The sequence below is a fragment of the Polynucleobacter sp. 86C-FISCH genome, from assembly GCF_018882415.1.
GTDB lineage: Bacteria > Pseudomonadota > Gammaproteobacteria > Burkholderiales > Burkholderiaceae > Polynucleobacter.
Genome location: NZ_JACVOL010000001.1, coordinates 1,138,651 through 1,252,202, shown reverse-complemented (window position 1 = coordinate 1,252,202; position 113,552 = coordinate 1,138,651). Strand labels below are relative to the sequence as shown.

At 44.1% G+C, this 113,552-nt stretch carries 125 protein-coding genes and 1 pseudogene (2 of these 126 only partly in view); 37 read left to right on the top strand and 89 right to left on the bottom strand.

All coding sequences use genetic code 11. The features are described 5' to 3' along the window. The 37 genes from ICN10_RS06315 to ICN10_RS06135 form a co-directional block, all read right to left on the bottom strand. Window positions 1-702: the 5' portion of a glycosyltransferase gene (locus tag ICN10_RS06315; protein ID WP_216213844.1), read on the bottom strand. It extends 198 nt beyond the left edge of the window; only the first 702 of its 900 coding nucleotides appear in the window; its start codon is at window positions 700-702; the stop codon falls past the left edge of the window. A gap of 37 nt (window positions 703-739) precedes the next feature. Continuing rightward, complete coding sequence (locus tag ICN10_RS06310; protein WP_216213842.1) at window positions 740-1,294, bottom strand: SIS domain-containing protein; 555 nt, start codon at window positions 1,292-1,294, stop codon at window positions 740-742. 35 nt (window positions 1,295-1,329) lie between these two features. Then, a complete protein-coding gene (locus ICN10_RS06305; protein WP_216213840.1) occupies window positions 1,330-2,286 on the bottom strand; it encodes a GHMP kinase in 957 nt (318 codons plus the stop codon). A 23-nt stretch (window positions 2,287-2,309) separates the two neighbouring features. Then, window positions 2,310-4,229, bottom strand: coding sequence for an HAD-IIIA family hydrolase (locus tag ICN10_RS06300; RefSeq protein ID WP_216213838.1), 1,920 nt, complete (start codon window positions 4,227-4,229; stop codon window positions 2,310-2,312). Next, window positions 4,226-5,191, bottom strand: coding sequence for an NAD-dependent epimerase/dehydratase family protein (locus ICN10_RS06295; RefSeq protein ID WP_216213836.1), 966 nt, complete (start codon window positions 5,189-5,191; stop codon window positions 4,226-4,228). The genes ICN10_RS06300 and ICN10_RS06295 overlap by 4 nt, the downstream gene beginning before the upstream one ends. Before the next feature lie 145 nt (window positions 5,192-5,336). After that, a complete protein-coding gene (locus ICN10_RS06290) occupies window positions 5,337-6,056 on the bottom strand; it encodes a class I SAM-dependent methyltransferase (RefSeq protein ID WP_216213834.1) in 720 nt (239 codons plus the stop codon). An 85-nt stretch (window positions 6,057-6,141) separates the two neighbouring features. Next, window positions 6,142-7,038 carry an alpha-1,2-fucosyltransferase gene (locus ICN10_RS06285; RefSeq protein WP_216213833.1) on the bottom strand — a complete coding sequence of 299 codons (897 nt, stop codon included), beginning with the start codon at window positions 7,036-7,038 and terminating at the stop codon, window positions 6,142-6,144. A gap of 24 nt (window positions 7,039-7,062) precedes the next feature. Next, on the bottom strand, window positions 7,063-8,349 hold the full coding sequence (locus ICN10_RS06280) for a hypothetical protein (protein ID WP_216213831.1): 1,287 nt from the start codon (window positions 8,347-8,349) through the stop codon (window positions 7,063-7,065). Continuing rightward, window positions 8,339-9,232: a hypothetical protein gene (locus tag ICN10_RS06275; protein WP_216213829.1), complete on the bottom strand. Its 894-nt coding sequence runs from the start codon at window positions 9,230-9,232 to the stop codon at window positions 8,339-8,341. Before ICN10_RS06275 ends, ICN10_RS06280 begins: the two co-directional genes overlap by 11 nt. Window positions 9,233-9,235: 3 nt before the next feature. Next, window positions 9,236-10,060: a DUF6492 family protein gene (locus ICN10_RS06270; protein ID WP_216213827.1), complete on the bottom strand. Its 825-nt coding sequence runs from the start codon at window positions 10,058-10,060 to the stop codon at window positions 9,236-9,238. A gap of 169 nt (window positions 10,061-10,229) precedes the next feature. After that, complete coding sequence (locus tag ICN10_RS06265) at window positions 10,230-10,550, bottom strand: hypothetical protein (RefSeq protein WP_216213825.1); 321 nt, start codon at window positions 10,548-10,550, stop codon at window positions 10,230-10,232. Continuing rightward, window positions 10,550-11,287 (bottom strand): glycosyltransferase family 2 protein, encoded by a 738-nt coding sequence (locus ICN10_RS06260; protein ID WP_216213823.1) that lies wholly within the window; start codon window positions 11,285-11,287, stop codon window positions 10,550-10,552. Before ICN10_RS06260 ends, ICN10_RS06265 begins: the two co-directional genes overlap by 1 nt. Next, on the bottom strand, window positions 11,284-11,916 hold the full coding sequence (locus ICN10_RS06255) for an HAD family phosphatase (RefSeq protein WP_216213821.1): 633 nt from the start codon (window positions 11,914-11,916) through the stop codon (window positions 11,284-11,286). Before ICN10_RS06255 ends, ICN10_RS06260 begins: the two co-directional genes overlap by 4 nt. After that, complete coding sequence (locus tag ICN10_RS06250; protein ID WP_255536823.1) at window positions 11,909-12,508, bottom strand: hypothetical protein; 600 nt, start codon at window positions 12,506-12,508, stop codon at window positions 11,909-11,911. Before ICN10_RS06250 ends, ICN10_RS06255 begins: the two co-directional genes overlap by 8 nt. Before the next feature lie 20 nt (window positions 12,509-12,528). Beyond that, a complete protein-coding gene (locus ICN10_RS06245; protein ID WP_216213818.1) occupies window positions 12,529-13,287 on the bottom strand; it encodes a glycosyltransferase family 2 protein in 759 nt (252 codons plus the stop codon). Between the two features lie 104 nt (window positions 13,288-13,391). Continuing rightward, the gene (locus ICN10_RS06240; protein WP_216213816.1) at window positions 13,392-14,267 is read right to left on the bottom strand and encodes a Wzz/FepE/Etk N-terminal domain-containing protein; all 876 of its coding nucleotides are present in this window, start codon (window positions 14,265-14,267) and stop codon (window positions 13,392-13,394) included. A gap of 89 nt (window positions 14,268-14,356) precedes the next feature. Next, a complete protein-coding gene (locus tag ICN10_RS06235) occupies window positions 14,357-15,334 on the bottom strand; it encodes a GDP-L-fucose synthase (protein WP_216213814.1) in 978 nt (325 codons plus the stop codon). A gap of 42 nt (window positions 15,335-15,376) precedes the next feature. Further along, the gene (gmd, locus tag ICN10_RS06230; RefSeq protein WP_216213812.1) at window positions 15,377-16,507 is read right to left on the bottom strand and encodes a GDP-mannose 4,6-dehydratase; all 1,131 of its coding nucleotides are present in this window, start codon (window positions 16,505-16,507) and stop codon (window positions 15,377-15,379) included. Between the two features lie 67 nt (window positions 16,508-16,574). Then, complete coding sequence (locus tag ICN10_RS06225) at window positions 16,575-18,062, bottom strand: mannose-1-phosphate guanylyltransferase/mannose-6-phosphate isomerase (protein ID WP_216213810.1); 1,488 nt, start codon at window positions 18,060-18,062, stop codon at window positions 16,575-16,577. Beyond that, on the bottom strand, window positions 18,059-19,990 hold the full coding sequence (locus tag ICN10_RS06220; protein ID WP_216213808.1) for a nucleoside-diphosphate sugar epimerase/dehydratase: 1,932 nt from the start codon (window positions 19,988-19,990) through the stop codon (window positions 18,059-18,061). The genes ICN10_RS06225 and ICN10_RS06220 overlap by 4 nt, the downstream gene beginning before the upstream one ends. A gap of 16 nt (window positions 19,991-20,006) precedes the next feature. After that, a complete protein-coding gene (locus ICN10_RS06215) occupies window positions 20,007-20,567 on the bottom strand; it encodes a sugar transferase (protein ID WP_216213806.1) in 561 nt (186 codons plus the stop codon). Then, window positions 20,564-21,520 (bottom strand): SDR family oxidoreductase, encoded by a 957-nt coding sequence (locus ICN10_RS06210; RefSeq protein WP_216213802.1) that lies wholly within the window; start codon window positions 21,518-21,520, stop codon window positions 20,564-20,566. The genes ICN10_RS06215 and ICN10_RS06210 overlap by 4 nt, the downstream gene beginning before the upstream one ends. Next, a complete protein-coding gene (locus ICN10_RS06205; RefSeq protein ID WP_216213800.1) occupies window positions 21,513-22,466 on the bottom strand; it encodes a glycosyltransferase in 954 nt (317 codons plus the stop codon). The genes ICN10_RS06210 and ICN10_RS06205 overlap by 8 nt, the downstream gene beginning before the upstream one ends. A gap of 6 nt (window positions 22,467-22,472) precedes the next feature. Next, entirely contained in the window at window positions 22,473-23,480 is a 1,008-nt protein-coding gene (locus ICN10_RS06200; RefSeq protein ID WP_216213798.1) for an EpsG family protein, read from the bottom strand. A 42-nt stretch (window positions 23,481-23,522) separates the two neighbouring features. After that, on the bottom strand, window positions 23,523-24,233 hold the full coding sequence (locus ICN10_RS06195; RefSeq protein ID WP_216213796.1) for a hypothetical protein: 711 nt from the start codon (window positions 24,231-24,233) through the stop codon (window positions 23,523-23,525). Then, complete coding sequence (locus ICN10_RS10175) at window positions 24,226-24,864, bottom strand: DapH/DapD/GlmU-related protein (RefSeq protein ID WP_304609566.1); 639 nt, start codon at window positions 24,862-24,864, stop codon at window positions 24,226-24,228. The genes ICN10_RS06195 and ICN10_RS10175 overlap by 8 nt, the downstream gene beginning before the upstream one ends. A 368-nt stretch (window positions 24,865-25,232) precedes the next feature. Beyond that, window positions 25,233-25,640: an HPP family protein gene (locus ICN10_RS06185; protein ID WP_255536822.1), complete on the bottom strand. Its 408-nt coding sequence runs from the start codon at window positions 25,638-25,640 to the stop codon at window positions 25,233-25,235. A 473-nt stretch (window positions 25,641-26,113) separates the two neighbouring features. Then, a complete protein-coding gene (locus tag ICN10_RS06180) occupies window positions 26,114-26,422 on the bottom strand; it encodes a high-potential iron-sulfur protein (protein ID WP_216213792.1) in 309 nt (102 codons plus the stop codon). A gap of 257 nt (window positions 26,423-26,679) precedes the next feature. After that, window positions 26,680-27,432 (bottom strand): outer membrane protein, encoded by a 753-nt coding sequence (locus ICN10_RS06175; RefSeq protein WP_216213790.1) that lies wholly within the window; start codon window positions 27,430-27,432, stop codon window positions 26,680-26,682. A 405-nt stretch (window positions 27,433-27,837) separates the two neighbouring features. After that, entirely contained in the window at window positions 27,838-28,653 is an 816-nt protein-coding gene (locus ICN10_RS06170) for a hypothetical protein (RefSeq protein ID WP_216213788.1), read from the bottom strand. 127 nt (window positions 28,654-28,780) lie between these two features. Beyond that, entirely contained in the window at window positions 28,781-29,575 is a 795-nt protein-coding gene (folE, locus tag ICN10_RS06165) for a GTP cyclohydrolase I (RefSeq protein ID WP_216213786.1), read from the bottom strand. Between the two features lie 39 nt (window positions 29,576-29,614). Then, complete coding sequence (locus tag ICN10_RS06160; protein ID WP_216213783.1) at window positions 29,615-29,986, bottom strand: MAPEG family protein; 372 nt, start codon at window positions 29,984-29,986, stop codon at window positions 29,615-29,617. Between the two features lie 67 nt (window positions 29,987-30,053). Next, window positions 30,054-30,680, bottom strand: coding sequence for a glycerol-3-phosphate 1-O-acyltransferase PlsY (gene plsY, locus ICN10_RS06155; protein ID WP_216213780.1), 627 nt, complete (start codon window positions 30,678-30,680; stop codon window positions 30,054-30,056). Between the two features lie 40 nt (window positions 30,681-30,720). Beyond that, window positions 30,721-31,644 (bottom strand): site-specific tyrosine recombinase XerD, encoded by a 924-nt coding sequence (gene xerD / locus ICN10_RS06150; protein ID WP_216213777.1) that lies wholly within the window; start codon window positions 31,642-31,644, stop codon window positions 30,721-30,723. Window positions 31,645-31,675: 31 nt separating this feature from the next. Beyond that, window positions 31,676-31,948, bottom strand: a complete 273-nt coding sequence (locus ICN10_RS06145; protein ID WP_216213774.1) for a BrnA antitoxin family protein — start codon at window positions 31,946-31,948, stop codon at window positions 31,676-31,678. Next, on the bottom strand, window positions 31,935-32,234 hold the full coding sequence (locus tag ICN10_RS06140; protein ID WP_216213771.1) for a BrnT family toxin: 300 nt from the start codon (window positions 32,232-32,234) through the stop codon (window positions 31,935-31,937). Before ICN10_RS06140 ends, ICN10_RS06145 begins: the two co-directional genes overlap by 14 nt. A gap of 67 nt (window positions 32,235-32,301) precedes the next feature. Next, a complete protein-coding gene (locus ICN10_RS06135) occupies window positions 32,302-32,787 on the bottom strand; it encodes a YajQ family cyclic di-GMP-binding protein (protein ID WP_216213767.1) in 486 nt (161 codons plus the stop codon). A 135-nt stretch (window positions 32,788-32,922) separates the two neighbouring features. Between ICN10_RS06135 and murB the strand changes: the two genes are divergently transcribed. Beyond that, entirely contained in the window at window positions 32,923-33,960 is a 1,038-nt protein-coding gene (gene murB / locus ICN10_RS06130; RefSeq protein WP_216213764.1) for a UDP-N-acetylmuramate dehydrogenase, read from the top strand. A gap of 44 nt (window positions 33,961-34,004) precedes the next feature. On the opposite strand, the gene ICN10_RS06125 is transcribed toward murB, so the two are convergent. Together ICN10_RS06125 and xseA are read right to left on the bottom strand one after the other, a co-directional pair. Next, window positions 34,005-36,023 (bottom strand): hypothetical protein, encoded by a 2,019-nt coding sequence (locus ICN10_RS06125; protein ID WP_216213761.1) that lies wholly within the window; start codon window positions 36,021-36,023, stop codon window positions 34,005-34,007. A 1-nt stretch (window position 36,024) separates the two neighbouring features. Continuing rightward, complete coding sequence (gene xseA, locus ICN10_RS06120; protein ID WP_216213759.1) at window positions 36,025-37,245, bottom strand: exodeoxyribonuclease VII large subunit; 1,221 nt, start codon at window positions 37,243-37,245, stop codon at window positions 36,025-36,027. A 313-nt stretch (window positions 37,246-37,558) separates the two neighbouring features. Between xseA and ICN10_RS06115 the strand changes: the two genes are divergently transcribed. The 6 genes from ICN10_RS06115 (at window position 37,559) to adk (ending at window position 41,590) form a co-directional block, all read left to right on the top strand. After that, window positions 37,559-38,203, top strand: a complete 645-nt coding sequence (locus ICN10_RS06115; RefSeq protein WP_216213756.1) for a MotA/TolQ/ExbB proton channel family protein — start codon at window positions 37,559-37,561, stop codon at window positions 38,201-38,203. Between the two features lie 9 nt (window positions 38,204-38,212). After that, a complete protein-coding gene (locus tag ICN10_RS06110) occupies window positions 38,213-38,677 on the top strand; it encodes a biopolymer transporter ExbD (protein ID WP_216213751.1) in 465 nt (154 codons plus the stop codon). A 26-nt stretch (window positions 38,678-38,703) separates the two neighbouring features. Then, on the top strand, window positions 38,704-39,795 hold the full coding sequence (gene lpxK, locus ICN10_RS06105) for a tetraacyldisaccharide 4'-kinase (protein ID WP_216213748.1): 1,092 nt from the start codon (window positions 38,704-38,706) through the stop codon (window positions 39,793-39,795). A 61-nt stretch (window positions 39,796-39,856) separates the two neighbouring features. Continuing rightward, window positions 39,857-40,036, top strand: coding sequence for a Trm112 family protein (locus tag ICN10_RS06100; protein WP_216213745.1), 180 nt, complete (start codon window positions 39,857-39,859; stop codon window positions 40,034-40,036). A gap of 20 nt (window positions 40,037-40,056) precedes the next feature. After that, window positions 40,057-40,815 carry a 3-deoxy-manno-octulosonate cytidylyltransferase gene (kdsB, locus tag ICN10_RS06095; RefSeq protein WP_216213740.1) on the top strand — a complete coding sequence of 253 codons (759 nt, stop codon included), beginning with the start codon at window positions 40,057-40,059 and terminating at the stop codon, window positions 40,813-40,815. A 109-nt stretch (window positions 40,816-40,924) separates the two neighbouring features. Next, window positions 40,925-41,590, top strand: coding sequence for an adenylate kinase (gene adk / locus ICN10_RS06090; RefSeq protein WP_216213737.1), 666 nt, complete (start codon window positions 40,925-40,927; stop codon window positions 41,588-41,590). A gap of 71 nt (window positions 41,591-41,661) precedes the next feature. On the opposite strand, the gene ICN10_RS06085 is transcribed toward adk, so the two are convergent. The 3 genes from ICN10_RS06085 to glyA are packed head-to-tail and all read right to left on the bottom strand — an operon-like array spanning window position 41,662 to window position 43,539. Then, complete coding sequence (locus tag ICN10_RS06085; RefSeq protein ID WP_216213736.1) at window positions 41,662-41,817, bottom strand: DNA-binding protein; 156 nt, start codon at window positions 41,815-41,817, stop codon at window positions 41,662-41,664. 14 nt (window positions 41,818-41,831) lie between these two features. Continuing rightward, window positions 41,832-42,278 carry a transcriptional regulator NrdR gene (nrdR, locus tag ICN10_RS06080; protein WP_068320514.1) on the bottom strand — a complete coding sequence of 149 codons (447 nt, stop codon included), beginning with the start codon at window positions 42,276-42,278 and terminating at the stop codon, window positions 41,832-41,834. Window positions 42,279-42,294: 16 nt separating this feature from the next. Next, entirely contained in the window at window positions 42,295-43,539 is a 1,245-nt protein-coding gene (glyA, locus tag ICN10_RS06075; protein ID WP_216213733.1) for a serine hydroxymethyltransferase, read from the bottom strand. Window positions 43,540-43,615: 76 nt separating this feature from the next. On the opposite strand from glyA, the gene tolQ reads away from it, so the two are divergent. The 7 genes from tolQ (at window position 43,616) to queC (ending at window position 49,008) form a co-directional block, all read left to right on the top strand. After that, complete coding sequence (gene tolQ, locus ICN10_RS06070) at window positions 43,616-44,272, top strand: protein TolQ (RefSeq protein ID WP_216213729.1); 657 nt, start codon at window positions 43,616-43,618, stop codon at window positions 44,270-44,272. A 36-nt stretch (window positions 44,273-44,308) separates the two neighbouring features. Then, the gene (gene tolR / locus ICN10_RS06065; RefSeq protein ID WP_216213726.1) at window positions 44,309-44,728 is read left to right on the top strand and encodes a protein TolR; all 420 of its coding nucleotides are present in this window, start codon (window positions 44,309-44,311) and stop codon (window positions 44,726-44,728) included. 26 nt (window positions 44,729-44,754) lie between these two features. Continuing rightward, complete coding sequence (tolA, locus tag ICN10_RS06060) at window positions 44,755-45,567, top strand: cell envelope integrity protein TolA (protein WP_216213722.1); 813 nt, start codon at window positions 44,755-44,757, stop codon at window positions 45,565-45,567. Window positions 45,568-45,570: 3 nt separating this feature from the next. Continuing rightward, entirely contained in the window at window positions 45,571-46,881 is a 1,311-nt protein-coding gene (gene tolB, locus ICN10_RS06055; RefSeq protein WP_216213719.1) for a Tol-Pal system beta propeller repeat protein TolB, read from the top strand. 125 nt (window positions 46,882-47,006) lie between these two features. Continuing rightward, window positions 47,007-47,507 (top strand): peptidoglycan-associated lipoprotein Pal, encoded by a 501-nt coding sequence (gene pal / locus ICN10_RS06050; RefSeq protein WP_216213717.1) that lies wholly within the window; start codon window positions 47,007-47,009, stop codon window positions 47,505-47,507. Next, window positions 47,507-48,238: a tol-pal system protein YbgF gene (gene ybgF, locus ICN10_RS06045; protein WP_216213713.1), complete on the top strand. Its 732-nt coding sequence runs from the start codon at window positions 47,507-47,509 to the stop codon at window positions 48,236-48,238. Before pal ends, ybgF begins: the two co-directional genes overlap by 1 nt. 20 nt (window positions 48,239-48,258) lie before the next feature. Further along, a complete protein-coding gene (gene queC, locus ICN10_RS06040; RefSeq protein ID WP_216213710.1) occupies window positions 48,259-49,008 on the top strand; it encodes a 7-cyano-7-deazaguanine synthase QueC in 750 nt (249 codons plus the stop codon). Here the strand turns inward: queC and ICN10_RS06035 are convergent. Further along, complete coding sequence (locus ICN10_RS06035; protein ID WP_216213708.1) at window positions 49,005-49,388, bottom strand: type II toxin-antitoxin system HigA family antitoxin; 384 nt, start codon at window positions 49,386-49,388, stop codon at window positions 49,005-49,007. The genes queC and ICN10_RS06035 overlap by 4 nt on opposite strands. Continuing rightward, window positions 49,385-49,693, bottom strand: a complete 309-nt coding sequence (locus ICN10_RS06030; protein WP_216213706.1) for a type II toxin-antitoxin system HigB family toxin — start codon at window positions 49,691-49,693, stop codon at window positions 49,385-49,387. Before ICN10_RS06030 ends, ICN10_RS06035 begins: the two co-directional genes overlap by 4 nt. Window positions 49,694-49,827: 134 nt before the next feature. Here ICN10_RS06030 and ICN10_RS06025 point away from each other — a divergent pair, with 134 nt between their 5' ends. Continuing rightward, window positions 49,828-50,031, top strand: a complete 204-nt coding sequence (locus tag ICN10_RS06025; protein ID WP_216213703.1) for a type II toxin-antitoxin system Phd/YefM family antitoxin — start codon at window positions 49,828-49,830, stop codon at window positions 50,029-50,031. On the opposite strand, the gene ICN10_RS06020 is transcribed toward ICN10_RS06025, so the two are convergent. The 6 genes from ICN10_RS06020 to ICN10_RS05995 all read right to left on the bottom strand — a co-directional run bounded on the left by ICN10_RS06020 (window position 50,028) and on the right by ICN10_RS05995 (window position 53,561). Then, entirely contained in the window at window positions 50,028-50,639 is a 612-nt protein-coding gene (locus ICN10_RS06020; protein ID WP_216213700.1) for a riboflavin synthase, read from the bottom strand. The two genes, ICN10_RS06025 and ICN10_RS06020, sit on opposite strands and share 4 nt — an antisense overlap. A gap of 9 nt (window positions 50,640-50,648) precedes the next feature. Further along, window positions 50,649-51,764: a bifunctional diaminohydroxyphosphoribosylaminopyrimidine deaminase/5-amino-6-(5-phosphoribosylamino)uracil reductase RibD gene (gene ribD, locus ICN10_RS06015; protein ID WP_216213697.1), complete on the bottom strand. Its 1,116-nt coding sequence runs from the start codon at window positions 51,762-51,764 to the stop codon at window positions 50,649-50,651. A 17-nt stretch (window positions 51,765-51,781) separates the two neighbouring features. Next, on the bottom strand, window positions 51,782-52,339 hold the full coding sequence (locus ICN10_RS06010; protein WP_255536821.1) for a Tfp pilus assembly protein FimT/FimU: 558 nt from the start codon (window positions 52,337-52,339) through the stop codon (window positions 51,782-51,784). Continuing rightward, window positions 52,332-52,562 carry a hypothetical protein gene (locus ICN10_RS06005; protein ID WP_255536820.1) on the bottom strand — a complete coding sequence of 77 codons (231 nt, stop codon included), beginning with the start codon at window positions 52,560-52,562 and terminating at the stop codon, window positions 52,332-52,334. Before ICN10_RS06005 ends, ICN10_RS06010 begins: the two co-directional genes overlap by 8 nt. A 95-nt stretch (window positions 52,563-52,657) precedes the next feature. Next, window positions 52,658-53,308 (bottom strand): hypothetical protein, encoded by a 651-nt coding sequence (locus tag ICN10_RS06000; RefSeq protein ID WP_216213691.1) that lies wholly within the window; start codon window positions 53,306-53,308, stop codon window positions 52,658-52,660. Continuing rightward, window positions 53,232-53,561: a hypothetical protein gene (locus ICN10_RS05995; RefSeq protein WP_216213689.1), complete on the bottom strand. Its 330-nt coding sequence runs from the start codon at window positions 53,559-53,561 to the stop codon at window positions 53,232-53,234. The genes ICN10_RS06000 and ICN10_RS05995 overlap by 77 nt, the downstream gene beginning before the upstream one ends. A gap of 122 nt (window positions 53,562-53,683) precedes the next feature. Between ICN10_RS05995 and ribBA the strand changes: the two genes are divergently transcribed. From ribBA to ICN10_RS05975, 4 genes are all read left to right on the top strand, one after another. Further along, entirely contained in the window at window positions 53,684-54,820 is a 1,137-nt protein-coding gene (gene ribBA, locus ICN10_RS05990) for a bifunctional 3,4-dihydroxy-2-butanone-4-phosphate synthase/GTP cyclohydrolase II (protein ID WP_216213686.1), read from the top strand. Between the two features lie 7 nt (window positions 54,821-54,827). Continuing rightward, window positions 54,828-55,340, top strand: coding sequence for a 6,7-dimethyl-8-ribityllumazine synthase (gene ribH, locus ICN10_RS05985; protein ID WP_216213683.1), 513 nt, complete (start codon window positions 54,828-54,830; stop codon window positions 55,338-55,340). Window positions 55,341-55,343: 3 nt separating this feature from the next. Next, a complete protein-coding gene (gene nusB, locus ICN10_RS05980) occupies window positions 55,344-55,853 on the top strand; it encodes a transcription antitermination factor NusB (RefSeq protein ID WP_216213681.1) in 510 nt (169 codons plus the stop codon). 109 nt (window positions 55,854-55,962) lie between these two features. Beyond that, window positions 55,963-57,435 (top strand): NAD-dependent succinate-semialdehyde dehydrogenase, encoded by a 1,473-nt coding sequence (locus tag ICN10_RS05975; protein ID WP_216213679.1) that lies wholly within the window; start codon window positions 55,963-55,965, stop codon window positions 57,433-57,435. A 40-nt stretch (window positions 57,436-57,475) separates the two neighbouring features. On the opposite strand, the gene trmB is transcribed toward ICN10_RS05975, so the two are convergent. From trmB to ICN10_RS05960, 3 genes are read right to left on the bottom strand one after another with little or no spacing between them, the layout of a single operon-like run. Then, window positions 57,476-58,255, bottom strand: coding sequence for a tRNA (guanosine(46)-N7)-methyltransferase TrmB (gene trmB, locus ICN10_RS05970; protein WP_216213678.1), 780 nt, complete (start codon window positions 58,253-58,255; stop codon window positions 57,476-57,478). Continuing rightward, window positions 58,252-58,716: a DUF2721 domain-containing protein gene (locus tag ICN10_RS05965; protein ID WP_216213675.1), complete on the bottom strand. Its 465-nt coding sequence runs from the start codon at window positions 58,714-58,716 to the stop codon at window positions 58,252-58,254. Before ICN10_RS05965 ends, trmB begins: the two co-directional genes overlap by 4 nt. Window positions 58,717-58,737: 21 nt before the next feature. Then, the gene (locus ICN10_RS05960) at window positions 58,738-59,583 is read right to left on the bottom strand and encodes an undecaprenyl-diphosphate phosphatase (protein WP_216213673.1); all 846 of its coding nucleotides are present in this window, start codon (window positions 59,581-59,583) and stop codon (window positions 58,738-58,740) included. 120 nt (window positions 59,584-59,703) lie between these two features. Here ICN10_RS05960 and ICN10_RS05955 point away from each other — a divergent pair, with 120 nt between their 5' ends. Then, a complete protein-coding gene (locus ICN10_RS05955) occupies window positions 59,704-61,329 on the top strand; it encodes a TolC family protein (RefSeq protein ID WP_216213670.1) in 1,626 nt (541 codons plus the stop codon). 12 nt (window positions 61,330-61,341) lie between these two features. On the opposite strand, the gene waaC is transcribed toward ICN10_RS05955, so the two are convergent. From waaC to ICN10_RS05920, 7 genes are read right to left on the bottom strand one after another with little or no spacing between them, the layout of a single operon-like run. Beyond that, complete coding sequence (gene waaC / locus ICN10_RS05950) at window positions 61,342-62,394, bottom strand: lipopolysaccharide heptosyltransferase I (protein ID WP_216213666.1); 1,053 nt, start codon at window positions 62,392-62,394, stop codon at window positions 61,342-61,344. A gap of 38 nt (window positions 62,395-62,432) precedes the next feature. Beyond that, window positions 62,433-62,993 (bottom strand): dTDP-4-dehydrorhamnose 3,5-epimerase, encoded by a 561-nt coding sequence (gene rfbC, locus ICN10_RS05945; RefSeq protein WP_216213663.1) that lies wholly within the window; start codon window positions 62,991-62,993, stop codon window positions 62,433-62,435. A gap of 2 nt (window positions 62,994-62,995) precedes the next feature. Then, complete coding sequence (gene rfbA, locus ICN10_RS05940; RefSeq protein WP_216213660.1) at window positions 62,996-63,925, bottom strand: glucose-1-phosphate thymidylyltransferase RfbA; 930 nt, start codon at window positions 63,923-63,925, stop codon at window positions 62,996-62,998. A 43-nt stretch (window positions 63,926-63,968) separates the two neighbouring features. Then, the gene (gene rfbD / locus ICN10_RS05935) at window positions 63,969-64,955 is read right to left on the bottom strand and encodes a dTDP-4-dehydrorhamnose reductase (RefSeq protein ID WP_216213657.1); all 987 of its coding nucleotides are present in this window, start codon (window positions 64,953-64,955) and stop codon (window positions 63,969-63,971) included. A gap of 18 nt (window positions 64,956-64,973) precedes the next feature. Further along, window positions 64,974-66,032 (bottom strand): dTDP-glucose 4,6-dehydratase, encoded by a 1,059-nt coding sequence (gene rfbB, locus ICN10_RS05930; RefSeq protein ID WP_216213654.1) that lies wholly within the window; start codon window positions 66,030-66,032, stop codon window positions 64,974-64,976. A 22-nt stretch (window positions 66,033-66,054) separates the two neighbouring features. Beyond that, complete coding sequence (locus ICN10_RS05925) at window positions 66,055-67,422, bottom strand: O-antigen ligase family protein (protein WP_216213651.1); 1,368 nt, start codon at window positions 67,420-67,422, stop codon at window positions 66,055-66,057. Between the two features lie 4 nt (window positions 67,423-67,426). Beyond that, complete coding sequence (locus tag ICN10_RS05920; protein WP_216213649.1) at window positions 67,427-68,194, bottom strand: glycosyltransferase family 2 protein; 768 nt, start codon at window positions 68,192-68,194, stop codon at window positions 67,427-67,429. 22 nt (window positions 68,195-68,216) lie between these two features. Here ICN10_RS05920 and ICN10_RS05915 point away from each other — a divergent pair, with 22 nt between their 5' ends. Further along, complete coding sequence (locus tag ICN10_RS05915) at window positions 68,217-69,161, top strand: glycosyltransferase family 10 domain-containing protein (protein ID WP_216213646.1); 945 nt, start codon at window positions 68,217-68,219, stop codon at window positions 69,159-69,161. Window positions 69,162-69,164: 3 nt separating this feature from the next. Further along, entirely contained in the window at window positions 69,165-70,223 is a 1,059-nt protein-coding gene (locus tag ICN10_RS05910; RefSeq protein ID WP_216213643.1) for a hypothetical protein, read from the top strand. A 16-nt stretch (window positions 70,224-70,239) separates the two neighbouring features. On the opposite strand, the gene ICN10_RS05905 is transcribed toward ICN10_RS05910, so the two are convergent. The 8 genes from ICN10_RS05905 to ICN10_RS05870 all read right to left on the bottom strand — a co-directional run bounded on the left by ICN10_RS05905 (window position 70,240) and on the right by ICN10_RS05870 (window position 76,600). Then, window positions 70,240-70,959, bottom strand: coding sequence for a glycosyltransferase family 25 protein (locus ICN10_RS05905; protein ID WP_216213640.1), 720 nt, complete (start codon window positions 70,957-70,959; stop codon window positions 70,240-70,242). Then, complete coding sequence (locus ICN10_RS05900; protein WP_216213638.1) at window positions 70,959-71,858, bottom strand: DUF6492 family protein; 900 nt, start codon at window positions 71,856-71,858, stop codon at window positions 70,959-70,961. Before ICN10_RS05900 ends, ICN10_RS05905 begins: the two co-directional genes overlap by 1 nt. Beyond that, window positions 71,855-73,207, bottom strand: coding sequence for a glycosyltransferase (locus tag ICN10_RS05895; protein ID WP_216213636.1), 1,353 nt, complete (start codon window positions 73,205-73,207; stop codon window positions 71,855-71,857). The genes ICN10_RS05900 and ICN10_RS05895 overlap by 4 nt, the downstream gene beginning before the upstream one ends. An 18-nt stretch (window positions 73,208-73,225) precedes the next feature. Continuing rightward, the gene (locus ICN10_RS05890) at window positions 73,226-74,194 is read right to left on the bottom strand and encodes an aspartate carbamoyltransferase catalytic subunit (RefSeq protein ID WP_216213633.1); all 969 of its coding nucleotides are present in this window, start codon (window positions 74,192-74,194) and stop codon (window positions 73,226-73,228) included. Beyond that, window positions 74,191-74,694: a bifunctional pyr operon transcriptional regulator/uracil phosphoribosyltransferase PyrR gene (pyrR, locus tag ICN10_RS05885; protein WP_216213628.1), complete on the bottom strand. Its 504-nt coding sequence runs from the start codon at window positions 74,692-74,694 to the stop codon at window positions 74,191-74,193. Before pyrR ends, ICN10_RS05890 begins: the two co-directional genes overlap by 4 nt. A 32-nt stretch (window positions 74,695-74,726) precedes the next feature. Continuing rightward, window positions 74,727-75,140, bottom strand: a complete 414-nt coding sequence (gene ruvX, locus ICN10_RS05880) for a Holliday junction resolvase RuvX (protein WP_216213625.1) — start codon at window positions 75,138-75,140, stop codon at window positions 74,727-74,729. Next, window positions 75,133-75,717: a YqgE/AlgH family protein gene (locus ICN10_RS05875; RefSeq protein ID WP_216215213.1), complete on the bottom strand. Its 585-nt coding sequence runs from the start codon at window positions 75,715-75,717 to the stop codon at window positions 75,133-75,135. The genes ruvX and ICN10_RS05875 overlap by 8 nt, the downstream gene beginning before the upstream one ends. Before the next feature lie 82 nt (window positions 75,718-75,799). Then, complete coding sequence (locus tag ICN10_RS05870) at window positions 75,800-76,600, bottom strand: YdcF family protein (protein ID WP_216213621.1); 801 nt, start codon at window positions 76,598-76,600, stop codon at window positions 75,800-75,802. A 61-nt stretch (window positions 76,601-76,661) separates the two neighbouring features. On the opposite strand from ICN10_RS05870, the gene ICN10_RS05865 reads away from it, so the two are divergent. Continuing rightward, the gene (locus tag ICN10_RS05865) at window positions 76,662-78,134 is read left to right on the top strand and encodes a deoxyribodipyrimidine photo-lyase (protein WP_216213619.1); all 1,473 of its coding nucleotides are present in this window, start codon (window positions 76,662-76,664) and stop codon (window positions 78,132-78,134) included. Between the two features lie 39 nt (window positions 78,135-78,173). After that, window positions 78,174-79,013, top strand: a complete 840-nt coding sequence (locus ICN10_RS05860) for a symmetrical bis(5'-nucleosyl)-tetraphosphatase (protein WP_216213615.1) — start codon at window positions 78,174-78,176, stop codon at window positions 79,011-79,013. A gap of 27 nt (window positions 79,014-79,040) precedes the next feature. Here the strand turns inward: ICN10_RS05860 and hemL are convergent, their stop codons facing one another. From hemL to ICN10_RS05810, 10 genes are all read right to left on the bottom strand, one after another. Then, window positions 79,041-80,342 (bottom strand): glutamate-1-semialdehyde 2,1-aminomutase, encoded by a 1,302-nt coding sequence (gene hemL, locus ICN10_RS05855; protein WP_216213612.1) that lies wholly within the window; start codon window positions 80,340-80,342, stop codon window positions 79,041-79,043. A 12-nt stretch (window positions 80,343-80,354) separates the two neighbouring features. Further along, window positions 80,355-80,525: a rubredoxin gene (locus ICN10_RS05850; RefSeq protein ID WP_071464595.1), complete on the bottom strand. Its 171-nt coding sequence runs from the start codon at window positions 80,523-80,525 to the stop codon at window positions 80,355-80,357. A 77-nt stretch (window positions 80,526-80,602) separates the two neighbouring features. Further along, window positions 80,603-82,045: a class I SAM-dependent RNA methyltransferase gene (locus ICN10_RS05845; RefSeq protein ID WP_216213610.1), complete on the bottom strand. Its 1,443-nt coding sequence runs from the start codon at window positions 82,043-82,045 to the stop codon at window positions 80,603-80,605. 59 nt (window positions 82,046-82,104) lie between these two features. Then, on the bottom strand, window positions 82,105-82,530 hold the full coding sequence (locus ICN10_RS05840; protein ID WP_216213608.1) for a CopD family protein: 426 nt from the start codon (window positions 82,528-82,530) through the stop codon (window positions 82,105-82,107). 27 nt (window positions 82,531-82,557) lie between these two features. Further along, window positions 82,558-83,835 carry a glutamate-5-semialdehyde dehydrogenase gene (locus ICN10_RS05835; RefSeq protein ID WP_216213606.1) on the bottom strand — a complete coding sequence of 426 codons (1,278 nt, stop codon included), beginning with the start codon at window positions 83,833-83,835 and terminating at the stop codon, window positions 82,558-82,560. 57 nt (window positions 83,836-83,892) lie between these two features. Then, complete coding sequence (holA, locus tag ICN10_RS05830) at window positions 83,893-84,954, bottom strand: DNA polymerase III subunit delta (RefSeq protein ID WP_216213604.1); 1,062 nt, start codon at window positions 84,952-84,954, stop codon at window positions 83,893-83,895. A gap of 16 nt (window positions 84,955-84,970) precedes the next feature. Continuing rightward, entirely contained in the window at window positions 84,971-85,498 is a 528-nt protein-coding gene (gene lptE / locus ICN10_RS05825; RefSeq protein ID WP_216213602.1) for an LPS assembly lipoprotein LptE, read from the bottom strand. A 15-nt stretch (window positions 85,499-85,513) separates the two neighbouring features. Further along, complete coding sequence (gene leuS / locus ICN10_RS05820) at window positions 85,514-88,186, bottom strand: leucine--tRNA ligase (RefSeq protein ID WP_216213601.1); 2,673 nt, start codon at window positions 88,184-88,186, stop codon at window positions 85,514-85,516. 46 nt (window positions 88,187-88,232) lie between these two features. Then, complete coding sequence (gene dapB / locus ICN10_RS05815; RefSeq protein WP_216215210.1) at window positions 88,233-89,033, bottom strand: 4-hydroxy-tetrahydrodipicolinate reductase; 801 nt, start codon at window positions 89,031-89,033, stop codon at window positions 88,233-88,235. A gap of 72 nt (window positions 89,034-89,105) precedes the next feature. Further along, complete coding sequence (locus ICN10_RS05810) at window positions 89,106-89,792, bottom strand: outer membrane protein assembly factor BamE (RefSeq protein ID WP_216213599.1); 687 nt, start codon at window positions 89,790-89,792, stop codon at window positions 89,106-89,108. A gap of 91 nt (window positions 89,793-89,883) precedes the next feature. Between ICN10_RS05810 and fur the strand changes: the two genes are divergently transcribed. Further along, window positions 89,884-90,327 (top strand): ferric iron uptake transcriptional regulator, encoded by a 444-nt coding sequence (gene fur, locus ICN10_RS05805; RefSeq protein ID WP_167345985.1) that lies wholly within the window; start codon window positions 89,884-89,886, stop codon window positions 90,325-90,327. A gap of 121 nt (window positions 90,328-90,448) precedes the next feature. Here the strand turns inward: fur and gap are convergent, their stop codons facing one another. After that, a complete protein-coding gene (gap, locus tag ICN10_RS05800; protein WP_068320409.1) occupies window positions 90,449-91,477 on the bottom strand; it encodes a type I glyceraldehyde-3-phosphate dehydrogenase in 1,029 nt (342 codons plus the stop codon). Between the two features lie 41 nt (window positions 91,478-91,518). After that, window positions 91,519-93,510: a transketolase gene (gene tkt, locus ICN10_RS05795; protein ID WP_216213595.1), complete on the bottom strand. Its 1,992-nt coding sequence runs from the start codon at window positions 93,508-93,510 to the stop codon at window positions 91,519-91,521. A 44-nt stretch (window positions 93,511-93,554) separates the two neighbouring features. On the opposite strand from tkt, the gene ICN10_RS05790 reads away from it, so the two are divergent. Then, complete coding sequence (locus ICN10_RS05790) at window positions 93,555-94,316, top strand: 16S rRNA (uracil(1498)-N(3))-methyltransferase (protein WP_216213592.1); 762 nt, start codon at window positions 93,555-93,557, stop codon at window positions 94,314-94,316. A gap of 33 nt (window positions 94,317-94,349) precedes the next feature. Here the strand turns inward: ICN10_RS05790 and ICN10_RS05785 are convergent, their stop codons facing one another. Together ICN10_RS05785 and ICN10_RS05780 are read right to left on the bottom strand one after the other, a co-directional pair. Continuing rightward, entirely contained in the window at window positions 94,350-94,970 is a 621-nt protein-coding gene (locus tag ICN10_RS05785; RefSeq protein WP_216213589.1) for a barstar family protein, read from the bottom strand. Window positions 94,971-95,097: 127 nt separating this feature from the next. Further along, window positions 95,098-97,419: an NADP-dependent malic enzyme gene (locus tag ICN10_RS05780; RefSeq protein WP_216213586.1), complete on the bottom strand. Its 2,322-nt coding sequence runs from the start codon at window positions 97,417-97,419 to the stop codon at window positions 95,098-95,100. Between the two features lie 106 nt (window positions 97,420-97,525). On the opposite strand from ICN10_RS05780, the gene thiL reads away from it, so the two are divergent. The 3 genes from thiL to ICN10_RS05765 are packed head-to-tail and all read left to right on the top strand — an operon-like array spanning window position 97,526 to window position 99,597. Further along, window positions 97,526-98,551, top strand: a complete 1,026-nt coding sequence (gene thiL / locus ICN10_RS05775) for a thiamine-phosphate kinase (protein ID WP_216213584.1) — start codon at window positions 97,526-97,528, stop codon at window positions 98,549-98,551. Beyond that, window positions 98,548-99,108, top strand: a complete 561-nt coding sequence (locus ICN10_RS05770) for a phosphatidylglycerophosphatase A (RefSeq protein ID WP_216213581.1) — start codon at window positions 98,548-98,550, stop codon at window positions 99,106-99,108. The genes thiL and ICN10_RS05770 overlap by 4 nt, the downstream gene beginning before the upstream one ends. 9 nt (window positions 99,109-99,117) lie before the next feature. Continuing rightward, window positions 99,118-99,597: a CinA family protein gene (locus ICN10_RS05765; protein ID WP_216213578.1), complete on the top strand. Its 480-nt coding sequence runs from the start codon at window positions 99,118-99,120 to the stop codon at window positions 99,595-99,597. 20 nt (window positions 99,598-99,617) lie between these two features. On the opposite strand, the gene corA is transcribed toward ICN10_RS05765, so the two are convergent. Next, on the bottom strand, window positions 99,618-100,583 hold the full coding sequence (gene corA, locus ICN10_RS05760; protein WP_216213576.1) for a magnesium/cobalt transporter CorA: 966 nt from the start codon (window positions 100,581-100,583) through the stop codon (window positions 99,618-99,620). 73 nt (window positions 100,584-100,656) lie between these two features. On the opposite strand from corA, the gene pyrF reads away from it, so the two are divergent. Further along, window positions 100,657-101,502 (top strand): orotidine-5'-phosphate decarboxylase, encoded by an 846-nt coding sequence (gene pyrF / locus ICN10_RS05755; RefSeq protein ID WP_216213573.1) that lies wholly within the window; start codon window positions 100,657-100,659, stop codon window positions 101,500-101,502. A gap of 21 nt (window positions 101,503-101,523) precedes the next feature. On the opposite strand, the gene mtgA is transcribed toward pyrF, so the two are convergent. The 6 genes from mtgA to mpl are packed head-to-tail and all read right to left on the bottom strand — an operon-like array spanning window position 101,524 to window position 108,307. After that, window positions 101,524-102,267: a monofunctional biosynthetic peptidoglycan transglycosylase gene (gene mtgA, locus ICN10_RS05750; RefSeq protein WP_216213570.1), complete on the bottom strand. Its 744-nt coding sequence runs from the start codon at window positions 102,265-102,267 to the stop codon at window positions 101,524-101,526. A 9-nt stretch (window positions 102,268-102,276) separates the two neighbouring features. Further along, the gene (gene aroE, locus ICN10_RS05745) at window positions 102,277-103,182 is read right to left on the bottom strand and encodes a shikimate dehydrogenase (protein WP_216213566.1); all 906 of its coding nucleotides are present in this window, start codon (window positions 103,180-103,182) and stop codon (window positions 102,277-102,279) included. A 44-nt stretch (window positions 103,183-103,226) separates the two neighbouring features. After that, window positions 103,227-104,114, bottom strand: a complete 888-nt coding sequence (locus ICN10_RS05740) for an energy transducer TonB (protein ID WP_216213564.1) — start codon at window positions 104,112-104,114, stop codon at window positions 103,227-103,229. Beyond that, entirely contained in the window at window positions 104,098-106,149 is a 2,052-nt protein-coding gene (locus tag ICN10_RS05735; protein ID WP_216213561.1) for a ribonuclease catalytic domain-containing protein, read from the bottom strand. Before ICN10_RS05735 ends, ICN10_RS05740 begins: the two co-directional genes overlap by 17 nt. A 2-nt stretch (window positions 106,150-106,151) precedes the next feature. After that, window positions 106,152-106,886 carry a 3-oxoacyl-ACP reductase FabG gene (gene fabG, locus ICN10_RS05730; protein ID WP_216213558.1) on the bottom strand — a complete coding sequence of 245 codons (735 nt, stop codon included), beginning with the start codon at window positions 106,884-106,886 and terminating at the stop codon, window positions 106,152-106,154. Window positions 106,887-106,906: 20 nt separating this feature from the next. Then, window positions 106,907-108,307, bottom strand: a complete 1,401-nt coding sequence (gene mpl, locus ICN10_RS05725; protein ID WP_216213556.1) for a UDP-N-acetylmuramate:L-alanyl-gamma-D-glutamyl-meso-diaminopimelate ligase — start codon at window positions 108,305-108,307, stop codon at window positions 106,907-106,909. Window positions 108,308-108,333: 26 nt separating this feature from the next. Between mpl and ICN10_RS05720 the strand changes: the two genes are divergently transcribed. The 7 genes and pseudogenes from ICN10_RS05720 to ICN10_RS05695 all read left to right on the top strand — a co-directional run. Next, window positions 108,334-108,861 carry a TlpA disulfide reductase family protein gene (locus ICN10_RS05720; RefSeq protein WP_216213553.1) on the top strand — a complete coding sequence of 176 codons (528 nt, stop codon included), beginning with the start codon at window positions 108,334-108,336 and terminating at the stop codon, window positions 108,859-108,861. A gap of 250 nt (window positions 108,862-109,111) precedes the next feature. Further along, on the top strand, window positions 109,112-109,561 hold the full coding sequence (gene aroQ, locus ICN10_RS05715) for a type II 3-dehydroquinate dehydratase (protein WP_216213548.1): 450 nt from the start codon (window positions 109,112-109,114) through the stop codon (window positions 109,559-109,561). A gap of 36 nt (window positions 109,562-109,597) precedes the next feature. Next, window positions 109,598-110,062 carry an acetyl-CoA carboxylase biotin carboxyl carrier protein gene (gene accB / locus ICN10_RS05710; RefSeq protein ID WP_216213543.1) on the top strand — a complete coding sequence of 155 codons (465 nt, stop codon included), beginning with the start codon at window positions 109,598-109,600 and terminating at the stop codon, window positions 110,060-110,062. Between the two features lie 52 nt (window positions 110,063-110,114). Then, entirely contained in the window at window positions 110,115-111,479 is a 1,365-nt protein-coding gene (accC, locus tag ICN10_RS05705; RefSeq protein ID WP_216213539.1) for an acetyl-CoA carboxylase biotin carboxylase subunit, read from the top strand. A 16-nt stretch (window positions 111,480-111,495) separates the two neighbouring features. Beyond that, window positions 111,496-112,416 (top strand): annotated as a pseudogene (gene prmA / locus ICN10_RS10145) (50S ribosomal protein L11 methyltransferase); the annotation flags it as partial. Then, entirely contained in the window at window positions 112,405-113,025 is a 621-nt protein-coding gene (locus ICN10_RS10140; RefSeq protein ID WP_255536876.1) for a DUF3426 domain-containing protein, read from the top strand. The pseudogene prmA and the gene ICN10_RS10140, both read left to right, overlap by 12 nt. A gap of 54 nt (window positions 113,026-113,079) precedes the next feature. Beyond that, window positions 113,080-113,552, top strand: the 5' end (the start) of a protein-coding gene (locus tag ICN10_RS05695; protein ID WP_216213533.1) for a carbohydrate kinase family protein. The gene runs 487 nt beyond the window's last position; the window shows 473 of its 960 coding nt (coding positions 1-473); its start codon is at window positions 113,080-113,082; the stop codon falls past the right edge of the window.

Sequence of the window (113,552 nt, the reverse complement as noted above, 5' to 3'; positions counted from 1 at the left end):
AGTTAAAAAATATTCTTCTCGTATTTTTAAAGTATCTCTTTTATTACTACTTTTTACCCTTTGCGATAGCGAGTCATCACTCCACCGATAAGCCAATAGCCACTCATCTACATTTCCAAAACGCGCACCCCGATTCATCATTTGAACCCACAACTGGTAATCCTCTGCTACTAGATTTTTACCAAGTCCATATCCTAGCTTTTCTTTTTTAAGATAGCTGGACCTAATCATTACTGATGAATGCGCAAATGGAACAGTTGAAGCCAATGTAAGTCTTATTTCATAATCCCCCACTGGAACAACTCTTGCCGAAATATACTTACTTTCATTATTAATAATGAAATAATGCCCACCGACAATATCATAGTCATTATTCTCGAGGAGGTTATATTGAAGTTGGAATCTATCTTTTAGACTAATATCATCCACATCCATTCTTGCAATGTATTGACCAGAAGATACGCTAAGTCCCAAATTAAGTGCATCTATAAGCCCAGCATCGTGGCCTAAAATTATCCTAAATCTAGGATCTTTTTTAGTAAATTTAGCTAGTAGCGTAGTGGTAGCTTCATCAGGAGAATCGCAGATACAAAGGCATTCATAATTCTCAAAAGTCTGAGTTGCAATACTTTTTAAAGCCTCATCTAATTGAATTAAATTGGGCTTGTAAATAGGTAAAACAACCGAAATCACCGGCCCCATATTATTTCCTTAAGGAAAGTTGCCTGAGACCAATTATCTATCCACATAAAGTTTGCATGACAATATGGCCAAAGATGGCATGCACATCTTCTACCAATTGCATATCGTCAACATTAACCCACACCTTCTGTTGAGCTATGGTTTTTAAGCGTCCACCAGAAAACCCACATAACCCCAAGGTCTTAGCACCATTTTCATTGGCATAATTTACCGCACGTATAACATTCTCAGAATTACCGCTTCCTGATATTGCAATCACCAGATCCCCAGGGGTCAATATATTTTTTAACTGCTCTAGAAATACATCCTCAAAAGAAATATCATTTCCATATGACATTATTAAGCCAATATTATCTACAAGACTACGTCCTTTAAAAGAAACGCCAGTACTCATATATATGCTTTTGTTCCAATCATTTATAAAATGCAGGGCCGTAAGAGAACTTCCCCCATTACCCAAGGTTATGATCTGCCTTCCATTTCTCCATGCTTCTTCTATGAGCTTTAAAGCAGCATCTAAGTCTTCAAAGTTGAGCTCACCTAAAATTTTTGTTAATTTGCCAACATACCTTGCGCTATTGTTCGAAATCATGTTTTTCCCTGCACGTTAAATTTAAGATTTTATATTCAATCTTCGTAGAATAAAATTCGACTTCCCAGTCGCTCAAACTGAATGGGTGTATACCTCAACATATGAAGCTTGGATTTAATATGCTCATGCAACTCGAGAGGGGCCGATAACATTAGAAATCCGCCGGCACCAGCACCAAGTATGCGCCCTCCCCTTGCTCCCGCTTTTCTAGCTATCTGATACCATTCATCAATTTCAGCATTACTAATTTCATCTGAGATGCTTTTTTTTAATAACCACCCCTCGTGGAGCACTTCACCAAAAACGTCGGGGTTATTATTTTGAACTTCCTTCGCAAGTGTTCGAGCAAGTGATACCATTTTGTGCATGACATCTTGCTTGTCTTTGCTGGAGGATATAATTTCTGACTGCGCTAAAAGTAGGTTGGATGCGCTTCTTGTTATCCCGGTATAAAAAACCAATATGCTGGACTCCAAAGTTTGGATGGTCTTTTTATCGCAAATAATTGGGTTCACCACTACAGAGTTATCTGGGTTAAATTCAATTAAGTTAAACCCTCCATATGCTGCTGCATATTGATCCTGCTTTCCAATAGGTGCACCGCATTTTTCAATTTCAATATAACAAGAATCCTGAGCCAACTTATCGCAGGAGATATGTTTACTCTTAAACGCATTTAATGCATTCAGCAGCCCAACAGTAAATGTGCTTGAAGAGCCCAGGCCCGTTCCCTTTGATGGGATATCTGCAATTGTTGTTATTTCAATACCGCCCTTGATGTCGAGGTGCTTCAGAGCTTCCTTAACAATATGATGCTCAATATCATCGACATTTGATACCTCTTCATTTATTGAGTATCCCACCCTAATTCCATTATCAAATTTTTGGTTGACATTAACATAGACATACTTATTTATGGCCGTGCTAATGACGGCACCTCCAAAATTATGAAAGTAGGAAGCTATATCGCTGCCACCACCAGCAAAACTCATTCGCAATGGGGTTCTACTTATTATCAATTTATATTCCCCAATGTATTGATATGAATCACATTCGTAGCATTTTTTGATGTCATTCTAATAATGGGCGCCTCATCAACTTCTCTAAGCAGATAAAGAGCCTCTGCTTCGTTATTATCCAACCCCCGCAAGCGATACTCATTTATTACCCGATCCCTGCGCTCAACCTCATCAATTTCGAGAAAGAATCCATGGGTGCGACGCAGAGAAATATCGCTCACGAAATTTAAGGCAATGGTGCCTTCAATTATCACTACATCCGATGGATCAATAACCATCGAATTTGAATTTTGAATCCTCTTGCGCGTTAGTTTTTGATAAGAAGAGAGTGTGACTTCAGCACGCTTATTTTGACCCGATAACTCATTGATGAATAATTTTAATTCTTCTAATTCATATCTTCCAAGTACACCTAGCTCTCGCTCTTCGTGATTACGCAACCATCGGTCTACAGAAATTACCACAGCATTTATTCCATTGGACCAGAGATAGTCTTTTAAGGTGCTCGAGAAATTAGTCTTTCCGGATCGCGATAAACCTCCAATAAATACAAAATCGCCAGACTTTATTTCGGATCCGAATTTTGTGCATATATCTAAATAGTAAGGATGGATCTTTAAAATGAGATCCGCTGCCGCAGATAAATCTGGCACCGTATAACTGGGAATTGCCATGTATCGTTCATCCAAACCAGCATAACCAGTCTCCACCAACACAGAACGTAATCCACAATTATTCGCCAACAAAATATCACCCGTGGTATCGCCTACAAGCCATGATTTTTTTATATCTATATTTAAATCAATTACCGCCTGATCTACCATACCCCGCCCTGGCTTTCTGCAAACGCATTTAATTTTTAATTCCTTAACTTCTCCTTCAAAACCACATTCGGGATGATGAGGGCAATAATAAATGCGATCTAGAAAAGCACCTTCTTTTCCAAGCAAGGTCTCCATTTTATTATGGATGACCTTTAGCTCATCATAGCTACAATCACCACGAGCCAATACGGGCTGATTTGTAATAACTACCGCTCTATAGTCAGCGTTATTAAGGGCATTTATTGCCTGACCTACACCAGGCAATAACTCAAATTGCTCACTAGTTGACAGATGATTAACTTCTCGATTTATTGTTCCGTCTCTATCCAAAAAGACTGCGGCCTGACCTTCATCTAATCGTGCTCGCTTTACACGCCCACTGAGAAAATCTTGGCAAACCTTATCCAGCCTTTTAGGAGTTCCGGCATCTTTAATATATTCGAAACTGTTATACCCTAAAAAAGTATGCCCATTATCAAGCATATAAGGGAAAAAATCCCTGCCAAAATCTGCTTTTATCACAGAGCTTGAAAAGCTACTGAGCGCTTCGCGTCTTAAATAATAAAGGGCGGCGTTTACTAAATTTTGATAATAAACACTTTGATCATGAGGATAGGGGTGGAAATCTGTAATGAATCCATTACCATCTATTTCAACCAAATCCGAGTCATGCGGATGATCATTGGGATGCAAAAATAATGTGCCTGAAGTATGGTTGTTCGCCCTATGAAAATTTCCAAAGCGCGTCAGATCAACATCAAGCATAGTATCACCATACATTACGAGAAAATCATCCTCTAGCAAATTCTGTATTGCTAGAACAGCTCCCGCAGTCCCAAGCGGCTCTCCATCATTAACGCACTTAAGAGAAATCCCCCAATTATTTCGACTATTACAAAAATCTATAATGTCTTGAGCACGATGATTAACCAATATCAATATATCTGTAAAGTGGTGATGCAATAAAAGCTCAATCTGCCTCTCTAGCAGTGGCTTTCCACAAATATCAATCAAAGGTTTAGGCAAACCCCCAAGTCTCTCGCTCAGTCTAGTGCCTTTACCACCGGCTAAAATGATCGCTTGCTTCTTCAAAACCCTGTCTCTTGCTCATAAATTTCTTGCACGGCCCTCAAAATAGCCTGCTCTGAACTTAAAGTAGGGCTCCAGCCAAGATTTCTCAGTTTTTCAATTGAGTAATAAAATTTTGGCACATCTCCCACCCAGCCCTTATTGGTTTTACCGTAAACAATTAAAGCATTGGGCGCCACAACATCTCGTACTTTTTCTGCTATGAATCTAACAGTGACCCCATCATCGCCAGGCCCAATATTAAAGTAATTGCACTTTTTGCTAGAATTCTTGCGTATAAAAAACATTGCATCCACAAGCTCTTCCACATGGAGATAACTTTTTTGCTGGTTACCATCACCCAAAACTTCAAGCAACTTTTTGGATGAATTAAGTCTTCTAATAAAATCAAGAATTACCCCATGTGTTGCAGGTAACCCTATTACATTTGGAAAACGAAATATAAAAGCGCCATCTAAAAAACTTTCGACCGCGGCACTTATAATAGCTTCAGATGCTAACTTCATTGCACCATAATTTGAGATGGGAAACAGGGGCCCTGTTGTTTCATCTATATTTAGATCCCCTAGGTCGCCATAAACAGCAGAACTAGATGCAAAAGAAATGATTTTAATACCGAATCGCCTCATCAATTCGAGAGTATTAAAGGTAGTCATAAACGTATCGCAAAGGTCGATATTTGCATCAGTTATACCGGCGGGTATATCTGAGTTAGCGGCCATATGCCAAACTTCTTTTATTACCTCGTCAACATGCGACTGTTCAATAATTTCAGCATACGTATCTAAATCACATAGATTGGTAATATGAAATGAAAATAATGGATGACCAATTAATTCGGAGATATTTTTTTTATCCCCCCTGCATAAATTATCTAGACCGACGACTTTAATTCCATCCGCAATAAATTTCTTAGCCAGGTTTGAGCCAACAAAGCCAGCCACACCAGTTATTAAAACACTCATATTCTACGCAATAAAAAAAAATCAATAATTTTCATCTAAAGACTTCAATAAGTACTATAAATGTAAAATTGATAATGGTGAACAAAAAGTCGCAATGCAATCATGTTGTCAGAATTTTAGGCCTTAATGCTTGCTATAAAAAATATCACTTCTTAACCGCAACAACATGGTAACCCATGCATAGGGTGTCAATAGAAACTTGATCCTTCTTTTTATAAAAATAATATAAAAAAGCTGGAATCAGAATAATTTTGGTAAAGAAATTACCAGATCGCATAGTCCTAAATATTTCAACTGATAGCCAACTAAAGTAATCTCCAACAGGAGAAATATACTTAATTTCCATACCCATCTCGGCTATAAACTTTTCAAACCATCTATCACTAAATCCTGTATAGAAAAAAAAGGGGTCCATATGTCTTAAACAATTGCTAGGCGCAGTAAGAATAAGAACGCCTCCACTTTTCAATAGCCTGCTAAACTCCCTTAATGATTCAATTGGAAATGGTATATGCTCAAAAACCTCTGTGCATAAAATCGCATCAAATGTCTGATCCTTTTCATCTATATTCCAAATATCTCCAGTATAGTCAAGCCGACCATACCTATATCCATCTACCCCACCTAGACCTATGGTTCCAATAATTTGCTTCGTATCTATTGTGTACTTTCCAAAATCTTGAGACTTGTAATTTAGATGCGAACAATACTTTCTATAATACTGACCACCACAGCCAGCGTCCAATAAAAGACTGTCATTTGGAATCTTTTTTATCTGATCTACTACAAAGATATCTCGTTCATGTTGATTATTTAATTTAACTTTATATTTATTTAAAAATGAGAGATTTTTGATAAATTTCATAATATTATTTTTAGCAATTAGATAAGGTAAATTTTAATTAAAGATTGAAATTAAATAGTGAGGATTAATTATAAATCAATTAAGATCATACTTTGATCCAATCTTTAGGAATTAGGCCTTTAAAACCCCAGGAACCAACCCCGGTTATATTTAAAGAGGGAGCAATTACGATTTTACTTTTAAAATTTCCAAGCCATGCCCCCCACCAACTAAATGTACTATTTGCAATAATAAAATATTTACAGAGGCTCATTAACCATAGATCAGCATAAGCCATTGATTCCTGGGAATTATGCGTAACCAGTGTAAATTTATCATGACTTAGATTTAGCATTAGGGATGCATCAAATGGTTTATCAGAAAATATAAAAAAATGTGGGTTATTTATTAGTGTATTTATCTTTTCTATTGCAGAATTGTAGTATTCCATAGAAAGGTTTGATGAGTCTAAATCTTCATATCCATTATTAAACCATCTAACATGCAAAGCTACACTATTACAATTCTCAATCTTAGCGGCCATTGATAGATTTTCTATATCTATAGGCTGCTTTATTCTTAAATCTTGTCGTATTACATCTTCAACATCCTTAAAATAATCCTCGCTTTGCCATAGGCCATCAATATATGCATATTTAATTATTTTAATGTCAAGAATCCGAGAATCAAAATCCTCATATTCTTGATAAATATAATTAAATCGATCACATAAATTAAAGCGAGATAGCATTCTTAAAATTCGTCTTAAAATTCGCGGGAAAGGCCCTAATCTTTCGTTTGATGATGCTACTCCAATAGGAATGTAAAATTTATCAAGAGAATATTTTCTTTGATATTTAAAATCACGTAAAAATCCAGAAACATCATCCAAAACAAGGGTTGCATTATTTACAATAGCAAGCCTTCTTGCCGCAGCATAACAAAATAATTGATTCCCAAGGCCGCCTTTAATTCTTGCTACTAATTTTTTCTTATTCACCATGAATATTTATCTCTTCTTATTTTGTCATTTATTAAATAAAATTTTTCTACTTGATAGGCTGCATAGAAAAAAGTATAGGACACCGTAAATAAATCCATTAACAATAAATAGACCAGGTAGAGAGTAGTATTTAATTACTAGAGGTTTTAATATAATAGACAATAAAGATAATAGAAATTGAATTTGGAATGAATATTTCACCAATAAAGGGACATTCATTATAGGCGAAATTCCCTCTCCAATTAAACACAAATAACGAGGTAATACTCCAATTAATATACTTTGATAAGATAAAATAATAACCCCAGATAATAATATTGAATTAAATACAGGGGTTAATAACAAAATTAGTAATGTGACAATTAGACCAGATAAAATATAGAATAAAATTAAGTAATTAGAGATTCTTATTGCTCTTTTAAAATCATGGGATGCAATAAGCTTGCTAAATATGGGCCAAAATGGAATTGCAATCGAAGCTAATAAATTAAATATTAGGTATATTCTTTGAAAGAATGCCATTTCAATTATTATTGCTTCATTATTTTCTGCAAACTGCTTTAAATATACAAGATCAAATGATGTTCCCAACATAGAAAACAAGGTAATAAGAAGAAAATATAAATTATCTTTATCTAATTTCTCATTTGATTTATAAAGAATAATTTTACTATAAATAATTTTTTGGATTAAATTCCTTAAGTTATAATCAAAAGAATAATTAATTATTTTCACTAAAAAATATAATATTGGATAAGTAATTATTATTATTATAAAATCTGCCTTAAGCATAATTAGATAATACACAACTAGCAAGTAAATAATACTAGTTGAGAGATCTGCTATCTGTACTCTATAAATTTTTCCGTTAACTATTTGCACCCTATCAAATAACTGTAGAAATGAGAGGCAAGAAAATAATATAAAGCTATAAATTATGCATTCATATAAAACATCAACACTGGAAAAGAATAATTTATATGCAATTAATATTAAACATAATAAAAATATCAAAAAGAAGCTTATCTTTAAACATAATTTAATCGCGCCAACTATTTTCTTTAGCTTCTCGGCTTGACTTTCATGTTTATAACTAGACAAATCATTAATTAATTTCCCGCCTAATGATGTTTCAATAAGCAAAAAAATTGGTGTAATAGACAATATTAAAAAAAAATTTCCTGCTTCAGATTCGGGGAGATGCTTACTTACTACGTAGAATGTTGGAATTCCTATAAATGCTGAAATTAATTTAGTAATAAAACTTGATACTATATTCCACCTAATCTCTAATATATTGCTATTTTTCATATTTATTGGATCTACTAATCTGCAACCACTTTATATGATTAATTGTTGGTCTATACCCACTCGTCCAGACCCTGTGAAAATCTAAAACTGCATTATGTTTTGCCCACTGCAATCCCACGTCATAATTGCTACACAATATTAATTTTTCTCTAATAAGCCGATAGTAATTATCCAGACTTAAATCCAAACTCATGAAAGTTTCTGATAATGATATCCCTATATAAATCTCGGGTGGCAAATCATTTTTAGCCCAAGTATTACAGGTTGCTGGAAAAGCGCCCTGGTAAATGGAGTGCATATGTTCAATATTTTTGCGATCTGCTACGTTATTCCATATTTTTTCCATTAGCTCTTTTTTGCACCAATGCACCATATCTCCAATATGATATGCAGGGTCTATAAAACTAAACCCAACAGCAAATACCTTACCGTCTTCAACTTGCGCTTTATAGGCATCAATAAAATCCCATCTCTGAATGAATTGATCATTTCTAACCTTCACAATGCATTCTTCATCCGTACAGAAATTCAATCCACTTAGCACACTACTTGCTTGATAGAAAATATTGTGTGGACCCGATGATTTAGGTTTTTTTACGACAAATCTTATATTTTTTTCCTTAAGAAAATCAATGCACTGGGGTGTCATTGAAGTAGCTGAGACAATAATTCTTTTTTCGCCTACAACTTTTAGGTATTCGCAAATTATCCCACTAAAAAATTTGAAATTATTTCTAAAAATAGGCCCTTGAACTAATATTGTAAAGTTTTTATCCAATGGCATTGCTAAGATTTTGAAATCCACGCAATCTAGAAGTATTTTTTCTGCTGAATATTTATTGACTTTATGAATTAATTTTTCAAATATGGAGAATAAATTCATGAATTATTTTTTCCCAAAAATATACTTCTTTAAACCCCAATTTTTATCCCACTTCTCAAATGAAACGTAGTCCCACTTGAGCGCAAGAAATATCCTAGTTAACTTTAACCATTTAAATGATCCCATCAGTCTATATCCGTGCCTATTCCATTTTTTAGGTGACTTAAAAGAATAGTAATTTTTTGTACTGTTTAAACAAAAATTGCCGATAGTTTCGTATTCGGAAAACTCTCCATGTCTCGCTTCAATCAAATCTAATATGGCACTTATCCAGTTTTTTCCATGTCTCCCTTCTATTTCAGAACACATTCTATAAACATCTGACATCTTTGCACACAAACATTGGGATACAAAAGAATAGTCTAGTTGCTTTTGTATTCCCAAAAGCTTTTCTAAAGTTTGAAAATATGGCCCATGATTTTCAGTTGCCATATATGCTCTACAACTACCATTTTTTAACAAGAATGGAATTTTTTTTAGAGGAATAGTATCGGCATCCCAGATTAATCCATACTCTTTTTTGTTTTTTCTAAGCTCTTCTATCTTAATAAATTGCTGCAAGTACCACCCAAATGTGTTTGTATGCTCTAGATTGGAAAACTGATCCTTTAGTCTATCAATTATTTCAACATCTATGATTTCCTCTTCCGAAATTACGCTATAGTTTGCAAAATTTTTTCTCTCGAAATCTTCTTTATATTTTCCCGGGACAATTATCCTATACTCATCAGCACTTATAAATCTCTTAACATAAGAAGCGCCATATGACCAAACATCAATATCCCCCAGCGAGGCAACTGACACAACTTTACTTAGATTTCTTTTCATGATATTTAGGGATCCCACTTCCTTGAAAATGTTAATTAATACATTTTCATAAATGCAGAGCAAAGATAGAAAATGATTAGATGTGGAATAATTTTGCTATATATAACTGATTATCATTCAGGCCCATGCTTATTCGACTAATAAAATAGCTGAGATTTAATATAGCCATTTAATCCAAGTATTTATCGCCATTTACACTTGGTAATTTAACAACGGTAGTGCTGGTATCCAACAAGGCTAGGAAGTCAGTAACTTCGTTTGGCTCTATAACTACAATATCACCCGCATGATATTCCTTACCGTTCATTCTAACTTGTCCAGAATTAATGACCGTAATCTCCTTAGAGATCTTGTGATAATGTGACGGCTCGTAATCACCTGCTTTATAAAATTTAACCGCCACCTCAACCTCTTTTGTACTTAATACAGATGGCGAAAAGTCTCCCACAAACCACCCTTTAACCATATCTCGTAATTTAAACACCTTCATTAATCGCCTTGAGTAATCATTAATTCATACTCTTTAATCTTCTGAGGACTATAAAAGGTATGGTAACTATTGTTTAAGATCGGGAAAGCCCCCACTTTTCTATTTGCCAGAACATACTCATTAAAGACAGGTGCTATGTAATATTTTCCCTCGTTACTGGCGCCATGCCTAATTGAATCCATGCTGTATTTGATAAAGTCCGATCCAGACTTATACATATATAACCCAGCAATTGCTTGCTTACTAATAGGCCTCTTTTCTGCTGTTTCAATTACTAAATTTTTCTCATCAATCCTTACATATGACCAGCGAGGGTGCACCGAATTGAATGTTATACATGCGGCATCCAGATCACTTTCCATAAATTGCTCTAATGAATTAATAATTCCATCATCAAATAACTGGTCAGCATTAGAAATAATTAATGGCTCATGTTGGTCGATGTGCTCTACAGCCAGCAAAACACTGCATACCGCCCCAAGCGTGTCAGTTCTCAGTTTAATAATTTCAGGCCTTATAGGGCTCACTAAATTTAAAGTCTTATCAAGGTGAAATTTATCACACTCATCTTGCCTAACAATAAAGATTATTTTTTTAAAATTTATACCTTGAGTCAAGTTATTAATAACATGCTCAATCATAGGCTTACCGGAAATCTCAACAAGAGGCTTTGGATACCCATACTCTTCAATACTAAAAAATTTAGAATTCGAGGCAATAGGGATAACAAGATTCATTGATTGACCTCAATTTCTTTAATGCGGTTAGTGATGCACTCTAAATTAACATCATCAACATCATTGATTACCAATAAATGAGCCCCCGAAGCTTTCGCAGCCCTAATTCCATTGTCATTGTCCTCAAGAATCAAGCACTCGGATGGTTTTAAACCAAGTCTTTTTATAGCAGTTAGATACATTTCAGGATGTGGTTTTGAATCTCTCACATCTTCATTGGAGATATAAAAGTCAAAATATTGGGTAATGGCAGCTCGCTCAAACAAAACATCCATAGTCTTTCGAATCGAATTCGAACAAGCGGCTAGCCTATAGCCGCGAGCCTTTAAATTTGAAAGTGCGTATTGATGGTTGAATGTTGGCTTACATTTTGCATACCCCAACTGAAAGGTGAACTCCTGCTTAATGTCATTAATAAACTGATGCAAAGCTCTCGGCAAGCCGCGCTCCAATGTAAGCATTTCTAATTTTTTTTTAGTTGGCAAACCGTCGTATGTAACCAAATGATCATAGCGGCTAATTGCCATGCCAAACAAGGAAAGGGCTTGATTTAGGGCCTCATAATGCCAGTCTTTTGCATCTATTAACACACCATCCATGTCGAATAATACGGCCTTGATTTTAGACATGAAAATACTCCTTGGCTTCCATAGGAAAATCTGTGCAAAGTGAAATTAGTGGGTTTTTGAAGAGCTGGTTACTCTTCAAAAATTCCCAAAGATAGTTATGGTCACGTCCATGTAATTCAGGCGAAACAATTGCAACTAACTTTTTTTTCTTTAGCAAGTCATTTAGCACCTGAATGTCATACCATTCATTTTCAAAAGCATCCAACCATACTCCAGCGCTAGCATTAAGAAATGCAGGCGGGGTTTCATATTCACTTAGGCGGGTAAAAACAGGAATTCCATTCGAGAAATACTCCCTCATATCAGGAACGGACATATCGAATACAAAATAATCCTTCATTCCAGATGCTTTAACCATTTCCTTAACCAGCCACTGTAGGCCATCTGCTTTTATGTTAAGCGCCATTAGTCCAGGGTTAGTGGTAGCCTTGTATAGAGTTATAAAATCTTCAATAGATAATGCATCACTTCCGGGCACGTCATGAGAAACAACCAGCCTACCATTCAAGTCGCGAAAATCAGTTTCAATACCAAAACCACATTCAAAAGCGCGAGCAAAGGCAATTGAAGTATTTTTTTCAGAAGGATTCAACCAAAATCCTCTATGGGCTATTAACCGCATGATGAAGGAGTCCGAAGTGAAATAGGCTGCCGAAGGAAATAATTGAGATCACTTGGTATTCCAAGGCCATACATACCCTTTCCCTCCGACCCCACATTAAAGATCCCAATTTTTTTACCGTTCGATATTAGATTGTTATAAACAGGTGCCACATAAAATTCACCGTTTACCCTTTCATCATTTGCGATCATTTCTTTCGCGCCAGCAACAAAATCACAACCTCTTTTGAAGTTATAAATCCCAACTGTTGCCTCATCAGAGATGACCTCTTTTTCAACGACTCGACTTACCATGCCATCAGAATCAATCCCAGCGTAAGACCACTTTGGATCACTTGCCTTCATAGTCATAATCAGGCCATCCAAACCATGGATAGATAATTTGTCCAAATAATGATTAATATTTAGATCAATATATTGATCGCTATTAGCAATCATCAAAGGTTCATCATTATCAAACAGCGATTGGGCTTCAAGCACAGTACATGCAGCCCCTTCCGTAATTCCCTCTAATTCAATGATTGCACTCCCAGGAGCCCACTTCTCAAGCTTTTCCCTTAACCCATATGTATTAACATGTTCTTTTTGGCAAACAAAGATAAACCGATGAGGCATTTCAGGCATAAGATTTTGAATAACGACCTGAATCATTGGGGTTCCATGAATCGAAATCAGAGGCTTAGGATCTCTATAGCCAGCCTTAGAAAATCGACTCCCAGCCCCAGCCATAGGCACAATAATATTCAACACTCTAAATTCCATTGATTTGAATTATTTTTCATAATTTTTTAGCTTGCTGCAAAAAGCCTAAAACTTTTTATAAATAAAGCCAATTACCATAAACTTTAATAACATCAAAATTTTGAATTGCCAGCACCCCTATCTAAACCCACACCCGGAAAGCGCCACCGACGCAAGAATACAACCAAAAAACCTAACAAAAAACCAACAATCAACCCAATAAAGCAATATGTCAATTTTTTTGGCGCGACAGGTTGGTTTGACACATATATGGGGGAGGCCAACTTTGTCCCCCGATTTTTTACTGAGTTAATTAAGTCGGTCATTTTTTCACGATCAGTCATGAAGTAAGCTAACTCATCACGCGCTGAAAGGTAGGCCGCCGACATTGCACTGCCGGATTGATCCGCCTTAAGGATCAATTTTCTAGCGGCATCGATTCGCTCATTATCAGACGCCAATTTTATTTTGGCCTCCTCAACAAACGGGCTGGAAACCTGCTCCTGCAGGATTACAATTTGTTCGAAAACTGACTGTAAGCACGCAAAACCACTCTCGGGACTTGAGGATCTATAAACCAACTCAATAGTATTAGGAACCCCTTTAACAATGGTAAATTTCAATCTCTTTGCTAGAGGAACAGAAGATTCGTACGAGGATGCGCCTGCACACGCACCAATGACAGCGTCCGAATAGTTAGTTGGAAACTGCATGCGCGATATTAATGATGCAGTCTCTTCAACGGGCGTACCAAAAGGGTTGGCGGGATTAATTTGACTGATCTGCGCCAAGCGAATTTGCGCGACAGCCTCGTATTGCTTGGGAGATATATAGGCGATAATCGCCGATAACAAAACCCCAAAAAAAGTAAATGCTGCAAGAGTTTTCCAAGAATTAAGTAAAAGGCGGGCAATATTTACAAATAAGTCAACGCCGTTTTCGCTCGTAGTAACTTTTTTATGCCCCACCAATGCTTGACTTTTATTCATCTTTATCTGCAAACACATTCATCACAAGTTATATTATTCCGCAATTATCCCATATTAAAACTTCAATAATTACCCTTTACGCAGAGCTGTTAGGAACCATAAAACCTTACAATAAAATCATGGTATGCCTTTTCTAAGCCCTCTTTTAGGGTAATTTTTGGGGTCCACCCAAACTCCCTCAAAAGCTTAGAACTCATCAATTTACGAGGCGCCCCATCAAGCTTTGTGGCATCAAATACAATCCTTCCATTAAAATTAGTGGCTTCAGACACTAAAAGCGCTAACTCCCTAATGGCAACATCACTCCCAAATCCCACATTAATGTGACTTTGCATCGGAGTAGTCTGCTGGTCATAAATTACTTTACTAAGATTCATAATAAATATCGATGCCGCCGCCATGTCATCCACATAAAGAAATTCGCGCCTTGGGGTGCCTGTACCCCAAATTACAACTTCTGGCGTTTTAGAAGCCTTTGCCTCATGAAATCTTCTAATTAACGCTGGAATAACATGACTATTTTCAGGGTGGTAGTTATCGCCTGGGCCATACAAGTTGGTAGGCATTACTGAGCGATAGTCCACACCATTTGATTTGCCATACTGCCGGTTATAACTCTCACAAAGCTTGATACCTGCGATCTTGGCAACCGCATAAGGCTCATTTGTCGGCTCAAGAACGCCGGTCAATAGCGAATCCTCAGACATTGGTTGATTAGCCAACCTAGGGTATATACAGCTTGAGCCTAAAAATAGGAGCTTTTTAACTCCACTGACAAATGCTTGATGGATGACATTTGCTTCTATCATCAGGTTTTGATAAATAAATTCCGCGGGAAAGGTATTATTTGCATGAATACCACCCACTTTTGCTGCAGCTAAATAAACTTGGCCAGGTTTTTCCAGCTCAAAAAAAGATTTAACTTCGGCTTGATTTGTTAAATCTAGCTCTGCATGTGTTCGAGTAATAATATTTTTATAGCCTTGTTCCTGAAGAATTCTGACAATAGCAGAGCCAACCATACCTCTATGGCCAGCAACATAAATTTTCTGACTTAAATCAATCATTTCTAATTGTTATTTCCAATAATAATTTACCCGTCGGAAAAATTAATTTTCTTTTCCGACGGGTACGGCATAACCATACTTATGCAGCAAAGCATGTTGTTTTGCATAATCTAAATCATTAGCAACCATCTCTACGATCATTTGATCGAGAGTAATTTCTGGCACCCAACCCAACTTTGCTTTAGCCTTCGCCGGATCGCCCAGAAGAGTTTCTACTTCTGTAGGGCGGTAATAGCGTGGATCAATCCGCACAATCACATCACCCACTTTGAGTGCCGGAGCTTTATCGCCCTCAATGGCGCTAACAATGGCTTTTTCATCCTCCGCTTGTCCTTCAAACTTCAAAGTAATACCGAGCTGCTTGGCACTGCGGATAATAAATTCACGAACGGTATATTGCACGCCAGTAGCAATTACAAAGTCCTCTGGCTTGTCCTGCTGAAGCATTAACCACTGCATACGTACATAATCTTTTGCATGACCCCAGTCACGTAAAGCATCGATATTACCCATATAGAGACACTTCTCAAGACCTTGAGCAATATTGGCAAAGCCACGAGTGACCTTACGAGTAACAAAGGTTTCCCCGCGACGCTTAGATTCGTGGTTAAACAAGATTCCATTACAGGCGTACATTCCATAAGCTTCACGATAATTTACCGTAATCCAATAGGCATAGAGCTTTGCTACAGCATAAGGACTGCGCGGGTAAAATGGAGTGGTTTCTTTTTGAGGAATTTCTTGCACCAAACCGTATAACTCAGAAGTAGAGGCTTGGTAAAAGCGAGTCTTCTTTTCTAGACCCAAAATACGAATAGCCTCCAGCATTCTCAATGGGCCAATTGCATCTACGTCAGCAGTATATTCAGGAGACTCAAAAGAAACAGCTACATGAGACTGGGCACCTAAATTATAGATTTCATCGGGCTGCGTTTGCTGTATGATGCGCACCAAATTGCTAGTATCAGTCAAATCACCATAATGCAAAATGAGATCAGGATGATTAACATGGGGATCTTGATATAGATGATCAATCCGCTCAGTATTAAAAGAAGAGGCGCGACGTTTGATGCCGTGAACAATGTAACCTTTTTCCAATAAAAATTCTGCAAGATAAGAACCATCTTGACCTGTAATGCCGGTAATTAGAGCTACCTTTTGTGCTACACCCATACTCTTCTCGCTTTATTCAGCTCATTAACTTAAAAACATAACTTTACTTGTAGATTTTATATCGATACTAATTACGCCCATACGTATCTTCAATCCTAACAATATCATCTTCACCCAAATAACCCCCCGATTGAACCTCAATTATTTCAAGCGGTGTTTTTCCAGGATTTGCTAATCGGTGGGTTTGACCCTGGGGAATGTAGGTACTTTGATTTTCAGTAAGGGTAATGACCTCGTCGCCATTAGTAATTTCAGCTATACCTTTAACAACAATCCAGTGCTCAGCGCGATGATGATGCATTTGCAGTGATAAGCTTGCCCCAGGGTTCACCTGAATACGCTTTACTTTAAATCGCTCGCCCTCATCAACGCTATCGTACCAACCCCAAGGCCTAGATACCTTACGATGCAGATTTTTTTCGTCACGTACTTGTAACTCAAGCTTAGCCACAATACTTTTTACATCTTGGCTATTTTTCTTATCCGCCACCAAAACAGCATCGGCAGTCTCAATAATTACAAGATTTTCAACTCCTACAGCACTCACTAGACGACTACTTGCATGCACTAAAGAGTTTTTAGAATTAGTTAGCAAGACATCCCCATTAGTGACGTTGCCATCCTGATCCTGCTTACCCACTTTCCAAACGGCATCCCAAGCACCCAAGTCATTCCATCCAGCGTTTAACTCCACCATTTTCACCTTGAATCTACTGCCTGGGCATTTTTCAATCACCGCATAGTCAATTGATTCACTGGGTATAGTCTTAAAAATAGCTTTATCGGGCCTAATAAACTCAGCATCACCCGTGCTATCGGCAGTACGGGCAACCCAAGCAGTTTCAGTAGCGCCAAAAATATCCGGGCGAAATTCTTTTAAAGCAGAAATCCAAGTGCTTGCTCTGAGAACAAACATGCCGCCATTCCAAAAATAATTACCATCATCTAAATAACTTTGAGCAGTTACTGCGTTGGGCTTCTCAACAAATTGCTCCACAGAGAATTCACCAAAAGCGCCTTGCTCGCCAGTCTTTTTAATATACCCATAACCAGTTTCAGGCGATGTTGGGGTGATACCTAAAATAGCTATAGTTTGATTTTCTTGGTCAGCCCGAATAACTCTGATGCAATCTTGCAACGCTTTAGTAAATGCCGAAGCATCTTGAATGGTTTGATCCGCGGGTGTAATTACCAGGATAGGATCAATGGGGCCAGCACTTTGACTGCTTATCTCGCTCGCCTGCAAAGCTGCCAAGGTTAAAGCAGGCGCGGTATTGCGCCCCTCAGACTCCAACAAAAGACTGGCTTTAATGCCGGGCATTTCTCTTAGTTGATCTAGTACTAAAAAACGATGCTCTTCATTTGTGACAATGAGCGTACTACCAAGCTCAATGTCAGGAAGTTGATTTAAACGCTCAACCGCCTCTTGAAATAGGCTTTTCCCAGAATCATTGCCAGACAAAACCAAAAACTGCTTTGGAAAGCCAGCACGTGAGAGGGGCCAAAGCCTCGTTCCGGAGCCGCCACAGAGGATTACTGGAACTACTGTTGTCATAGGACGCCTTTCGCATCAGGAATGTAGCCAGAAACCAGCTCCTTTAAAACAGCTTCAATTTTTTGTCGATCATTAAGGGAGCAGTATTTTTCTAAGCTGCTGAGCTTTTCACAAAAAACAGGCCACGGCAAATAATCTTCATGCGCTTTCATGATGCGCTCATTATCGGTTGCCAGAGGATTATCAGAAATTAACAACTCTTCGTAGAGCTTTTCACCGGGTCGTAAGCCAATAATCTCAATCTCAATATCTCCATTTGGATTCTCACCATCGCTAACTGTTAAGCCAGATAGCTCAATAATCCGTCTTGCTAGCTCCATTATTTTGACTGGCTCGCCCATATCCAAAAGGAAAACATCTCCACCAGTAGCCATAGCAGAAGCTTGAATCACCAGTTGCGCCGCCTCTGGAATTGTCATGAAATAACGTGTTACCTCCGGATGCGTCAGGGTAACTGGACCACCTTGAGCGATCTGCTGCTTAAATCTCGGTACAACAGATCCTGAAGAATCTAATACATTACCGAAGCGCACCATTGAGAATATAGTTTTAGAGCTGTTCGTTTTCGCCACAATCTCACCAGCCAAAGCTTGCAAAACCATTTCGGCTAAACGCTTACTTGCACCCATTACATTAGTTGGCCGCACTGCTTTATCTGTACTAATTAATGTAAAACTTTCCACTCCAGATTCTGCGGCAACCCGCGCTACAGCAAGCGTTCCAAAAACATTATTCAATATTCCTTCTACTGGGTTCTCTTCAACCAAAGGAACATGCTTGTAAGCAGCGGCATGGTAGATAGTTTGCGGATTTTCTTTGGAGAAGACTTCTCTCAAGCGCCCCTCGTCCCGCACCGATCCCAATACAGGAATTAGGGGAATATTAAGATTGAGCTTTTCATTCAAAGCCAGCAACTCTTGATGCAAACGATATAAGTTGAATTCACCCTGCTCAAATAGTACTAATTTGGCTGGCCCCTCCATGAGTATTTGTCGGCATAGCTCACTACCAATAGAGCCGCCCGCACCGGTAACCAAAACTACCTTATTTGTAATATTTTTTTGGAGTAGGGCTGCATTAGGCTCAACAGGATCTCTACCCAACAAATCTTCAATATCTAACTCTCGAATATCAGAAACCGAAATATTTCCTTTTGCCAAATCCGTCATGCTTGGCAATGTTCTGACGTGAACTTTACAAGAGCGCACGTATGAAATGATGTCATTGCGGCGTTTTCGATTAACCGACGGCAATGCTAAAAGTACGTCGGTAATATTCAGCCTCTGAATTAATTCCTCTAATGCTGATGCTGAAAAAATGGGGTGACCATTTAATGCATTACCAACTAACCTAGAATCATCATCCAAAAATCCTAAGACATTCATCTGATGGCCCTGCCTTAAGGCGCTAGCTAGCTGACGGCCAGTAGTACCAGCACCATAAATTAACACTCTGGGTAAATTGGTGCGCTTTAATTTGGCTCGATAGCCACCACCCAACCAGAATGCTACAAACACACGAGAAGCGGCTACTGTTAAAAACAGTAAAACAGGTTGTATTAAACCTATAGTGCGAGGCACCCCTACCAACCCCACTACTGTAATCAAGATTGCGTAAAAGAATCCGTAAATACCAATCGCCCTTAACAAGGCCATCAGCACCGGCAATCCAGAAAAACGAAAGATATTTCTATAAAGACCAGTAATAATAAAAATTGGCACCGCAATCAATAAGGAGGCCCAAAATGCAGATAGAGGCTGCCACTCGATGGCAAGTGGACTCACCCACTCACCTAACCGCAAATAAAATGAGAGCCAGACAGTAAACCCAATCAATATGACATCTATCGCGAGAGCAATCAAGCGCTTTACAGGGCGAGATAACCCTAAAAGGATTTGTGCAAATCGATTAGATGATAAAGATTTCATAAATTAGTAAATTCGCCTAATGCGATACACCTTTGGCTCGAATTACCTGCAGACCTGTAAGCCATAAGATTTTTAGATCAAAGAGAAAGCTTTGATTTTGCAAATATTCATAATCAAATTTTACCTTCTCATCGATAGATAGCTCATCCCTGCCGTTTAGCTGAGCCCAGCCAGTTAAGCCAGGAGTGAGCTTCTCTACCCCATATTGAGTGCGCGAGGCAATGAGGTCATCTTGATTGAAAAGGGCTGGTCTAGGACCCACAAAGCTCATATCGCCCCGTAAAATATTCCATAACTGAGGGATCTCATCCAGACTAGACTTTCTTAAAAAGCCGCCAATGGGGGTGAGCTGAGACTTAGGGTCAGCCAACAAATGTGTTGCTACAACAGGTGCATCCACCTTCATCGTTCTTAACTTAGCCATCTTAAAGATGCGATTGTCCCTACCTACGCGATCCGACCAATAGATGGCTGGACCTTTAGAGCTTAGCCTTACCAAGACCACCAAAATACATAAAGGAAGCAAAAAAACTAAGCCAACCGCAGCAGCAAGAAAAATATCAAATAGGCGTTTCATTTGGATAAATACCAATCGGCCGTTACTTGCAAGCCCTCATCCAAACTTAGAGGGGGGGTCCAATTCAACATCTCTTTTGTTTTTGCAATGTCTACTTGCAAGTTATCGCATAAACGCTGAGCAACTGAAGCCTTATTCAGCATCACAGCGGCAAACTTAATAATCACGGACGGAACTGGTAGCAATATCGCCGGTACTTTCATGGCATGAGCTAGCCTCATTAAAAGCTGGGTAACTGATACATCTTGATCATCAGAAACTAAAAATACTTGTCCGGAGGCCTTGGGGTGTGAAGTGCAAGCAAGAATAAGGTTTAGTAAATTATCTAATGCAACCATGCTACGACGATTATCAATAGCGCCCAAAGGCAAAGGAACTCTTCGAGCTAGCCAGCGCATCATCGCCATGAAATTAGCGCCCACTTCTGGGCCGTAAATCAACGGGGGGCGAATCACGACAATTTCCATGCCCGTCGACTTTGATAATTCAAAGAGCGCTTGTTCTGCCTCCATCTTAGAAACTCCATATGGATCTTCTGGCGCTGGAATATCGTCAGCGCTAAAAGCACGCCCCACAGGAGTTTTCTCACCATTTACTTTGATTGAGCTCATGTAGATAAATCTTTTAACGCCGGCTGCGGCTGCTTGCTTAGCTAAATTTAGCGTGAGATCAACATTTACCGCACGATAGGCCGCAAGCGCATCATCCGAGCTTTCCTGCATGACATGAACGCGAGCAGCCAAATGAACTACAACATCAACCCCCCTCATACCTTCCAGAAGAGATCCTGCTGCACTGAAGTCATCGCAAACGATATTTTGAATATTGTTACCAAATTCATTTGGGGTGCGCGTAACAGCGCTTACCTGAAAGTCATAACCTGCTGCGTAATTGCAAAGAGCCTTTCCAACAAACCCACTCGCTCCGGTAACCAGCATGACTTGTTTACTCATAACCACCGCCCTTTAGTGCAAGAAATAAACAAGTAAACAAGAAGAGGAATTTATCCCTGACTCGTCTTCTGCAAGCCCAAAATGAGCAAGAAAGGCAAAGCACTCCCCATGGCCTTCCAGAAATCCATCTTTTGACAAAAGGCACATTCTCCATGCCGATAATTCTGGCGATCAATGCAGATTGACCCAATGCCCAGCCGCTAGAAACTTTGCGAGCGCGATGCATGAATGCTTTGAAGCCAGAATTCATGCCAACCTGATTATTCGAGTGCTGTCGATACCGAATCAAGGCCTGATTATCAATAACCCAAGGATACCCTTTAGAGCGAGCATAGGCATAAATGAACCAGTCATGCAAACCAATTAAATTAATGTTGGATTTGTAACGAATTACCAACCCCTGAATCTCTTTAGCTAACACATTGCTTAAAACATAAGTGCACCCAGGTCCGGCAGCTTCAAATAAATAATCCCACTTTGTTTGGGGTTGAGATTTGTTAATAAAAGCCGTTTTACCATCAGCCCAGAAAGCTATTGCGTTGCTTGAGTAGGCCTTAACCAAGGATTCATTTTGCCCCAATATTTGAACAGCTCTTGCTAGCTTTTGAGGCAACCAAATATCATCTTGATCAGCGAAGCAGACATAGTCAAAATCGTTAAATGAAACATCCCTTATTAGGCGGAAAAAATTAGGGGCAGCGCCGCCAAATATTTGACCATGTGGCAAGACATGAATGCGAGTATCAACAAGCGCTTGGCGATCGATCCACCCCTCAGATCCATCTGTAGATGCATCCACGCTGATATAAATTTCTACGTCAACACCCTCTTGCTCAAAAATGGAATCGAGCTGTACCTGAAGATATTGAACACCGTTAAATACGGCAAGAAGTACGGCAATCTTGGGCCGATGTGGATTCTCTTGAGTGGGCTGTAGAGCGGTCAAAATATATTAAAACGTTCTAAACAAAACTGGATTAAAACTGATAAATGCTCTAGCAGCACAATAAAAGATTAGCGCAAGGCACATAATCCAAAGAGGGAGGTATTTTTTCTCACTTCTTAACTGCGTTAATGTTGCACCCAATACTAATAAAACTGGCAACAACAATAAATCGGCTAAGCGCGAAGAAACCACTACGTTAAATCGAAAAATCTGGAGAATGGCAATAGCTAAAAAACCGGATGTAAGTGCTATACGATACAAATTGCTCCATACACTCGAAATAGGTTTGTAGTAACGCCAAACAAATCCAGTTAAGAAAATGACAAATAAAACAAAATAATGGAACAACCCTGTGCTATTTTGATTTTCAAATGCGATCCCTTGTGAGTAAGCCAAAAAGCGTGCATTAGTTGCAACACCTACTCTAATAAGTAAATCTGGCACCAGAGTGGTATAGGCCAACATTCCGGAAGAAAATATACCAAGAGCCGGCACAGCCAACCCAAAGCGCTCATACAAAATGAAAAGAAGAAAAACCAAGAAGAATGCGGATGCACTTAGGTGAAAGGTGCAGGCCAAAAGCAAAATAAAAAACGCGAGCATCCGCTGATTTTTTGAAAAAAAGGTAATCGCCCAGATTGCAATTGAGAGTGCAATAGCAATCCGAATCTGAATACCTTCATGCAAAAACCCCAATACCAGTAAATATGGAGCAACATCAAGCACTCCCGGCCTTGGCGTAACCTGCAATAAAGCGGCAAATTTCAAAGATAAGCATGCAAGAATCAATAAGCCAAAAAACAGCTCAAAATTTAGCCAGCCAGATAAGCCAGCCTGCACTAAAAAATAGCTCGGATCCTTCGCATAATCTATGTTGATGAGCCGATTAAAAAGATCGTACGATTTAACCAAGTTGAATGAAAATTTATACCAATCATCAATCAACCAATGCAAATTTACCGCTGTCAGCGTTGCCCATACCAACAGAAACCCAAGCACATACTGCCAGCGCATTATATTTTTGAATGTTGATTTCATATTCAATTCAACTTCTTTTTATTGCAAAATAAATAGTAGCGTCCCGAAGAAGGTGGCTGCCATTAAATAAGAAAATACTCTGCCGTAGAGTAATGCCGTTCCCGCCTCTTTCAGACTGCCTGCATCCACCATCCGCATGGAAATAGGATCCTGAATTCCAAACACTAAAAGAGTCGCAAAAAAATTCATGAGTTGACCAACATACACAGAGGTCATGCGCATTTCTGGATAAAGACTAGCAATACCAAATGGAATAAACATCGCTATCACGATCAGCATATTGGTGATTGCCGAGTAAGCAGCCAGCTTCAGTGATGCTTTTTTGAAATGTCCTGTATCACGCCACACATCAATTTTTGCTACATGCTTGAATGATGGATATAAAACAGGAAGCAAAGCAAAGCGCACTACCTTACAAAAATTAGGCGACTTAATTAATGCATAGACTGTTGCAATACCCACCAATGAGGCTAATAAAAAGATCAGGGAAACCGGTGCCGAGAGTCGTCCCGTTTCAAACGCAAAAGAGAGAATAAAGATAACGAGCACGTTAGAGATTCTGGCGATGTATTGCACCAGATTTGACATAGCCAAGACTTCACCAAGCCCATCAACGCCAGCCACCCTTAGAAAGACTGCATAAGCATCCATCACAAAACCAAAGATCAATACCGATACCAAAATACCGATCAGTATTGCTGCAGATAAGTCTAGGCCAAGCTTATCCATTTACCGATACCCACTCTTTAAGGCTTAAGTCGTATTGCTTAACTACCTTAGCAGGAGTTCCGACCGCAATTGAGTTGGCCGGTATAGATTTAGTGACTACAGAAGAGGCACCAATGATGGAGTTTTCTCCAATCTGCACGCCCTTCAGCACGCAGACATTTTCACCAAGCCAAACATTGTTACCAATCACTACAGGCGAAATTTGTAGCGGCTTCTCTGACTGAATTTGTCCTGCAGGGGAAGTATTCTGACCTGTATAAATTCCGTGATCATGATCTGAAATGTAGATCTTGCTAGCCATCAGAACATTGTCTCCAATGGTTACAGATTCAAGTGCGCCAATATGAACGTAATCACCAAGCTCAACATTTTTGCCAAAAATAACCTGCTTGGGCTTTGAACCAAAAGCATCTATTCTCAAACCTACGCCAGAGGTAAACCCATTGCCAAACTCAATAAATGATTGGCCACGAAAATAGTAGGGGTAGCGTACTAAGCGCACATTTGATGAAATGCACTTAGATAACAAAACATCACGAATTAGGCGCAGAGAACCCAAAAAACCATAGCGCTGCAGGGTTTTGCTAAAGCCCCCTGCTATTACCGCCTGATTTTGTCCTTTTGCATCCATTTAGTGCAAACGCCCCTTTGTTTAGCCATTGATTTTAAAGGGTTTCTAATGAGATTCCTATATTTACGGGTTTTTGAATAGAATTGTCTAAAGCGCACCATAGCGCTGGTTTTTCATAACAATCAATAAGGAGTCAAAATGGCATCAGGCAATATCCCCAAAATCAATCTTCGCAACTCAGTAACCGAGTGCTCTCAGTCCGTTCGGAAGGAAAATGCGGGGAAATTTCAGAACTACGCGATCAAAGACTGCATCGCTTCAATTGCGGCAAGCAAGATCAAATAATCTAATTTTTGCCATAAGTTATCAAAAAGGGAGCTTTTTAGCCCCTTTTTCATCATATTTTGCTAATTTCTTACCTATTTTGATTAACTTGGTCGATTGGGATAGCGCTTACCCGTCAAGTTGCTGTAAATCGCCCCGGCCAGGATTAATAGGATTGAATCGACCATTACAGGGAAAAAGGCATAGCGGTAGTGGGCAATATGACCCAAAACAGTAATGAGGGCTACCGCAGCTGCTGGCGGGTGCAGGCAGCGCAAGATAAACATACCCAATATTGATAAGGCTACGGCAGCTGGCAGGGCCAACAAAGGCTCGCTCAGCAGATGAAAGCAGGTAATTCCGACTACGGCCGAGAGCGTATTTCCAGCAATGACCGCCCAAGGCTGGGCCATTGGGCTTTGAGGCAAAGCGAATACCAAAAGAGCACTAGCGCCTAGGGATGCCATCAACCATTCATCCACCCCACTAAGATCACCAAGGAACTTAGCCATAGTAAACACTAACATAAGCCCAATAAAAGCCCCAAAAACTGAGCGCAAACGCTCCACCCAGGTTACCAAAGGCTGGTCACCCCCGAGATAAAAAGAATAGTGCTTTATTAGGTGTCGAAATGCATGTTTCATGGCTAAACTGAATCTTAGACGCTTAGGAAAGTATCTGTCTAAAAATTTTCATGATTCAGCAATACTTTGAAATTGCTTGGATGTTTGAGCAATGTTTGCATACAGAACTTCACTACGGATTGAGTCAAAAATCACTTGCCGAGAACCATTGGTCCGGAAGTAACTCAACACTCCAAATCAAGGCATATTGCAACCCAAAGTCAGAGCAGCTGGTTACCTTTATATCAAACCTCAATTGGAGGAGATTTAATAAAACTTACCCAATAAAAAAGCCACCAATCGGTGGCTTTTTTATTCCTCATCCTTTTACAAGGACGCGATCGTAAAATACTAAATCCTACTTAAGCCTTTTTAGCGTAAGCAGAGCACCAACCTGGGCCAGCCACTTGCTTACCTGCAAACAATGAGCAACCACCAGCAGCAGAACCTGCTTTACCTTGGTAGAGGGCGCAGTTGTCACACTTTTGACCAGCAGCGTACTTAGGATACTTTGCTTTATCTACTTTAGAAGCATCCGCTTTGTAACCCAATGCAGCAGCTTGTGGATCGGTTTCAGCAACCATTGCTTGAGCTTGAACTTTACCGTTCAAAGCCAGGGTGCAAGCACCAGCAGCAGACAAAATCATAAATTGGCGACGACTATTTTTCATGGATTCTCCAAAAATAAAACAGCTAAATAAATGCAATCGGTGTGAAGCTTTAAAAACTAATCGTGATCATAGTGGAGAAGATCTAGAGAGGCTACCCAGCATGTAACTCAATGATTTATATAGAAATATAGTTGAGAATTATTCGCAACTAATGTGGAGCGCTATACCAGCAACAAATAGCTATCTCAATGGTACGGGGGAAATAAAAAAGCCACCCCGAAGGATGGCTTTTGATTGAAGCTAATTCTAAGAAATGATTAGAACTTGTAACCAACACCCACTAACAGTTGGTATGAAGATAAACCTGGGTTAGAGGAAAAACTTGTTTCATTGGCTACAGTCGCGAAGTTAGCCTTGCTGTAACTCATGTAGTTACCTTCAGCAAAACCATAAATGCCACCGGTGATGAACTGCTTATAGCCAAGACCTAAAACATAACCATTGAGAGTTTTGGACTGGCTACCAGCTCTAATAGTGTTGTTATTCATTGCATCGCCATTATCGATATAGCTGGTTGCGCTATTAGAAGTTAGAGATACAGAGCTGTAACCCGCCTTGAAATAAACTAACTTATCTTTGTCAATCTCGTAACCAGGAGTAATGAAGATGTTGTAGCGATTAGAAGTTTTGTATGTTGCCCCAGCAATTGTACCGCCTGCATTATTGCTACCAGCAGCAGGGTTGCTAGCACTGTAAGTAGAGCTGGTTTGCGGCAAGAATGAATAATCTGCACCGAGTCCAACAACCCATTTTGGGGCTACAGAAAAGTTATAGCCCGCACCAATTACGAGTGGTGCACCGCCAAAACTTTGATTTGATGAGGTCCATGTTGCTGGTGGGTTGCCACTTCCGATATCAGAAGTAACTACGTTTCCATTTGATGTTGAATTATTTTCATAGCCAGTTGCGAGTTGTCCATAGAAACCTTCAAATGCACTCTTTTGCGCAAATGCTGATGTTGCAACTAAGCCAGTTGCTGCCAAAGCCACTAATAATTTTGCTGATTTCATTTTTTACCTTTTTTATTGATAGATACAAACTTAAGCTATTTCCCGCCAAATCTGGGAACCCACAAGAATGCATAGAAAGAAGTATATAAAATTTGGTATTAATTTGCAGAGAAGTACTATTTTTAAGGGGTAATTAAGCTCTATACGGGTTTAATGTTGCGCCGCGACAACGATTGGATGCTTTAGAGGCCTATTAGCGCCAACCCTTCAGCTTCATGCAATTAGCCCATTGCCTAATATGAACCCCCGAACCCGCTTCCGGGTAATCCTCCTGGCACTCTCGCAGCTCCTTGTTATAAGTAGCTTTATTGTTTTTCGCCGGATCTGGGTTTTCAGAGGGAATACTCACGCAAGACATAAGAGTTAGGACGAGGGGGAGCAGCGTGAAATAGCGATAGCTCATGCTTATTGAACTCCCTTCGTTTGCAATTTCATATAGGAGCCATGATCTCCACAAGCTCGATTAAATCCTACCGCACCAAAGGAATTCTTTTCTTCGGGTACTGCAACCCATTTCTGCGGTGAGCCTTGTGGTCCGAAACTGATCTGTTGATTTTGACAATCGGCCATTAGAACGTAATCGCCCTGTTTGGCAAAATTCTTATCGAGGAGATAAGAGCTTACTTTGAGCTGTCGAATATTTTTCTTCTGATCAATGATGGCGATTTCATTATTGATGACTTCATAAAAAACGGGTGTTTTCTCCGAAGCAGAAATCTTCACCTCTTCTTCTTTAGGCAAAGGCATTTGCTTGTTTGCTTTTTCATCAAATACTTCAACAGGCGCTTTCTTGGCCACTGGTGCATCTAAGAAACCATCCTGGAATAAAAAGAAATTCACATTTTGATCATCAATAAATTTCCTACCGCACAGGCGTGAGCGCACATAGGCTATTGCTGTACGAGGGGTAATCTTCACCCAGCCAGATCCATTGACTGGCTTGGTTTCACCAACCAAGGGTGCTGTTGCAACCAAGTTTTGGGTATATAAAGTCTCAGACCAATGGTGATTACTAAAGCAATCAATCTTTTGACGATAAGGGCCAACTATCGTGGCATTAAATTGAGCTAAGTTATTTTTCTCTCTAGGAGAAAAAAATGCATCAAAACTGATCACACTTTCTTGATCCTCACGCAATGTATAGGGATCATAGAACCAGTTTTTATTTTTAGACTCAGCCAACAGAATCCATGAACGACTCTGATAGTCCTTTTCGTTCAAAGGTGGGATTTTAAAAAAAGGGGATTCCACTTCTTCGCTTATGACGGATTGATAATCCAGTCGCCTAGGGCCAGTAGTACAGCCCACAGCAAACAATACGACAAGAAGAAGCAGTTTTTTCATGTACTTATTTTCGGTCAATCAAGGCCAAGAACTCACGACGTAAATTGGAGTCTTTTAAGAATGCCCCACGCATCACGCTATTAATCATCTTGGAGTCACGGTCTTTCACACCACGCCATTGCATACAGAAGTGATCGGCATCCATCACAACCGCAACGCCAATTGGCTTAATCTTTTTCTCGAGCATGTCTGCCAACTCAACTACCGCCTCTTCCTGAATCTGTGGCCTGCACATTACCCATTCAGTCAAACGTGAGTATTTAGAGAGTCCAATCAAGGCAGACTCCTTGCTAGGCAATACCCCAATCCAAATACGGCCCATGATGGGGCATAGATGGTGAGAGCATGCGCTGCGTACAGTAATCGGGCCAATAATCATCAGCTCATTTAGGCGACTCACGTTTGGAAACTTGGTTAGCGTAGGTTGATCTACATAGCGTCCATTAAATACTTCCTGGACATACATCTTGGCTACACGACGACTCGTATTTTGAGTGTTGTGATCGTTTTCAGTATCAATCACCAGACTCTCTAATACTGCCTGCATCTTTTCAGCAACCTCATCCACTAGACCCTCTAGCTCACCAGGTTTAATAAAAGCAGAAATATTGTCATTGGCATGAAAGCGCGCTTTTTGAGCCTCAATGCGCTTACGAATCACTACCGATAAAGGGATGCCGCCATCATCTTTACTGCTCGCCCTTTTTGCGACCACCTTAGTAGAAGCCTTCTTACTGCCAGCATTTTTAGCAACTGAGCTGCTAACTGTTTTTTTGCTTGGTAATTTTTTTGTGGGCATATAAATTTTGTCTCGAGTATTTTAGTAATGTATTTTTATTTAAATCTGAAAAAATAATGCCACTACGCAAATCATGCCAAACAGCCAAACAATTGAACGAGTGGTTGGCCAGTTAGCTATGTAGCAAATCAGGTAAGCAATGCGGGCAAGTACAAATCCGATAGCAAGCAAATCAATTCTGTCTTGTGGGGCATTGGCAACGTGCGCAATGATCACCGCAGCAAAGAACAAAGGTAAAGACTCAAACAAGTTAGCTTGAGCAGCGTTTGCTCTTGCCCTAAAACCCGTTTGCGTAGCCAACCACTGTCTTGGCATGGCATTGTCATAGCCCTCAAAGCCCTTTTTAGCTATGCCTGCAGCTACATACGGCAGCAAGCCCATAAGGAGAATACAAGCGTAGGCAATAGTCATGATGGTCTTGATTAAAGTGGGTTAATTAAATATGCGGGAAACGAACGTGAAATGATTTTTGCGTTTTCTACTTCTTCTTGCTACCAATGCGGCTCTCTTTGCCATTCAGCAAGTTTTGAATATTGCTACGATGGCGCCAAATGAGTAAGAAGCAAATGATTAGCAGCGAAATACCCATAGGCTGAAAACCAAATAAAAAGACAAAATAAATTGGGCCAAAGATTGCAGCAGCTAAGGCAGCTAATGAGGAGTAACGCATGAACATGGCCACAATAATCCAAGTACTGAGTGTGGCTAATCCTAGAATCCAATTAATGCCAAACAAAATGCCACAAGCAGTAGCTACACCCTTGCCGCCCTTAAAGCCATGAAAGACCGGAAAGAGGTGGCCTAAAAAAACCGCTAGCACCACGCCACATAGCAACCAAGAATTTAAGGTTGAGGTTAATGATTCATCGCCTAGCAGTAGTCGCGCCAACATGACGGCAAAGTAACCCTTTAAAGCATCGCCAATGAGCGTCAATACCGCCGCTAATTTATTGCCAGTACGCAAGACATTCGTTGCACCAGGATTGCCTGAGCCATAAGAATGAGGGTCCGGTAAGCGCATGCATTTGCTCACCACTACCGCAAAGGAAACTGAGCCAATTAAATAGGCAATCGGGATAAGTAATAAATCTAATGTAAGGGCCATACCGCTATCTTAAACACTTATAGACTCCCCTGAGCCTGTCTTAGGAGCCACGTGGGTGATGTTGCTGGTGTATTGATTTCAGCCGCTCCCTTGCCACGTGGGTATAGATCTGGGTAGTAGAGATATCTGCATGCCCTAAAAGCAACTGAACCACCCTCAAATCCGCCCCATGGTTGAGCAAATGGGTAGCAAAAGCATGGCGTAATGTGTGTGGGGATAGGGCGACAGCAATATTAGCGACTGTGGCATATCGCTTAATCAAAGCCCAAAATGCTTGACGAGTTAAACCAGTGCCGGTGTGACGCCCCACAAAAACAGCATCCGTTGTTTTGCCTTCTAACAGAGGCGTGCGAGCCTCAGCCAAGTAACGCCTAAGCCATTGCCCCGCCTCTCCACCAAAAGGTACTAAGCGCTCTTTACCACCCTTGCCATTGACTACGCGCACCACTCCCTCATTTAAACCAAGCGCGACAGTTTTTAATGAAACAATTTCGGATACGCGTAAACCACTGGCATACATCAACTCCAGCATCGTGCGATCTCGCAAACCCAATGGAGTTTTGAGATCCGGCGCATTGAGCAATGAAGTGACTTGATCTTCGCTCAGCGTCTTTGGAAAACGCAGCGCTTGCTTAGCGGCACGCAAGCCCATACAAGGATCATTCTTCACTAAATTCATCCGAAGTGCATGCCGGTAGAAACGCTTAAACACGGTTAAACGTCGATTGGCGGTGGTTGCCTTATCTGCACGTCGATGCGCTATGTAGGCGGTGAGATCTTTTTCAGTAACGCCGTAAAGATCACCTCCGCTCTCTTGATAAAGCCACTGAGCCAGCAGCAACAAGTCTCTGCGGTATGCTGATAGGCTGTTTTGAGCTAGTCCATCCTCGAGCCAGCAAGCATCACAAAAGCGTTCAATCGCCTCTTGGCTTATTGGAGAAATGCCTGTTTTGTGAGTTGGCATTATCTAATTGTAAAAGTTAAAAAAATTGAAATTACTTGGTCGCCTCTTCCAATTTTTCAGCAAGCCAGATTTTCATTAAAGATTGATATGGAACATCGAGTTTATTAGCTTGCAATTTGATGCCTTCCAAAAAGCTTTGAGAAAGTCGAAGTGAAATGGAGGCGGTACTTGGCTTCAGATTGGGCATGGTGACTCGTACTGCTTTTGATAAATCAAAATAGTCGGATGCGTCATTCTTTTCCCAAAAAGCACGCTCTTCTTTTTCAGACTTAAATACGGGAATTTGTTTGCTAGGCTTTTTCATAAAATGCCCTTTCTCTTTTACTCATAGGTCTTGCTGAAACCACTCTAATGAGAGTTGAATTATTCCTCAAGGTAAACACCACCGAAAGAAGGTTGCCGGGAGATGTGACTCCAAGTGCAAGATAGCGACTTTCCCGATCGCTATGCTTAGCATCTATCGATACCAACAGAGGCTGATTAAAAAAGATTTCTTCAGACTCTGCCTGAGTTACGCCATGTTTAACTTGATTCTTAATGGCGTTCCCAGCATCCCACTGAAACCCAATAATTCGATGAAAATCAATCATGCATGTATATTATCATAATATACATGCACTTATAAAGCAAATGGGTATCAAACCAAGCTTTTCATATCTAGTCACGGAAGTTATTAAAGCCTAATGGCGCTTCTGTTACCTCTTTTTTAAGAAGTGCCATTGTTTCTTGCAAGTCATCACGCTTAGCACCAGTGACACGCACTGCATCACCCTGAATACTGGCTTGTACTTTGAGTTTGCTGTCTTTAATAATGCGCACAACCTTTTTTGCCAAATCAGAAGTAATGCCTTTTTGGATTTTCATGGTCTGCTTGCGCTTATCGCCGCCAATCGTTTCTGTTTTGTCATCCTTCAGATAACGCACATCCACATTTCGTTTAGCCATTTTGTTAATTAGTACATCGCGTACTTGACCTAATTTAAAGTCATCGTCACCAAACAAAATGAGTGCTTCGTCTTTTTGCTCCACACGGCTATCTGAGCCCTTAAAGTCAAATCGATTGGAAATTTCTTTATTGGATTGCTCAATCGCATTTTTGAGTTCAACCATGTCCGGCTCACATACAACGTCAAATGTTGGCATTTTTACTCCCTATTTACCTATTGATATTCTCGTAATCATTACATTTCCTAGATCTTTTAGCGCCTCTTTTGGGCTTCTTACTAGCAATACCGCCAAAAAATATGCTCTAGATTCTTTTACGAATAAGATTGTGGCATGAACCGTGCTCAAAATGCGCCGCCCCCAGCAAAATTGATCCCTAATCTGGGATTGAAGGACCGCAACACTTTTGGCTTTGACGCCAAAGCAGAGCTAGCCTATGAAATTACCGCGCCCGAGCAAATTCCAGAATTAATCTCTGAGATTGCCAGGCAAAAACTGGCATGGCGGGTTTTGGGTGGCGGAAGCAATGTGATTCTTCCAGATAATCTTCCAGGAGCCACCCTCCTGATGAACATCTCCGGACAAGAAATCATTTCTTCAAATAGTGAGGCAACTTTTTTAGCAGTTGGTGGTGGCGTCAATTGGCATGACCTTGTTTCTTGGACTTTAGAAAACGACTTGCCCGGTTTAGAAAACTTAGCCCTCATTCCGGGAACGGTTGGAGCAGCACCAATTCAAAATATTGGTGCCTATGGCGTTGAAGTCGCAGATTACATTGACAGCATCGAAGCCTTTGACGTCAAAGACCAAGCCTTTGTCACTCTGACAAATGAGGCATGCTGCTTTGCGTATCGCGATAGCTACTTCAAGCAAAATCCCCAACGCTTTATTGTGACAAAGGTCGTTTTTAAACTCCCCAAAGCTTGGCAGGCTCGCATTCATTACGCCGACCTAGCAAAACAATTTTCGGAGGGGTCTACTCCGAGTCCAGAGGATATCTTCTTGGCGGTATGTAAGATTCGTACCCGCAAACTCCCTGACCCCAAGCTGATTGGCAATGCAGGAAGCTTCTTTCAGAACCCCATAGTGCCTAATGAGAAATTCGAGACACTGCTAAAAGCCCATCCTAATTTGGTTTCTTATCCTGATGCACAAGGCAAGCGTAAGCTTGCTGCCGGCTGGCTCATTGATCAGTGTGGCTTCAAAGGTCAACGTATGGGCTCTGTAGGCGTCTACGAGAACCAAGCCTTAGTGCTCGTTAATCATGGTGACGGCACATCTAAAGATATCCTGGGTCTTGCCAAATGCATTCAAGATAAAGTGCGTGCCGAGTTTGGTGTGAGCTTACAGATAGAGCCGAATATTCTCTAAACTCAATATAGGTTTGCACTCGCTTTATTAATGTAAAGATTTAATTAAGGTGCTTGAACAGGTCCTAAGCTTGGTGCTTTTGTAGGTGCTGCAACTCCAATGAAGATGACCATTCCATCGCCACCTGGATTTAAGAGTAAGTCATTCAAACCCGAAGGCTTCCAGTTATTCGCCGCCCAAATATTTCCAGCCATATCTGCATTAACGGATGTCAGACGCATGAGCGGCAAATATGATGGTGGCGCTCCTGCTCCATAAAGAGGTTGACCAGAGTTAAGCAGTACTTGACTACCTGCGGATGGCAAGGTGTAGCCCGTGCTTGGAGTGATTGCCGTGCCCATTGCTATACCGGTAGGGCAGTTCGAAGTGGCGCCACAGAGTTGAACGATGCTGTAGCGCAAGCTTGGTAGGTCAACTCCAAAATTAGCAACCCAAACATTTCCTTTGGCATCCAATGAAATGCCCCAAGGTCCATTAATTCCTTGTCCTGTGTAAGTTCCTACGATCGTGCCAGTCGAGTTGATCGCGTACACAGTCGAAGTTTTACCGGCTGCCACCCAAGCATTACCCAAGGAATCTACTGCAACGCCCTTAGGATTGCTACCGCTCGGAAGCGGGACCGTGAAGAGCTTTGTAATCCCTCCGTTGCTATAACGTAATTTAGAAACAGTGTCAGAGCCTGTATAGGTAACCCACGCATATCCATCACTTGAAATTGCCATACCAAAAGGCTCTATGTTGCTATCTACATAACTCACAGCATTGGTGGTTTGATTGGGATAAACAACTACGGCATTGTTTCCATAGCTCGCCATCCAGATGTTATTAGATTGATCAACTGCGGTACCTTGGACTCGTAATAAACCCGAGGTATATCCCGCAGCTGGAGAAATTGGTACCCCAAGTGATGAAAGCTTTGCTACCGCACCACTACTCGGCACATTGTTTCCCCAACCGAAACTGCCAGACCAAACGTAACCAAGCGTATCAATTGCAACTCCAAAGCCTGAGCCCAAAATACCGCCACCTGTAATCGGCGAAGTTGGAGTATTAGCAAGTCCATTAGCGGGCTGACCGTTGGGCTTTAGAACAATTAAACAATTTGTAGAATTCGGCGTACCTTGAATCACATTGTTATTAATCCAAGCGTACCCGTTGACATCAAATGCAACGTTCGCTGGGCCACCGAACGGGCAGCTACTATTGCCACTGTTATTCACTTTGACAGCCATAGTCCAGGCATCTAACTTTTGTAAGGGCGCCGATGAATTTGGCCCCTGGTTAGCCGTCAATGCAGGTGTGTAGCTGGTGACTACGCTCCCTAGGTTATATATTGCACTCACATTAGCGGCTGGATTTAAAGCGATATTTACTATCGCTTGCAAAGTTGTTGTTGGAGTGACGCCACTAGCAGAAGGCGTGACTGCAAATAAATTCGTACACGCATTTGCGACACCTTGAGTACAGCCGGCCAAGACATTGGCTAATGTGCCAAGCGCGCTCCAGGTGTTTGTCTCATATCCGTTTGGCGAAGTTTGAATAACAGTAGAGGCAGCGCCAGATTGGGCAGAAACCAAATTCTCCGCCATGCCCGCTGCGATACTCATCGGTAGAGCGCTACCGCCTATCGAATAATCATTACGAAATAATTGCGCAAATGCATAAGCCGATGCCACGGTAGTGAGTTCATTAATCCGCACCGCAGTTAAGGGGCCTGTACCCAAGCTCGCCATCAACTCAATGCTTGGAGATTTTCTTGCAACCGCATAGTAGGTAATCGGGTTACTAGCGGTGTTAGATGAATTGCTTGGCACTTTTACAGAAAAGTTGCCAGCACCGTCAGAACTTGTTTGAGCCACAACAGACGGTGTTCCCGACTGGACTTGATAAATTGTCACGGTAGCGCTACTAATTGCCTGAGGAGTAGATCCGCCGCCAGAGCTCACTACACCATAAATTACGGTGGCATTACCCGAAGAATCGCTGCTAGGGCAACCTGAAAGCAATGTCATCGAAAATACTGCACCTATTAGTAAGAGGATTTTTTGAATTGCTTGATTCATGCTATTTGCTTTCTACCTGGCTTACTTCTGAAAATTGCACTTCCGCCTGACCCTCAGCCAAACGTACTTGGTAAACATTGCTTATATTTAATTCGGATGGTTTGCGAACTGCATGCAATTCTTCTTTGTCTTTGCTAAGTATCACCGCATACCCCCTCTCAAGTGTTCTTTGTGGGTTGAGCATTTCTAACTGTGACTGATAGTGCGATTGATTGCGCTTCCAGTTTTCTATGCGCACCGACCAAGCTTGATTTAATCGCTGCTGCCAACCATTGATTTGCTCACGCATGCGATCAGGGTTAGGCAGGGCGTGACTTAAGCGCAGCGCCAATTGATCTAAGGTCTGCGCTTCACGCTCAACTCTCTGATTAATCCGCTGGAGTAAAGCCTGCATGATGGCATCGAGCTCTTGCAGCATTTGATCTCGGCGTGGTGCTGCAAGTTCTGCCGCGCCAGTAGGCGTTGGCGCACGCAAGTCAGCCACAAAGTCAGCAATAGTGAAATCCGTTTCATGACCAACACCGCTGACTACCGGAATAGATGAATCAGCAATCGCATAAGCTAACTGCTCATCATTGAATGCCCATAAATCTTCAATACTGCCGCCGCCACGCACCAACAAAAGAACATCGACCGCTTTTTCTTTTTCCGCCGCTTTCAATGCGGCAATAATTCCTGCGGGCGCATCAGGACCTTGCACCAAGGTCGGATAAATCACAATCGGAATATGAGGAGCTCTTCTTGCTAAAGTACTCAACACATCTTTCAGTGCCGCAGCTTGTGGAGAGGTAATGATGCCAATCGATCTTGGATGAGAAGGGATCTCACGCTTACGCTCATCATCAAACAATCCTTCTTTAGCGAGTTTTGCTTTGAGTTTAAGAAAGGCTTCGTATAAACCGCCTAGACCAGCACGACGCAAAGTCTGAATTGTGAGCTGTATGTCGCCACGAGGAACGTACATTCCTAAATTGGCACTCACTTCAACCAAATCCCCGGATTGCGGCATAAAGCCAACCTGGCCATTGCGACCGCGGAACATGACGCAACGGATTTGTCCCTCTTCGTCCTTTAGCGAGAAATACCAGTGCCCACTGTCATAGGCCTTGAAATTCGAAATCTCCCCGCTCACCCAGACGGTGTCAAAGCGATCCTCCAAAGAGGCGGCAATGGCGCGGTTTAGATCGCCAACACTCAGAATTTCTCTTGATATTTCCGACATTTTTTCTCTTTAATCACACAGCTATCAGGCTTGGGCACCAATAAATATCCACAGATACCGATTCGCCCTAGGTTTAATGCTTATAAGTAAGTAATTACTGACCCAAAACGTCTCATAAATCCAACATGACAATACTAAGTCATTGATTTATATAGAAATTAACTTGGTCATTAAGTTCCATTTAAATCAATATAAATCGCCATTCACCATCTATCAAGGACTTACAGCGCAATATCAAAAAAGTTTTGCACAGAGTTATCCACAGGGATACTTTCCGAAACGGGCTTTTTAATTCAGCTAAAGTACTGAGCTTATGTACTCCATCTTATTATCCGCTGGTTGGCCAATTTGGCCCCTCTTAATCATCTCAATTGTTGGCCTGGCTATTGTTCTTGAACGTAGCTGGTATTTGCGCCAAACATATATCTTTCCTAAAAATTGCCTAGAAACTGCTTTTTCCCTTGTAAATCAGATACTTAACAAGAAAACAGGCCTAGAGCAGTCCATTACCGAATTAGCTCAGTTATCCCCCGCTTCGCCATTACTAGCCTGCGCTTTGCGTGAAAAACTCAATGGCAGTAGTGCAGATACGGCTTTAGAAGAACTTCAAGTCACTGCGCAAGCTACATGGCAAAAATTGGATCGCTATTTAGGTGCGCTAGCCACGATTGCTACGGTTGCCCCCTTGCTCGGTTTATTTGGCACCGTCGTGGGCATGATCGAAATTTTTGGTAGTCAGGGCGCCATCAATGGAGCAGCAGGGAGTCCACAACAATTAGCGCACGGTATTTCAGTAGCGCTCTACAACACTGCCTTTGGATTATTGATTGCGATTCCCGCATTAGCAGCATGGCGTGGATTACGTGCAATGGCAAATCAACGCCAACGTGAGTGTGAAGAATTTACTCGCCAACTCTTCAAGAAGCTTTACCCAAACGACACAGTTAACCGCAGTTAATATTAATAAATGAGTTGGTTAGAAACACACCCACAATCTAAGAGAAGATTTTCTCTTGGGGGAAGTGCCGCTCCAGTCGAACCAGAAATTAATCTCATTCCATTTATTGATGTGTTGTTGGTAGTGCTGATCTTTCTCATGATCTCAACTACCTTTACGCGTTATCAAGAGCTGGCTATTACATTGCCTACAGCTAATGGCAGTGAGAGTCAGGCAGAGATTAAGCAGATCCATATTGCGGTCAGTCGTGATGGCCGTTTTGCAATTAACGGCAAGGTGACCGATCGCTCACAACTGAGTAATGCATTAACTCAATTGAGTGGGCAAGATGCTCAGAAAGAAAAGACAAGCTCACTACAAGTCAACATTGACGCCGATGCCAAAGCCCCCCACCAAGCAGTCATGAGTGCGCTTGAAGCAGCCCGTGATGCCAATCTTTCAAACATTGTCTTTAGCAGTCAAACTAAGAAATAAATCACCAGTAAAGACTTCTGCCCTTCATGTCCTTTTCTTTTTTCCGTAAAGCCCCCAAGTTTTGGGAAAGGCGTGGTCCCACTAGCTTAGTTCTATTGCCGCTCTCCTGGCTTTATGGCTTGGTATTGCGAGCACGAAGATTAATTCAGGACACTGGTCTAGTTAAACAAAAAACTGCCCCCGTGCCCATCATCATCGTAGGTAATATTCGGGTTGGCGGCACAGGCAAAACTCCGATCGTGATTGCATTAGCAGAACGATTACAGCAATTAGGCTGGAGACCCGGAATCATTAGCAGAGGATATGGCTCTTCATCGCAAACCACCCCATTAGAAGTTAGCAGCCATTCTAATCCAGCCTTAGTTGGCGATGAGCCAGTGCTCATTGCAAAACGTACTCATGATCAATTTCCGATTTGGGTTTTTCCAAAACGCCAGAAAAGTATTCAGGCTTTGCTAAAACACTCCCCCAATGTCAACGTGATTATTAGTGATGATGGCTTGCAACACAGCGGATTAGCACGCTGGCCTGCGCGCGAAGGTGGCCGAGATATCGAACTGGTGGTTCGTGATGGACGAGGCGAAGGCAATGGCTTTTTACTTCCAGCAGGCCCATTACGAGAACCCGCCACCCGCGAGCGTGATGCAACCCTCTTTACCGGCAAGGCAAAAGCTGGCGATCATCAAGTAGGTTCACAGGATGAATATTTTTTAGGACGTCGTGCGTTTTCTCTCTTAAGCAATTTAGGCAAGGCGTATCAATTAAACAACCCGGCCAATACTCAAACGCTTGCACAAATTGCAGAAAATAATTTACCCAACAAAATTACTGCAGTTGCCGCTCTGGGTAATCCGCAGCGCTTTTTTGATGACCTGTTAAAACAAGGTATTGCTGGTAAGACAATTCCTTTGCCTGATCATGCGACCTATACCCCGGAATTTTTCAGCAAGATCAATGCGCAATGCATTCTGATTACAGAAAAGGATGCTGTGAAGTGCGCTGACATTACTGATGAACGAATCTGGGTAGTACCAATGACGCTTACCCTCCCCGATACTTTGGCTGATTGGCTGCAATCCATCCTACAAAGACCCGATCCCTATCGCTACACCTTGTAGCTCAGGACAACTTAGCACTACACTGTCTCATCACCTATTTAGACTGACTATCAAAGAAATCATGGATAAACGACTGCTCGATATTTTGGTATGCCCCTTGTGCAAAAGCCAACTGCATTTAGATACCGATAAGCATGAGCTTATTTGCAAAGCGGATCGCTTGGCCTACCCCATTCGGGATGATGTGCCAGTGATGTTGGTAGATGAAGCACGCAGCCTTAGTGCTGATGAAATCGCTTAATTTGTTGATCGTCGCCATTAATGAACGCTGATTCCAAAGCACCAGATTTTTTAGTGGTGATTCCAGCTAGACTGGGATCCACTCGCTTACCGCGCAAACCCTTGGCGGATATTGGTGGCAAACCCATGGTGATTCGGGTTGCAGAGCGCGCTAAGCAATCTCTCGCACAAAGTGTTGTGGTGGCGACTGATTCACCAGAGATTCAAGCCGCTTGTGATGAACATCGGATTGAGTGCTTACTAACAAGCGCAGATCACCCCACGGGTACTGATCGCATTGCCGAAGTTGCGCAACTTCTAAAACTACCGAACAATGCATTGATTGTGAATGTACAGGGTGATGAACCTCTCATTCCTCCAGAGCTCATCAATCAAGTTGCCATGACTTTGGCAGAGCATGAACAGTGCGCCATCTCCACAGTTGCTGTACCCATTACTGAAGCTTCGGAGATTCTCAATCCGAATGTCGTAAAAGTAGTGCTCAACCGCTCTGGCGAAGCGCTGTATTTTTCTCGAGCGCCGATCCCCTTCGTAAGAGATACTCAAGACACTCAAAAAACCGAGCATTTACGCCACTTAGGTATCTACGCTTATCGAGCTGATTTTTTGCAGGCCTACACCCTCCTCGAGCCTGCCCCTCCAGAGCAAGCAGAGGCACTAGAGCAGTTACGCGCCCTTTGGAATGGCTACCGGATAGCGGTTTATACCGCCTCAGAAGCCCCACCAGCCGGGGTTGATACCCCAGAAGACCTCGAAAGAGTGCGACAGTTACTAGGTTAACAAGCCAAATCCTCGATAGCCTGATGCTTCTCGGGGATAATCCTAGGCAATAAGTATCTAGGATCCCAACAAAATACGGGACAATGTCAGCTCTTCTAAGGGGAAAACAATGCGGTTGATTCTGCTCGGTGCACCAGGTGCTGGAAAAGGCACACAAGCTCAGTTTATTTGCGAAAAGTTCGCTATTCCACAAATCTCTACAGGCGATATGTTGCGCGCTGCTGTGAAAGCCGGAACTGAATTAGGTATTGCTGCTAAAAAAATTATGGATGCCGGCGGCCTTGTTTCTGATGACATCATCATCGGTCTCGTAAAAGCTCGCTTGACCCAACCAGATTGCAGCAAAGGTTATTTGTTTGATGGTTTCCCAAGAACTATTCCACAAGCGCAAGCTATGAAAGATGCTGGCGTACCAATTGATTACGTTTTAGAAATCGATGTGCCATTTGATGCCATCATCGATCGTATGGGCGGTCGTCGTGTTCACCCAGCCTCAGGCCGCACTTATCACATCAAATACAACCCACCAAAGGTTGAAGGTAAGGATGATGTTACCGGCGATCCATTGATTCAGCGTGATGACGATAAAGAAGAAACTGTTCGCAAACGTTTGCAGGTTTATGACGATCAGACTCGCCCACTGGTGGAGTACTACTCTTCATGGGCTGCACAAGCTAATTCAGCTGACAAGGTGAAGGCTCCTGCCTATCGCAAAGTTAGCGGCACAGGTAGCGTTGAAGACATTACTGCTTCTATTTTTGCTGAATTGAAATAACCGACTGTTAATTAGTTTTGGCCAAATAAAAAAGGACTGCAGAGCAGTCCTTTTTTTGTTTTGAAAGAAAATTAAAACTTTGCTCGCGCTAGCTCAATATCCATCAAGGCACATTGAATTAAAACAGAATCCCCGTTTTCATTAACCGCCTGAAGGTATCCAGCAATATCTTGCTCAGTTTTTAAGTAGTCAAGAATATCGAATGAAGAAAGCTGATCAATTTTCATAAGTTAGATACCTGTTACTTCAACTCTTTTAAAGCGCTCTCAAAAGATTCAATATCTGCAAAGCTTCGGTAGACAGAAGCAAAGCGGATGTAAGCTACCTTGTCTAAGCGCTTGAGCTCACGCATAACGAGCTCACCAACACGCTCGCTAGGAATCTCTTTTTCACCAAGACTGAGAAGTTTTTCTTCAATTCGGGCAATGGATTCATCAACGGAGTCCGAAGAGACTGGGCGCTTGCGTAGTGCTAGCTTAAGTGAACTTGCCAACTTATCGTGGCTGTATTCAACGCGGCTACCATTTTTCTTAACAATGGCTGGCAGCGCTAATTCAACCCGTTCGTAAGTTGTAAAGCGCTTGTCGCATTTGGCACAACGGCGACGACGGCGAATAGTATCGCCTTCGTCGGAAACCCGAGTATCTAAAACTTGGGTATCGTCGTTATGACAGAAAGGGCAGCGCAAAGTTGTCTTCGCCTACTTAACCGTAAACCGGGAAGCGCTTGGTCAACTCAGCTACTTGCGCGCGCACCTTAGCAATATTGTCTGGATCATTTGGATTATCCAAAACATCAGCAATGAAGTTACCTACTTGTCTTGCTTCCGCTTCTTTAAATCCACGAGTAGTCATCGCTGGTGAACCCAAACGAATACCGCTAGTTACCATTGGCTTTTCTGGATCATTAGGGATGCCGTTTTTGTTACAAGTGATATGAGCTTCACCCAATACACGCTCAGCTTCTTTACCGGTCATCTTCTTGGCACGCAAATCCACCAACATCACATGTGAATCTGTGCCGCCAGAAACAATACGTAAACCGCGCGCAATTAAAGTCTCAGCAAGTGCTTTCGCATTTGCAACCACTTGCTTTTGATAATCTTTGAAGCCTGGCTCAGCTGCCTCTTTGAATGCAACTGCTTTAGCAGCGATCACATGCATTAAAGGACCGCCCTGTAAGCCTGGAAACACTGCAGAGTTAATCGCTTTCTCATGCTCAGCCTTCATCAAGATGATGCCGCCACGTGGGCCGCGCAAGCTCTTGTGGGTTGTAGAGGTCACGATGTCTGCGTGTGGCACTGGGTTTGGATAAACACCTGCTGCAATCAAACCAGCATAGTGAGCCATGTCAACCATGAAGATCGCGCCCACTTCTTTTGCCAATTTACCAATGCGCTCAAAATCGATTTTCTTTGAGTAAGCAGACGCACCAGCAATAATCAGCTTTGGTTTGTGCTCGCGAGCGAGACGCTCCATTTGTTCGTAATCAATCTCTTCATTTTTATCGAGACCGTAAGCAATCGGATTGAACCATTTACCACTCATGTTCAAAGCCATACCGTGAGTCAAGTGACCGCCTTCAGCAAGACTCATACCCATAAAGGTATCGCCTGGTTTTAAGAAAGCCAAAAATACTGCTTGGTTAGCAGATGCTCCGCAATGAGGCTGAACGTTTGCTGCTTCAGCACCAAATAAAGTCTTTACACGATCAATTGCTAATTGCTCAGCCACATCAACGAATTCACAACCGCCGTAGTAGCGCTTACCTGGATAGCCTTCAGCGTACTTATTGGTCAATTGTGAGCCTTGGGCTGCCATGACCGCTGGAGAGGTGTAATTTTCAGAAGCAATCAGCTCAATATGGTCTTCTTGACGCTTATTTTCATTCTGAATGGCTTCCCATAACTGGGGATCGGTTTTAGCTAGAGTGTTTTGACGGTCAAACATGGTGATAATCCTGATGAAGTTCGATTGCTGAGTTGATTAACTTAGTAAAATCAACCTACATCATACAAAATCCACCATGACCTCTACACAAGACCTCTCCTTCCTCTCCCTAGTCCTCAATGCCAGCCTATTAGTACAGTTGGTAATGTTGTTATTACTCAGCATGTCGATAGCCTCTTGGACCATTATTTTCAAGAAAACAGCGGTTTTAAGAGGGGTTAGGCTAGATACAGAGCGCTTTGAGCGTGATTTCTGGTCCGGTGGCGATCTAAATACCCTCCTGGAGGCCGCCCAGCGCAATACCCGCAGCGATGCCGTCCTGGAGCACATCTTTGAAGCTGGCATGCAAGAGTTCACCAAGGGCCGTGAGATTGACGCTGCCCGCCGTGCCATGAAAGCCACCTACCAACGTGAAATGGACCTCCTGGAGGCCAATCTGCCGTTCTTAGCGTCCGTAGGCTCAGTCTCCCCCTATATCGGTCTCTTTGGCACTGTTTGGGGCATCATGCACGCCTTCCGCGGTTTGGCTAACGTCCAAAACGCCACCTTGGCAGCAGTCGCCCCGGGTATTGCCGAAGCACTCGTTGCAACTGCGATTGGTTTGTTTGCAGCGATTCCGGCAGTGGTTGCCTATAACCGCGCAGCCACTGATGTAGATCGCCTATCAATTCGCTTTGAAACATTCATTGAAGAGTTCACCAACATCTTGCAGCGTCAAACCGCTGGACGTTGATTGAACGAACAAGTGAACCTATAAGCGAAAACATTTATGGCCGGATCTTCATTACGTAAAAACAAACGTCGGGCAATGTCTGACATCAACGTCGTCCCGTATATCGATGTGATGTTGGTATTACTCGTGATCTTTATGGTCACTGCGCCGATGGTCAATCCTGGCGTTGTCAATCTGCCAACCGTTGGTGGTGCGAAAGTGCAATCTCTACCGCCAGTCTTTTTAACTATTGATGCCAATGAAAATGTCATTGTGAAAAAAGATGGTGACCCAACACAAACACTCAATAAATTTGAAATTGGCGCATTTGCTCGGTCACAAGCGGAAAAATCTGCAGAACAACCGATTGTGATTGCAGCTGATAAATCCATTAAATATGAAACAGTAATGGAAGTCATGTCCAAGCTCAAAGAGAATGGCGTGAAGCGCGTTGGACTTGCGGTCAAGACTCAATAAGGCTTAGAGGCTTGTTTTAATTGCCCATGAATAGCGCTCCTACTTTTCAACCCTCTTTCTCGCCATTCAAGCGAGGTCGACACACCAAGGCTGAAAGCACGAAACGTGCGTTTACTTTTTCTCTTGTAGTTCATCTTGGCTTGCTAGCATTTTTAATGATTGGCATTAGCTGGAACAACAGCACATCTTCAGGTGTCGAAGTAGAACTCTGGGATTCCACTCCACAAATTCAAGCACCACCCGAGCCAGAACTCAAAACGGAAATGAAAGAAGAGGCTGCTGACATTGCCATCAAGAAAAAGAAGGTAGAGAAAGATCCGCCGAAAAAAGAAGTAAAAGAAACACCAAAAACAGTAAAGCCTCCCCCGCCAAAAGAGAAGGCGAAAGAACCTGAGAAGCCAAAAAAAGCTGAAGCACCAAAAGCACAATCTCCTGCTGAGACAAAAGCAAATGCTGCAGCTGAAAAAGCACGCGCAGATCAATTGGCGCGCTTGCGTGCAGCAGCTGGCGCTGAAGGTGGTAGCGGTGGCACGGTCGGAAGCGGTGTTGGCGGTGGTGGCAATGCGCCCCCAGGATGGACCGATAAAGTCATTAAGAAGGTCAAGCCATTAATCGTCTTTAATCCTGAATCCGTCAGCGGTAACCCAGCTGCAGTGATTTTGGTTAGCCTGGCGCCTGATGGGGCTATTTTGAGCACTAGCATTCAGTCTTCTAGCGGCAATGCTGGCTGGGATCGTGCGGTGCTGCTAGCGCTTTCACGTGCAGAGAGCCTACCAAAAGACGACAATGGCAAAATTCCACAACGCGAAGTGAAACTGACTTTTAAACCCAAGGATTAATGCATGTTGCAAACAGCAAAAAGATTGATATCTAAACTGAATTCTTTTGGCTTAATCGTAATAACTTTGTGCGCTAGCATCGCAACACCTGCGCTAGCGCAGATGAATATTGAAATCACTGGTGTAGGTCAGTCACTCTATCCAATCGCAGTAATGCGCTTTAAGGATGAAAACAAATTACCAACCTCCGTTACTGAAATCATTCGTCAAGATTTAGCTCGCAGCGGTTACTTTAAAAATACCGAGAACGGCAATGCCGTTGAGAGTGATGAAGGTACGCCGAATTACAAATCTTGGGCAGCACGTGGTGCTGATGCATTGGTGGTTGGATCGGTTGTGCAAACAGGCAATGGTCAATTCGAGATCCACTACAAGCTATTTGATATTCGTAAATCAGTCAGTCTTGGTGGCTTAAATCTGAACTCTAGCGCCGATAACTTGCGTGCAGCAGCTCACAAAATTGCTGATGACATTATTTATAAATTGCTTGGTGAGCGTGGCGTGTTCTCCACCCGCCTCTCCTATGTCATCAAGGATGGCAAGCGCTATCGCCTTGTGATCTCTGACGCAGACGGTCAAAACATTCGTAATGCTATGAACAGCGGCGAGCCAATCATTTCCCCATCATGGTCACCAGATGGCAAGAAAGTAGCTTACGTTTCTTTTGAAGATCGCAAGCCAGTAATCTATGTTCACGAACTTGCTACTGGTCGTCGCATTTCTCTTTCCAATCAAAAAGGTAACAACAGTGCACCAGCTTGGTCGCCTGATGGAAAAAAATTGGCGATCTCATTATCTAAAGATGGCAACACGCAGATCTATGGCATCAATGCAGATGGCACTGGTTTGCATCGCTTAACTCGTGGCAACACAATTGATACCGAACCACAATATTCTGCTGATGGTCGTTTTATCTACTTCACCAGTGATCGTGGTGGTAATCCGCAAATCTATCGTATGAGCGCCGATGGCGAACAGGCTGAAGGTGTGAAACGCGTGACCTTCAAACAAGGTTTCGTCACCTCACCACGCATCTCGCCCGATGGAAAGTATTTAGCCTACATTGCGAATATTGGTGGCGCCTATCGTCTCTACATTCTCAATCTGGCTACCGGTGATGCGCAAGCTCTCACTGATGGCACTAGCGATGAATCCCCTTCCTTTGCGGCTAATGGTCGCTACGTTCTCTATTCCACCAAAGTGGGTGGCAAGCGTGTCCTAGCTGCTGTTTCAGTAGACGGAAACTCTAAGCAGGTGCTCAGCATCCCAGGATCTGACGTTCGTCAGCCTTCCTGGGGTCCGTTCATGGACTAAGCCCTTTTTAAGGGCTTAAATAGTCACTTTTGATGTTCTTGGGGGCATAATATTAACTATTAGCTCCTTTGGAGCGGCTTTTATTAGTTAATTTGTCATTCAGCTTGTAGGAAAAAGGAAAATTCATGAAGATTTCTATCGCACGTCGCGCAGCGACATTTGCTCTTATCGGCGCTACTGCATTGCTCATGGCAGCATGTTCTAGCGTGAAGTTGGACGACACCGATGGTGCCAACGGCAGCGGTAGTGGCAAATTTGGTTCACAGCCATGGAATGATCCAAGCAGCCCGCTTTTTGAAAAGAGCGTTTACTTCGGCTTTGATGAGTACACCGTTCAGACTAAATATCAAAAAATGTTGTCTGCTCACGCAAGCTACCTAAAAGCCAATCCAAAACAAAAGGTCATTATTCAAGGTAATACTGATGAACGCGGTACAGCAGAATACAACTTGGCACTTGGCCAGCGTCGTTCTGATGCAGTGCGCAAGTCGTTGAACTTGATGGGCGTTTCCGATGACCAAATGGAAGCAGTGAGCTTTGGTAAAGAAAAGCCGAAAGCTGAAGGTGACAATGAAGCAGCATGGGCACAAAATCGCCGCGCTGATATTGTTTACATTACGAACTAATGATGACGCTTTCTCACTCAGTAAAACAAACGCTCTCACGAGCGTTTTGTTTAAGTGCTGCACTCATTTGCTTGGGCGCATCTAATAGTGCTTGGGCCCTCTTCTCCGATGATGAAGCCCGTAAGGCTATTTTGGATCTGCGCAAGTCTCTTGCCACCACCCAGCTTGAGTTGCAGGGTCAAATAGACAAACTCAAAACAGAGAACGCAGAGCTGCGCGGTAAGGTAGAAGAGCTTGAGAAGCAAGGCGAAGACATCAATACCAGTCAGAAGACTTACTACCAAGATCTGGATACTCGCTTAGGTAATTTTGAGCCACGTACAGCCACAATCGAAGGTGTCAGCGGTACAGTTCAACCTGGCGAGAAAAAAGCTTACGACGATGCATTAAAAGCATTTCAAGCAGGCAACCTCAAAAAGGCTGACGATAGCTTTACTGCATTCACTGCGAAATATCCAAAAAGTCCTTACTTGCCACTTGCGCTCTACTGGAGTGGCAATAGCAAGTACGCGAATAAAGAATATGCTGGTGCCATTAGCCAACTCCAAAGTCTGATTAAGAAATATCCAAATCATCCGCGCATTCCAGCAGCAATGGTGACTTTAGGAAATGCTCAATTAGAAAGCGGCAACAAAGCGGCGGCCAAAAAAACATTTAGCGACATCATTGCCAAGTATCCAGATACTGATGCCGCAAAAGATGCGCAGCAAATGATCGCTGCTACGAAGTAATTCATCATCACTGTCTAAGCATGTCTAATTTATCTGCTGCATTTGAATCACTGGCGCCACGCAAGCCTGGCGCCCCTGCAGTGATCTTGTTTTCTGGTGGCTTAGATTCCACAACTGTTTTAGCTCTTGCGAAAGACCTTGGATACACGCCTTACGCCCTTTCAGTGGGTTATGGACAAAGGCACTCTTCTGAACTTGCGGCTGCAAAGCATATCGCCAAACAAATTGGTGTTGCTCGTCATGAGGTGGTGAATTTAGATCTCACCCGCTTTGGTGGTTCTGCTTTAACGGATTCCTCTATCGCAGTTCCGATTACCCCAGGCAAAGATCAAGAGATCCCAGTCACCTATGTGCCTGCACGCAATACGATCTTGCTATCGCTCGCCCTGGGTTGGGCAGAGTCATTGGGCGGACTAGATGTTTTCTATGGCGCTAATGCCGTTGATTACTCAGGTTATCCAGATTGCAGACCAGAGTACGTAGCTTCTTTTGAGCACATGGCCAACCTAGCAACCAAAGCAGGTGTAGAAGCTATTAATGATGAGAATCGCTTTCGGGTGCATGCACCAATCATTAGTCTTACTAAAGCGCAAATTATTCAGCTAGGTAACACTATGGGCGTGGACTACTCCCAAACGGTATCTTGCTATCAAGCCAATGATTTAGGCGAAGCCTGTGGTGAATGCGAATCTTGCCGTCTAAGACAGGCTGGCTTTGAGCAGGCTAATGTGAGCGATCCTACGCGCTATCAAAAAAGTATTAAGAATTAGGCAGCATGTAGCTCATCATCCTGCTGAATCAAACTATCAGCAGGAATTCCCAACATAGAGTGCAATCTCCAAATCATCTTTAATGTAAGCGGACGCTTTCGGTTCAATATCTCATACACACGATTTAGTCCGCCGATCATTGGCTGCAAATCCTTTGGACTCAATCCAGATTGCTCCATTCTGAATTTGATTGCCTCAATTGGATCCGGCGGAAGAATTGCATAATGCTTGCTTTCATAAGCCTCTATGAGCATCAAGAGAATCTCAAATCTGTCACCATCCCTGCTTCCAGGCTTTGGCTCGTGATCAAAATAGTGAGACGCTTGTGCTAGTGCCTCTTTATATTCCGTCTTATTGCGAATAGGTTTCAAATCTTTCATTTCTCCTCCAGCTGTACTGTGCAAGCATCAATTCGATCATAGGCAGCATGACTACCAATAAATTTCACATAAACTGCACCAAAGCTATAAGCAACAGCAACAACTAAGCGATATGCATTTCCCTTGATATTAAAGACTACCCTGTTGTGAGCTATAAAACTCGCACTTCGATATTGATTCTTTATATCTTGTGGCTTTTTCCAAGTGAGATGAGTTACCTCGTCATACCAAGCCTTGAGAGGTTGCTCAGCATCAGGATGAATGCGCCAAAAATTAATTAAGTGTTTTCTCGCTATTACTCGCACCGGGTCATTTTAGTCCCAAATTGGGACTATTGCAAGTAGGGCCATATAGCCATAAAAAAATAGGGTTTAAACCATTTAAAATTTAGACTTATATGGGCACCCCAAAAATACTCATCCCCAAAGCTTCTGTCTGTATGACTGAATTAAGGCGCAATCCGAACATACTTAAACAGCTTTCGGATAGTCAGCCCACAGCCATATCGAGTCGCAATAAGCCAATAGCCTATCTTTTATCGACCAGAGCATACGAGACATTACTTGAGCTGATTGATGATGTCTCGCTTATTCAAACCGTTATGGCTCGTAAAGGCGGCAATACGATAAAAGTTAAGATTTAAATCTTATCGAGCATGCGTGCTACGTAACGCGCAATCAAATCTATCTCCAGATTCACTGCGTCGCCTTGCCCAAGCTTTCCTAGAGTAGTGTTTTCTAGGGTATGAGGGATGATATTGATATCGACAATACAAGCAGTAGCACTGTCTTCGGTCTTGTTCACTGTAAGCGATACGCCATTCACAACGATAGAACCTTTGTATGCCAAAAACGGAGCTAGTTCTTTAGGTGCCTCGATTTGCAGCAGCCAAGATCCATAGGCATCGTTAGCTACTTGAGAAAAGTGAGCCACTTTGCCAACGCCATCTACGTGACCACTGACTAAATGACCGCCGAGGCGATCATTTAAACGCAAGGCCTTCTCTAAATTGACCGCGCCCACCTTATCTAAGCCCACTGTCTTATTGAGGGACTCGCGAGAGATGTCTAAGGCAAATGAGTTTTTTGTTAATTGGGTGGCTGTCATACATGCACCCTGAATCGCAATGCTGTCACCCAAGGCAACATCATCAAGGTAGCCGTCTGGCACCTCTACAAGGAGATGCAAACCATCGCCCTTGGCTTGGGCGCTTTTGATTTGGCCGACGGCCGTAATGATTCCTGTAAACATGGGGAGATTTTAGTTCTTAATCAAACGCAAGCGCAGATCAGGGCCAAAAAGGGTTTGATCTATGATCTGCCAATTCTGGCGCTGACTTAATTCATTTAATGGGCCAACATTAGCCATGCCAATGCCCTCGCCCATCAGGAACGGTGCGTAATAGAACAACAGCTCATCTACGCAATCTTCCCTGAGCATTGAGCCATTGAGCTTAAAGCCAGATTCAATATGGATTTCATTCATCTCACGCTCTTTGGCGAGATAGGAAAATAAGCTCGGCAAATCCACCTTACCAAATGCATTAGCCATTGCGATCACCTGAATACCGCGCGCCTCAAAATTCTTGGCCTTTGCTTGCATCTCAGGGTTATCTAAATTTGCGCATACGATCAAAACACCAGACTTCTCTGGGTTTTGCAAAATCTTAGCTGTTTGTGGAATCTCTAATTTGGAATCAATAATGATTCGCATCGGCTGCCTTAGCGTCTCAACCTCTCTCACGTTCAGACTAGGATCATCTTCTTTTACTGTGCCAACACCTGTAATGATGGCGCATGCTTGTGCGCGCCAGTGATGACCATCAGCTCGAGCAAGTGGGCCTGTAATCCATTGACTACGACCATCGGGCAAAGCAGTTTTGCCATCTAAGCTAGCCGCAATTTTCATGCGCACCCATGGCAAGCCGCGTGTCATTCTAGAAATAAATCCACGATTGAGTGATTGCGCTTCTGACTCTAGCAAACCGGATTGCACTTCAATGCCGGCAGCTCTTAGCTTTTCCAAACCATTGCCCGCGACAAGCGGATTAGGATCGGTCATTGCCACAATCACTTTTGCTGGCTTAGCTGCTAGCAAAGCATCTACACAAGGAGGTGTTCTACCAGTATGGCTACATGGCTCTAGGGTCACATAGATTGTTGATCCAGCAACATCGTTACCCTGGGCTTTAGCATCTGCCAGCGCTTGCACTTCTGCATGTGCCTTTCCGACTGCTTGAGTAAAGCCGCGCCCAATGATTTTTCCCTCTTTCGCAATAACGCATCCAACCCGCGGATTTGGGTTGGAAAGATAGAGTGCTTTTTGAGCTTGGGCCAAAGCTTCGCTCATCATTTGGTGGTCAACTGCGCTGTACATAGGGTCTATTAAACCATTCAATGACAGCGCTTTGCATCCCTAGCAGGATCACAGATGCGCCAGCGCCCACCACTACCCAGAATCATTTGCCTTTCTAAATGAGGAGCCCTTTGATGCCCCAGAATCAGACGATTGGCCACAAACCCACCTTTTCCAGTCTTGGCAGCGCCGGCAGCGTTAAACAAAATCCCCCTCTTGCCAGAATGCGGGTCAGAAAATTGCCTGCCTCCACCCTTAAAGTACACAGGCTCAATATTCCCCTGAGAAAGCCAGTTTTTAGGTTGGCAGTTTGAGCTCGCCTGCTTGCCAATACAGCCACTTTGAATTACCCAGCCATCTTCCCAGAGCTCACCATTCACGGGGGCGAGTTTGACGGACTCCCCTGTATGCAAAGCTTGCTGACGCGCGAAGTGGGCATGAGCAATAAATCTGCGAGCAGCAGTATCAATTTCACGAGTGGCAATTTGCTCTTGCAAGAGCGGCATACTCATCGTTGCAGTAATAGCAATAATTAGCACAACCGCCATTAACTCCAGCAAGGTTGAACCTTTTTGACACACGCGGTTTTTACTCAAAGACTTGGCGCCAATTTATACGAGTAACAACTCCTGTTTTTTCATCAACTACAACACCAATCTGTATGCCTGGTTTTTCCTTGCTAGATATAAGCCAACGATGATTGCCGACTGGTTGTATAAAACAAAGACTGCTTTGTGCTTGACTTAACGCAGTGATATTTTCTTCGCACTCTTGCACTGCTTTTTCTGCAGCAATAAATTTTTTATGGGACTCGCTCATAGTATTAACCTCAATGATGCGTAAAGTCCCAAGACGCTCTATGTATGAGATTAGAGAAGAGCAAAGTAATAGCAAAGAAATTACCCAAGCCAGAATCAAGGCATGTTCCTAGTTGCAAACGTTCTCTCAAAATCTATATTGACTAGAGCACCATCGGTCATTTGCAGGCTGATCTTATATAGCCTGGGAGCCCTATCACCAATGCCACCTGCCCTTTGGGGGGAGTTAATGTCCTCAACAAACAAATGATTAATTCCATTCATGAGCGTGGTGTTTTGCACTCTTCCTTGTCGATCTAGCGATTGGCAAATAAGTGAACCTCCGTTTACTTTCGTACCTTTAGCAATTCCTGCTTGTCGCTCAACGATAAAACCCTGAAAGGCCAAATCTTTTTTGGTGCGCTCTTTGCTAAGAATGTTGCCAATACAATCAAAATCCACCCCATCAGATAATTTATATTGAACACTCAATGAATCTGAACCTCGATAGCCTACTTTTTTATTTACCTGAATAAACCACTTTGTGGCATCAGAATTATTGGAATCATTTTTGGTTTTGATGTTTTGATAACCCGCCATTCGAATCGCACGCCCCATGAGTTCAAACGCACGTTCCGCTTCAGAGATTAATGATTGGGTTTTTTCATACTCTATTTGCTTAGTTGCTAATTCAGCGCTTGCCTTTAGTAGAGGATTTAGAAGAAGCGCGCAAAGTGTGATTCCGACCAGGCACTCGAGCAAACTCATTCTTCACACCCCCTGCTTCATAAAGAGCAACCGCCTTGGAATAGACCTCAAGTTCATGCACGTCAAATTGCCTCCTTATTTCTGATCTTTTACTTTCTTGTTGGACCAGGACCAGAGCCAATCGCTGATAAGCATTGGCCGAGACCATCCAGGCACCCATAATGAGGCTCATAGCCACCAAGACCTCAAGCAAAATGAACCCGTCCGGGCTTGCAAACCAATTAATCGAGTGACTGCCGTTTTGCGTGGTCATTGCCCATTTTCTAAGGGGTAAGGGCTAGATAAAACAGTCTTGTCAGGCTCTTGCCGTCTGAACGGCTGGATATTGCTGTGAGACCTCACGACAACCCTGTCCTGAGCTTAAAATAGAAGGCTATGCCAAATACCCTAGCCTCCACCGAAGAAATCATTGCCGACATGCGTGCCGGCAAAATGGTGATCCTTGTCGACGAAGAAGATCGTGAAAACGAGGGGGACTTGGTGCTGGCCGCAGATCATGTCACTGCAGAAGCGGTGAATTTCATGGCCAAGCATGGCCGTGGCCTCATCTGCCTGACCCTAACCCGCGAGCGCTGCCAACAACTCAACCTGCCATTAATGGTGAGAGATAACGGCACCTCTATGGGAACCAATTTCACAGTTTCTATTGAAGCTGCGACAGGCGTGACTACTGGTATCTCTGCGGCAGACCGTGCGCTCACCATTAAAACTGCGGTGGCACCAAATGCTAAGCCTAGTGATTTAGTTCAACCTGGTCATATATTTCCGTTGATGGCTCAACCTGGCGGCGTATTGATTCGCTCTGGACATACTGAAGCCGGTTGCGATCTTGCAGCTATGGCCGGTTGCTCACCAACCTCAGTCATCTGCGAAATCATGAAAGACGATGGCAGCATGGCCCGCCTTCCTGACTTACTAGAGTTTGCAAAAGAACATCAATTAAAAATTGGCAGCATTGCTGACTTGATCCAATATCGCAGCCAACATGAAAGCATTGTGGTGCGTGAAGGTACTCGTGAATTTATTACCCCTTGGGGAAAATTCCAGGGGATTATTTATCGCGACACTCCAAGTTCATGCGTGCACGTTGCATTAGTACACGGAAAGCCTTCTGAGGCGCAAGAAACATTAGTGCGCGTACATGAGCCTGTTACCGTTCTGGACTTTTTAGACTCTAACGTCAGCACCCACTCTTGGCCACTAGCCCAAGCACTGCAAGCGATTGCCGCGGCCCCTGCTGGTGTGGCTGTATTGTTAAACGCTTCCGGAATTGCAGCGCCTAGCGATACTGATTGGCTTGCCCAGTTTCAGAAACTCAATCGCCCTCATGATGCCGAACAAAAACCTTTGGCGCGCAAAACAGATTTCAGAAGCTACGGTATTGGTGCACAAATTCTGAAAGATATTGGCGTAGGGAAAATGCGCTTACTAGCCAACCCAAGCCCAGTACCAAGTCTCTCCGGCTACAAGCTGGAAGTAACAGGCTACACCCCTTTTAAACCTTTAATCTAAAAATACTATGACTGACTCCACCAATGAATTTGTAGGCGTATTAGAGGCTGATTTAAATGGGCAAGATCTACGTGTTGGCGTGGTGCAAGCGCGCTTCAATGAAGATCATTGCGTAGCACTCACAAATGCTTGTATTAATGAATTGATTTCCCTAGGTGTTAATCAATCTGATATCAAGCTCGTCACTGTGCCTGGCGCATTAGAGATTCCATTTGCCCTACAAAAAATGGCTGAGACTGGCGAGTTCGATGGCTTAGTTGCTTTAGGGGCTGTTATTCGTGGTGAGACCTATCACTTTGAATTAGTCTCCAATGAATCTGCTGCAGGCATTACTCGCATCTCCATTGATTCTGGTTTACCAATCGCAAACGGCGTGCTCACCTGCGATACGGATGAACAAGCTCTTGCACGTGTCCAAGTGAAGGGTGCTGAATGCGCTCAAGCCGTTGTAGAAATGGCTAACTTGGCACTTGCCCTAACACCAGATATTGATATCGAAATCAATTCGAGCCAAGAGTAAAACATGTCTAAATCTATCCCAAATCCAGAAAACTTAGTACCTGCCAAAGATGCCAAGGCCCCCGCTAAGCGCTCTCTAACCCCACGCCGTCGTGCTCGTGAATACGCTCTTCAAGGCGTGTATCAAAGTCTCGTCATGCGTCGTGCTGGCAGCATTCCAAATGGTGCTGCTATTGCTAAGCAGTTATCCGAAGATCCTGCATTTCGTCGTTGCCAGCTTGATTTGTTTCAGGGCATCTTCGATGGTGTTTTAGCCCGTACAGATGAACTTGAAGCAATCATCACCCCGGCACTGGATCGCCCCATCAATGAATTGTCTCCTGTGGAGCATGCAGCCCTCTTGATTGGCGCATATGAACTAGCAGTTGACCTCTCAGTGCCTTACAAAGTAGCAATCAACGAAGCTGTTGAGCTTGCCAAAACCTTTGGCGGCACTGACGGCCATAAATACGTTAATGGCGTCTTAGACCTGCTCGCGCAAAAACTACGCACTGCCGAGACTCAAGCGGGCTAATACTAAGTTGCCAGCTGTTAAGAAGCTAAGCCTCCAAGCGTACGTGCCTGGAGGCTTTTTTACTTGTTAGGGGATAAAATGATTTGCATCCATATCAAGGTCAGACATCATGCAAAAAGTAGATATTCGCACCCAACTAAAAGACTCCAGCCTTTTTAAAGAGGCAGCCTTCATAAACGGTCAATGGCTGGACTCTAAAAATACCTTTGCAGTTAATAACCCCGCTACTGATGAAGTCATCGCTCATGTTGCTAATCTTGCAACGACTGATGCCGAACTCGCCATCACCGCCGCAGAAAAAGCACTGCCAGCATGGCGTAGCAAGCTAGCAAAAGAGCGTGCGCAAATCATGCGCAAATGGTTTGATCTGATTATTGCCAATACACAAGATCTCGCTACCTTAATGACACTTGAGCAAGGCAAGCCTCTTGCTGAAGCAGCAGGTGAAGTAGCATACGGCGCTTCTTTTGTGGAATGGTTTGCTGAAGAAGCGAAACGGGTTGAAGGCTCTATTTTGAGCACCACCTGGGGCGATAAGCGCCTAATGGTTCTCAAGCAACCGATCGGGGTTTGTGTAGCAATCACTCCTTGGAATTTTCCGATTGCCATGATTACCCGCAAAATTGCACCAGCCATGGCCGCCGGCTGCACGATTGTGATTAAACCTGCAGAACTTACACCACTCTCAGCATTGGCATTGGCTGAACTAGCAAAGCGTGCTGGCGTACCTGATGGTGTTATTAACATCATCACAGCAGATGCCAATCAATCAATTGCCATAGGCAAAACACTCTGCGCATCACCTACAGTTCGCCACCTTTCCTTTACAGGCTCGACAGAAGTTGGTCGCATCCTCATGGAGCAATGCGCTCCTACAGTAAAGAAACTGGCTCTCGAGTTAGGTGGGCACGCCCCATTTATTGTTTTTGAAGATGCCGATATTGATGCAGCCGTTACTGGTGCCATGGCCTCTAAATTTAGAAACTCAGGTCAAACCTGCGTTTGTGCAAATCGTTTTTACGTTCATAAAAAAGTGCAAGATGCTTTTGTGGAGAAATTTGCTAAAGCTCTTGAAGTCATCAAGGTAGGTAACGGCATGCAAGCCGGCATTACTCAGGGACCACTGATTGAAACTGCTGCCCTTGAAAAAGTGAAAAAGCATGTCGCTGATGCCATTAGCAAAGGTGCCAAACTGGTTACTGGTGGCAAACCATCTGTTGAAGGAAAGAACTTTTACGAGCCAACGATCCTATCCAACGTCAATAGCCAAATGCTCATTACTTACGAAGAAACATTTGGCCCTATTGCACCAATCATTCCTTTTGAAAGCGATGAAGAAGTCATTCAGCTGGCAAACAGCAGTCAATTTGGTCTGGCCTCTTACTTCTATAGCCGTGACATCGGTCGCATTTGGAAAGTAGCAGAGGCTTTGGAGTACGGAATGGTCGGCGTAAACACCGGCCTCATCTCCAATGAGGTTGCCCCCTTTGGCGGCATCAAACAATCAGGCTTGGGCCGAGAAGGTAGCGTTTACGGTATGGATGAATATCTCGAAATGAAATATGTCTGTATCGGTTTATAAGCAAGCTAAGCCCTGCTGACATTTACATTTCCAAATTTTTTTATTTCTTCTTATAAACCAGATCCCAAACACCGTGGCCTAGTTTGATGCCGCGGTTTTCAAACTTCGTGACCGGGCGATAAGCTGGTCTCTCAACATAGCCAGCGTGCTGTGTATTTAATTGCTCAAGCGTTGGCTTAAACTCATTTGGCGTTTCCTCTGGCTTGGCTACATCGGAAACATCAAAGGTTTCAATCTTTACCAAATCACTAGAAGTATTTTGCAAAGTAGGCTCAGCATTTAATACCAAGAGCATTTGCTCAGCATAGTTATGCCAATCAGTGGCCAAATGCAAATAGCCACCAGGCTTTAATCTAGAAACCAATAAACGGACAAACTCCGCCTGAATCAAGCGGCGCTTGTGGTGACGCTTCTTATGCCATGGATCTGCAAAATAAATATGAATGCCATCTAATGAATCTTGGGCAATCATCTGCTCAAGCACCTCAACAGCATCGTGGCGAATTAAGCGTAAATTGGTTAATTGATTTTCACCAATGAGTTTGAGCAATGCACCCACACCCGGTGGATGAACCTCAATTGCCAAAAAATCATCCTCAGATCTTAGTGCGGCGATCTTGGCAGTCGTCTCACCCATGCCAAAACCAATCTCAAGAATCTTTGGCTTGCTTGAACCTTGAAATGCCTCATTTAAATTGAGATTAGCAGCTTGGTAAGGAATTAAAAACTGAGGACCCAACTCCTCAATAGCGCGCTGCTGACCAGCTGTGGTTCTACCGGCCCTTAAAACAAAAGAACGAATGCGGTCAGTTCTTATCATTTGCTGTTGCTGCTTGGTGTATTCCACCCTGCCGAGCGATAGGCATAAACAATTTCAGCAAGCACTATTGAAAGTGATGTCATAAAAAATATGAGGCCCAATACAAAAGTCCAAATGACATACATCGTTTGTAATGAACGAACTGCGCCAGCTTGAAAGAAAAATAATTCAAGAACAGTAAGGGAAATAAAAACGCCGCTCAGAACGTCAAAAAAGATAGCGGCAGTACAAAGACGACCACGAATTTGAGCTTCATCGGCTTCTTTATTCATATGCTGCAATAAAACAGCATCCTTAACCAATCCTTCATTAATCGCTCGTCTAATTTCACGCATCCGATCAACCGATCTGGCCAGGCGCCCGGAAATCGCGTTAATCAAAGTGGCAACTGCAGTCAATAAAAATACAGGGGCCAAAGCCAGCTGAATATTATTGGTAATTGCGTCAATGGATGCATCCATATTAAATTCCGTGGGCTTAAATTAGTGAGACCAGGCAATTAAGCCTGTGTAAGAAGTAAATAAAACTAGCAATCCAAAAGCGATTCGATACCAAGCAAATGGAATGAAGTTATGGTGCGCTACATAGTGAATCAACCAGCGCACACAAACAAATGCAGAGATAAAGGCGGCAATAAAACCTACCACGATAGCAAGAGTAAATTCACCAGAAAAGGCTACGGGATTCTTCCACAACTTCAATAACTCATAAGCCGTAGCACCACCAATTACTGGGATAGCTAAAAAGAAAGAAAACTCAGTAGCAACAGCGCGCGGTAAGCCAAATAACATGCCACCAATAATCGTTGCTCCCGAACGCGATGTTCCGGGTATCAGCGCGGCACATTGCGCCAACCCAACCTTGAGTGCATCTAATGGACTCAAATCATCTACCGACTGAATACGCGTAGAAACATCTGTGAGATTTTGTTGACGACGCTCAGCCCAAAAAATAATAAGTGCGCCAACAATAAAAGCACTCGCTACCGGAATTGGGGCGAAAAGTACTGCCTTGATGTATTTGCCAAATAGAAAAGCTAAGCCCATTGCAGGAATAGAGGCGATCAGTAGATTCAAAACAAAACGACGAGACGCAGGGCTGCCTGAAAAAGAAGTGGCAACCTTTAGAAGCTTTTCACGGAATTCCCAGCACACCGCCAGAATGGCGCCAAACTGAATAATGACTTCAAATGCCTTGCCTCGGTCATCATTAAAGTCGAGCAAATCGCCAACCAAAATCAGATGCCCAGTGCTAGAGATCGGCAAAAACTCCGTTAATCCCTCTACCACCCCCAGAATGACTGCTTTTAATAACAAAATTAGATCCATATCCTAAATTTTATAGGTATAGAGGGGCAATCTAGAGGTTTTGGCAAAATAGTGTCTAAATGAGCAATTTGAATAAATTGGCCTTAAACTGCATGCCACATTGAAAAGTATCTGAATTACATGACCCCAAGCCGCTTTAGACTTTCTCGACTTACCGCCTTTGGTTTGATCCTTAGTCAAGCGCTCGGCTGGAATGCCTGGTCTGGTAATGTCATGGCTCAAAGCCCCAATGCAGCCCCAAGGCCAGCTCTACCGACCCCAATGAGCGCCTCAACCCTGATTGGCCTAGAGCAGCCTCCTCAGATAGCCCCACCACCGACCAAGCCAGCTTTGCCGACGATTTCAGCCCCATCCAATTTGAATGGAAGCAAGACTAGCGATACCAGGGGTCAATTAAATGATTTGATTCAGCTTTATCAAGAGGCTGCATTTAGTGACCCTGTTTTAACAGCGGCACGCTTTAACTACCAAGCCAGTAAAGAGCTCTATTGGCAGGGCTTCTCCTTGCTCATGCCGCAGGCCAATGCCACACCTGGGGGCACTCGCTACTATCAACACGGCACCGGCAGCACTGTAGTCTCAAATAATGCTGGTAACTCACGAGTCTTTGATCAAAAGAGTTATACGGTTACCTTAACGCAGCCCGTATTCAACGTTGGCGCACTAGAGCTATTCAAACAAGGTGATCTCAATACCAAATTAGCGGATATGCGCTTTTTCTTGGCGCAGCAAGATTTGATCTTACGAGTATCACAGGCTTACTTTGATACGCTGACCAGTCAAGACAATGTAGCGCTATATAAAAATAAAAAAGATTTAATCAAACAACAACTAGAAGTTGCGCAAGCAAAATTTGATGCCGGCTTAGCAACTATTGTGGATGTGAATACTGCGCAAGCAGCAATGGATTTAGCAACCTCACAAGAAATCACTGCGCAAGCGGACCTTATTGTGAAGCGCGGTGTTCTGGAACAAATCGTAGGCCGCCCGGTAGGTGCATTGAAGCCCTTAGTGAAAGATGCCAAGATTGAGGGTGTATTAAGAGATCCACGCAGCAAATCTAAAGATGCAAATGGTAATCCGATTGCTGAGAGCGTGAATCCGCATTTGCCACCGGGCCAAACTTTAGATGATTGGATAAATCAAGCTGAGGCTGCGAACTTCAATGTGCTAGCCGGCCAACTCTCTGTAAATCTTGCAGAGAGTACTTATCGTGGCGCTCAAGCCTTAAACTATCCAACCGTAAATTTAGTAGGCACAAGCGGGTACAACACCTCAAACGGAACACCTAATAACTACACACCTGCTAGCACCAATGTGTATAACAACACCGTGGCATTGCAAATGACTATTCCATTGGTATCGGGCGGCTTTAACAGCTCAGTCATCCGTCAAAATGCTGCCCTTGTTGATGCCGCCAAGGCAAACTACGACAACTCCAGACGTACGGCAGCTCAAAACACGCGCGCTGCGTTCACCGGGTTCTACGGTGGATTGGCTAGCGTGAAAGCTTATGAAGCAGCAGAGCGTTCTACCTCGTCTGCCCTTGAGTCAAGCAAGCTAGGCTTTCAAGTTGGTACTTTAATTAATATCGATGTATTGATTGCATTGGATTCATTAATTAATACGCGTTCATTACTGCAGCAAGCACGCTACAACACTATTCTCAATGCAATCAAGCTGAAGGCTCATGCAGCTGCATTAACAGATGCAGACTTAGTCGCTATTAACTCCTTACTGCGATAACTAAAGCATTAATTAAGGCAGTAATTCAGACGCGGCCTCAAGCACTTGGGCTACTGTCGGAGGCTTTTGAATATCTCCCACATTGCGAATATTCTTCGACCAATACCCTTCGGTTTTCCACAGCGGGGAATCACAATAAATTTCAACTGTGGGCTTGTTGAGCACTGCTGCTAAATGCGTTAGGCCGGTATCAACGCCGACTGCTAATGCAGCGCCGGCAATCACACCAAAAGCATCCTCAATTGAGAATGCTGGTGGAACTAAGGCATTCGGAATTTGTGCAGCGATTTCTCTACTAACTGCTTGCTCAGCTACATTCCCCCAAGGAAGAACCACTTGATAACCGCGGCTAGATAACTCCTTACCGAGAGCAATCCAATCACTATTAGGCCAACGCTTAGCCTCTCTAGCCGTTGAGTGAAAACACAAAACATATGGAGCAAGCAACTGCTCAGAGACTAGCTTGGCCGGTAACTTCAAAGATTGAATGTATTCCGGAGAATAAAACTGCGGGGCACTCGAACGCTCAAGCAATGGCCAATCTAAAGCAGAGGACATCACCCAGCGCGAGCGATCTACCGCATGACATTGGATGGGCACCTGTACAGATTGGTTGTAGAAAGATCTGGCAATTGGCTCATATCCAGAAAACTCAGTGGCATTAGCCAATCCTGCAATCACTGCATTTGAAGACTTCTTCGCCAAGGAACACACAATAGCGGATTTCAAAAGGCCTTGAGTTTCAATCAGAATGTCATAGGAGACTTTCTGAAGCTGCTTCTTAAATGCAAAGAATTCTTTCCAAGTAGATAGCTGCAGAAGATTCTTTTTCCAGCGACGCAAACCAAAAGGAATGATGCGGTCAATCCCTTTAAAACCATTCTTAGATAACAACGGCGTCAGTAGGTGAACATACCCCTCTTCAACTACCCAATCAATTTGAGCATCAGGTAAACGTGTCCGCAGATCCCAAACGATTGGCAGGTTATGCAATACATCCCCTAATGAGGAGAGTTTTACCAATAGAATCTTGGGGGGTTTGGTATCAATAGATGCATTGCTCATATGAGCATTATCTTACTTTTGAATAAAGCAAAAGAGACTTAAAACTTAGGAGCTGCATCCCACGCAAGACCAGCTGCATCCTTGGCATTCATATTGGGTTGAATGCCGGCCGGCAAAGGCCACTCAATTGCCACCTTAGGATCATTCCAGGCCAAGCAAGCTTCGCTTTGCGGATGATAGTAATCGGTGGTTTTGTAAAGAAACTCTGCGGTTGGCGAAAGTACTAAAAAGCCGTGAGCAAGCTTTGCAGGAATCCAGAGTTGCTTATGGTTTTCAGCGCTTAATTCAACCCCTACCCATTTGCCATAAGTTGGTGAGTCTTTACGAATATCAACTGCCACGTCAAATACGCTTCCAGCAACCACGCGTACTAACTTGCCTTGAGTTTTCTCTAGCTGATAATGCAGACCACGCAAAGTCCACTGACGAGAAAAGGAATGATTGTCTTGAACAAATTGAACATTCAATCCAGTAGCAGCAGCGAAGTCTTCAGCATTAAAAGATTCGGTAAACCAACCTCGCTCATCTCCAAATACTTTAGGCTCCACAATAAATACATCATGAATCGCAGTAGGCGTAATCAATAACTTAGTGGACATGTTTATCCGATAATTTTTTTATGCGACAAAGATACGGGCTGAGCAGAGTTATTTAACTCATTCAAAATCTTACCAAGATACTGTCCATAGCTATTCTTACTTAACTGAGCGGCAACCTTTTGCACTGCTTCAGCACTAATCCAGCCCTGACGATAAGCAATCTCCTCGGGGCATGCCACCATGAGGCCCTGGCGCTTTTGCAAAGTCGCGATAAACCCAGCTGCATCCAACAGAGAATCATGCGTTCCGGTATCGAGCCAAGCAAAGCCACGGCCCATGATTTCAACGCTTAATTCATTCTTTTCTAAATACACACGATTGACGTCGGTAATCTCGAGCTCACCACGCGCACTAGGCTTAATGGAAGCGGCAATATCACATACTTGGTTATCGTAAAAATAAAGACCAGTCACCGCGTAACTACTTCTGGGTTTGAGAGGCTTCTCTTCGATGGAGAGTGCTTTGTAGTCTTTATCAAACTCTACAACGCCATAACGCTCTGGATCATTCACGTGATAAGCAAATACAGATGCTCCAACAGTTCTCGCATTGGCACTATTGAGTTGGTCTACCAACTCATGACCATAAAAAATATTATCCCCAAGTACTAAAGCACTTGGATCATTGCCAACAAAGTTTTTTCCTAAAGTAAATGCTTGTGCCAAACCATCTGGAGAGGGTTGAACGCAATATTGAATATTGAGACCCCATTGCGAACCATCGCCTAGGAGCTCAGTAAAACGTGGGGTGTCGTGCGGTGTAGAAATGAGCAAAATGTCACGAATACCTGCAAGCATCAATGTGCTAAGTGGGTAGTACACCATAGGCTTATCGTAGACCGGCATCAGTTGCTTAGAAACCGCTTGAGTGACTGGATACAAGCGTGTTCCAGAGCCGCCTGCCAAAATAATACCTTTACGATTTACCGTCATTCTTCATACCCTTATTTCAGCATCTCAAGGGGTGAAGAGGCATTTAAATCAAACCTTCTTTGACCAGCTTGGATACATATTGTTGAACCATGCCGTCCCAAGCAGGGAAAATCGGCACATTTTGGGGTTCATTATAAGAGTTTGAAGCTTCTGAAGCACCATCTTGAAGAGCGGTACGCAATTTAGCGCTGTCCATGCGGGAATTCATAGGCCTAGGCGCTGGCAAAGGGTATTCAACCGCCAAAATCGGCTTGATAGCTCCTGGCTTGGCCTTGAGATCAATGCCGGCATCTAGAGCGGCTTTAATCGCAAAAGAGGCTAAACCATACCAAGTAGTTTCACCTGCCGGTACGGCGTGATAAATGCCCGATTGAAACGGCTTGAGCTCAAAATCAGAATTGAGTGCCAAACCGAGGCTCACCTCCGCAAGCCATTCCGCACTCGTCGGAGCACCATACTGATCATGAATGACTTTTAACTCTTCGCGGTCTTTTGCTAAACGCAACATTGTGCGAATGAAATTACCGCCATCCCCATACACCCAGCTTGTACGGAAAACTGCAAACCGACCCTGAGGTATATTTTTATCTGAATTTATAAATGCTTGTTCTATCGCAATTTCGCCAGCCGCTTTACTCTTACCATAGGCGCCCAATGGATTGCGAACATCGCCTTCAACATACCAACCATCTTTGCTGCCATCAAAGACATAATCCGTGGAATAGTGCAAAAAGGTGGCGCTTTCTTTGGCGGCACATAGCGCCATCAACTCTGGTGCACGCGCATTGATTGCATAAGCCATATCCAAATCGGTTTCGGCCTTATCAACAGCGGTATAGGCCGAGGCATTAATAATGAGATCTGGACTTGCATTAGCAAGCAAGGCATTCAATGCATCGCCATCACTTAAATCACATTCAGCGCGCCCTACATACTGAATACTCGTGCCCTTAGGAAGTGCTGCGACATCAAAAAGACTTTTGAAAGCTTTTCCTAGTTGCCCATCCTTACCAAAAATCAAAATATTCATAAGTGCTTGAACAACCTATTAGTTGTACTGCTTATTAAGCCAGTCCCTATAAGACCCGCTTACAACACCCTCAATCCATGTTGGATTATCCAAATACCACTGCACCGTCTTGCGAATACCTGTATCAAAAGTTTCGGCAGGACGCCAACCCAGCTCACGCTCAACCTTGCTAGCATCAATCGCATAGCGACGATCGTGGCCTGGACGATCTTTTACAAAAGTAATTTGTTCTACGTAGGACTTACCGTCTACCCGAGGCTTGAGATCATCCAAAATAGAGCAGATGGTCTTCACCACATCAATATTGGCTTTTTCATTCCAGCCTCCAATGTTGTAAGTCTCGCCCAATTTGCCTTCAGCCAACACTTCTCGAATTGCAGAGCAATGATCACCAACGTACAGCCAATCACGCACTTGCTGGCCATCGCCATAAATAGGTAATGGTTTGCCATTTAAGGCATTCAATATCACCAAAGGAATTAACTTCTCCGGGAAGTGATACGGACCATAGTTATTAGAGCAATTTGTTGTTACGACCGGGAAGCCATATGTATGAAACCAAGCGCGCACCAAGTGGTCTGAAGCTGCTTTAGATGCAGAGTAAGGACTATTTGGCTCATAGGAATTGGTTTCGGTAAATGCGGGATCTGTTGCAGACAAAGAACCGTACACCTCATCGGTTGATACATGATGAAAACGGAATAGTTCTTTAGCAGCAGCATCAAGACCATTCCAATACTCGCGTGCACACTCGAGCAAATTAAATGTGCCGACAATATTAGTTTGTACAAATTCGGCAGGTCCATGAATGGAGCGATCAACATGGCTCTCAGCTGCAAAATTGACGATTGCGCGTGGTTGGTATTGCTTTAATAGCTTCGTCACCAATTCTTTATCGCCAATATCACCGTGCACAAATACATGGCGCGAATCTTTCTCCAGCGAACTTAATGTTGCTAAATTACCGGCATACGTTAACTTGTCTAAGTTCACTATCCCTTCGGCATCAGGATTAGCAAGCCAATCCAATACAAAGTTACCACCAATAAAGCCTGCACCACCAGTTACTAGAATCATTTGTTAATCCGCTATTTTTAACTTATTTAGTTTGAAATTTTATACCCTTAATACCTACCGCAGAAGCAGCTGCAAATGCGATAAAAAATATCAGTATTTCAAAGTTATGTTTGTAATTAATTTCGGAAAATAAGCCAAATGGCATCAAACCAATCGCCAGCCACGCGCCAATTAATCCAAACTGACCACTGTGCTTTAGGCCAAACCACAGTATGGACAAAAAAGTGGCCAGCAGAAGGAGTAGGCCAGGCACACCAAATGCCAATCCAAAATCGATCCAACCACTATGAGACTGACTCTCTAGCTCCTGCTCCACTTGAGCGTGATTGAGCATGCCAACAAAAGAAGCATTAATAGAACCATAGCCCAATGGGTAGGCTTTAATCAATCTGACCCCAGCTGTGGCCCAAGACATGCGCTCGTAGACATTACCTGAGACCATCTGGCCATTACTTTTTATAGGGAAAGACTCTGGATTATTTTTTCTCCATCCAGAATGGGTATCTATTTGAGAGGAGAATTTCACGTCGTCAATAAAGTTATCCCAGCCTGGTGAAGCAAATAATCGATTCATTTGCCAGCCACCTAGCAAAATTGCACCGACCAAACCAAGGGACATCGCTACCTTCAACGCAGAACGTGAGCCTTGAAAAAAGCTTCGTGCCATACACGTTAGAACCAATAAAACACAGAGGCCAACCCCACCGCCTATGCCGTTTTTAGTGATGTTAATAATCGATGCAATTAAAGCAATTGCTATTCCTACAATCCACCAGGTGATCGCCTTAGCCCTCTGTTTTGAGGATGGTGTACCCAATAAGTAAACGATATTTCCGCAAGCGACTGAGATGGCTAACACCCCAAAGTAAGCAGCTTCAATTTTCTTAAATACAAATCTATCAACAAAATTAAAGAAGCTAATGAAGGTGCCCTCTGGCGAAATGGCCGACATATAAAAGTACGCACCAATATTAATCAGTGAAACGATAAATAAGGCTACAAAAAAGTAAGGTCGCAGTTTGGCATTCTTTTGCAAAGCAATGCTCAAACCAATTGCCAATATCGCCCCCAAAATTGCTCTAGCCCAAAGCGTCTTCACCTCTTTGAACTCCAGATCAAAATTTAGCGAGAAGAAGCTTAGGTGAATTAATACCCATGCAAATAGTGAACCTAAGAGCAAGAGAGGCAAAAGCTCCCAGATTGATTGTCTACAAAAGAAATGACTCTTTTTAATAATAGGGATGGAAGCAATCACACCAACCCCCAGCAATACATGGCGCAATGCAATCGTATTTGGCAGGACCCAGATTGTCAGCAGGCCAACCACGGATACTAAGCAAGCATATGAGCAATAGCTAAATGTCTTATCTTGATCGAACCCTGGCACCATAGATTTACAGCTTGTCTTTATTGTCTAAGTAAAACGATTCATAGGGATACTGCTTCTCATCCTCAAGAATCTGGTTGACCTTCTTATCAAACATACCTCGGTAACCACCTAATAAAGTCGTTTTATATTTTTGGTTTTGAATAAACTCGCGATTAAATTTGGATGCAGTTCTAATACCCTTGGTGTATCCATCATCCGCTAAGTCAGACTGAACGTTATCTATCAACCCCATATCGGCACTAGGAATTTCTTTTTTATACTTTTTGTAGAAACGCCAATAGAAGTCTCCATCCTCTTCTCCGAGACCCAAAAGGCGCTCATCAAAGAATCCAACTTCAATCAATTCACGCTTATCTGCGATGAAGTGAGAAAAACTGCCGTTGATCTTGAATGTGCCGGCATGAGTCAACATTGCCGCTTCGAGGTGATCAAAAAAGCAGACGCCATTTTCTGATTTAAGCTCAAGATCATCATTCAAAATAAGTGCGCGATCATGGCTCGCCGTTAATGCGCCTCGATTCCATAATTTGGCCAACGACTGAAATCTGGGGAACATGGTCGGAAACACTTTTGGGAATCGCGACAGATAAGTCAGAATGCTCGAACGATATACCTCATCAAAAGCTCCCTTTGCAGGGCCATTAATAACAACGATGACTTCAATATCTGGACGCTGCGCCTTAATCTGGGCAAGCAAAGGTACTAAATAGGCATCGAAACGCTTATCAAAGGTGGTGATCACTACTGAGTAAGGAATCGATTGCTCAGACATAAAAATAAATTAGTATTAAGGTATGAGAAGTGTACGAATTTCAACTGCTGGCTGCCCAAGCGACTATTCACAGGGCTTGCTACCAATTATCGCTCAAAGCCTTGGATATCAGCTAGATTGGGTCAAGCCAAATCAGGCTGATTTACTCATATTGGGGCCTTTTACCAAGCCCGATTCCAAGAAACTCAAGTGGTGCCCTAAACCACTACGTCCTACAGTAAATTCAATCCTGAATTTGACCCCCTCTAGAGCTAACTCACCGCTCAGGGTTTTCCATAGCGCAGAAAACTTGCGACATGACACTGTTCCAGCCGAATACAGCATCTCCTTTGACTTAAATATTTCTTCTGAGCAGCACTTTCGCCTCCCCTACTGGATGGAAATGATTGACTGGTCTCATGAAGGCATTGCTGGCAACCAAAATCCGCGTTACGGCAAGCTGATGAGCATAGAGCGTCTGATGCAGCCATTAGGCAATCGCTTTCTTGAGAAAAAACAAGCCGCTGCCTTTTTAAGCTCACACATTCGAGAGCCGCGCAAAACATTATTTGAGGCTGTACAAAAAGTGATGCCGGTTACCGGGTTTGGTGCTCACTTTGATAAAACGATTGAGAACCACCACCTCAGCGGATTTTTGAAGCAAGAACTATTGCAAGAATTTGGTTTTAATCTTTGCCCTGAAAATGGCATGTACCCCGGCTATTACACTGAGAAAATTCCTGAGGCATTTTTTGCTGACTGCTTACCCATTACTTGGACTGATGAAAACGTAAGGGTGGACTTTAATCCGCAGGCCTTTATCAATTTAGCGCCAATGACATGGTGCAATTACGAGCCGCTTGCCGAAATCATTCACTCGCCCCAAGCCCTGCAGAGCTATACCGCTCAAGCCTTGCTTCTGAAGGCTCCCAGCATTCTCCCATTTAGGGATTTTGTAAAACGCATCCTTGAAGACGCAACGACATAATCAATGAAACTGGGCTTCCATACCAATGGGCTATCGCTACGCGGTACAGAAATTGCACTTTACGATTATGCGCACAATAACCAACAGTTACTTGGCAATGAGTCGGTCATCTTTTATCGCAAGAGCAACCCAGCCAATCAATCTGTATTGGAGAAATTTTCCAAGCAATTTAAATTGTGCCCCTATGATGGACAAGCTGAGCTTAATCGCCTCATTGAACAAGAAAAAATTGATTTAACTTATTTCATTAAGTCAGGGGAGCGTGATGATGCTATTTGTGAAAGTTCGCCCGCATTAATTCATGCAGTTTTTCCCACCAAACCCGAAGAGTTTCACGGAGATAAATATGCTTTTGTCTCCCAATGGCTCTCGAAGGAATACTCAAATAATAAAATTCCTTTTGTGCCCCACATGATTGAATTGCCGGAAGTCGCTGGCGACCTTCGTTCTAAGCTGGGCATACCGGAAACAGCAACAGTATTGGGTTGGTATGGGGGCTCGGATAGCTTCAACCTTGATTTTGTTAAGGAAGCGGTTTTGGCTGCAGTACAAAAGCGCACTGATCTCTATTTCTTGTTTATGAATATGGATCCTTTTGCCCAGCACGAAAGACTTCTCTTTCTGCCTGGGAACTCAGATCTCGATTACAAGGTGAAATTTATTAATACATGCGATGGCATGCTACATGCCCGTGGTATCGGAGAGAGCTTTGGCTTAGCCTGCGGCGAGTTTTCCATCAAGGGCAAACCTGTTATCACCTATGCACTCTCACCGCAACGCAGTCATATTGAGATATTGGGTGATAAAGCGATTCTCTATAAGGGCAAGAAAGATTTAGCTGACATCTTTCAAAACTTTGACCGCAAGACACAGAGCCAAAAAAATTGGGATGCCTACTCCAAGAATTTCTCTGCCAAAGTCATCATGAAGCAGTTTAATGATGTCTTTATTCAAGGGAAAAATCTGAATGAAATTGAGATTTCACCGCTCGATCGAATGGTGATTCAAAAATACCGCTTTGAGCGTAAGTTGCGCAACTTACAGAAAAAGCTATATCTATAAATTTGCTAGATTTACCTTACTTGGGAAACCAGGGGTTCTTTGAAAACCAACGATCTAGAGCCCTCATAGCAGAACGCTTTGTCTTCTCCCAGCCCCTTATAGGAAGCCTTCCCGGTCTATCTGCAATGGTTGTCTCTACACCAGTGATGTCCACCGGATAAGGACTGATTGCCAAAAATTCCAGATGATGCTTTTGACGATGCTCTAAGAAGTGGTCCAAAGGCTCATAGATATCGGAAGCTGCATCAATCAGTACCTGCGCAGCACTCGGCCTCAACAAATAAGCGGTGGCGCCTACTGCATCACCTATATTTCTGACTAAAGAAAATTCTCCATTACTCTGAATTTGCTCTTGCGGAACATCACTTAAACCCTGCAGCCTAACTGCATTCCAGCCAGTAGATTCATTCATTAAGAAATGAATAGCTTTCTCAAAATGTGGCAACAGACAAAAGTCATCCTCAAAAATAATCGTTGAGATATTTTTATCGACGCAGTCTTGCCATGCTTTTTTATGCGATAAGAAGCAACCAAGCTCATTAGGTGTTAGCTCAAATCCTAACAATCGCTTTACTTTTTCAGGCTGATACTCCTTAGGAACGCTTGTTAAAGCGGAACCTCTCACAGCATCCAAAAAGCGCCACTGTAAATTGGTTTTGCCCAGCTCTGCTCGTACCTTTTGTTGGCGCGCATCCGACCCAGCTAAAGAAATGACTAAACCTTGAATATCTAACATCAGAGATAACTTTGCAAATAACGTAAGAATCTTTTTGCGCTCTTGAGCAATCTTGATGGAAGTGATTTGCCACCACCTAAATTGAGATCAGACTCCCAGTTAGACTGATAGAGAATGCCAAGATAATTAGACTTGAGCTTCTCTTCTGTCTCCCCAAGCCGCTTGAGCACGTAATACTGCCAATCATAGTGATAGACCCTAAAGAGTGGCTCAATTGCAAGCAATGGAATGGCTCTGTACTTAAGCAAAGCCTCTCCATAAATCAATGTCTCTGGGTATTCTGGCGTTACGAGATCCCAAAGACTCATTCCGTTTGGCTGCAAATACTCTTGATCTAGAGACTGCCAAACCTTGGCAGACCAAATAAAAGGTGCGGGCGCACAATAAAACTCAGGGCCCACCCTTCCAAATATAGCTTGAACTCTCTGGGCTTCAGCACGTAAATTTTCCTCAACCTTACTCTCGCCGCGATTTTGAGCAAGCTGGAAATATTCTTTATTTTGGTGAAGCACCGTAAAAGGGACTCCATCACCACCCATAAAGTCAGAACGCTTAAAGGGGCGAATAAAGACACAGTCTGAATCAAGACATAAATAATTTTCAGCAAGTCCGAGACGCCAGAATTCTGATTTCACAATAGCTTGCGATAGGCCGCCCGGCATAGACAGATACTTCTCAAAGGAGGCTCGCGGATTAGCGCGAACGATATCTTCATCAGCAACCCATAGATAATCGCCAGCATCGCCCAATATCTCTACTAGTGCTGCTTTATCTTCCTTTGGGGTAGAAATATAAAACGGCAAGCGATCTACATTCAATTTCTCAACGGATGCGAGCAGTCTTTTTAGACGCAGAAAGTCATTGCGATAGGACTTGCAATAGAGAACAAAGTCTTTCAATGGGCTTCCTGTTTATATTTAATCTCAGTCAGAATCTGTTCAACCGCTTGATCGACCCCCAAGGGCAACCATTTTGGCTCAATTAGTCTGCGCTCCCGCCAGTCTAACCAAATTCTTTCAAGCGCCATGCCAATACCTTCAACATTGCCCTCTTGGCTTAAGTAAGCGCCCCGTTCCGAGAGCATTTCATCTAATTGAGGATTACGGTGGGTAATTCCCCAAATCGGGCGACCGGTCCAGAGATACTCATAGAACTTCGAAGGGATGTATTCAGCACACCACTCATCATTACCGTGAAGCAAAATCAACACATCCGCTTCTTGCATTTTTTCAACCACCCTCTCGCGACCAGACTTACCCGTCGCAGGATCTTTTTCTAAACGGCCATGAGCTATTAACACGTCTTGATAGCTCAGACGCGAGATAGCCTCCACAGTTAATGAGTCCAAAGCTGCGCCGTAAGCATGCACACGAATATGCTCTCTGGCATCAGGGTATTTTTTAAATAATCCCTCTAGCGCATTTAAGATCGTCGAAAGTGAGCGATCCTTAGCTAAAGATCCTGAGTGAGATAAATTTAAAGTATCGCCATAGAGATGTTGTTTAGCTGCACTCAGACCTCCAGGAGGCTCAGCGCCAGGAAGCACCATAAAGCCATGGGCATTTCCAGAAGTATTCAAATTTGGATTTCTTGCCTTTGCATAGTGGACTGCGCCATTAGTAAACCACCATGCAAAATCAGCATACCGAATAATTTGCTTTTCTAAATAATGTCGAAAACGAGCATCTCTATTCTTAGGTTGCTCAAAGCCTTCATCCATCGGGCTTTTACGGATCACTAAAGGATCATGAATTTCCACAATCCATGGAATTCCGGTAACTTTCTTTAACCATAAACCCGCTAAATGTGCAGACCAAGCGCCGCCTGTGGAATACACAACATCAACCTTGCCCGCACGAATCAATCGATAGCCATGAATAAATGCTGGCATAGCCCAAGACCATTGGCTTGAGTATCCTAAAAACAGTTTCTCTAGGCCAATCAATGGCGCCAATAACACCGAAACGGTTCTAGTTAAGAATTTATAGATAAAACCACGGCCATACTGATTTGCAATCCAATGACGGAAGTCAAAACGAAATGCTGCAGGGCCCCAGGCCAAAAATTGACGATGGGGAAAACGCTGATCTTTTATTCCGGTGATGGCACTAAAAACAACGGGCTGAATCTTATTGTCTAAAAGATAAGGAATCTTATCGGTAATTGTTTGGCTGGATGCTCGCCCATCCATATTGAAGCCATGCGACAAAATTAACCAACGATTCTGAGTTAATTTATTTGCCGACATTGCACTCAATATTAGTGATTAGTTACCAGCCACAATGGACATCACTGCCATACGCACAGCAATTCCAAAAGTAACTTGATTCAGGATGACCGATTGTGGACCATCAGCCACTACCGAATCAATCTCTACCCCACGATTCATGGGGCCTGGATGCATCACAATCGCATCTGATTTAGCTAGCGCAAGGCGGTTTGGAGTCAAACCATATTGCTTGAAGAATGCATCTCCCTCGGGAACCTGACCAGCCTCCATTCGCTCTTTTTGAATCCGTAGCGTCATGACTACATCCACATCCCTCAAGCCTTCTTCCATCGTATGAAAGACTTTCACTCCGAGCATATCTAAATTGCTTGGCAATAAACTCTCAGGTCCAATGGCGCGAATATCTTCGCAACCTAAAGTAGTGAGTGCATGAATATTCGATTTAGCAACGCGACTATGAACAATATCGCCAACAATCGCCACTTTTAAACCTTTGAAATTCTGCTTAAAGTGTCGCATCGTATACATGTCCAGCAAACCCTGAGTAGGATGCTGATGGCTACCATCGCCTGCATTAACAACGTGAACATGCGAAGGCACATGATTAGCAATTTCAATTGGTGCCTTTGAGACACCATGACGTACCACGAAAATATCAGCCTGCATCGCGACTAAATTATCAATCGTATCTAAAAGACTCTCGCCCTTAGCTGTAGACGAAGTGGAGATATCTAAATTAATGACATCTGCTGACAAACGCTTGGCCGCAATCTCGAAGGTCGTTCTAGTACGGGTAGAGTTTTCAAAGAAAAGATTAAAAACACTTTTTCCCCTGAGCAAGGGAACTTTTTTCACCTCGCGCGAAGGATCCGTAACGCTCACAAACTGTTTGGCCGTATCTAAAATATGGATGATTTGCTCTTTTGGGAGGCCTTCAAGGGTCAACAGATGGGTTAATTCACCGGCCGCATTAAATTGATTTACTTCGCTATTCACTGAGCTCATTGCTCACGCTCCTCAAGCTGAAAACTAAATTTACCAGCCGCATCTTTTTCTAATACCAATATTTTTTGCTCGGGCACTTCTATGCTTTCTCCAACAAAATTTGCACTGATCGGCAATTCACGCATACCGCGATCAGCCAAGACCATTAATTCCACTTGCGCTGGGCGACCAAAATCAAATAATTCATTTAAGGCCGCTCTGACGGTTCTGCCGGTTAACAAAACATCATCAATCAAAATCACATTGGCATTATTGACATCGAATGGTAGCTGCGTAGACATCGTGCTCGCTGTACGCAAAGCCGTCATTCCCTTCTCGGCATAATCATCGCGATGAAAGGCGACATTAATGACGCCGTAGTGCGCCAATCCTAAATCTCGCGCCAATCTCTCTGCAATCCACGCGCCACCCATGGCGAGACCGGCAAGCTCAAAAGAGCCATGCTGCAATCTTTTGCGCAGATTTTCTAGCAATTTTTCGTATAAATGTTCAGCATTCATTCTTTAGTCCAATACTTACTTGCATCCCACCATCAACTCAGGGGTCCAGCATTTAATTCTGAAAAATACTGCTCCAAAATCAAAACGGCAGAATGCGCATCTAGATTGTCGTGCATCTTGGGATCCCCCTCTAAAACCGCTGATGAATAGCGCTCATCAATCCATTGCACAGGCAAATGAAAGCGTCCATACAGCTGGTTGCCAAACCGCTTAGCCTTAGCAGTCATTTCATGCTCTGTACCATCAGGATGCTTAGGTAAACCGACAACCAATTGGTCAGGACCCCACTCCTGAAGAAGCGCGCCCAACTCAGAGAACATTGCATCAATATTAGGAGCAGCAATAGTCTTTAATGCTTGGCCAGACTTGCTTATCGAGTTACCTACAGCCACCCCAACTCGGCGCGTTCCATAGTCAAAAGCCATTACAGTCTGCGCTTTAGGCATGCCCAGCCTCACCAGATAGGTGGGATGGATCAAAACCCAAAAGACCCATTGCCCTTTGATAGCGCTGACTTGATGGGGTATTAAAAATAATGTCGATCATCTGATCTCGAGACAAAGGCACATTGATCCAACCATTCAATGAAATTTCTTCTTCAAGCTGACCTGCACCCCAACCCGCATAACCCAAGGTCATTAAAAATTTTTGGGGGCCGCTACCAGCAGCCACTGCCTCCAATACATCTTTGGATGTGGTCATCGTGAGACCACCAGGGATCACCAAAGAGGAGCTATATGAGACATTGGGATTGGATTCATGCAATACAAAGCCACGCTCAACCTGAACAGGTCCACCGAAATAGACGGGCTGCTCAAGCAAGGGTGCAATTTCTAGCTTTAGATCAATTTTGTCAAAGAGCTTTGCTAAATCGACCTCAGTTGGTCGATTTAGTACTAGGCCCATTGCACCTCTTTCGGTGTGCTCAAAAAGGTAGATTAAAGACCCCGCAAAGTTGGGGTCAACCATACCGGGCATGGCAATTAAAAACTGGTTGGCAAGATGGTCTGCTGAAAATGAAATCGAAGACTCTGGCGCAGACGCTAAGTCTGAAGCAGGGGGTGCTTTTTTAGCCGAAGTCATATGGGTTCATTTTACAGAATATCTAGATTTTTCCAGTAATCCAATAAGCCCCCAGTCCTATGCACTCATGAATCAATTTATTCCAATAAAAAGCGCCCTGCTCGAGATCAAAGCTACCCCAATTCAAAGAATTGCCAGTTTGATAATCCACGGGAACTGGGATCACTTCAATGCCTTGCTTCTGAAATAGCAGTAATGAACGATACATATGTCGAGCCGAAGTAATTAAGAGCCAAGGCTTCCCTGGGGCCTCTTGATTAATTTCCTTCATCATGGGTTTAATGAAGATTACATTCTCATAAGTATTTCTGGATTGATTTTCATAAAAACCTGGTCTATCCGCTAGCCCTTGCTCGGATACTAGCTGCTTGAATGCATCAGCCTCAGATACACCACGAGGTGTGATTTGATCAGAAAAACCAGTAAATATAAAAGGCAAGTCTGGATACTTACGCATCAACTCAAATGCCTTGGTTACCCGCTCAGCAGATGCTACTAATGAAACCTCTCCGCGATCTGGCCCTACCGTTCCGCTGCGAACGGCGCCACCCAAAATAATGATTCCACCTAACTCTTTTTCCGAAAAAGAAGCAATGGGTGTCGAAGATACCTTTTCCTCAAGGACCCTAAGCAGACTCTCAGATGTGGGCAGCCATCCAACTACCAATAAATCAATGATTGCTAATAGCAAAAATTTCTTTGTGAGCTCTGGCTTTCTGAGCCCCAAGAAAAGCAGCGCAATCAAAATAAAGCCGATTACCCAATTGAGGGGTTCAATTAAAAAATGTAGTAATTTTGAGAAGACAAAAAAGAGGGTATCCATAATGGTGACAATATTACCTTGAGCCCAGGCAGAGTCAGCAAATAAGCCCTAAGATAGAGGCATGCAAAAAGCACTAGTTTGGCTCCGCCGTGACCTTCGTCTGTATGACAATGCCGCCCTTCATCACGCCCTCAAGGAAAGTGAACAGGTTTGGCTTACTTTTATCTTTGACACCGAGATTCTCAAGCCTCTGATTAAAGGTGAGCTTGATGTCGATGGCCTTAAGCATGATCGTCGAGTAGATTTCATTTGGCAGGGCATCAAACAAATTGACGAGCAATTGTGTCAACAAGGCGGGGGACTCATTGTTTATTTTGGCAATCCCATTGAATGCATTCCTCAAATAGCTAGCGAACTAGGCGTTAATGCAGTCTTTACAAATCACGACTACGAACCTTCTGCTATCGAACGTGATGACACTGTCAAAGCAAAACTAGAAAAGCAAGATATTGAATTGTTAACTTTTAAAGATCAGGTGATCTTCGAGAAAAAAGAAATTCTGACCAATTCCAATACTGTCTTTTCTATCTTTACGCCATACAAAAATAATTGGCTTAAAACGCTTCAAGAAAAAGATCTTGCTGCTTACGAATGCAATCCAAAGCCGGGACAACTTGCTGCCATACCCAAAAAGTTAAGCCAGTCATTACCCTCTCTAGAATCCATGGGCTTTTGCCCTACTGGCATTGAGAGCTACTTGCCGCCTGGCTCAGAGGGTGGTCAAGCTTTCTTAGAAGACTTCCTCTCTCGTATTGATCAGTACCAAATTGGTAGAGACTTTCCTGCAATTAAAGGTGTGAGCTATCTATCCACCCACTTACGTTTTGGCATGCTATCGATTAGAGGTTTAGTACGTGAAGCCCATCGTCGCATGTTGGCTGGCAGTATGGGTGCCACCATTTGGCTAAGCGAACTCATCTGGCGTGATTTTTATTTCATGATTCTGGCCAATCATCCGCGTCTCGCTAAAGGTGCATCGTTCAAGCCCGACTATGACAATATTGCGTGGGAGAGTGGTGCCACTGCCAAGAAATTATTTACTGCCTGGTGCGAAGGCAAGACTGGGTACCCACTTGTGGATGCAGCCATGCATCAACTCAATCAAAGTGGTTATATGCACAATCGCCTGCGTATGGTTGTAGCTAGTTTTTTAACAAAAGATTTAGGAATCGATTGGCGCTGGGGTGAGGCCTATTTCGCTGAACACCTTAATGACTTTGAACTTTCTTCCAATAACGGCGGCTGGCAATGGGCCTCCTCATCCGGATGTGATGCCCAACCCTATTTCCGCATCTTTAACCCCATTACCCAGTCAGAAAAGTTTGACTCAGAGGGCAAGTTCATCAAACGCTACCTTCCACAACTAGAAAAACTCTCCAAAAAGTCAGTTCATGCCCCCTGGAAGGCAGGCCATATCGAGCTAGAGGCAGCTGGCATCACCCTAGGAAGAGATTATCCATTGCCAGTAGTGGATCACGATGAAGCGCGCAAAAAGACTTTGGTGCGCTATAGCGTTGTGAAAAAAATCGCTTAGCAAAGCTTATAAGCGCATATTTCCGCTTTAAGATTAGGCATGAGCAAGATCTATGCCGTCGGTGATGTCCAGGGCTGCGCACCTTCGTTAAAAGCCTTAGTGAAAAAACTTCCAGCGAAATCCAAAATGATTTTTCTGGGAGACTTAGTCAATCGCGGACCCGATTCATTAGGCGCATTGCGACATTTAAAAGCCTTGCAAGAATCTGGTCGTGCAGAGTGCATCTTGGGCAATCATGACTTACACCTTCTGGCGATTGATGCCGGTCTTCGCAAAACCAAAGGTTTAGATACAGTTGAGCCCATCCTGAGCGCCCCCGATCGTGCAGAGCTCATTGACTGGTTACGAAAGCGCCCTATGGCATTAAGTAACGGCAAAGTACTCACAGTTCATGCAGGGGTGCTACCCCAATGGGATCTACAACAAACCATTGAATGCGCTCAAGAAGTAGAGAAGGCGTTACGCAGTAAGTCTTACAAAACTTTTCTAGCCAATATGTATGGCAATACCCCAACCAAATGGAATAAATCTCTCAAGGGATATGAGCGCTTGCGCGTTATCACTAATGCATTAACCCGTATGCGCTTTTGCAGCCCGACTGGTCAAATGGAGTTTGAAAGTAAAGAAGGTTTAGAGGACGGCCCCAAGGGCTATACCCCTTGGTTTATGGCGCCCAATAGAAAGACCACTGATACCTTAATTTACTTTGGGCACTGGTCAACATTGGGCTTGCTACGCAAACACAATGTCATTGGTCTCGATACTGGCTGCGTCTGGGGTGGAAAGCTGACTGCTCTTGAGATTTCAGAATCCAATAAAGACAACAAGAATTCAGACATCATTCAAGTGGATGGCTATGACCACCCACTCAGAATGTAAGCAATTACAAAGCTATATTTTTAAAGCTTAAAGCTTTTTAAAAGAATTCTCAGCGGCGGTAATAATTTCATCGAGTACGGCGTTGTCATGCGCAATCGATGTAAAGCCAGCCTCATATGCAGATGGTGCTAAATACACACCTTCATCTAACATCAAGTGGAAGAATTTCTTAAAGGCATCAATATTAGATTTAGTCACCGCCTCAAATGAAGTGGGAACGTGATCGGTAAAGTAAAAACCAAACATACCGCCCACACTATCTACCGCAAAAGGGATATTGTTTTTATCAGCAGCAGCTTTTAAACCAGTCATGAGCTTTTCGGTTTGGCCTGTTAAGCACTCATAAAAACCTTCTCGCGAAATAATCTCAAGAGTCTTGAGACCGGCAGCTACAGCCACTGGATTACCAGAGAGCGTGCCAGCCTGATACACATTGCCCAAGGGAGCAAGCTTGGACATGATTTCCTTCTTACCGCCAAAAGCGGCCATCGGCATGCCACCGCCCATCACCTTGCCTAAGCAAGTCAGATCAGGGGTAATGCCTTGTAAAGACTGAGCGCCGCCCAGGGCCACCCTAAAACCAGTCATGACCTCGTCATAGATCAATACAGCACCATGCTTAGCAGTCAGAGATCTAATCGCAGCCAAAAATGCTTTAGACGGTTGAATGAGATTCATATTGCCAGCGATTGGCTCGATGATGACTGCAGCAATTTGATCGCCCTGCTTTTTAAATACTTCTTCTATCGCCGCAACATCGTTGTATGGCAATACTAGTGTGTGCTTCACCAAATCCTGCGGAACACCGCCAGAAGATGGCGCATTTTGTGTAGAGTCGGCAAATGTCAACAAGCCTGAACCAGCCTTTACCAAAAGACTGTCAGCGTGACCGTGATAACAGCCCTCAAACTTGATAATCAAATCACGTCCGGTATATCCGCGAGCCAAACGCAAGGCACTCATCGTCGCTTCTGTACCGCTCGACACCATACGCACTTGCTCAACGCTTGGCATCAAAGCGCAAATGCGCTCTGCTAATTCAATTTCGCCTTCAGTCGGTGCGCCATAACTAAAACTAGTTTCCGCAGCCTTCTGAACGGCAGCTACTACCTCTGGATTTGCGTGGCCCACAATCATTGGGCCCCAAGACATAATTAAGTCGATATAACGCTTATCGTTGGCATCCCAAAAGTAAGGGCCCTTGGCTTTAGCAACAAAACGCGGTGTTCCGCCCACTTGACGGAAAGCTCTCACTGGAGAGTTCACTCCTCCAGGAATAGTTTTTTGTGCGCGCTCAAAGAGTGCTTCGTTTTGATCTACTTTTGCCATGGTTATTTCTAATTAAATTGCCATCATTTCAAAATCTTCTTTGCGAGCACCGCACTCTGGACAGGTCCAATTCATTGGGACGTCTTTCCAAAGCGTTCCTGGCGCAATACCTTCATCAGGTAAACCAGCTGCTTCGTCATAAACCCAACCGCAAATTAAACACATGTATGTTTTAAATTCCATTACTTTGCTCTCTGATTTTCTTTGATATATCTATCGTTTTTTGACGCTTCTATCTTATTTTAAGGTTTTATAGCCACTTAAGCTGGTCGCTTAGCATGCATCTCAAACTTGAATAAACGGCATTCAAGAGGGCCATTAAACAAAGGGGTGCGCTTAGATTCTTTGATGCGTAATTGGCCTGGAAGCGCCATATCTGCAGTAAGTACAAAAATATTCCAGCCGCCAAAATCATCTTTTAGATGCTGGCCAAACTGACGTAAAAACTCCACAAACTTAGGATCCTGCTCTTCTTGGGCCTGCAGCTTTTTCAATGATTCACGGCTAGAGCGTTTTGCACTTTGACGGCCCGTCTCTAAATTCAACTCAAAGCGGTTCTCTGGTTCATCTGCGTCATCGTATTTAGCATCTGGATTAGAAGCGCGATCTTGTCCACGACCACCCTTAATAACCAATCGCTCACCGTAAGGAGGGTTCAACAACATCACGCCTTCATTAATGCCTCCGGGTGGCTTAGCAGCCAAGGCATCAATCTGACGAACTACCGGCTGATCAGGTAATTGCGCTCTTTGCCAATTACCCTTGAACATGGATACCAATTTCTCATTAATATCGCCGCCAGTAATTTTTAAAGCATCAACACTAGGGTACTGCTTGCGTTTTTCCAACATCCGCGCAAGAGCGGCTTCTTTTAAATCAACCCAACGCTTCTGCTCAGCAGCCTCATTGAAAGGTTTGAGTCGCTGAAAGCCAAAACCATGCGCCGAAGTCACTAAAGGACGATAAGCCAGTCGACTTGGCTTGGCATCATCACCGTACATGCCTGCACGAATGGCGCCAGGTGGAATAGATAAAGCCATTTGGGCAGCTTCAATTAAAAAGGTTCCACTACCGCACATTGGATCAAATAATGCTTGACCAGGCTTCCAAGCAGTAAAAGACAAAATGCCAGCAGCTAAATTTTCTTTGAGGGGTGCATCGCCTTTTTCATCACGCCAGCCACGCTTAAATAAAGCTTCACCAGAAGTATCTAAATAAATAGTGACTTGGGTTGCTGTTAAATGGGCTTGCACTCGCACATTGGGGAAAGCGGTATCAATACTTGGTCGATCTCCCGTTACATCGCGCAAGCGATCCACAATCGCATCTTTAATTTTGAGCGTTGCAAAATTTAGACTCTTGAGTGGAGAGCGATGGGCTGTGACATCCACTCGCAAAGTTTGCTTAGAGGTAAACCACTCTTCCCATGCTAAACCGCTAGCCAACTTATAGAGGTCGTCTTCTTGACGGTAGGGAGCTTGCGCCATTTGCAGCAATACACGGCTTGCAATACGCGAATGCAAATTCAATGCCATTGCGGCAGATATTGGTGCAGCCAGACCAACACCACCAGTCGGACTTGTAGGCGTTGGATCGATTACCCATGCCCCCAAAGCCTTACATTCTGGGCGCCCAGCAATCTCAGCTAGCTCCTGGGCAAGCGGCACTTCTAAACCGCCTGGGCATACAACAAAAAATCTCATGGGGCTAACAATCTATAAATGGGAATATTAAAAAATTAAACAGAACTTATCGGCTGGTCTTAAGGCTTAAACAACACCAAGGCAACAATAATGACTAACAAAATCACTGGAACTTCATTAAACCAACGAAACCAAACGCCGGATCGCTTATTAACCCCAGCACGAAACTTCTTAAGCAAGCTCAAACAAGCGTGGTGATAACCGATCACCAGAATCACAAAAAATAATTTGGCATGCATCCATACATCGCCACGCCCAATACCAAAGTGAAGCCACAGCGTTATGCCCAATAAGACCGCCGGAACCGCCAAGATAGTCATAAAGCGAAACAGGCGATCAGCCATACCTATCAGGCGAGCATAAGCCTCAGTGTTTTTCTCTTCGGCCAAGTTCACAAAGATTCTAGGCAGATAAAACAAGCCAGCAAACCATGAAGTAATAAATACAATGTGGAAAGTTTTAACCCAGAGGTAAGAATTACTCATATATTGTGTGCTTACTTTTTTATTAAATTAAGTACGAATCTCGCCATGACCCATGACCACGTACTTTAAGGAGGTCAGGCCATCCAAGCCAACTGGGCCACGGGCATGCAGCTTGTCATTAGAAATGCCGATTTCTGCGCCCAAACCATATTCAAAGCCATCAGCAAAGCGAGTGCTGGCATTGACCATCACACTAGCGCTATCCACTTCGCGCAAGAAACGATCGGCCTGAGCTTTGTTGTTCGTAATAATGGCATCCGTATGTTTACTACCGTATTGCTCAATATGATTCATAGCTTCATCTATATTGGCGACCGTCTTAATCGACAAAATTGGGGCTAAGTATTCTGTTTGCCAATCTTCTTTTTTGGCATCGACTAGATTCTGAAAGCCATTTTCTTCAAGTGTTTTACGAGTCAAGCCATCAACCCGCAGCTCGACACCCTTATCTTGATATATCTTGCAAAGTGTTGGCAATACTTTCTGCGCAATCTCTTGGTTCACAAGCAAAGTCTCCATTGCATTACAAGGAGCATACCGTTGCGTCTTAGCGTTATCACATACCTTCACCGCCATTGCTACATCAGCATCCGCATCAATATAGGTATGACAGATTCCGTCCAAGTGCTTAATCATTGGTACACGTGCTTCAGCCATTAAGCGTGCAATCAAACTCTTACCGCCACGTGGCACGATGACATCAATGTATTGAGTCATCGTAATCATTTCACCAACAGCACTACGATCTGTTGTCATAACTACTTGAACAGCATCTTTGGGCAAGCCTGCAGCAGCCAAGCCCTCCTGAATAATCTGAGCGAGCACGGTGTTGGAATCAATTGCCTCTGAGCCGCCGCGCAAGATCACAGCATTACCCGACTTTAAACATAGGGCAGCAGCATCAATTGTCACGTTGGGACGAGACTCATAAATAATGCCTATCACTCCAAGCGGTACACGCATCTGACCTAGTTCAATGCCAGATGCCTGCTTTTGTAGCGGAGTAATTTTGCCAATTGGATCATCCAAGGAAACAATTTGCTCCAAACCCAAAGCCATTGTTTCGATTGTTTTTGGGGTCATAGTTAAGCGATCAACAAAAGCAGCATCTTGACCATTAGCCTTAGCACGCTCAACATCGACCTGATTAACCTTCTGAATCTCAGCTGCCTTTTGACGAATAACTTTTGCAATATGTAATAAAGCCTGATTTTTTTGCTCGCTCGATGCTCGCGCCATTGCACGAGATGCAGCACGTGCTCGCACCCCTATGTATTGCATCATTTCTTTGATAGCTGAACTCATTTTTATTCTCTTATTACTCTCTTGTTACTCTTTAATTCACTTTTGTTTATTTACTTTTTAACGCAATAAATTACCAACTAAACGCAGTCCATCCCAAGGGTCTGCCGGCAACTCTGCTGCGTGCAGACCTTTTACCTGACGATCCAATCCTGCAGCCACTTGCATTGCTCTGCGGAGTTTGAGCGGTTGCACTCTTCTCAACGCTGCTGGATATAAACGCTCTTTATTTCCCCATATGCGATTAGCACGCATGAGGTTTTGTACAGACTCCCCAGCGTCACTCGCCGCCTTCAATTTAGATAGTATCCGAAGCTCTTCAGTTACGCTCCACAGAATCAAAACTAGCGGCTCACCCTCACCTTTAAGGCCATCCAACATGCGATTGAGCCTCGCCAGATCGCCTGCAAGCATGGCTTCGGTTAGCTCGAAGACGTTATAGCGTGCCACCTTCAGAATGGATGAGCGAATCTGCTCCTCGCTCAACTTTCCAACGGGATACAGTAAGCCTAACTTCAGAATCTCTTGGTGGGCAGCAATTAAGTTGCCCTCAACTTGATCGGCTATAAATTCGAGTACACGCTGACCTTCGGGTCCTGCTTCCACTTCTTGATCTTGACGCTTGAGTCGTCCCGAAATCCAATGGGGCAAATGACTGCGATCCAGTGAATCAATTTGAATTGCCATACCCGCATCATCAAGCGCACTAAACCAAGCGGAAGTCTTAGTCTTGCCATCCAAACGAGGTAAAACAATACAAACTACTGTATCTGGACCATCCGAACCATTTGACTGCGAAGCGATTTGAGCGGCAAATTGCTTTAAAGCGTCTGCTCCGTCACGCCCAGGCTTCCCAGTCGGAATGCGCAATTCCACCCAGCGTTTGTCACCAAACAAAGACATGGTCTGGCCAGCGCTCAATAATGCACCCCAATCAAATCCACGCTCCTGCAGTAAGACTTCGCGCTCTGTAAAGTTTTGTTTTTTCGCAGCAGCCCTTAATTGATCCATTGCCTCCATCATTAATAGAGGTTCATCGCCGCTAAAAATATAGAGCGGCAACATGGGTCCGCCCGAACTCAGAGATTTGAGGTGTGCTTGCAGGGCATCGACTTTAACCATGCGAGTCTAGTCCGCTTTAAAACGCTCTAGATTGTGGTGATTTGGCGGCGGCAGATACACGTCGCAGGATCTGAATAGCCAAGTCTCTACGCATCAATGATAGAAATTGCTGTATTTGTACATCAGTCGCTAAGACCGTTGTAACGCTAAAGTCCATATCACGAGTCATATAAATTTCTGACTCAGGAACAACTTCAGCACCAGCTAAATCAAAAGCCCTAAAGCTAACCCGAATATTAAGACGATAAGCAGAAATCTGACCACTGGAGTTATAGGCCAAGATCTCACGACCGTTAATATCATTGGTAATTTCTAAGATGAGATCAGCATCCTTAGGATTGATAGCCACTTTTGCATCAGTGCCCGTCAAAATTGCCGTCTGCAAATCAGCTCTCAAAGGAGGCGAAGGATTACCAGTAATCGCAATCACTTTAAAGGGCAAATCCACCATGCCACGCAAGCGATAACCGCAAGCAATCAACCCACTTACAGGAGCGGTAGCAATCAAACCTAGCATTGCACGACGCAGGGAATTTACGCTCATGTTTATATTTTCTGTTTAAGCAACAATGTTGACTAAGCGACCAGGCACCACAATCACTTTTTTCGGTGTACCGCCATTTAAAGCTTTTTGTGCAGGCTCGCTTTGCAATGCCAGCGCTTCGATCTGCTCTTTGCTTGCATCAGCCGGCACCTTAATATCGCCACGCAACTTGCCATTAATCTGCATCATTAAAGTGATTTCAGTCTGCACTAATGCAGCTTCATCTACAGTAGGCCATGGGGCATCGAGTAGAGGGCCCATTGTTTTGGCATAGCCAACCTCATTCCACAAGACATGAGTCAAGTGCGGAACTACTGGATACAGGACACGCAACAAGATACTTAAACATTCACGCAAGACTGGTGCGCTGATTGCAGTATTTTGATCAAGCTTAATAGGCTCAAGAATATTGAGCATTTTCATTGCGGCAGAGACAACTGTGTTGTACTGACGGCGCTGATAGTCAAAGTTAGCTTGCTTCAAGATTGTGTGCACTTCGCGACGCAATTCTTTTTCAACATCATTTAAGTTACCTGGCAACGAATCAGATGCATCACGCAAAGCGCTCGCCTGACTGCTGGAATACATCCATACTCGGCGCAAGAAACGAGAAGCACCATCTACCCCAGCACCTGACCACTCCAACTGCTGCTCAGGAGGTGCGGCAAACATGACAAACAAGCGGGCTGTATCAGCACCGTATTCATCAATCAAGGCTTGTGGATCAACGCCATTGTTCTTGCTCTTGGACATCTTCTCAACACCACCAACTACTACCGGTGTATTTGAAGTGTCACCAATTAACTTGGCACCTCTAGGACGACCCTTTTCGTCGAGATCTAACTCCACATCCAATGGATTTAGCCAGGTCTTCTTGCCTGAGGCATCCTCGGAGTAGTAGGTCTCATTAAGTACCATGCCTTGCGTTAATAGATTCTGGAATGGCTCATCAAAGGTAATAAGATTGAGATCACGCATGACCTTAGTCCAGAAGCGCGCATAAAGGAGATGCAAAATCGCATGCTCGATGCCGCCAATGTATTGATCCATTGGCATCCAGTATTCATTTCGCTCATCCACCATGGTCTTCGCATTTGGACCGGTGTAGCGCATGAAATACCAAGAAGAATCTACAAAAGTATCCATGGTGTCAGTTTCACGGCGTGCAGGCTTGCCACACTTTGGACACTTCACATTCAAAAAGTCAGCGCGTTTATTGAGTGGATTGCCACTACCATCCGGGACACAATCTTCAGGCAATACCACTGGCAAATCAGCTTCAGGCACCGGCACCGCGCCACAACCAGGATTGCTCTCATCGCCACAATGAATAATCGGAATCGGTGTACCCCAATAACGCTGGCGAGAAATACCCCAATCGCGCAAGCGATAAGTCGTCTTGATTTCGCCAATACCGAGCTTTTCTAATTCTTTAGCAACAGCACTCACAGCCTCATCATGAGATAGGCCATCAAACTGCGCACTGTTAAAGCAAACAACGCCTTCCTTTTGGGCATACCAATCTTCCCAGCGAGTGGCATTGAACATTGGTGACTCTTCTTTGAGTGCAATGACTTGTTTAATCGGCAACTCATACTTCAACGCAAATGCAAAGTCTCGCTCATCATGTGCAGGCACGCCCATTACTGCGCCATCGCCATAAGACATCAAAACGTAGTTGCCAACCCAGACAGGAACTGGCTCATGCGTCAAAGGATGTGTGACATATAAGCCAGTAAACATCCCTTCTTTTTCTTGGGTAGCTAAGTCAGCCTCGATCACACTACCGGTTTTGCATTTTTCAATAAATGCAGCGAGCTTTGGATTATTGACGGCCGCCTTTGTAGCCAGAGGATGCTCTGCTGCAACTGCGCAGAAAGTAACGCCCATGATGGTGTCTGCACGTGTAGTGAATACATACAAAAGACCGTCTTGAATGAAGTTGCCATGGTCGTCAGCGATTTCGTGCTTAAACGCAAACCGCACACCACGACTTTTGCCAATCCAGTTTTGCTGCATGGTCTTCACGCGCTCTGGCCAACCCAAACCTTCTAATCCTAAGAGCAGAGGCTCAGCATATGCGGTGATGTTGAAGTAATAACCTGGAATCTCACGCTTTTCAACTAAAGCACCGGAGCGCCAACCGCGACCATCAATTACTTGTTCGTTTGCTAAAACAGTTTGATCAATCGGATCCCAATTCACTACCTGAGTTTTACGATAGGCAATACCTTTTTCCAGCATCTTTAAAAAGAGCCACTGGTTCCAACGATAGTATTCCGGACTACAAGTTGCAACCTCACGAGACCAATCAATTGCCAGACCCATCGCAGCCATTTGCTTTTTCATATAAGCAATGTTGTCGTAGGTCCATTTTGCTGGAGGTACTTTATTTTGAATCGCCGCATTTTCAGCAGGCATACCAAAGGCATCCCAACCCATTGGCATCAAGACGTTATAGCCCTGCATGCGGAGTTGACGTGCCATTACATCGTTAATGGTGTAGTTGCGTACATGCCCCATATGAAGCTTGCCAGATGGATAAGGCAACATAGAACATGCGTAGTACTTTGGCTTTTGTTTGCCTTGTGCATCAACTGCGTTCTCTGCTACTTGATAGACTTGCGCACTTTCCCAATCAGCTTGCGCTGCGGCTTCAATACTGCGGTAGTCGTAATCCTTACTCATTCTGCGACAACTCTTTTCTTCTATCTTTAATTGATTGACTAACTAATTATTTGCGCAAGCCAAGAACGTCCTGCATATCAAACAAACCATTGTTTTGGCTTTGTAAGAAGCGGGCAGCGCGCAATGATCCTTGCGCGTAAGACTGACGGCTGGAAGACTTGTGACTAATTTCAATTCGCTCACCATCGCCAGCAAATAACACGGTATGGTCACCTACGATATCGCCACCACGAATAGTTGCAAAACCAATCGAGCCTTCCTTGCGTTCGCCGGTATGGCCTTCACGCGCATAGACTGCAACGTCATCTAATTTCTCGCCCAACGCATCCGCGATCACTTCACCCATCTTGAGTGCTGTACCAGAAGGTGCATCTACTTTATGCTTATGATGAGCTTCAATAATCTCAATGTCGTAACCTTGATTGAGCATCTTGGCGGCGATCTCGAGAAGCTTGAATGTGGCATTCACGCCCACACTCATATTTGGCGCAAACACAATTGCTAATTTTGACGAAGCTTTTTTCAAGCTCGCGATTTGATCGGCGGTTAGGCCAGTAGTACCAATAATCATTTTGGTACCGGTCTTTTCGGCAACAGCTAAATGAGCCATGGTGCCTTCCGGTCTTGTGAAGTCGATCAAGAACTGCGCATCAGCCAATACCTGAGGCACATCAGCAGAAATCAACACGCCCGTCTTTTTGCCCAAGAATGCGCCAGCATCTTCACCCAGCTGTGGGCATGAGGTATGTTCAAGTGCACCAACCAATTGCGCATCTGTTGTGTTGAGGACAGCCTCAATCAACATCTTGCCCATACGGCCTGTCGCGCCTGCGATTGCAATCTTCATCATGTGTTTCTTCGCTTCTTATTCAAGTGAGCCAAGACGGTGATCTTGGCATCAGTACAAAAGTGATTTCTATTATTTAGAATCCGCTGCCTTTGGCACATCATTTAAAGTGCCAGGCCCCAACTGCGGAGACTGTGCAGCTGGGTCATTCTTTGAGGAGCCAAAGAAGTCCCAGAACGAACTGCTACTTGGTGCAGGAGGTATTGCTGCACCAGCAGCCAAGTTATCCGTCTTACTTGGAACCAATAATTCTGGACTCTGTAATGGCGGGGTAACCGGAGGCTTATTAGATCCAGTAACAACGTCCCAGAAAGAGCGTTTTGTTTTAGCGTAGTTATCAATCTCCGCAACCAACTCAACCTCAGTAGGCAATGCGTCACCCTCAAACTTCACCACTTTGTCACCATCAAAAAATACGGTGACATGACGTTCTTTGCCAATAAGTTGACCAGAACGCTTAAATTCAAAAATGTAATCCCAACGATTTGCGTGGAAGTAACTTGCCAACAATGGTGTACCTAAAATTTGACGCACCTGCTCGCGATTCATACCAAGCTGCAGCTTTGCATACTGCTCGCTAGAAATAAAGTTACCTTGCACGACATCAGGAACATAAGGTCTAAAAATCTTATTCATCCAAGCGCGTTGCGTATCATCAACCGCGGAAGTGCAGCCAACCACTCCCATGAGCCCAGATAGGGTGAGAGCCACAACCCCCAGTCGAACAGGGGAATAAACACCCTTTAAAACTGGGTTCAAAAAGCGGGTAAAAAGTTCAAGGCAATTTTGCATGGCTGGCCGTATCATTAAGACATTGATTTTAGCTCCCAATGCCATATATATGACCCAAATCCCTACCCCTGAAAATTTACGCGATATTGGCCTAAAGGCGACCGGACCGCGGATGAAAATTCTGGATTTTTTCCATCAAAACGGCGGCACCCACTTTAGCGCTGAAGACGTTTTTATGGCCCTAGCCAAAGAGGATAAAGAGATCGGTCTGGCCACTGTTTATCGGGTTCTTACCCAATTTGAGCAAGCCGGGCTGCTCCTACGCAGCCATTTTGAGTCCAGCAAAGGTGATAGCAGGGCTATCTATGAACTCAATGAGGGGCAGCACCATGACCACTTGGTCTGCATTGATTGCGGCCATGTCGAGGAATTTGTAGACGAAGCCATTGAAAAAAGGCAGCGTGATATCGCCAAAAACCTCGGATTTAAGCTCCAAGAGCACTCTTTAGCCATGTATGGCCAGTGCCAGAAGAAAAATTGCCGCAATAAACAAGCAAAATAGGCTGTTTTAGCTCCTTAGAGGCAAAAAAGACCTCAAATTGAGGTCTTTTTTCACTTAATTAAGCTTAAAAACAAGAATTAAGCGTTTTTTAACAACTTTTAGCTACTGTTAGCTGTTTTAATTACTTTACAGCCATTAATGCTTCAGCGGCATTGAGCATTTGGACTGAATAACCCCACTCGTTGTCATACCAGGCCAATACCTTAACCAACTTGCCATCCGCAGAAACGCGAGTCTGGGAGGCATCGTAAATACTTGGACGTGGGTCATGGTTAAAGTCGATTGAGACCAATGGCAAGGTATTGAAGCCCAAAATACCTTTGAGCTCGCCTTCGCTAGCAGCCTTGAGAATGGAATTTACTTCATCCACGCTAGTAGCGCGACTTGCAGCAAATGTAAGGTCAACTACTGAAACGTTAATCACCGGTACACGCATTGCAAAACCATCAAAGCGGCCAGCCAATGCTGGCAGAACTAGACCTACTGCCTTAGCGGCACCAGTCTTCGTTGGGATCATGCTTGTTACAGCAGAGCGCGCACGACGCATATCCTTGTGATAAACATCAGTCAATACTTGATCGTTTGTGAATGCATGAATGGTTGTCATCAAGCCAGATTCAATGCCAATCTTTTCTAAAAGTGGCTTCACTAGTGGAGCCAAACAGTTTGTTGTGCAGCTTGCATTTGATACAACTACATCGCTTGGCTTAAGTACGTTTTGGTTCACGCCATACACAATCGTTGCATCCACATCTTTTTCACCAGGAGCAGAAATCAATACTTTCTTCGCGCCCTGCTCAATATGAATCATCGCTTTTTCTTTAGAAGTGAACTTACCTGTGCACTCTAAAACCAAATCAACACCTAATTCACCCCAAGGAGTTTCTGCAGGATTACGTGTACAGAACATCTTGATGCGATCGCCATTAACTACCATGCAATCACCATCTACCGAGACCTCAGCTGGGAAGCGGCCGTGTGCTGAATCGTATTGAGTCAAGTGAGCATTAATGGCAATATCGCCCATCGCATTAATCGCAACAATCTTGATATCACGGCGTGGTTTGCCGTTTACTTGATCTTCATATAAGGCACGCAATACCATGCGGCCGATACGTCCATAACCATTAATTGCGACACGAATTGTCATTTATTTCCCCTTACTAATATTGAATTTATTTCGTATTTAAATTACTTCTTTGCGATGCATTGTTTAACTGTCTTTGCAATCTGATCAGCTGTTAGACCAAAGTACTCATAGAGTTGTGGGGCAGGTGCTGATTCACCAAAGGTATCAACACCATGCACTGCTGCACATCCATACTTCCACCAGAAATCACTTACACCTGCTTCAACTGCAATGCGTGGAATATTGACTGGCAATACTTTTGCTTTATATGCAGCATCTTGTTGATCAAAGACGGTAGTTGAAGGTATCGAAACAACGCGAATACCTAAGCCTTCTTTTTCTAATTGCTGTGCTGTTTGCAATGCAAGAGCAATTTCAGAACCAGTAGCCATAATCACTGCATCAATCTTGCCAGATGGATCACGCAGTACATAACCACCGCGAGCAATCTCTTTGATTTGTGCAGGAGTACGAGATACAAATGGGCAATTCTGACGGCTAAAGATCAAGGCGCTAGGGCCATGCTTGCGCTCAATAGCTGAACCCCAGGCTACGGCGCTCTCCGTGGTGTCACAAGGACGCCAAACCATCAGATTTGGAATGAGGCGCAAGCTGGCAACATGCTCTACAGACTGGTGGGTGGGGCCATCTTCGCCCAAACCAATCGAGTCATGCGTAAAGACAAAAATACTGCGCAACCTCATCAATGCAGCCATACGCAAGGCATTGCGGCTGTAATCAGAGAAGGTTAAGAAGGTGCCGCCAAATGGAATATAGCCACCATGCAGAGCGATACCGTTCATGATGGCGCTCATACCGAATTCGCGCACACCGTAATTAATATGGTTACCCCACTGATCGCCACGCACAGGTTTGCATGTAGACCAATTAGTTAAATTAGAACCTGTTAAGTCAGCAGAGCCACCCATAAATTCTGGCAATGCTGGCGCTAAAGCTTCAATCGCATTTTGACTTGCTTTACGAGTAGCAATGGTCTCAGCTTTAGATTGGCAAGTTTTTAAATATGCATTTAAGGTAGATGAAAAGTCTTTTGACAATTCACCTTCCATGCGGCGCTGTAATTCAGAAGCAAGTTCTGGAAATTTGTTTTTATATTTCTGAAATTCTTTATTCCACTCATGCTCAGCAGCTTGACCACGCTTTTTAAAATCCCATGCCGCATAAATATCTTTCGGAATTTCAAACGGAGCATAAGGCCAGTTCAAAGCAACGCGAGTAGCTGCAATTTCGGCAGCGCCTAATGGTGAGCCGTGTACTTTATCGCTACCAGCCATATTTGGTGAGCCTTGACCAATCGCGGTCTTGCAACAAATGAGTGTTGGCTTATCGCTCTTCTTGGCCTTAGCAATAGCCGCAGATACTGCTTCTGCATCATGCCCGTCAATAGATCGAATGACATTCCAACCATAAGCCTCAAAGCGCTTAGGCGTATCTTCGTTAAACCAAGAAACAACTTTGCCATCGATCGAAATGCCGTTGTCATCCCACAATGCAATTAACTTATTCAGCTTGAGAGTGCCAGCCAAAGAACAAACTTCATGGCTAATACCTTCCATCAAACAACCGTCACCTAAAAATACATAGGTGTAGTGATCAACAATGTTGTGGCCAGGGCGATTAAATTCTTCAGCAAGTAATTTCTCAGCCAATGCCATACCAACTGCATTCGAAATTCCCTGACCCAATGGACCAGTAGTTGTTTCTACTCCCGGAGTGATTCCATATTCAGGATGTCCTGGAGTCTTGCTATGCAATTGACGGAAATTTTTCAATTCTTCAATTGGTAAGTCGTAACCAGAAAGATGCAAGAGTGAATACAACAACATGGAGCCATGACCATTCGATAAAACAAAACGATCGCGATCAATCCAATGTGGATCCGTTGGATTGTGTTTTAAATGTTCGTTCCAAAGACCTACAGCAATATCTGCCATACCCATCGGCATACCAGGGTGACCTGAATTTGCCTGCTGTACTGCATCCATGGATAAAGCGCGAATGGCATTGGCCATGCGAATTTGAAGGTTTGACATCGTAAAAGTGGTCTCGAGGAAAATAAATTGGCTATATTTCAGTAATGCCTCAATTTTATCTTCCCGGACCATGGGAATCCCAAAAGTCAACGACCCTCACACCCGAGGTTGCCCACCATTTGCGCGTTCGACGCATTCAGACCGGGGAATTCTTCCCAGTATTTGATGGAAAAGGCCAGGTTGCCAAGGGTGAACTCCTCTCTTTGAGCGGAAAAACAGGTCAAGTTCAGCTAACTGACATCCGCAAAGATACCCACCGCGAGACCCCTTACGCCATTACTTTGGCCCAAGGACTAGCTGGTGGCGACAAAATGGACTGGATTGTCGAAAAAGCGGTGGAGACTGGCGCCCAAAATATTGCCCCGATGCAATGTGAGCGCTCTATTCTCAAACTGACTCGTTCAAGTGATGCTGAGCGCGCCCAAAAACGGCTTGCTCACTGGGAAGGCATTATTCAAGCAGCCTGTGAACAATGTGATCGCACTGTCTTGGCCAGCCTGGAGCCTATTCAAACTTTTGAGAGTTATTTAAAGGCAACTCCAAAGCCAGCCCTCAAGCTACTGTTTAGTCCCGATGCGACTAAAAGCTTATATTCAGTGCTCATAGAGAATGAACCTCAGGATGTTGTATTAATGATTGGTCCCGAAGGTGGTCACTCTCCCGAAGAAGAGGCTCAGGCAGAGGCTGCAGGCTATCAATTGGTTTCTTTGGGTGAGCGCGTGCTAAGAACAGAAACGGCTGGCGTGGTGGCCATTACAGCCGTTCATAGCGTATGGAACCCTGAAATGCAAAATCGCCTCAAATAGAGGCGATTTATGTAACTTCCAAGACTTTTGCTGTTAGGCAAAAGAATAGAAGACGCGATATGGAGTGCGGCGCTCAGCCCAGAAATCAACTGCATCACGGAAAACATCCAAAAGAGTTTCACGCGCTTCTTTGTCGAACTTCTGCGTGCAAGGCAAGCCTTCAAGGACTACAACAAAGCCTGGCTGTGGGCCAGACTTATCAACCGTAGTAGTCAAGGCATCCAATAAAGGATCGTAGTTTTTTGCCTGCTGCTTAGTAAACGTATAAGCAATCGCAATAGATTCCAAAACCTCACCCTTAGTCATTGCATTGGCGCAATTGGCATAAATGAAGTGTTGACCCAACTCTGTAGCCGCTTCCTGTAAGTCAGGAGTACGGAAAGCACGAATCGATTGCACGATATTAGGGCGCACACTGCGCAACATTGCCGGCGGTCCGGCATCGCGAACGGCCAAAGCGGCACGCCAAGAAGCTGTCACTTTTTTCCCCGAAACTTGATTTGCTGCATAGGTTTGTAAACGAGATAAACCGCCTTCAGCATAAATATTGGCAGCGGATGACTCAGTTTCAAGTCGATCATTGCTATCCCAACTTTCAGCGCGGCCATGTTCTTCGAAGCTGGCTGTATTGCTGTTTTCAGAGCGATTATTCATGATGGGTGCTAGGTTACCCGTAACACGCCATCAAATCAAGCCCAAATACAGTGCATTTTATGTAACGCACTGATTTATATAGAAATAAATTATGTAAGTTATCACTAACTTACATAATTATAGGGTCTTAAGAAATGCCTCTTGCGTTGCTTGCGGCCTCCACAACTGCCAAAGTTGTCACATTCACAATGCGGCGAACTGTTGCTGCTGGGGTCAGGATATGGATTGGCTTAGCAACACCCAACAACAATGGGCCAATTGCAATGCCGTTACCCGCTGCAGTTTTTAGCAAGTTGTAAGAAATGTTTGCTGCATCAATATTTGGCAAAACTAAGAGGTTGGCATCACCTTTTAATGGAGAAGACGTTACCGCACCCGCACGAATGGTTTCATCCAAAGCGCTATCGCCGTGCATTTCACCATCCACCTCCAGGGTTGGATCTGCTTTCTGAATCAATGCCAACACTTCGCGCATTTTGATAGCAGATGGCGCATTGCTTGAACCAAAATTGGAATGTGAAAGCAGCGCCACTTTAGGTACGAGGCCTAATTTACGCATTTCGCTTGCAGCCATCAAAGTTAACTCAGCTAATTCGCAAGCGGTTGGATCGATATTGATGTGCGTATCAACCAAAAATACTTGACGGCCAGGCAGGATCAAACCAGACATTGCACCGTACACATTGGCGCCAGCTTCACGGCCAACTACCTCATCCACATACTTGAGATGGGTTGCAGAATTACCTACAGTTCCACAAATCATGCCATCGGCCATGCCTTTGATAATCATGATGGAGCCGATCAAACTATTACGGCGACGCATCTCTAACTTAGCAAACGACTCGGTCACACCTTTACGTTCTGTAAGGCCGAGATAGGTCTGCCAGAAATCACGGAAGCGTGGGTCGTTCTCTGGATTAACAATCTCAAAGTCGTCACCAGCCTTCATGCGCAAGCCAAACTTCTCAATGCGATGTTCAATCACAGCTGGGCGACCAATCAGAATTGGCGTTGCCAAATGCTCATCAATGATGATCTGTACTGCGCGCAATACGCGTTCATCTTCGCCCTCAGCAAACACAATGCGTTTTTGATTTGCAGGCACACGCTTAGCAATGCTAAAGAGCGGCTTCATCAACGTACCAGAGTGGTACACAAACTGTTGCAACTGATTGCGGTATGCATCGAAATCTTTAATCGGACGTGAAGCAACGCCATCATCCATTGCAGCTTTAGCAACAGCTGGAGCAATCACAGTAATCAAACGCGGATCAAATGGCTTAGGAATTAAATACTCCGGGCCAAAGGAAAGGTTTTCAATACCGTAAACCGACGCTACAACCTCACTCTGCTCTGCTTGAGCCAACTCCGCCACAGCCTTGACTGCTGCGACTTCCATGCCACGAGTAATGGTGGTTGCACCTACATCCAATGCGCCACGGAAGATGAATGGGAAACACAGAACGTTATTGACTTGGTTAGGATAGTCAGTACGGCCAGTTGCCATCACCGCGTCTGGACGAACTGCTTTCACTTCCTCAGGCAAGATTTCTGGAGTTGGATTTGCTAATGCATATACCAATGGCTTGGGCGCCATCTTCTTCACCATATCTTGCTTGAGAACACCGCCAGCAGAAAGTCCTAAGAAAATATCTGCGCCTTCAATTGCTTGATCGAGTGTGCGTAAATCTGTGTCTTGGCAGAATGGCTCCTTCTCTGGGTCCATCAACTCTTTACGGCCTTTGTAAGCAACACCAGCTAAGTCTGTTACCCAAATATTTTTGCGCTGAATACCAAGATCAACCAACAGATCCAAACAAGCTAATGCAGCTGCACCTGCTCCAGAAGTAACCAGCTTTACCTCTTCAACTTTTTTGCCAACAACCTTCAAACCATTGAGGATAGCGGCTGCAACCACAATAGCAGTACCGTGCTGGTCATCATGGAAGACCGGAATCTTCATACGCGCTTGCAACTTGCGCTCAACCACAAAACAATCAGGCGCTTTAATGTCTTCTAAATTAATACCGCCGAATGTTGGCTCTAATGCCGCAATAATTTCTACCAACTTATCTGGATCGTTTTCATTGACTTCGATATCGAAAACATCAATGCCAGCAAATTTCTTAAAGAGAACTGCTTTACCCTCCATCACTGGCTTACTTGCCAATGGCCCAATATTTCCTAAACCTAAAACGGCAGTACCGTTTGTGATGACGCCAACTAAATTTCCACGCGCTGTGTACTTAAAAGCATTCGCAGGATCTTTAACAATTTCTTCGCAAGGAGCAGCAACACCAGGCGTGTACGCTAGGGCTAGATCTCGTTGATTAGTTAGTTGTTTTGTCGGGGCAATTTCAATTTTGCCCGGAGTAGGAAACTCGTGGTACTGAAGGGCTGCCTCTCTTAAGGCTGCAATTTGTTGCTCTTTATTGTTTTCTTTGCTCATTCACTAGCTCGCTAAATTTCGTCTTATCTTTATTTCATCTAAGACTGTTAAGAGCTCAATTCTATTCCTCTCGGGCGTTCGTTACATAACCACCATAAAATAAGGCATGTCTTCTCATTCCAAGCCCTTTGGGGAATTTGACCTGATCGAACGTTTTTTTAAAACGGGTGCGGATTCTTTGCGCACCAGTGCAGATCAAGCCATTACCCTGGGAATTGGTGATGATTGCGCCCTAATCAAACCCAGGGCTGATGAAGAGGTTGCCATTACTAGTGACATGCTGGTTGAGGGCAGGCATTTTTTTGCAGGCGCCAATCCCGAGCTATTAGGCCGCAAAGCCCTAGCAGTCAACCTTTCAGACTTATCCGCTATGGGTGCAAGACCCATCGGATTTACGCTAGCAATTGCCCTACCAACAGCAGACAACACATGGTTAGAGGCATTCTCTAAGGGCCTTTTTGCCATGGCGGAAGAGTATTCATGCCCCCTCATAGGAGGCGACACCACAGCTGGACCGCTGACAATTTCAATCACTGCTTTTGGCTCTTTACCCAAAGGAGAAGCCATTCGTAGATCAGGGGCAAAGCCGGACGATGACATCTGGGTTTCTGGAACTGTTGGCGACGCAAAGCTTGCTCTTGCTGCACTGCGTCATGAAATAACTCTATCTGCCGAAGATTTACAACAGATAGAACACCGCATGCACAACCCCACACCGAGAATTGAATTGGGTGTGCAACTTAGAAATATTGCGAGCTCCGCCTTAGATGTATCCGATGGTCTTCTTGGCGACTTACGTCACATTTTGAAACAGTCACAAGTCGATGCTGAAATTCAGTTAGACAAGCTGCCAAAATCTGACACGCTGCAAAAGCAAGATCTACAAATTCAAAATCAATTTGCAGCCTGCGGTGGAGATGACTATGAGATTTGCTTTACTGCCTCCGCAAGTCAACGCGACAATGTCCAGGCTATTAGTAAATCCATCGGATTACCCCTCACCATTATTGGAAAAATAGTTCCGAAAAAGGATGTTGCAGTAAAAGTATATTTACTGAATGAATCCAAGGCTCTTTTGAGTGATACAGAAGCTGCCCCATTTTTAAAATCATTTGATCACTTTGCATCATGATGAATCCCCAGAATTCTGTTGAAGTGAAGCCAACTTTTAAGTGGGTATTTCAAACCGCTAGTCGGACCATTGCATTTGGCTTTGGTAGCGGTCTCAGCCCCGTAGCACCAGGCACTGCCGGTACGCTCTGGGCCTGGGCGGCCTTTCTGGTTGGCGAATACTTTCTTCGCACCGAAGATTTTCTCTGGATTATTGGCGGCGGTATATTGCTTGGCTGCTGGATCTGCGGTCAGGTCAGCGAAGAGCTTGGTAAAAAAGATTTTGGTGGAATTGTTTGGGATGAAATTGTTGCCTTTTGGTTAGTTCTGATCTTCATCATGCCAACTAATATTTGGATGCAAGCAATTGCATTTGCACTGTTCCGTTATTTTGATGCGATGAAACCAGGTCCAATTGGAATAATTGACCGCCACTTTAAAAATACGGTAACCGATCACTCCAAACGCTCTTCTCTATTGCAAATTATTTGGCGCGGTTTTGGTATTGTGATTGATGATCTTGCGGCTGCCTTTTGCACACTTCTCATCATTGCCTTGTTGCAGTTTCTAATTAAATAACGAACATCAATGAATACAGCGGACCTCACTAAAACATTGGCTGAGATTTTGCTTTCCAGAAATTGGACGGTATCGCTAGCCGAGTCCTGTACTGGTGGCTTAGTCTGCGCGACCTTAACTGAGCTGTCAGGATCAAGCGAATGGTTTGAACGTGGCTACATTACCTATAGCAACGAAGCCAAAACTGAATGCCTTGGGGTGCCAGCAGAGGTCATCGAGGACCATGGGGCAGTCAGTGAGGCCGTAGCCAAGGCCATGGCCGAGGGCGCTAGGATCAATTCGGGAAGCAATGTGGCTATTTCAATCACTGGGGTAGCAGGGCCAGCTGGTGGCACATCTGAAAAGCCGGTTGGAACTGTTTGGTTTGGCTGGGCCACTGCAAATCAAACCCAGACCAAAACCATGCGCTTTGACGGCGATCGTCAAAAGGTGAGGGAGCAAGCAACCGAGTTCGCACTTACCGAGCTAATTGCTCTACTCAGAAGCTAAAAGAACCAACAAACCGCCGATTACTTCATCCAGCCTTTGCTGTGGAAATAACCTAACGGAATGATCGCAGAAATAACCATCGCACCAATCGCCATTGGGTAACCCCAAGTCGCATCTAACTCAGGCATATGTTTGTAGTTCATACCCCAAACACTTGCGAGCAATGTTGGCGGCATTAAAGCTACGGATACCACCGAGAAGATCTTGATAATTTTGGATTGGTTCAAATTAATGAAACCAACGGTCGCATCCATTAAGAAGTTAATCTTGTCGAATAAGAAGGCGGTATGGTTTTCAAGCGAATCAATGTCACGCAAAATTTGACGTGCTTCCTCTTGCTGCTCATCAGAGAGCAACTTGCTGCGCATTAGGAAAGATAAGGCTCTGCGGGTATCCATCACATTGCGACGAATACGTCCGTTGGTATCTTCCTCTTTTGCAATCGTTTCCAAAACCTCTGCAGCATCAGCATCATTAATGCTGTCAGAAAGTACACGCTTACCTGCTTGTTCCAGGTTTTCATAAACCTCTTCCAAAGCATCCGCAGAGTACTCAGCATCGGTTGAATACAAATCAAGCAATACGTCTTTTGCATTACTAACTGATCCTGGACGCAAACGCGCACGCAAGCGAACCAAGCGGAACACTGGCAAGTCTTCGTCATGAATCGAGAACAGCACTTGTTTGGTAAGAACGAAAGCAACTCGAACGTTGCGAGAAGTTTCTTCTTCATCCAATAAGAAATCGGTACGAATATGGAGGTGGCCATCATCAGCTTCGAAGTAACGCGCAGAAGCTTCCAAGTCACCCAAGTCATCTAGCTCAGGCAAGAGTACGCCAAATGCCTCTTTAATCCAGATTAATTCCTCTTCTTCTGGATCAACCACGTCAATCCAGATAGGATTGGCATATTGCAACAATTCATTGCGATCTTCGACTTGCTCTTGAGAGAGGCGGCCATTTTGCAGGACGAACAAGTTGATCATGGTGAACTCCTAAGGAATGTGCGCTAGTTTATCCTATAGAACATGACAGTTTCACTAAAATAAGCCAAATCCAATGAACTCTCGCTCAAATACCTTTAACCAGCAACTCCAGTCCGCATGGGCTTCCCAAGGCAGCATGCTGTGCGTTGGTTTTGACCCAGACCCAAAGCGCTTACCCCCATCCCTACAAGGGAAACCAGAGGGCATCTATGAGTTCTGTCGCGAAATCGCTGATGCGACAGCGGATTTGGTCTGCGCCTTCAAGCCTCAGTTTGCCTACTTTGCCTCCCAAAGAGCCGAGGCTCAACTAGAAAAACTGATTCAGCATCTTAAAGATAAATACCCCCATATCCCCGTAATTCTCGATTCCAAGCGTGGGGATATTGGCAGCACCGCAGACCATTACGCTCTGGAGGCCTTTGATCGCTATGGCGCCGATGCGGTAACTGTAAACCCCTATATGGGCTTTGACACGATTGAGCCCTACCTCAAGCATGCAGGTAAAGGTGTCATTGTCTTGTGCCGCACATCGAATCCCGGTGGATCTGATTTGCAGTTTCTGAATGTAGCCCCAAATGGTGAGCCGCTCTATCTTCATGTGGCCAAACTCGCTGCGCAGCAATGGAACCAGTCTGGTCAGATTAGCCTGGTCGTTGGAGCAACCTTCCCAGAAGAAATCGCCAAAGTACGAGCTATCGTTGGTGAGATGCCTCTGCTAATTCCAGGTATTGGTGCTCAAGGCGGTGACATTGATGCAACCGTCAGCGCCGGAAAAGTCCCAGGCAAGCCAGGAACTGGGATGATCATTAACTCTTCCAGGGCTATTCTGTACGCTAGCTCCGGAAGCGATTTTGCAGAAGCCGCCAGAGCGGTTGCCCTGAGCACGCGTAATGCTCTCAGAGCTGCAACAAACAAATAACCAAGAAATTGCTAAGCGCTCTTACTTTTTTGGGTAAGGCGCTAATGCAACCCGATCCATACCTTCCAAGATAAATTCTTGGCGAGCAGAGTAATTAATACTTCCACGGCGGCAATACTGCTGCTTATCAAAACACTTGGGTGCAGGTAATGCTGAAGCTAGTGCAGCAGACTGATTTCGGTCAAGCGCCGCTGGACTTGTAGCGTAATAGTGCTGGGATGCAGCACCAACTCCAAAAATACCCTCGCCCCACTCCACAGAATTGAGATAAATCTCATACATCCTCTGTTTTGAAAGGGTTAACTCCAAAAGCCCAGTGATGATGAGCTCTTGCCCTTTGCGCAAATAGTTTTGCTCCGAGGAAAGAAATAAATTCTTTGCTAACTGCTGCGTAATAGTTGAGCCACCTCGCAAAGCTGTTTTTGATTTATTGCCTGCTTGAGTTTTTTGCTGATTTTGCTGTTGATTCTTCTGCCAAGCTTTTTGCATATCCTCTACCCGCACGCCACTGTGCTGAAAGAAGATATCGTCTTCACTGACCAGAACTGCGCGCTTGAGATTATTGGAGATCTTGTCGTATGGCACCCATTGAGATTGCATGGAGCAACTCCAATGCCATGAGCACAGACGCCAACGCTCTGCCCTTTGAAAAGCAGTACTGCTTGGATCCAGACCAGTCCATAAGGCAATCTGTAGAGCAAAGAAGATTTGCATCGCCACAAATCCTGCTAGCAAACATTTCACTGGATAGAGAAGCCAGCGCATCAAGATAATTTAGCTACGGAGCTCTGCCAACACTGCGCGAGGATCAATTAAATTTGCCAAGTGTGCACCACGCCATAGTAAGAATGCATCAGCCGCCTGCTCGACCAACATACCAAGGCCATCACTTACTCGTGCACCCCGTTGAAGAGCTTGCTGCATAAAAGCAGTAGTTTTGCCATAGACCATGTCATAGGCAAAAGAGCTGGGTACAAAAATATTGCTCACTGCCTGCGAACTCAAAGGCGATTCATCCGTCAGACCAGCAGCGGTGGCATTGATGACCAAATCAAATGGGTACTGTGTTTTTGCGGGATCCTCAAGATCACCTAAAGTCCGAGACTCTAGCGCCACCTCTTTGGATGCTGCTAGATCAGCAAAGAGTTTGACCAATTCATCTGCTTTAGCACTGGAGCGGTTTGCAATGATGAGAGCTTTAGGAGCTTGCTCCAACAAAGGACCAATCACGCCGCGCGCAGCTCCACCAGCGCCAATCAACAAAATGCGGGCGCTATGCAGATCAATACCTTGGGCCAAAAGATCGCGCACTAGACCAGCACCATCAGTATTGTCACCAAAAATTTTGCCCTCTGTTTTCCACAAAGTATTAACGGCGCCCGCCAATTGTGCGCGTGGTGTTAATACATCAGCCAGGTTTTGGGCATCTAACTTAAAGGGTACCGTGACATTCATACCTTTGCCACCTGCAGCAAAAAACGCTTTAGCTGCTTGCGAAAAAGCATCCACATCAGGCTGAAGACGGCCATAGTGCATACGCTGCTTTGCTTGTTCTGCAAAACGTTGATGAATTGCCGGAGATTTGCTATGGGCAATCGGATTACCAGCCACAGCATAAACATCCACGCCAGCAAAGAGGCTTGGGTCTGTATGCAAAGGGGTGGTATTCGTGGAACTCATAATGACTACAGAATAAGCGAATTTATAAAGTTAGTTAAATAGCTTTAATGACGTAGCTCTAGACGATCCACTCCATCGCGTGTGAACTCGAAAGTGGAGATCCAATCCAATACATCAATTTGATTGCGCATTTCCGAAGGAAAAGGACCAAAGGGGGCTGAAGCCCTAACGATGGCAAGGGCCTGACGATCCAACTCAGGATTGCCAGAACTGCGGCCAATAGAAAGCCCATCCTTACCTTGGGCGTTCGTGGTGATTCTTCCTTGGTTATCTACACTCACCACAATCACCAAGCTGCCATATAAGGGGCGCCCATTCGCCCTTGGGAAAAATGCGCTGCCATAAGCCTCAATTTTTTGGCGCATGGCATCGTAATAGTGTGCAAAGCTCACTGCTTTTGTATTGGCGCCAGTCAGCACCTTGCGTCTTGGCTCTCTGCCATCAGACTGGAGCCGCTTTGCTAACTCAGCTTCTAAAGAATTAAGTTGCGGTGTAATTTTTTGCTCATCGCCGCTTTTACGACCACCAGAGCGATTGCGCTGCTCATCTAGCTTTGCGAGCATTTGCTTTTGCTGCCTCTCCAAAACCTCAAGTCTTGCTTCCGCCCCCAATCTAGCGCGATGCAGTGCTGTAGCATCTTGATTCTCTGTTTTACCGCCACCCTGTAAATCGGCTTGAGCCAATTTGCTCGCTTTTTGAGGTGGCGTTTTATTGCTGGCATTAACCAAAACCACGCTCAGGGGAGTATTGAGTCGGCGATTCTGAATTTCCCCAACACCCCAGCGAAAAGATAAGAACACAAGATGAATCAGAATGGAGGCGCATAAGGCAAAGCGAAATGGATAACGATTCCATACGCGATGCAGATAATGCAAGGCTTTACCGAGTCTCTCAGGACACGGAATCTCAAGAGATTTAAGCTGGGCTAGCATCTTCTTCAGGTTTGTCTAATGACTCTGGCTCCAGCCCCGACTCTATAGCTTGATCAGCTGATTCCTTTTCAGGAGCCTCCAACTTTGCTTCAATTTCTAGAACACGAACACCTGCGCTAAGTTGCAATAAATCTACATCGGCAATCACTACTTCTGCACGCGTCATGCGGGGATGCGTTGCTAACTCAGGAATAGGTAGGTGCAATGGCACTAACTCCACTCGAGACATGCCTTCTTTCAAATGACGGACATACACAGTCTTTGATTCACCATCTTGCGTAATCCAACGTAAGCACCAATATTTTTCTAGTCGGTCTTGGAACTCTCCATACGCTTGATAGCAAGACTCGAAGTCAGCAGCAATGCCCATCAGCGTAGCATCTCGCGGTGGAAATGGTGCAACCATTTTGGCAGTCACACCATGCTTTGCAAGCGCAATCAATTGCCATTGATTGACCAGGTCGGAATATCGACGCAAGGGAGAGGTACACCAAGCGTAATAGTCCAAACCCAAACCTTCATGCGGTCCTGGAGTGGTTTGCATGCGAGTGCGCAGTGGGCCCCAGCCCTTCTGAGTTCTAAATAATCCTGGAAGACCGTGGTCGGCAAGAAGCTGACCTGAGGCGCTGTTACAGAAGATCATCCACTCAGCAACAATGGTGTCCAAAATGGAGCCACGCTGACGCGGCAAAATATCAACGCGCTGAACCCCATCCACCTCTTGAATCTGGAAGTGAAAGTCTCTTGCCAGAGCGTTAGGATCCACAAGCCCCAGTTGCTCGGCACGTAAGCCATTTGCCACGCGCTTTTCTTGGCGACCCGCATGAAGATGTTTAGCGGCTTGCCACAAAATGGCTAACTCTTTGCGATAAGGATAGCTAGAACCATCATCAAGCAAACTCTCTTCGCTCACAAGATGCTCAATATCTTCCAGACGTAAATTGGCTGCCATAGGCACCATCTCTGCACGCATCTGCAAAGTCGCTCGATTGACGACCCCCTGAGAATCAATATCAACATAGATCGATAAGGCGGGTCTTGGCATTCCTTCATCTAAGGAGAATTGCTCAATGACTGAATCAGGCAACATCGTAATTTTGTCGCCAGGAAAGTACGCCGTAGACATGCGATTACGCGCAACTTGATCCAAGGGATCATCTTTTGAAATGGCCAAACCTGGAGCAGCAATATGAATTCCTATCCGATGCCCGCCCTCAATTGGCGTGACTGATAGGGCATCATCAATCTCAGTAGTACCGGAATCATCGATAGAGAATGCCTGCACTTGGGCGATTGGAAGCTCAGCAATAGCAGATGCATATGCCGCTTGATCAACCCCAACAGCCGGATTGTGATCCGCACCATTCGGAAAGTGCGCCTTCAGAAACAGTCCCTGGTGATACGCTAAAGGCGAATCAATTGCGCCACAACGAATCATCAACTGAGCCGGAGATTCACCGGTCTCGGTACAGGCGGAAATAAGAGCTTTGTACGCAGAAGTATTTTTATCGGGAGAAAAAAGTAATTGCTTGGCTGAAGACTTGAGCGTTTCAGGAAAAGTTCCATCAACTAACTCTTGCTGCCAAACCGATTGCTGCTCAAGCTCTTTTTGCTTACGCTCTAAAGCGGCCAGCCCGGCCTGCAGCTGTTCTAATGGCGCTCTCTGAAAGCGGCCACGTCCTTTGCGACGAAAGAAAACGGGGGCTCCCTGCAAAGCAATTGCTAGTGCAACTTGTTGTGGAATGCTGGCTTGTGATCCAAAGTACTCATGCGCCACATCAACTAAACCAAATTCTTCATCTGGTGCGCAATCCCAAAGCAACTGCAAATCAATATCGGCAGTCAGAGTTCCTGCTTCGTCTATAGCGGCCTGTGCTTCTGGCTTTTCAAAGCGCAACCAAACCTCTTTAGCTTTGAGCTTGATCTTTTTTCCGGAAAGACTGGTTGCCTGCCAAGACTCTGCATCCCCAGTACCTGATGCTGACTGCACTGTGGCGATCTTGATGTCGCCACCTTCTTCATATAAAAGATTCATGCTTAGAGCGAGATCCCGCCGCTGGCCTCTAATGCCACTCCATTGACATAGCTCGCTTCATCACTAGCCAAGAACAGATAAACGTTCGCCATTTCAGTAGGAGTGCCTAAGCGACCAAGCCAACTGCGCTTTTCAATGTCTTGCAAAATATTTTCTGGCATGGCTTTGACCATCTCTGTTGCAATGAAACCTGGACATACCGCATTTACTCGTATTCCCTTAGGACCGAGCTCGCGTGCCCATGTTTTAGTAAAGCCAATGACGCCAAATTTTGTAGCTGAGTAATTGGTTTGACCAAAATTACCGTATAGACCCACAACACTGGATGCGTTGACTACCGCACCAGAGCCAGCCTCGAGCATGTGCGGAACAATCAATTGGGTGCAATTAAATACACCTTTCAAATTGACATCAATCACCGTATCAAACTGAGCTTCGGTCATCTTAATCAAGCGCGCATCTTGAGTAATGCCTGCGTTATTAATCAAGATGTCAATGCGTCCATGCTTTTGCATCACCTGGTCAACTACCGATTGAATGCTGGCACGATCAGTCACATTCATGGCATAGCCTTCGGAATTCAAGACTTGTGCTGCAGCGCTGTTGACAGCTTCTTGGTTGATATCGGTAATGATGACCTTGGCACCCTCTTGCGCAAAACGCTGGGCAGTAGCAAAACCAATACCCTTAGCGGCACCGGTGATGATGGCTACTTTGTCTTTTAATCTATCGCCCATTTTTTGCTTTCTATATTTTGTTACTTTGCCAAAATGGCTTTTAATAGTTTTTGATGCACGCCACCAAACCCACCATTACTCATAACCAAAATATGATCACCTGGCTTGGCTTCATGTGCAACTGCTTTAACTAAAGCCTCAAGATCATCGAAAGCTTGTGCTTTGCCCTGCTCTTTTGTATTGAGTGGAGATAAGACCTCAGCCAAGTCCCAACCCAATGACTCTTTTCCTGAGTTTGCGCCATAAGCAAATACTTTATCGGCTGCCTCAAGACTTCCAGGAAGCTGAGCTTTCATCACACCAAGCTTCATTGTGTTTGAACGTGGTTCCAGTACAGCTAAGATGCGCGCTTTTCCAACGCGGCGACGCAAACCATCAACGGTAGTAGTGATTGCAGTTGGGTGATGTGCAAAATCGTCATAGACCGTAATGTCATTTGCAACACCAATGGTTTCTAGACGACGCTTCACATTCTTGAACTCTGCCAACGCACGCGCAGAATCTGCAGGAGAAATACCAATGTGATTGGCAGAAGCAATCGCCGCAAGAGCATTTAGTTGATTGTGTCGACCCATGACACCTGAATCCATCGCCCACTTTACTGTTGCCACTTCTTTACCAGCCTTGCGCACAACAAAACCGTCATTCTCCTGTGAGATTAATGACCATTCATTTGCAAGTTCTTGACCAAAGCGCTCTACAGGGGCCCATGCACCACGCGTAATGACACTTGCTAAAGCAGGCTCTTCGCCATTTACCACCAATAAACCATCGCCCGGCACGGTGCGGACAAGATGATGAAACTGGGTTTCAATTGCAGCAAGATCCGCAAAGATATCCGCGTGATCAAATTCCAAATTATTTAATAAAGCAGTGCGTGGTCGGTAGTGCACAAACTTACTGCGCTTATCGAAAAATGCAGTGTCGTATTCATCTGCTTCAATGACAAAATATTTACTCTCACCCAAGCGCGCAGATACCGTGAAGTTCAGAGGCACCCCACCAATCAGGTATCCAGGTTTATAACCGTTGAATTCCAAAATCCAAGTCAGCATGGCTGAAGTAGTTGTCTTGCCATGTGTGCCAGCAACCGCTAGAACATGTCTGCCGTATAAAACTTGTTCGCCCAACCATTGCGGACCAGAAATATAGGGCAAGCCTTGATTGAGAATCGCCTCCATTAAAGAATTGCCGCGAGAAACCACATTGCCAATTACAAATAAATCAGGCATGGTCTCAAACTGAGATAATTGATTGGGCGAAAATCCCTCAATCAGTTCGATGCCTTGAGCTTCAAGCTGCGTACTCATTGGTGGATACACGTTGGCATCGCAGCCAGTAACGCGGTGTCCAGCTTGTCTGGCGATTGCGGCAATGCCGCCCATGAAAGTACCGCAAATGCCCAGGATATGTATATGCATTTACGAATTTTAGCGAAGGAGCTGTAATGAACCGCAGACAATGGATCATCATCGTCGTAATTAGTCTTTTGGCACTAGTTTCAGGCGTACTGACTTCGCAATGGATTTATAAAACTGGTTTAGCTGGCGACCCTGCCGTAAAAGCGTTTCTTGAAAATCCTTGGCAAACCCCAGATGGAAAAGCAGCCAACACCCAAGAATGGCAAGGAAAAGTCCTGGTTGTGAATTTTTGGGCCTCCTGGTGTCCCCCTTGCGTTGAAGAAATGCCTACTTTAGATAAGTTGCAACAAGAGTTTTTAAAGCAAAACGTCTTATTTGTCGGTATCGGTATCGATTCACCCTCTAATATTCGTGAATTCCTTGAAAAAACCCCAGTTAGCTATCCGATCATGATTGGCGGATTGCAGGGCAGTAATCTTTCTAAGCAAATGGGAAACTCCCAAGGCGCCCTTCCTTACACCATCATCATTAATGCCAAAGGGAAGTCCAGCTATAGCAAATTAGGCAAGATAAGCGAAGATGAGCTCAGAAATGCCATTAAATCCGCTTTATAAGTATTTTTATTGAGTTTTAATGATGAAAACTTAAAGCCATTCCACCACAATTTCAGGCAATAAATTCAATATTTTTCAATATCTGCACTTAAAAGTTTCGAAAATTCCTATTTTTGGGGCAACTTTTTGGTCTTATACCGCCCTTATAAAGGTATACTTTCCCTCATAAGCAATAAAGCATGAAGTTGTATGTAGGGCACAAAGCCCAAATCGTCAATTAACGCTTAACTGCCTCTAAAAATAGGGATCTATGTCGAAAAAAGCTTCAATTCTCGTAATTCAAGGCCCAAACCTAAATCTATTAGGCACCCGTGAACCCGATGTTTACGGCAAAACAACCCTAGAAGACATTCATCAAAAGCTTGGTGAGCTAGCTAAAGCGCAATCTGTTGATCTAAGCACCTTTCAAAGCAATCATGAAGGCGAGTTAATCGACCACATTCAGAAGGCCAAGCAAGATGGGGTTGATTTCATCATCATCAACCCAGGCGCCTTTACTCACACCAGCGTTGCTCTACGCGATGTATTGGCTGGTGTAGCCATTCCATTTACCGAAGTTCATTTATCAAATATTCACCAGCGTGAAGAATTCCGCAAGCACTCCTACCTGTCTGATATTGCAACGGGAGTTATTTGTGGGCTTGGCGCCATTGGCTATGAATTAGCTTTGCAGGCAGCGATTACACGTTTAAAGAAGTAAATCTATTTAAAGAATTACAAGAGAGGAAGCACTCGCATGGATCTGAGAAAACTAAAAACCTTGATCGACTTAGTCTCTGAGTCAGGTATTTCTGAGTTGGAAGTAAATGAAGGCGAAGATCGCGTTCGCATCGTAAACGCTGGTTCTCCAGCTCCTGCTGGCCAGGTGGTTTACGCCAATCCAGCGCCTGTACAAGCCATGCAAGCTGCGCCAGCTGCCAGCGCACCCGCCCCAGCGGCAGCTGTTGAAGCGCCTGCCGCTGAAACTGGTTTTGTTGCGAAGTCTCCTATGGTTGGGACTTTCTACCGTGCACCAAATCCAGAATCACCAAACTTCGTCAATATCGGCGATACCGTCAAAGTAGGCCAAACTCTTTGCATCATTGAAGCGATGAAGCTACTCAACGAAATTGAATCTGAGCATGCCGGTGTAGTTAAAGAAATCCTCTGTGAAAACGGTCAAGGTGTTGAGTTTGACCAGCCTCTTTTCATCATCGCCTAATAAGATCGACTTAGATCTATTCCAATTCACTGTTACTTAACTCAGAGCCGACATGTTCGATAAGATTCTGATTGCCAATCGGGGAGAAATTGCTCTCCGCATCCAACGCGCATGCCGCGAGTTGGGAATTAAAACTGTTGTGGTGTACTCCACCGCAGATAAAGAAGCGAAGTATGTGAGGCTTGCCGATGAAGCTGTATGCATCGGGCCAGCACCATCTCCGCTTAGCTACCTCAATATGCCCGCGATTATTTCTGCGGCAGAAGTAACTGACGCAGAAGCGATCCATCCTGGCTATGGATTCCTTTCTGAAAATGCTGACTTCGCAGAGCGTGTAGAAAAATCGGGTTTTGCATTTATCGGGCCTACAGCAGCATCTATTCGCTTAATGGGTGACAAGGTTTCTGCTAAACGCGCCATGATTAAAGCAGGCGTGCCTTGCGTTCCTGGCTCCGAGGGTGCTCTTCCCGATAATCCAAAAGAGATTGTTGCAACCGCTAAAAAGGTTGGTTATCCCGTCATCATTAAAGCCGCTGGCGGTGGTGGTGGTCGCGGTATGCGCGTAGTTCACACCGAAGCTCACCTCATTAACGCTGTCAATATGACACGCGAAGAAGCTGGACGTGCTTTTGGTAATCCAGAAGTCTATATGGAGAAGTTTTTAGAGAAACCTCGTCACGTAGAGATTCAGATTCTTGCTGATACTCATGGCAATGCCATTTGGCTAGGTGAGCGTGATTGCTCTATGCAGCGTCGCCACCAAAAAGTGATTGAAGAAGCTCCAGCTCCTGGCATTGATCGTCGTTTAATCGCCAAAATTGGTGAACGTTGTGCAGAAGCCTGTCGCAAGATTGGTTATCGCGGCGCCGGTACATTTGAATTCCTGTATGAAAACGGTGAATTCTTCTTCATTGAGATGAACACCCGCGTTCAGGTAGAACATCCAGTTACTGAAATGATTACTGGTGTGGATATTGTTCAAGAACAGATTCGCATTGCAGCTGGCCTCAAGCTCAGCTACCGCCAGAAAGATATCGTTTTCCGCGGACACGCCATTGAGTGCCGCCTAAATGCCGAAGATCCTTTCAAGTTCACTCCAAGTCCAGGCAAGATTGGTTCATTCCATATGCCAGGTGGTCCCGGTATTCGTGTCGACTCGCATGCATATAGCGGTTACGTAGTGCCGTCTAACTATGACTCCATGATTGGCAAATTGATTTCTTACGGCAATACCCGTGAGCAAGCTATTCGCCGCATGCAAATTGCCCTCTCCGAAATGGTGATTGATGGCATCACGACCAATGTGCCACTCCATCGTGAATTGATGTTGGACCCCAACTTCATTGAAGGCGGAACCAGCATTCACTACTTGGAGCATCGCTTAGAAGAGCAAGCTGCAAGTCGCGGCAAATCCTAATTAATGCGAGCGTCTCATGTCTTATCGTGAACTGGTATTCACGGTAGCAGCCGAAACCGCAGAACCTTTAGGTGATGCGCTTTTGGACTTGGGCGCCTTATCCGTCACCGTCGAGGATGACGCTGCTGGTGGATACGATGAAAATCCTCTCTACGGAGAGCCAGGGCTTTCACCGGAAGTGCAAGCTTGGGATCGATCTTCAGTAACCGCCCTATTTAATCCTGAGATTGACGCTTCTGGCAGCGCGGAATTTATCCCGGAGCTGCTTGCTTCCTTAAAAGAAGCAGGCTTTAACTTGGCGCCCCCTCAAGAAAAAACAGTTGAAGAGCAAGACTGGGTACGACTTACTCAAAGTCAATTTGCACCTATTCAAATTGGTGAGCGCATTTGGGTAGTGCCTTCATGGCACGATGCGCCAACCGATCCAAATGCGATTTGCCTAGCCGTTGATCCAGGGCTTGCCTTTGGCACAGGTAGTCATCCCACTACCCATTTATGCCTACTTTGGCTTGAGCAACAAAATAATCTTCAGAGCCAGAGCCTTTTGGATTATGGCTGTGGCTCAGGAATCTTAGCCATTGCTGCAGCTAAGTTAGGTTGCAATCCTGTTATTGGCACTGATATCGACCCACAAGCCATGGTTGCAGCGCGTAGCAATGCAGAAATCAATAACACCACCATTCGCTTTGTTCTACCAAACGAAGGTGCAATCGAACTCGCCGCGGAAACCAAATACGACATCGTTATGGCCAATATTTTGGCCAACCCACTGCAAGTGCTTGCTCCTGCGCTGGTAAATAAAATGAAATTGGGCGGTCGGATTGTTTTATCGGGCGTACTTGCACGCCAAGCTGAAGAGGTAATTGCTACTTACAGTCAATGGCTAACGCTTTCAGTCTGGAAAGAGAGCGAAGGTTGGGTTTGCTTGCATGGCACCCTCAATCAAGATAAGCAAAGTGCTGCCAATAATCCTTTTGCTCCATCTGCTCAAAAAAAAAGTCTTAAATTAGTCCTTTACTCTGGCTTATTGCTGCTCTTACTGGTTTTTGGAGAGCATCTTTCAAGAAATTCATTGCTGCCAGCGCTTGCACCACGCGTTGATGGCACATCAAATTCTTTTTTCGTGAATTCATTTTCTGTTTTACAGCGTGTGGATGCAAAACTTTGTCGCACACTGGGATGTCTAGATCGCGCTGTAAGCGATTTTGCCGCTTGGAAAATAACTTCAGCCACACTTTCACCAGAAAACGCGCGAGAAGGGCTTAAAAGCGTCGCAAATCAATCTATGCTGCAAGTTGAGATACAAAATCGTCTTGCTATTACCGTTTTACCGCCAAATTTAGAAATTACTTTGACTGATGCAGAAGAATCTGAAATCAAATCACTGCAATTTACCCCGCAAGAATGGCTTCCCAAAACTTGGCAAGAGACTCATCCTGATTTTTTAAAAAAGGGTGTCCCTTCTGGCGAGCTTTTGCAGATTGAGCTACCTATTTCACTTCCACCAAATGCCGCGGGTTATCGCGTGCGGGTGCTCTACCCCTAAATCCATTCATCAACATCACATTTATCTCCTCATTTTTTATAAAGAAAGCAATTTATGGCTAGCTTGATCTGTGGCTCTATCGCCTACGACACCATCATGAACTTTGAAGGCAAATTTGCCGATCAAATCCTGCCTGAGCAGATTCATATCCTGAACGTAGCCTTTTTAGTTCCAACCATGCGTCGCGAATTCGGCGGCTGCGCAGGCAATATTGCCTACAACCTCAATCTTTTGGGTGGCGACCCCATCATCATGGCTACTGTTGGAGGCGACGCAACACCGTACATGAATCGTCTTAATCAACTCAAGATTGATGCCAGCCATATTCGCCAGATCGAAAATGCGTTTACCGCCCAAGCCATGATCACCACTGATCAGGCAAACAATCAAATTACCGCCTTCCACCCGGGTGCAATGGGTGAGTCACACCTAAATCAGGTTTCTGCAGTTGTTGCGGAGCGCAGTAAAAACGCTAAAGGCCCTGCGAAGTTGGGAATTGTCGCCCCCGATGGTCGTCAAGGCATGTG

Excerpts from the sequence above, each read along its gene's own strand:
- ICN10_RS05735 (WP_216213561.1), bottom strand. The coding sequence starts at position 106,149 with ATGAATCTTTTATATGAAGAAGGTGGCGACATCAAGATCGCCACAGTG.
- glyA (WP_216213733.1), bottom strand. The coding sequence starts at position 43,539 with ATGTTTGACCGTCAAAACACTCTAGCTAAAACCGATCCCCAGTTATGG.
- ICN10_RS05910 (WP_216213643.1), top strand. The coding sequence starts at position 69,165 with ATGAAACTGGGCTTCCATACCAATGGGCTATCGCTACGCGGTACAGAA.
- ICN10_RS05925 (WP_216213651.1), bottom strand. The coding sequence starts at position 67,422 with ATGGTGCCAGGGTTCGATCAAGATAAGACATTTAGCTATTGCTCATAT.
- ICN10_RS05860 (WP_216213615.1), top strand. The coding sequence starts at position 78,174 with ATGAGCAAGATCTATGCCGTCGGTGATGTCCAGGGCTGCGCACCTTCG.
- tolA (WP_216213722.1), top strand. The coding sequence starts at position 44,755 with ATGAATAGCGCTCCTACTTTTCAACCCTCTTTCTCGCCATTCAAGCGA.
- thiL (WP_216213584.1), top strand. The coding sequence starts at position 97,526 with ATGTCTTCTCATTCCAAGCCCTTTGGGGAATTTGACCTGATCGAACGT.
- ICN10_RS06295 (WP_216213836.1), bottom strand. The coding sequence starts at position 5,191 with ATGAGTGTTTTAATAACTGGTGTGGCTGGCTTTGTTGGCTCAAACCTG.
- ICN10_RS06270 (WP_216213827.1), bottom strand. The coding sequence starts at position 10,060 with ATGAAAAGAAATCTAAGTAAAGTTGTGTCAGTTGCCTCGCTGGGGGAT.
- lptE (WP_216213602.1), bottom strand. The coding sequence starts at position 85,498 with ATGAGCGTAAATTCCCTGCGTCGTGCAATGCTAGGTTTGATTGCTACC.
- ICN10_RS06255 (WP_216213821.1), bottom strand. The coding sequence starts at position 11,916 with ATGTCTAAAATCAAGGCCGTATTATTCGACATGGATGGTGTGTTAATA.
- ICN10_RS06140 (WP_216213771.1), bottom strand. The coding sequence starts at position 32,234 with ATGATTGATTTTCATCGAATTATTGGGTTTCAGTGGGATGCTGGGAAC.
- ICN10_RS06265 (WP_216213825.1), bottom strand. The coding sequence starts at position 10,550 with ATGAAGGTGTTTAAATTACGAGATATGGTTAAAGGGTGGTTTGTGGGA.
- folE (WP_216213786.1), bottom strand. The coding sequence starts at position 29,575 with ATGCCCACAAAAAAATTACCAAGCAAAAAAACAGTTAGCAGCTCAGTT.
- ruvX (WP_216213625.1), bottom strand. The coding sequence starts at position 75,140 with ATGCCTAAAGCGCAGACTGTAATGGCTTTTGACTATGGAACGCGCCGA.
- ICN10_RS05765 (WP_216213578.1), top strand. The coding sequence starts at position 99,118 with ATGAATACAGCGGACCTCACTAAAACATTGGCTGAGATTTTGCTTTCC.
- gap (WP_068320409.1), bottom strand. The coding sequence starts at position 91,477 with ATGACAATTCGTGTCGCAATTAATGGTTATGGACGTATCGGCCGCATG.
- ICN10_RS05785 (WP_216213589.1), bottom strand. The coding sequence starts at position 94,970 with ATGAATAATCGCTCTGAAAACAGCAATACAGCCAGCTTCGAAGAACAT.
- ICN10_RS06100 (WP_216213745.1), top strand. The coding sequence starts at position 39,857 with ATGGATAAACGACTGCTCGATATTTTGGTATGCCCCTTGTGCAAAAGC.
- adk (WP_216213737.1), top strand. The coding sequence starts at position 40,925 with ATGCGGTTGATTCTGCTCGGTGCACCAGGTGCTGGAAAAGGCACACAA.
- ICN10_RS05960 (WP_216213673.1), bottom strand. The coding sequence starts at position 59,583 with ATGGATCTAATTTTGTTATTAAAAGCAGTCATTCTGGGGGTGGTAGAG.
- ICN10_RS06175 (WP_216213790.1), bottom strand. The coding sequence starts at position 27,432 with ATGAAATCAGCAAAATTATTAGTGGCTTTGGCAGCAACTGGCTTAGTT.
- ICN10_RS06125 (WP_216213761.1), bottom strand. The coding sequence starts at position 36,023 with ATGAATCAAGCAATTCAAAAAATCCTCTTACTAATAGGTGCAGTATTT.
- ICN10_RS05890 (WP_216213633.1), bottom strand. The coding sequence starts at position 74,194 with ATGAGCTCAGTGAATAGCGAAGTAAATCAATTTAATGCGGCCGGTGAA.
- waaC (WP_216213666.1), bottom strand. The coding sequence starts at position 62,394 with ATGAGCAATGCATCTATTGATACCAAACCCCCCAAGATTCTATTGGTA.
- ICN10_RS05790 (WP_216213592.1), top strand. The coding sequence starts at position 93,555 with ATGCCTCAATTTTATCTTCCCGGACCATGGGAATCCCAAAAGTCAACG.
- ICN10_RS06225 (WP_216213810.1), bottom strand. The coding sequence starts at position 18,062 with ATGACAACAGTAGTTCCAGTAATCCTCTGTGGCGGCTCCGGAACGAGG.
- ICN10_RS05850 (WP_071464595.1), bottom strand. The coding sequence starts at position 80,525 with ATGGAATTTAAAACATACATGTGTTTAATTTGCGGTTGGGTTTATGAC.
- tkt (WP_216213595.1), bottom strand. The coding sequence starts at position 93,510 with ATGTCAAACCTTCAAATTCGCATGGCCAATGCCATTCGCGCTTTATCC.
- ICN10_RS05840 (WP_216213608.1), bottom strand. The coding sequence starts at position 82,530 with ATGAGTAATTCTTACCTCTGGGTTAAAACTTTCCACATTGTATTTATT.
- ICN10_RS05720 (WP_216213553.1), top strand. The coding sequence starts at position 108,334 with ATGAACCGCAGACAATGGATCATCATCGTCGTAATTAGTCTTTTGGCA.
- tolR (WP_216213726.1), top strand. The coding sequence starts at position 44,309 with ATGGCCGGATCTTCATTACGTAAAAACAAACGTCGGGCAATGTCTGAC.
- ICN10_RS06260 (WP_216213823.1), bottom strand. The coding sequence starts at position 11,287 with ATGAATCTTGTTATCCCTATTGCCTCGAATTCTAAATTTTTTAGTATT.
- fabG (WP_216213558.1), bottom strand. The coding sequence starts at position 106,886 with ATGGGCGATAGATTAAAAGACAAAGTAGCCATCATCACCGGTGCCGCT.
- murB (WP_216213764.1), top strand. The coding sequence starts at position 32,923 with ATGAACCGTGCTCAAAATGCGCCGCCCCCAGCAAAATTGATCCCTAAT.
- corA (WP_216213576.1), bottom strand. The coding sequence starts at position 100,583 with ATGATCAACTTGTTCGTCCTGCAAAATGGCCGCCTCTCTCAAGAGCAA.
- ybgF (WP_216213713.1), top strand. The coding sequence starts at position 47,507 with ATGATGACGCTTTCTCACTCAGTAAAACAAACGCTCTCACGAGCGTTT.
- ICN10_RS06005 (WP_255536820.1), bottom strand. The coding sequence starts at position 52,562 with ATGAGCGAGTCCCATAAAAAATTTATTGCTGCAGAAAAAGCAGTGCAA.
- ICN10_RS06135 (WP_216213767.1), bottom strand. The coding sequence starts at position 32,787 with ATGCCAACATTTGACGTTGTATGTGAGCCGGACATGGTTGAACTCAAA.
- ICN10_RS06305 (WP_216213840.1), bottom strand. The coding sequence starts at position 2,286 with ATGAGTTTTGCTGGTGGTGGCAGCGATATAGCTTCCTACTTTCATAAT.
- ICN10_RS06110 (WP_216213751.1), top strand. The coding sequence starts at position 38,213 with ATGAGTTGGTTAGAAACACACCCACAATCTAAGAGAAGATTTTCTCTT.
- ICN10_RS06235 (WP_216213814.1), bottom strand. The coding sequence starts at position 15,334 with ATGATTGATTTAAGTCAGAAAATTTATGTTGCTGGCCATAGAGGTATG.
- ICN10_RS06160 (WP_216213783.1), bottom strand. The coding sequence starts at position 29,986 with ATGACTATTGCCTACGCTTGTATTCTCCTTATGGGCTTGCTGCCGTAT.
- ICN10_RS06085 (WP_216213736.1), bottom strand. The coding sequence starts at position 41,817 with ATGAAAATTGATCAGCTTTCTTCATTCGATATTCTTGACTACTTAAAA.
- ribBA (WP_216213686.1), top strand. The coding sequence starts at position 53,684 with ATGCCAAATACCCTAGCCTCCACCGAAGAAATCATTGCCGACATGCGT.
- aroQ (WP_216213548.1), top strand. The coding sequence starts at position 109,112 with ATGTCGAAAAAAGCTTCAATTCTCGTAATTCAAGGCCCAAACCTAAAT.
- ICN10_RS05895 (WP_216213636.1), bottom strand. The coding sequence starts at position 73,207 with ATGTCGGCAAATAAATTAACTCAGAATCGTTGGTTAATTTTGTCGCAT.
- mtgA (WP_216213570.1), bottom strand. The coding sequence starts at position 102,267 with ATGCGCTGGCTTCTCTATCCAGTGAAATGTTTGCTAGCAGGATTTGTG.
- ICN10_RS05965 (WP_216213675.1), bottom strand. The coding sequence starts at position 58,716 with ATGGATGCATCCATTGACGCAATTACCAATAATATTCAGCTGGCTTTG.
- accC (WP_216213539.1), top strand. The coding sequence starts at position 110,115 with ATGTTCGATAAGATTCTGATTGCCAATCGGGGAGAAATTGCTCTCCGC.
- ICN10_RS05995 (WP_216213689.1), bottom strand. The coding sequence starts at position 53,561 with ATGACCACGCAAAACGGCAGTCACTCGATTAATTGGTTTGCAAGCCCG.
- ICN10_RS06035 (WP_216213708.1), bottom strand. The coding sequence starts at position 49,388 with ATGAAAGATTTGAAACCTATTCGCAATAAGACGGAATATAAAGAGGCA.
- ICN10_RS06310 (WP_216213842.1), bottom strand. The coding sequence starts at position 1,294 with ATGATTTCGAACAATAGCGCAAGGTATGTTGGCAAATTAACAAAAATT.
- ICN10_RS05740 (WP_216213564.1), bottom strand. The coding sequence starts at position 104,114 with ATGCTAGCCCAGCTTAAATCTCTTGAGATTCCGTGTCCTGAGAGACTC.
- plsY (WP_216213780.1), bottom strand. The coding sequence starts at position 30,680 with ATGGCCCTTACATTAGATTTATTACTTATCCCGATTGCCTATTTAATT.
- tolB (WP_216213719.1), top strand. The coding sequence starts at position 45,571 with ATGTTGCAAACAGCAAAAAGATTGATATCTAAACTGAATTCTTTTGGC.
- ICN10_RS06285 (WP_216213833.1), bottom strand. The coding sequence starts at position 7,038 with ATGGTGAATAAGAAAAAATTAGTAGCAAGAATTAAAGGCGGCCTTGGG.
- ICN10_RS06185 (WP_255536822.1), bottom strand. The coding sequence starts at position 25,640 with ATGGCTAAGTTCCTTGGTGATCTTAGTGGGGTGGATGAATGGTTGATG.
- ICN10_RS06000 (WP_216213691.1), bottom strand. The coding sequence starts at position 53,308 with ATGAGTTTGCTCGAGTGCCTGGTCGGAATCACACTTTGCGCGCTTCTT.
- ICN10_RS06240 (WP_216213816.1), bottom strand. The coding sequence starts at position 14,267 with ATGAATAAAAGTCAAGCATTGGTGGGGCATAAAAAAGTTACTACGAGC.
- ICN10_RS06195 (WP_216213796.1), bottom strand. The coding sequence starts at position 24,233 with ATGGATAAGCTTGGCCTAGACTTATCTGCAGCAATACTGATCGGTATT.
- rfbD (WP_216213657.1), bottom strand. The coding sequence starts at position 64,955 with ATGAATATTTTGATTTTTGGTAAGGATGGGCAACTAGGAAAAGCTTTC.
- ICN10_RS06215 (WP_216213806.1), bottom strand. The coding sequence starts at position 20,567 with ATGAAACGCCTATTTGATATTTTTCTTGCTGCTGCGGTTGGCTTAGTT.
- ribD (WP_216213697.1), bottom strand. The coding sequence starts at position 51,764 with ATGTACAGCGCAGTTGACCACCAAATGATGAGCGAAGCTTTGGCCCAA.
- holA (WP_216213604.1), bottom strand. The coding sequence starts at position 84,954 with ATGGTTAAAGTCGATGCCCTGCAAGCACACCTCAAATCTCTGAGTTCG.
- ICN10_RS06210 (WP_216213802.1), bottom strand. The coding sequence starts at position 21,520 with ATGAGTAAACAAGTCATGCTGGTTACCGGAGCGAGTGGGTTTGTTGGA.
- nusB (WP_216213681.1), top strand. The coding sequence starts at position 55,344 with ATGTCTAAATCTATCCCAAATCCAGAAAACTTAGTACCTGCCAAAGAT.
- ICN10_RS06275 (WP_216213829.1), bottom strand. The coding sequence starts at position 9,232 with ATGAATTTATTCTCCATATTTGAAAAATTAATTCATAAAGTCAATAAA.
- queC (WP_216213710.1), top strand. The coding sequence starts at position 48,259 with ATGTCTAATTTATCTGCTGCATTTGAATCACTGGCGCCACGCAAGCCT.
- ICN10_RS06115 (WP_216213756.1), top strand. The coding sequence starts at position 37,559 with ATGTACTCCATCTTATTATCCGCTGGTTGGCCAATTTGGCCCCTCTTA.
- ICN10_RS05780 (WP_216213586.1), bottom strand. The coding sequence starts at position 97,419 with ATGAGCAAAGAAAACAATAAAGAGCAACAAATTGCAGCCTTAAGAGAG.
- kdsB (WP_216213740.1), top strand. The coding sequence starts at position 40,057 with ATGAACGCTGATTCCAAAGCACCAGATTTTTTAGTGGTGATTCCAGCT.
- pyrR (WP_216213628.1), bottom strand. The coding sequence starts at position 74,694 with ATGAATGCTGAACATTTATACGAAAAATTGCTAGAAAATCTGCGCAAA.
- ICN10_RS06180 (WP_216213792.1), bottom strand. The coding sequence starts at position 26,422 with ATGAAAAATAGTCGTCGCCAATTTATGATTTTGTCTGCTGCTGGTGCT.
- ICN10_RS05955 (WP_216213670.1), top strand. The coding sequence starts at position 59,704 with ATGACCCCAAGCCGCTTTAGACTTTCTCGACTTACCGCCTTTGGTTTG.
- pyrF (WP_216213573.1), top strand. The coding sequence starts at position 100,657 with ATGAACTCTCGCTCAAATACCTTTAACCAGCAACTCCAGTCCGCATGG.
- lpxK (WP_216213748.1), top strand. The coding sequence starts at position 38,704 with ATGTCCTTTTCTTTTTTCCGTAAAGCCCCCAAGTTTTGGGAAAGGCGT.
- ICN10_RS06220 (WP_216213808.1), bottom strand. The coding sequence starts at position 19,990 with ATGAAATCTTTATCATCTAATCGATTTGCACAAATCCTTTTAGGGTTA.
- ICN10_RS05920 (WP_216213649.1), bottom strand. The coding sequence starts at position 68,194 with ATGTCTGAGCAATCGATTCCTTACTCAGTAGTGATCACCACCTTTGAT.
- accB (WP_216213543.1), top strand. The coding sequence starts at position 109,598 with ATGGATCTGAGAAAACTAAAAACCTTGATCGACTTAGTCTCTGAGTCA.
- rfbA (WP_216213660.1), bottom strand. The coding sequence starts at position 63,925 with ATGACGGTAAATCGTAAAGGTATTATTTTGGCAGGCGGCTCTGGAACA.
- ribH (WP_216213683.1), top strand. The coding sequence starts at position 54,828 with ATGACTGACTCCACCAATGAATTTGTAGGCGTATTAGAGGCTGATTTA.
- ICN10_RS05975 (WP_216213679.1), top strand. The coding sequence starts at position 55,963 with ATGCAAAAAGTAGATATTCGCACCCAACTAAAAGACTCCAGCCTTTTT.
- rfbC (WP_216213663.1), bottom strand. The coding sequence starts at position 62,993 with ATGTCCACTAAGTTATTGATTACGCCTACTGCGATTCATGATGTATTT.
- ICN10_RS05770 (WP_216213581.1), top strand. The coding sequence starts at position 98,548 with ATGATGAATCCCCAGAATTCTGTTGAAGTGAAGCCAACTTTTAAGTGG.
- ICN10_RS10175 (WP_304609566.1), bottom strand. The coding sequence starts at position 24,864 with ATGGATGCAAAAGGACAAAATCAGGCGGTAATAGCAGGGGGCTTTAGC.
- ICN10_RS06025 (WP_216213703.1), top strand. The coding sequence starts at position 49,828 with ATGACTGAATTAAGGCGCAATCCGAACATACTTAAACAGCTTTCGGAT.
- ICN10_RS05835 (WP_216213606.1), bottom strand. The coding sequence starts at position 83,835 with ATGAGTTCAGCTATCAAAGAAATGATGCAATACATAGGGGTGCGAGCA.
- aroE (WP_216213566.1), bottom strand. The coding sequence starts at position 103,182 with ATGAGTTCCACGAATACCACCCCTTTGCATACAGACCCAAGCCTCTTT.
- ICN10_RS05845 (WP_216213610.1), bottom strand. The coding sequence starts at position 82,045 with ATGAGATTTTTTGTTGTATGCCCAGGCGGTTTAGAAGTGCCGCTTGCC.
- ICN10_RS06280 (WP_216213831.1), bottom strand. The coding sequence starts at position 8,349 with ATGAAAAATAGCAATATATTAGAGATTAGGTGGAATATAGTATCAAGT.
- ICN10_RS06200 (WP_216213798.1), bottom strand. The coding sequence starts at position 23,480 with ATGCGCTGGCAGTATGTGCTTGGGTTTCTGTTGGTATGGGCAACGCTG.
- leuS (WP_216213601.1), bottom strand. The coding sequence starts at position 88,186 with ATGAGTAAGGATTACGACTACCGCAGTATTGAAGCCGCAGCGCAAGCT.
- gmd (WP_216213812.1), bottom strand. The coding sequence starts at position 16,507 with ATGGGTGTAGCACAAAAGGTAGCTCTAATTACCGGCATTACAGGTCAA.
- pal (WP_216213717.1), top strand. The coding sequence starts at position 47,007 with ATGAAGATTTCTATCGCACGTCGCGCAGCGACATTTGCTCTTATCGGC.
- ICN10_RS06290 (WP_216213834.1), bottom strand. The coding sequence starts at position 6,056 with ATGAAATTTATCAAAAATCTCTCATTTTTAAATAAATATAAAGTTAAA.
- xerD (WP_216213777.1), bottom strand. The coding sequence starts at position 31,644 with ATGCCAACTCACAAAACAGGCATTTCTCCAATAAGCCAAGAGGCGATT.
- ICN10_RS05915 (WP_216213646.1), top strand. The coding sequence starts at position 68,217 with ATGAGAAGTGTACGAATTTCAACTGCTGGCTGCCCAAGCGACTATTCA.
- mpl (WP_216213556.1), bottom strand. The coding sequence starts at position 108,307 with ATGCATATACATATCCTGGGCATTTGCGGTACTTTCATGGGCGGCATT.
- ICN10_RS06145 (WP_216213774.1), bottom strand. The coding sequence starts at position 31,948 with ATGAAAAAGCCTAGCAAACAAATTCCCGTATTTAAGTCTGAAAAAGAA.
- xseA (WP_216213759.1), bottom strand. The coding sequence starts at position 37,245 with ATGTCGGAAATATCAAGAGAAATTCTGAGTGTTGGCGATCTAAACCGC.
- ICN10_RS05865 (WP_216213619.1), top strand. The coding sequence starts at position 76,662 with ATGCAAAAAGCACTAGTTTGGCTCCGCCGTGACCTTCGTCTGTATGAC.
- rfbB (WP_216213654.1), bottom strand. The coding sequence starts at position 66,032 with ATGATTCTAGTAACTGGTGGTGCAGGCTTTATTGGTGGTAACTTTGTA.
- dapB (WP_216215210.1), bottom strand. The coding sequence starts at position 89,033 with ATGAAGATTGCAATCGCAGGCGCGACAGGCCGTATGGGCAAGATGTTG.
- hemL (WP_216213612.1), bottom strand. The coding sequence starts at position 80,342 with ATGGCAAAAGTAGATCAAAACGAAGCACTCTTTGAGCGCGCACAAAAA.
- ICN10_RS05905 (WP_216213640.1), bottom strand. The coding sequence starts at position 70,959 with ATGTTAGATATTCAAGGTTTAGTCATTTCTTTAGCTGGGTCGGATGCG.
- tolQ (WP_216213729.1), top strand. The coding sequence starts at position 43,616 with ATGACCTCTACACAAGACCTCTCCTTCCTCTCCCTAGTCCTCAATGCC.
- trmB (WP_216213678.1), bottom strand. The coding sequence starts at position 58,255 with ATGATAAGAACTGACCGCATTCGTTCTTTTGTTTTAAGGGCCGGTAGA.
- ICN10_RS06020 (WP_216213700.1), bottom strand. The coding sequence starts at position 50,639 with ATGTTTACAGGAATCATTACGGCCGTCGGCCAAATCAAAAGCGCCCAA.
- ICN10_RS05870 (WP_216213621.1), bottom strand. The coding sequence starts at position 76,600 with ATGGATACCCTCTTTTTTGTCTTCTCAAAATTACTACATTTTTTAATT.